The sequence below is a fragment of the Mycobacterium sp. HUMS_12744610 genome, assembly GCF_041206865.1.
Classification (GTDB): Bacteria; Actinomycetota; Actinomycetes; order Mycobacteriales; family Mycobacteriaceae; genus Mycobacterium; species Mycobacterium servetii.
In genome coordinates this window covers 1-112,628 of sequence record NZ_JBGEDP010000002.1, presented here as the reverse complement: position 1 = coordinate 112,628, position 112,628 = coordinate 1, and the positions used below count along the sequence as shown (strand labels likewise).

Genomic DNA, 112,628 nt, shown 5'->3' with positions numbered 1-112,628 from the left:
GCCCTGGCGGGGCTGTTGCTGACCCGGGCCGCGCGATCGGGTGCGATTCACCATCAGGCGCGGGCGGCGAGCGCGGTGAATGCGCTGCTGGGAAGGTCCCGGGCGGGTGCGCAGCTGGTGGTCGCGACGATGGATCAGGATTTGGAAGCGATCCAGCGCCAGTTGGATCAGACGACGGCGCAGAATCGGTTGTTGGCGGTGCGGTTACGTGCGTTGGCTGCGGTCTATCGGGGCGGCCCGTCGGACCGCCCCGCCCAACACCCCCGAACGACACCCGATCCCGGCTCGTCACACCCACGACCAAACATCACAACAGCCACACCCGGCCACACGCGTCGCGCCACACTGACGACCCAAGGATCAAGCAGTCAACTTTCGCTACGTGGCAGTGGTTTCGGGGGTTGAATGAAGCTGAGTTGGTGGTAATGTCGAGAACGTGACAGAAGATCAGTTCCTGATAGCGCTCTATGGAATTGTCACCGAGGCTGCCAATGCATTCGCCGGGTTTTTGACGGGCCATCTTATCCTTGATGATCTCGATGACCTCTTGGAAGCGTTGTCGTTGCTTTTTCTTGCCGCCGATATCGCACTGCACTGGGTTCAAGTAGGCGTTTGCCTTGCCGCGGATTTCGCCCCCTAATGAATTGACGTAATCTATCAAACAGTCACTATTGGTGGCTTTCGCCTGAATCTACTGACGTTTCTGTAGGTTCGTTGACTCGCGAATATCAAAATATGGAGAATACTCCACACCGACTACCGGCGCCCGCTGTCAACATTCCAGACCGCGTTCACCGCAATCCGCGGCCTCATATTCTTCACCCAGGGTTTTGAATAAGCCTCCTTGTTAATATCCCTAGAAGCCCAAGACGCTGGCCAAACTATGCATGAACGGCACACGGAACTATCCGCTGTCGGCCGCGAAATGCCACCCCGCCGCATCTACGGTAAAGCATCGACAATGATTTCCGCAGCACATCCAGAAATTTCGACGATATCGTCAACTATAGAAGGAGTTGACGTTGAAACCTCCGTAATAAGGTCTGCTGCTGAGAAAATAAGAGATGGGTCTGTGATGACATGCTCAATGAATATGCCGAACGCGGCGACGAGATTGTTGAGCGCATCCGTCATCTGCTGCTGAGCTTCAGCAACGGCCCCGGGATTTTGCAGATTGCTCATTTCGTTAACCTCGCAAAGCTATGGTCGTGGGACGTAACTTTCGCGGTGCCTCGTCCCTGGGATTAAGCGGGTGTGGAAGCGGAAGCAAGCAGCGCCGTTGCCACCCGTTGTCGCCCGCGGTTCCACTGCTGCTGGACGCCACCGCCCGGCCCGCCCTGCGCCATCCAGCACCACGTCAACGATAGTTGCACCGGACGGATTGGTGACGATGTAGACAGTATACCAGCTAGGAGTAGTGGTGGTGCTGACCAGTTGAGGGTTACGACCGATACCCTGTTTTCCGAACTGCTGGACCAGAGCTTGCGACTTGTCCGCAGGCAACTGCAAAACCGCTGCGGGCTGCGGGTAAATCGGTGCCATCATAGTTCGCTGACGCTAGCAGACCGCACCTCGGCATGGGCCGGATTTCACAGACAGATGTGACCCAAGATGTCACAGAAATTTGGCAGGAGATCACCAGTCCGCTCCCACGATGTCGACGGCGAAATTGCTTCAACCCGAAACAATTTCGCTATGGCATCACACGATGTCACGTGATAGCGTCGGTCGCCCGCGTCTTATCAGTAACGAAGCGCGCTGAATTGGGCGTTTGGGCTGGTTCTACTGTCGGCGCCATGTGTAAGACGCGGCGGTAAGGCTGGTTTCGTGGTGTAGCCACGTGTCTGCGTGAGGCGCGCGCGCCAGCCCCGAAGTCGCGCCGAGCAACAAGGGCGGGGGCTCCAGCTGGCTAGCGTGCGCCGGCGCGTCACGTCACCGGGGCTGGTAGCTTTGTGCCCGGTGTGGGTGAGGGTCTGATGGCTGAGTGGTGGTGTCGATGACGTCGGTGGCCGTGGTGCCGGAAGCCCTGGTAGCGGCGGTGTCTGATCTGGCCGGTATCGGTTCGGCGGTGAACAGTGCCCGCGCGGCCGCCTCACCGGCCACCACGGCGATCGCGGCCGCGGGCGCCGATGAGGTGTCGGCCGCGATCTCGGCGGTGTTTTCTGAGTTCGCGCGCGATTATCAGGCCGCGGGTGCGGCTGCGGCGGTGTTTCACCAGCGGTTCATGGACACCCTGAATTCCGGTGCGGGCGCCTACGCGGCGGCCGAGGCCGCCAGCGCCAGCCGCCTGCAGGCCCTGCACACCGTTGAGTGTGACGTGTCGGGGGCGATCAACGCGCCGTTCCTGCGGTTCACCGGGCGCCCGCTGTTCGGCAACGGCGCCAACGGCACCACCGTTGATGGTGTGGGCACCGCCGGTGGGGCCGGGGGGTGGCTGTTCGGCGACGGCGGGCATGGCGGGGCCAGCACCGCTCCGGGAGCCACCGGCGGGGCCGGCGGGGCCGGGGGGTGGCTGTTCGGCGACGGGGGAATCGGCGGGGCCGGAGGGCCGGCCACAGGAGCCGGAAACGGGGGAGCCGGCGGGGCCGGTGGGGCCGGTGGGGTCTCGGGATTGCTGTTCGGTATCGGCGGCACCGGCGGGACCGGTGGGACCGCCACCACCGGTGCCGGCGGTACCGGCGGGGCCGGCGGGGCCGGGGGTCTTCTCCTGTCGTGGGGCGGCACCGGCGGGACCGGTGGGACCGCCACCACCGGCACCGGCGGGACCGGTGGCGCGGGCGGCAGCGACGCCGGCCTGTTTCTTGGTTTCGGTGGGCACGGCGGCGCCGGTGGCGCGGCCAGCGGGGCCTCCGGTGTCGGCGGGCACGGTGGCGCCGGCGGCCTCGGCGCGGGCCGCAGCCTAATCGGGATCGACTACGCGGTGGGCGGCGCCGGCGGCGCCGGTGGTGCCGCCACCGGGACGGGTGGCACCGGCGGCGCGGGTGGCGCCGGTGGTTACGGCGCTGGCGTCTCCTTCGTCGGGTTCGACGTCGCGCACGGCGGCGCTGGCGGTGCCGGTGGCGCTGCCACCCATGTGGACGGCACCGGCGGCGTGGGTGGTACTGGCGGTGGTGCCGCCGGCTTGGCGCTTGCCGGGTTCGACGTCACCCACGGCGGGGCCGGTGGGGCCGGCGGGGCCGCCGCTCTGCACGGTGGCGCCGGTGGCACCGGCGGCATGGATGTCAGCCTCGCCCTGTTCGGCGGCAGCCTCGATCACGGCGGGGCCGGCGGGGCCGGCGGGGCCGCCACCGGCGCCAGCGGTCACGGCGGTGCCGGAGGTGACGGCGGTGTGGGCGCCACGTTGGTGGGCATCGCCAGCGGTGGGGGCGGCGGGGCCGGCGGCGCCGCTACCGGCGCCAGCGGGCACGGCGGTGCTGGCGGTGACGGCGGCCTGGGCGCCGCATTGGTAGGCGCTGGTCTCGGCGGTGGCGGCGGGCACGGCGGCAACACCACCCTCGGCCACGGCGGCCACGGCGGTGACGGCGGTGACGGCCTCGGATTGTTCGGATTCGGCGGCAACGGTGGTGACGCCGGGAGCGGCGCCTACCCCGCCCACGGCGGCGACGGCGGCAACGCCGGGGCAAGTATGAACGGCAAGTTCACCCCGGCGCTCTACGGCGACGGCGGCAACGGCGGTGACGGTGCCAGCGGCGGCAACGGAGGTCCCGGCGGCACCGCCGGCTTTTTCGGCGGCACCCCAGGGACCGACGGAACGCCGTAGCGCCGCCAGCAGGTCCCGGCACCGGTGACCGGCCGCGGGGGCGGATCGCTCAGGACGGGCATCCGGCCGGGGCGGGCACCAGGATCCACGCTCGAAGCCGGCATTTCGGATCATCCCCCTGGGGGAAATGGCGGAAGCCGGGGGGTGCGATCCCCCGGCCGCCCAGGGTGCCGGAAAGGCCGATGTGTGGGGCTGGGACCCCGGCGTTTATCGTCTCATGACCGGCGTGGCTCCTGGTGCGGGTGTGACCTATGGGCTTGGATTCGGGGTAGAAGCCAACGATCTGAACCCAAGGTCACACCCGTATGCCAGAGCCACCCAACCGTGGGGTGGAGGGCACCTGCCAGCCCGCATATCGGCGCTACCATTTCCCGGTGACGTGACGGAATAAGACGGAATAAGGGGTCGCCGGTGAATAAACATGGTCATGCTACGCGGGCCGGGGAAGTTCGCCGCCAAGCCGGGGCGGTCGCCACCGCGGTCAAAACCGATAACGGGCTGTGCTGGCAGGTGCGCCGCGACCGTGATGGGCTGGTGCGGATCACCAAATATCTTGCCCAGACCGGCCATTGGCACCGGCCGTGACGCTGTTTTACCCCGATTGCAGCAACAACAACTGGTCGTCTGTCCAGGACGCGATTAGTTTCCTGGAACAGCTCGTGCCAGAAGGTTTTAGCGGGATGTGCCACAAAGTGTCCGAGGGCAACTATTACGAGGACCCGTACTGGCCGCCGGTGCGGCAATGGTGCCAGCAGCATAACCTGCCCGTCATCGGTTACCACTACGTGACGACCGACGACCCCGCTTCGCAGGTGCGAACCTGGCACGCCAACAACGGCGGAACGCGCGCGATGCTGGACTGGGAGGACAACGGCGGCGACCTGGCTAATCTCACCGCCGTGGTCGACGCGTTCAACGCCGCCGGGATCATCGTGCAGCTGGGCTACTACCCCCAGTGGTACTGGCGGCAGCAGGGCCGCGGCACCCTGTCCGGCCTGGCCGACGCCCTGGTGTCATCCGGGTACCCGGACGGCTCCGGCTACGCCTCAACCATCTACGCCGACTCTGGCGGCAATACCGGCGAAGGATGGGCACCCTACGGAGGTGTTACCCCCGCCGCGTGGCAATTCACCAACAGCGCAAACATCGCCGGACACACCGTCGACTGCAACGCCTACCAAGGAACCGACCTCCGAGTCCTGTTCGACACCACCCCGACCACCCGCACGCCGACACCCGACAGGGCAAAGCTATAGCGCCTGGCCGCCACACCCTCGGGTACAGGCCCCTGTCCCGAGCGCAAGGGGTAGATTCCCGACTTGCGACAAACCTGGTGCACGTTGACCCGGCCAGGGCGGCGTCGCTGTTGAAGCGACGTTACGAACCGGCGCGGCAGGAACTGCTGGCGGCCTGCGGGTTGGATCTTGCGGCGCCGGCAGTCCTGGAGATGCAGCGCGTCCTCGACACCTACATGGCCCGATCACGCGGCCAAACTTCGGGGGACGCTGTGCAGATGCGTCGCGACGCGACGTGAAGGCGTCGAAATTCGACGCCACTCCTAAGATGTTTGCTGAACGGTCGAGCGAATGCTTGCTTTCGTACTGCGACGTTGACGTTACGGTCCTGGTCAGCCAGTCGAGAGGATCTACTGTGGGCGTCTTTGCTGCACCGTGATGGTCGGCCGTCGAGCGGCACTCAGGAGAATGGTGATCAGAGGGTCTGCGAGCTTGTAGCAGTGGGAGGCGAGGCGGCCACAGGCGTCGTAGTGGTACCGATAGATTCGTCGCTGCTCGGGTTCGAGGTTGAGGTAGCGATCGCGGTGGCTGCCAGTCAGTCCGACTGGAACGCGGTCGGTGTCGGCGGCATAGGTTGCCGGAACCGTGGTGTCGCTCGTGGTCGTCGGCCTCAATCCTTGTTCGTGCCGTGTCGTTTCGGGCGTTTGAACGGTCGGACGTTCGCCGTGGCGTGGGCGTCGTCGAGCTGGTCTGGCGCGAGTGTGTCGCCGGCTTCGAATTCGTTAAACGTCATGATGAGCGCCTCCCACTGTGCCGTGTCGTCTTGGTATCTGCGCTCCAGTTCACGCCGGAGAGTTCCGGGCCCGAGCAAGCGCGTTTGAGCGAGGTCATCTGGCGACGGGGGGAGCGGTCGGCCGGCGACGGCCCAGATCATCCACTGGTCGCCCCATTTCCACGGCTTGGCGAAGAAGTCGATGACATCGTGTGGTGTGCTGAGTCGGTCGGCTTCGACCAAGACTGATGCCAGGGCGACGACGTCGTCATGGTGTGAGTACCAGGGTTCGACGTCGCTGAGGGCTGTTGTCGGGGCGGCAGAGTCCATGGTGGTGTCCTTCTTGTCGGTTTCAGGTGTGGATCGGCCTTTGCGCCAGCCGCGGCCGGGGCGGTTCTGGTGGTGTTGCCACACGAGTTCGGCGGGGTAGGTGTTCTCACCGCTGCGTCCTGGGCCTCGGCTGATGGGCTTAACGCCCCAGCGGCGCAAGGTATCCCGTGCCGCGCGGGAGTCTTTGACACCCAGGACCGTGGCGACCTCAGTGGCCGTCAGCAGGGATCGCATCAGGAACTCGTCAGCGGCGAGGGGCGTGAGACCGCGTTCAACAAGGGTCGCTCGCGCTGCTCCCCGGTCGAACGTCGTCGCTATTCCCATACGGCCACGATACGGCGTAATGCCGTAAGGTGGCAAGGGCGTTTCGACACCGGGGCAGATGGTTCGCGTAGGTGCCTGTCGCGTGGCGCGTCGCGCGGTCACATTAGGGGACTGTGTCGCCTCTTGAAGGGGACGGCCGACTCGTAAAGCATTGCAGTGCAACCCAAAAAGGGAGACTGGCTGTGTGCCGAACCGATAAGGAACCCGGTGGTCCCCGGCACTTGTCCGGGGGACCGCGCAGCGTACGGACGGGCGGCGTCGACGGTGGCCATGCTGGAGGCCGAAGAGGCCTCGGTACTGGCGGACCTCGACGAGCCAGAAAATGGTCACCGCGTCGACGGCAGCTCGGCGCCGCAAGCGTACCTGTCGTGCTGCCCTCAGACTGAGGGGAGTTGAGTCGCCGGCGGATCGTCGAGATCATCGCCAGCGTCGGACTGAATCTGCACGACTGGGACATCGACGCGATCACCAAGAGCGCGAACTCGTCGATTGCAGACTGACGAGGACGTTGCTGCCGCACGCGCGGAGCATGGCGAGTACGCGGCGGTCGACTTTCTTGAGTTGGTCGCCGAGAATCCGGCACACGACGCCTCGCCGAATTTGTTCAAGAACGGGTTTGGACTGCGGTACCTGGGCCCGACACGCTTCGACACCTGGTCGCCTGTGTGGCGGGCAGCCTCACCGCCGACGAAATGAGCCGGCTACGTCCTGTTGAGAACCAGTTAGCCGAGGCTGACGATCAACATCGTGGATACCGTGAATGTTGACCGTGCGCGGCGAATCGCCGAGGAGCTTCTCGCCGACACGTTGCCGCGCAGGTGGTCGCACACCATCGGAGTGGCGGCGGCCGCCGCGGACCTCGCTGAGATCCTCGCGCCGGAGAACACTGACACTATCGTCGCGGCAGCTTGGCTGCACGACATCGGCTACGCACCCCACCTGATCAACACTGATTTTCATCCACTCGACGGCGCGGCCTACCTGGCCACCAACACCGTTCCCGGCGGCGACATGCCAGTTGAAGTTATCCGCCTGGTCGCCCACCACACAGGTGCATTGTTCGAAGCGCGAGAACGCGGCCTCCACGACGTTCTGGTCAGCTATCCCGCGCCGGCCGACGCGATGCTGGCGATTCTCAGCTGCGCCGACTTGTGCACCGGCCCTGACGGAACGCCGGTGGATCCGGGAGCCAGGATCGCAGAAGTCCTTACCCGATACCCGGCCGGCCATCCGGTGCACCGAGCGATCAGCACATCGGGGCCCGGCCTGATCATGGAGGCGCGCGCCATCCTCGCCGCGGCTGCGACAGCCGGGGAAAGAACAACGCGAGGTGGGTCGGCGCGATGATCCTCAAGCCCCTGCCGCGGCCACGACGACTCCAGCCGTGCTTCGAGTCGGCGACTTCGACGTGGCACTTCACCCCGGCGCAGTTGTCATGGTTATTCCCGAGGACTACAAAGCGACGATCACGGTCGGCCCCAAGAGCGAACCGACTGATAATTCCGAGCAGTGAATGCATCAAACATGTTGGTGCGTAGTGCGGTTCGGCAGAAAGGTCGTCCGGCTGCGAGGATCGCGCGCCGAGTTGGTGACCAGAGCGGCTGGTCGGGCACGGCGTTGATCGTCGGAGCCGTCAGCTAGCCTTCGCCCATGTCGGCGGCTGAAGCCCGGGCACCGGCCATCGGGCCGGTGAATCTTCTTTTACGGGGTGGGGCGGGATTGTTGTTCGATGTATTGGCGTACCACCGAGATTGGCGCGCCGCCGACGGATCCGGCGAAGTAGGAGCCTGACCAGAGTTGGACCCCGTTCCAGTAGGCGAATCGGAGATCTTCGAACTCCTTGCGGAGCAGGCGGCTGGAGACACCTTTGAGGGAATTGACCAGCTTGGATACCGCGACTTTGGGTGGGAAGTTCACCAGTAGGTGCACGTGATCGGGTTCGCCGTTGAACTCGATCAGCTTGCACTCGAAGTCTTCGCACACCGTCGCCATGATCTCTTCCATCCGGGTCAGGTGGGTATTGGTGAACACCGGATGCCGATACTTGGTCACGAAGACCAAATGCACATGCATGAGAAAAACCACGTGTCGACCAGTGCGTAAGGACGTATTGATCGCCATAAACCAATGAATACTGTCGGTGGTGTGGTCGATACTGCAGCCATGACGGAGCTGGGGGTCGGTCTCCCGCCGCGTGGGAAGGCCAACACTGCGCGTCGGTACCGGCTGTACCCGACCAGCGAGCAGGCGGATCGTTTGGTGTCGTGGTCGCATACGTGTCGGGCGGTGTGGAACACTGCGCTTCTGCAGCGGCAGTGGGCTTATCGCGGCGCGCAGCGGGTCACGCTGCATGCGGCCGAGCAGTGCCGCGACCTCACCGAGTTGCGTGGTGCATATGACTGGGTGCGTGAGCTGCCGGCCCAGTGTGGGCAGCAAGTGCTCAGACAGCTCGATCAGGCGTACGCCAACTTCTGGAATCCGTTGCATCCGGCGGGGTATCCGCAGCCGAAACGCAAACGCGACCATACGATCACCGTGCCGTTCCCCGGCCAGGCGGTGAAGGTGCGGCGGGTATCGCGACGCATGGCGCAGGTATGGCTGCCGAAGCTGGGGTGGGTGCGGTTTCGACTGTCGCGGCCGCTGGGCGGAACGGTGCGCAACGCCACCGTGTCTCGTGACGGGCTGGGCTGGCACATCGCGTTCGGGGTGTATCAGCCCGAACCGCAACATCGTCCGGTCAACGACGGCGTCCCGGTCGGGGTGGATGTGGGGATCGCCTGCTCAGTCTTCATCTCTGACGAAAACTCCCCTCGGCAGCGGCCCGACACCCTGACGACGGGAGAGAAGAAGAGGCTGGCCGGACTGGAGCGCCGTAAGGCGCGTCAGATCACCTACGCCAAGAAACACAATGCAGGGAGGTACAGCAACAGGCTTCGCCGCACCATCACCGAGATTGCGGCGTTGAAGGCGCGCCAAGCACGCCGCCGATTGGATTGGAACCACAAGCTCACCACCGACCTCGCCAACAACCACGGCACCGTCGCGGTGGAAGACCTCAAGGTTGCCAGCATGTCCAAGTCTGTCAAAGGCACGGTCTCACAGCCGGGTCAGCGGGTCGCGCAGAAGCGCGGCCTGAACCGGTCCATAGCCGACCAGGGATGGTTCGAGATCCGCCGCCAGCTTGGGTACAAAACCACCCGGCACGGCGGACAGCTGGTCGCGGTGCCTGCCGCGGGCACGTCACAAACCTGTAGCCAGTGCGGCACCCGCGACCCCGAGTCACGCCAAGGATGTGGTCGGCTGTTCGCCTGTGTCCATTGCGGGCACACCGAGCACGCCGACCGCAACGCTGCCCTGACCATCCTGACCAAAGCATTCAGCACCGCCGGACAGGCGGGACTCACCACCAGCGGTCGTGGTGAGTCACAGAGCACGCGCAGTCCGAAAGGGCAAGGCACCCAACACGGTAGCCGGATGCGTGAACCAACGATCCCGGGAACCGCAGCATGATCCCGGAGGAATCTCCAGCGTTCACGCTGGAGAGGAAGTCAAAACGTCCGAGACTCCGAGTAGTAGTAGTAGTGCAGCAGCACGCCGCGCGCCTCAGCCAGGACGGCGGCGTGCAGCGCTGGGTACGGAAAGGCACTACATGGCGTTTTCGAGCACGACCCGTGGTGTGCGCGCGCCGGGAGCGCTGCGCCAGCTGGTGGTGACGTGGCAGCACCCGATCGAGCGGTCGATCTCCCCGGTGGGCCTACTCGGCTTCGACGGTGAGACATACAGCTTCTGCTACATCCGCAACGCCCTGACTGTGCCTGGATTCCGCCCGTTTCTTGGTTTCCCCGACCTTGACCGCTGGTACGAGTCGCCGGTGCTGTTCCCGCTGTTCGCGCAGCGTGCGATGGGTTCTCGTCGGCCCGACTTTGCCCGCTGGGTGACCCGCCTCGGGTTGGGTGCCGATGCTTCACCATGGGAGCAGATCACACGCTCTGGCGGCCATCGTCAGGGCGACACTATCCGGCTTTTCCCGGTCCCACGTATCGCCGCTGGCCGCCTGGAGTGCGGATTCCTGGTGCACGGGATGCGGCACGTCCTTGAGCGGCCCATAGTCGTCGGGGACACCGTCACCACGGCGTCTAGGGAAGAACTTGAGCGGACTCTGTCGGAGCTTCGTCCAGGCGACGAGCTTGGCCTTTGCGACGAACCGACGAACCGGGCCAACCCGCGGGCCATCCTGACGACCGCCTGCGGCGAAGTGCCCCTTGGATGGATACCGAACTTGCTCGTCGAGGAAGTCCGCCGGATCCCAGACCGGCGTCAGGCCACCGTGACGGTGCGCGCGGTCAACGGTCCCGACGCCGGCTGGCACCTGCGGCTCCTGGCGAAACTGTCCGCGAACGTGCCGCCTGGCTTCGACGTGTTTACCGATCCAATGTGGGAACCGCTGGCCAACCCACGGACGATGGGAATCTGATAGCGCTCAGCCCGCGCCCGAGTTCGGTATCGGGGAGGTCGACAGCGGTGGTCGGAAAAAGTTGTTCCGGGAATGTCGGGGCGCGCTGCTACCGTTGAATCCGTGACCATGATCCGCCGCGACTACTACGTGACCGCTGGGATGCGCAAAGCATCATCGGCGGCCTTGTCGTGCGCGGACCTCACCAATGAATTCGTCCCGTCGTGGACGGTCCAGGCCGACGCGCGCGGCGGCATCAGCCAGCCCAGTCGCTTCCGGTTATTCCGTCTTGAGCAGCCTTCCGCCCCATCCGTGGGCGTGCGCCCCGACCGGAAGCTAGGGCCAGAAGAACAATCTCATATATCTCTCACTATCGGTGTTTGCGCTGCTAGGAATGTCGCCTGACATTCCTATAGTTCAGTGCACCCAAACACCATGTGCGCCAACTAATTCCGGCGAAATAATCCCCTAGACAGCACCCGTTGACAGGTGCACCATGAGTAACCAGCAACGCACACCACGCCGGTGTGCAACGCGGACCAGCAGCGAATTGCGTTGCTGCGTCAGTCCCTTGAGAACTTCACAGTGGTGGCATCCGCGCTCGTGGCGGAATCATCTGGCAGACGCGCCCGGCTCAAAACCGGGTGCCCAACCGGGCATGCAGGTTCAAATCCTGCCGAGCGCACACGTTACCAATTGCCGTGCCCCGCTAGGCAAATTGGAAAAGCCGCCTGACTTAGGATCAGGTGCTTTGGGGGTTCGACTCCCTCGCGGGGCACCACGCGTCGCTAGCTCAGAAGCGCAGAGCAACTGGCTCTTAACCAGTGGGTCCAGGGTTCAAGTCCCTGGCGGCGCACCACCACGATGTACGCGCCGTAAGCATTGAAGCGTGATGCTCTGGCCTTTTAAGCCTGAGAGCAGGGTTCGAGTCCCTGGCGGCGCACCACAGGGTTCGAGTCCCTGGCGGCGCACCACACTATTTTCGCCAATGCCGTTGAGGTGTAACAGGAAATGCACATCAGTCTTCCACACTGACAGAGCGGGTTCGAGTCCCGTCAACGGCTCCACGCGGCTGTGGCCGAGCGGCAAGGCAGCGGTCTGCAAAGCCGTCCACGCGGGTTCGATTCCCGCCGGTCGCTCCAAAGGGGTGTAGCTCAATCGGTAGAGCGGCGGTCTCCAAAACCGCAGGTTGCAGGTTCGATCCCTGTCACCCCTGCCAGGCATCGCGACGGCGACGCCGAAATCCTGCACAAGCGAATCCGGAGTGCACGCCGGACCGCAAGCAAGTCGCCCACCAGAGGTGGGGTGGACAGGGCGCACGCGGGCACGCAGCGTCAGGCAGGGCAACGGGATGTAGCTCAACTTGGGAGAGCACCTGCTTTGGGTGCAGGCCGTTGCACGTTCAAATCGTGTCATCCCGACCAACATTTGCCCTTGTAGCTCAGTGGGAGAGCGCCTCGCTTACAACGAGGACGTCGGGAGTTCAATTCTCTCCAAGGGCACGCCATGAAACACACTGCGCGGTAGGACAGTTAGGCAGTCCGCTGGGCTCATAACCCAGAAGTCGGTGGTTCAAATCCACCCCGCGCAACCGAACAAGTCCGCAACAACGAACCTAGAAAGGAGGCACGCGGCATGAGGCAACTTCGTCAACGCACCACCCACCGCCGGCAGCCCGTGGCGGTGTACAACGCCGACTACCGCGTGCTAACCCACGTGAGCTGGCAGGAGGCCGTACGGCTGCTGCTGCGGGGATCGGTCTACGTGATCGAACGCCACAGCCCAGCCGTGCACATACACAGCCCATCGACCGTGATCGAGCTGCCCCTGTCGGTCGCCCTGCACCAGTACATCCACGTTCCGTACCGACGTGGCACCCGGGTCACCCGTGACGGCGTACTCACCCGCGACAGCTACACCTGCGCCTACTGCGGCGGACACGGAGACACTCTCGACCACGTCACCCCCGAGTCCCGCGGCGGCCAGAACACCTGGGACAACCTGGTCACCGCCTGCGCGCAGTGCAACGGCCGCAAAGGCAACCGCACCCCGGCCGAAGCCGGGATGCGGCTGCGCTGGGAACCGTACGAGCCACGCGAACGGGACCGCTACCGCGTTCCCGCGATGGCCTGAGCGGACCCGGTATCCACCATTGTGCCGGGGCGGACGAACTCCATCACCTCGTCCGCCCCGGCCCGCCCGACACATTCCCCGGTCGCCTAAACGGCAGGGCAGCGGCCTGTTAAGCCGCCGAGCAACGCTCATTCCTGGTTCGAGTCCAGGTCGGGGAGCCCACCTGCGCGCGGTGACGACGGCGTGTCACGACTGACTGTAAATCAGTTGCCTTTCGGCTCAGGGGGTTCAAATCCCTCCGCGCAGACCAGCCTTTTGCCCCGTGGTGTAACTCGGCAGCACAGCTGATTCTGGATCAGTCAGTCTAGGTTCAAATCCTGGCGGGGCAGCTCAACAACAATGCCTCGTAGGGTAATTCGGTAGCCCACCGGACTTTGGTTCCGGGCAGTGCAGGTTCGAGTCCTGCCGAGGCAGCAAGGGTCCGTTGGTGTAATTCGGCAGCACACCTGGTTCTCAACCAGACGGCGCGAGTTCAAATCTCGTACGGACTACCCAACGCCGTTGTAGCTCAACGTTGGCAGAGCGCCCGAGTGAAGTCCGGGAGGCTGCGAGTTCGATTCTCGCCGACGGCACCAACAACCCAAGCCCCGTTCCGATATGGGTTAGTCAGCCGCCCTTTCAAGGCGGCAGAGCCGGGTTCGAGTCCCGCACGGGGTACCCACGGTCCGGTAGCTCAGTCGGTGAGAGCGCCGCTCTGATACAGCGGAGGCCGGAGGATCAATACCTCCCCGGACCACCAAACACATTGGCCCTGTAGAGCAGTCGGAAGCTCGCCACCCTGTCACGGTGGAGGTCACGGGTTCAAACCCCGTCGGGGTCGCCATGGGGTGCTAGCTCATGATGGCAGAGCGCCTGCCTTGCAAGCAGGAGGTGCGAGGGTTCGAGACCCCGGCACTCCACCACGATTCGGGAAGTGTGGCAGAACGGTAATGCAGCGGCTTGCTAAGCCGTCGTCGCGGCCTCCGCGACTGAGGGTTCGATCCCCTCCACTTCCGCTGTGACGGTAGCTCAACTCTGGCAGAGCACCGGGTTGTGATCCCGGCGGGTGCGGGTTCAAATCCCGTCCGTCACCCCAACATTCCCAATCCCCTGTAGCTCAACGGACAGAGCATCGCCCTCCGACGGCGAAGGCTGGCGGTTCAAGTCCGCCTGGGGGCACACCGCCACGCCCACGTAGCTCAACGGACAGAGCATCGGTTTACGAAGCCGCAGGCTGCTGGTTCAAATCCAGCCGTGGGCACCGCACCGTCCCCGTAGCCCAACCCTTGGTAGAGGCGGCCGGCCTAAACCCGGCACCGGTGCGGGTTCGAATCCCGCCGGGGACACGGGACACCCACCCAGCCTGCGTAGCTCAACGGACAGAGCGCCGGTCTCCTACACCGGAACCGTGCGGGTTCAAATCCCGCCGTGGGCACTACCGAAAACAACAGGCGCCGGGAGCACGGACGGTCAGTGCAGCACTCTTATAAGGTGACGGTAGCGGGTTCAAATCCCGTCCGGCGCACCACAATTGCCTCTATGCCGGATTAGCTCAACAGGCAGAGCACCTGTCTAGTAAACAGGCTACGCGGGTTCGAGTCCTGCATCCGGCTCCACAGCCACCACTGTCAGGGAGGGCAGCGCCCAGGGCGGCAAAGCGGCGTCGAAACCCGTGCCGGGCATAACGACCCGATGGTTCAATTCCATTGTCCTCCGCCAACTGTTCACCGCCTCCGTAGCTCAAATGGACAGAGCGGCGAGCCTCTACCTCGCGCTGCTGCGGGTTCGAGTCCCGCCGGAGGCTCGGCTACCCGGGAACCACGCTCATGAATACATTGCGTTGCGGCCACGAGGGAATCAGTCGGTGCCCGCCAACTGCGCCACAACACCGCGGACGTCATCAGTGCCGCCGAAGCCGGTCAAGAATTCCACGTCACCCGATCGATGCGCCTAATAGTCAGCGCCTGGCGACTGAAAATCTTGCGCAGAATCGTGCCGACCGTGGGAAGGTTTCGCCAGCCGAACCCGCCCCCACCAGGCCCAGCACTGATCCGAGAAAGCAGCGGCCTGTTGGCGCGTAGTCGCTCGTAGTCCGACATGCTGACGATTACGGCGACGTCGGTGTTGTCGTCGGCGATGACCACTGCCACCCCGGTCGCGGCAACCTCGCCGACCACCGATCGAAGCGTCCAGCGCAGGTCACGCAGCTCGTGCCTGGTCATGAGGTTCGAGGTGCGTGAGAACGTGCGGCGACGATGGTCATTACTTGGTGTCCCCCCGGGGAATCATGTTTTGCCACACAGTATCGATGACCCGCGACAGCTGCGACTCGCTGGTAGCGGTGGTTTGCCGCTCGGCCTCGCGGGGTGGCGGCGGGTGGAGTCTCCGGTACCGCGCAGACCGGTCGCGCCGGTGGTGCTGATCAGCGCGGCGACGAGATGTCAGACCCGTGAGAGAGGATGTTAGCTATGGCACCCTTCACTTACTCGGCGCCGGTTCGGAGGCTGGGGGCGATCGCCGGCGCGGTCATGATGCTCGCCGTGATCGTCCATGTGATGGCGACCGGCGTCTCGATTCTGGCGGGCATGATTGGCCCGGGCATCTGGGGATATCTCGGTGCCGTGGGCTGGCTTGGCCTGGCTGGTCCACTTCCCATTCTGCTGCTGGGCAGCCGCGGTGCCGGGCGGGTCATGATGGTCGGAGCCTTGACGATCGCGGTTGCGGGTATGGGAAGCGAGCAGCAATGGCCGGGGTGGGCTGTGGCGGTGTGGCTGGCCGCTGTGCCCGGTGGATACCTGGCGGCGCGCGCCATCCTGTCGATGCCGGCTCGGCTGACTCACCGGCGCGCTGCACAACTGCTCCGCAACGAATGCAGAACCGGGGCTGACGCCGCATCGTGGAGCCTCAGTGATTGGGAGCGGGCTTACACCCGTCTCGGAACCTCGATCGCGCTCAACGAAGCCGCCTGGTGTCGAATGCTGCAAACGCGCCTTCCCTCCAGGGTTCAGGCTGGCGAGACGCATGGGTGATCACGAGCCGAAGCGTGGTCAGGAATTCACCCACTTAAGTTATCGGCGGCAGCTCCCCGACGGCACGCATGCCCTTGCGGTGATGAGGGTGACTGCGGTCCGGCGTGGCGAGGTGTTCTACACCTACACCGATAGTCCAACCAACAAGGGCGATTGGCGGATGCCGATCGAGAATTGGATCAAGCGGTACGGAACTGCCGTCAACCCTTCCGAATAGGTTCGCTCAGCAGCTGTCGGAGGGCATCCTTCGCCGGGCATGAGTTGCCGCCAGAGTCTGGTCCTCTTGAAGATCGCAGTCGTGCTGGTTGATGCTCACTACGTACGAAAGGCCGAGATCAAATGATCGTGACGGCCCTTGGACACCAGCGCTTGGCGGCGCGGACAGGCTGGAGCATGACCGGCATCGAACGAGGGAGTTTCAGAAGCATGGCACAGGATCTGAACGGCACCGGCATCGGTGGAGCCCTGTTTGAGGCGCTGATCCATGAGTGGTACAGCGAGCATGGCGAGTTCGATGATCTGACAATCGATAGCGCCGAAGATCTGCGTGACTACATCGACCGCGCAGTCGTGCACTCCGCGCTAGCCGGAGATGCCGTGTTTGCAGTTCAACTCGGTTGGGCGACGGGAGTATTCGTGCCTTGTCGAAGTCGTTCGCGTCACGCGGTGAGGCAGGACAGGAGTTGGCGGTCCTGCTGGGCGACGATTACTACCGCGACCAACGGCCGTTCGTCGCTACGAGCTGGAAGCCGCAGTGGTTCCCAACCGGATGCGACGACGTCGCTCAGACGCCCGCACTTGCTGCGCTGAAGGGGAATCCATGAGCGGAGACGCTTCGGCGGTCGCCGATCCGGTCGGGGGGATAGGTGCGCAGGTCGATGCGGACCTGGAGCGCGCCGTCGATTCCATCGGCGCTGGGCGGCTCCTGTTCAGCATCGCTGACGCACTCGCCAAGGCCATGAAGCACCCCGACTCTGCCGCTCGGGCCTATGGGATCCTGCTCGCCCGGTTGGAGGGCCAGTCGTTGGATCAGATCGCGCGCCGCGAGGGAATCTCGCGTGAACGTATCCGGCAGGTGGTACGCGACATTCGTCGGATCGTTGTCGCACGACCTGGCCTGTTTGTCGGCTTCGACGCCCTGGAACAAGCTGTCCGAAACGAAATCCGTGACGACGCAGAGCGTTTCCAGTCCTGGCTTGAGCGCAGGGGCTCTGGGTGAAACGCGAAAGCCGCCCAGATGGGCAACGACGCTGCACGCCGTGGACTGTTTTCGCCGAGCCCTCGGGGGCGGGGAGATCCCAGGAATAGCTCTACGGTAGAAGGAGATTCGAGACAGATGAGCGGAACGGTCAGTCTGACGACGACGGATCAGCAGATGAGGTTGACCGGGCGGTGGGTCGACTGCACCATCAGCCGATGCCCTGAATCCGAACTGGGGGAGCTGGCGTCCGAAATCGGCCACCTGATCGACGTGCTCAGCTCGCTTGTCGAACGCCGGCAGTAGGCCGGGCGACAGGCGCGCGAGTTGGGATGTCCTCAGTGCGATGGTTGAGCCCTCTGCGCTATCCCGGCGGGAAAGGGCGCATGGCCAGCGCGCTGGCCGAGGTCTTTCAGGGCCAGTTCGGTCTGCTCGATGTCGAGGTGTGGGTCGAGCCGTTCGCCGGCGGTGCGGGAGCGGGGCTGCATCTGCTCGAACGCGGAGTCGTCGACGAGGTTTGGCTCACGGAGAAGAACCGGGCACTGGCGGCGTTCTGGCGGACCGTCGTGGGCGACGGTGGCGAACTGGCCGCACGGGTCCGGGCCTGTCAGCCGGATGTGTCCACGTGGCATGCTGCGCGGGATGTGCTGGCCGCGGCAGAGGGCGGCGCCGCCGTTGACGATCCGGATCTTGCCTTCGCGGCGCTGATCGTGAACCGGTGCTCACGCTCGGGCATGGTGAATCCGCGCGTCGGCCCGATAGGCGGCAAGGATCAGAACGGCCGCTGGCACCTTCGATCCCGTTGGAACTCCGAGGGATTGGCTGATCGCATCGACGTGATTGGCCGCCTCAGTCCCCGCATACGTGTCTCTGAAGGGGACGGCATCGAACGCATCGCCGAGCTGAATGGATCGGTTGGGATTGAGGAGGAGATCCTGCTGTTCGTCGACCCCCCCTACCTGGTGCAGGGCAACCGGTTGTATGCCGATGGCATGTCGCTCGACGATCACAAGAACCTCGCCTACGCGCTCACCGGCTGTGCTGCGCGTTGGTTGCTTACATACGACAGCGACGAGCGCATCCTCGGCCTGTATCCAGGTCACCGCGTCCTGGCCTACGAGATTGCGTACACGGCGCAGCGGCGGCGCGTTGACGAGGAGTTCGCGGTCCTATCGGACAATCTGGAGGTCCGCGACGATCAGAATCTGCTCGCCGCCGGCGCCTGTCGCTGGGTCCAGCATGGGCCGGCTTGCGGGGTCTGAGCGGACGCTGTGGGCTTGTCGAGCAAGCCTCCTGTGCGGAACGGCGCGACGCGGGCGAGAAACTCCTCACGTCGGGCTGCGCCTTGCGGCGTCTCCTCGCGGAGCTCTTCGAGGTCGCCGCGGGAGAGGATGACGGTGTCGTGGCTGTCGCAGATGGCTTCGTAAAGGCCTGTGGCCTCGGTGTCGAGGACATCGCGATCGTGGTCGGCGTGGAAGATGTCCCTGGACGCGTCGTCCATGAGCGCGAGGATCGTTGCGGTGAGCCGGGTAGCTGAGCTGCCGTCCGTTCGGTAAATGGCACCGTCGGCGGACGGGACGGGGAAGGTGTTTCCCGCGCTGTCGCGAAAGAACGGCCTGCGGTCCTCGATGGCCAGCTCCTCGATGCGTCCCCGCGCCGGCATGCCGGTGCCCAGCGTGGCGTAGGTGGTGCCGTCGGCGGCGCTGATCGCCCACACCGTCGGATTGAGCGGATCGCGCCACCACTGGTATGGCTGCTGATCCATGGTGTGGGTGACCCAGTGATAGCCGATCTCGTTCGAGTACGCGGGTTCGACGGCGGTGAGGCGGTGGCACCATTCGTGCGCCAGGCGTGAGCAGTGATCGCGGTCAATGGTGAGTAGCTCGTGGGTGATGGCTGGATGCACAACCTCGAAGCCGCGGGCGGTGTCGACGGCGCGGACCGCGAGGTCTTTATCGTCGACGCGGTGGCGGAGGGCGTCGCGGATGACATCGGGTGACACCGGCGCGGGCGGCCGCGGACTGAGGACAGCAGCCGCGGCGTGCTGCAGCCCGGGGCGGTCCGGGATCTGGTCTTGGCCGGAGGGCCAAATGCCGAACGCGGCCGCCAGGGCGCGGTCGGTGGCGTCGGCGATCTCGGCGAGCGCACGATCGGCTGGGGAGCCGTCGCGGGGGCGGCAGCGTTCGAAGTGGTCGGCGGTGAAGTCGGCCGCGCGAGGCCGGATCTGGGCGATCGGCGTACCAGGGCGCCAGCGGTTCATGGCGTCGACGTCGGTCAGCCCGTAGGACCACCATGGCAGGTCGACCTGCAGGAGGGCGGTGAGGTCGAGCCAGCCGATTTCCCATGGATACCAGTCGGTGCCGGCGTGGTCGGCGACGACGATCCGTGGCTGGCTGGGAGGGTGCAGGTTGGCGGCGCTTTTCGCCAGAGTGACTGCGGACAGGTGGGGGCGCAGCGACAGCAGATGGACGACCGCGACGTCGTCGATGCGCTGGAAGTCCTTGGCATAGGCGACACCGACCCGGCCGCGGCGATCGCCAGGTTCCCACGTGTGCAGGACATAGGTGAGGCCCCGGGTCTCGATGACCTCACTCTCAATGAATTCGGCCGGAGGAATGTCATCGGCAAGTGGGCACAGGCGTGGAATGCGGTGACGCAGATGCGGTTTGGTCGCCCAGACGTGGCGGTAGATCGCTGCGGGTGTCCAGAAATTGCGGTTGCCGCGCTGCTCGGCCGGCTCGGGGAAACCGGAGTGATCGGTGAGGTAGCGGCGCACCGAGGCGGGTTGGATGTCGAGGAGCTCGGCGACGCGGTCGATGCCGAGTGCCGGCTGAAACCACGCGGAGCCCTGCTGCCACAAATTCATAAATCCATAGTAACCATAGAATCCATAGTTAGTGTAGACAGCGCGGGCGGGCACGAAACGCAGTGTTGGCTATCGAACAGGTGTTCTATGGCTATGGCGTGACGTCGTTCAGCGTTCTGCAGATCGAACCGGCCGTGCACCCGTGCGTGGTGGCCGTGGCGGCCACACGGGTCTCGGCGGGGTGGCCGTCACCAGCCGACGACTACATCGACGGTCACATCGACCTGTCGCAGCATCTGATCCCGCGGCCGTCGTCGACATTCCTGATTCGTGTCTCGGGCTGGTCGATGCGCGATGCCGGCATCGCCGACGGCGACGAACTCATCGTGGACCGAGCCATCGAGGCCCGCCACGGCCAGATCGTGGTCGCCGTCGTCGACGACGAATTTGTGGTCAAGACACTGCGCCTTCGGCCACCCCCGCCGCGGCTGGTCGCCGCACACCCCGACTTCCCCGACATCGTGCTCCCGGGCCGCGATGTCCAGATATGGGGCACGGTGACCTACGTCCTGCACCATGCGCCCTGATCCCACCTCACAGATGACGGTGCCGGCCGGACATGCCGTGGCGCTGGTCGACGTCCAGTGCATGTATGTCTCGTGTGAGAGGGTGTTCGATCCACGGCTACGAGGCCGCCCGGCGGTCGTGCTGTCGAACAACGACGGATGCGTGGTCGCGAGGTCGCCGGAAGCGAAAAGCCTTGGCATACCAATGGGCAAACCGTGGTTTGAGGTTCGTGACGATCTCGCTCTGCTGGACGTGATCGCCAGGTCGTCGAACTACGAGCTCTACGGCGACATGTCGGCACGGTTGATCGCGGTGCTGCGCGAGCTGGCGGCCGCAGTGCACCCGTACTCGATCGACGAGGCGTTCGTACTTCTGCCGGCCGACCGGGCGTTACGCGATGCCGCCGTCATCCAGGACACGGTGCTGCGCTGGCTGGGCCTGCCGGTGACGATCGGGATCGGCCCCACCAAGACGTTGGCCAAGATTGGCTCTCACCACGCCAAGCTGGACCCCTCGGGGATCTGTGACGTCAGCGGGCTGGCGCCGGCTGAGCGCACCGAGCTTCTTGAGTGCACCGCCGCCGGCGACGTGTGGGGGATAGGTGCCCGACTGTCCGCCCGGCTGGCAGCCCTGGGGATCCCACTCTGCCGCCGACGTGGTAGGTATGGATCCGGCGTGGGCCCGTCGGCTCTTCACCGTCACCGGTGAACGCACCGTGCGCGAACCGGCGGGCCTGCCGTGCATCGCGTTCTGCGATCACCCGGAAAGCCACCACCAGCTCATCTACTCCCGGCTGTTCGGGACACCGATCGACGATCCGGCAACCATGCGAGAAGCGCTGACCGACTACGCCGCGACCCTGGCGCGACGGCTACGGCGCAAAGGCCTACACGCCACCGTGCTCACCATCAGTGCCTCCACCAGCGGCTACGCACGGAGCCCCGCGCATCACCCCTACGTCAGTGCCGGATTTCTCGCGCCGACAGATGCAACCGAACACTTGATCGCAGCCGCTCACCGGCTGCTGCCCAAGCTGCGCCCCGGCGTGCGCTACGTGCGGGCCACCCTCATGCTGACCGGTCTCACCGACGCCGGCGCCACACCCGGGCTACACGGCGACAAGGCACCCTCGGCATCGGACGTGGTCGACGCGATCCAGAACCGTTTCGGGCGAGCCTCGATCGGCTACGGCCGCTCGGGACTCAAACGAGCACCCTCGTGGACGATGCACCGGCGAATGCTGTCCCCCCGCTACACCACCTGTTGGGCCCAGCTCCCCACCGCCCGGTAGCCGGCCCCTGGCGGGCCGACCCCGAGTGGCCCAAACATGCACGCCGCGACTCTATTTGAGCGATACGCAGGCCCGGGGGCATTCGTTGACAGTGCGCCGACGTTTACTACTCAGGCTGCCGGCGCGCCTTGAGATCGGTTCGGGCGCCTTGGCCGGGTCGCTGCCAGTTGTCGATGGTGTCGAGCAGCCATCCCGGGTGGCTGTGGACCTGATCATCGGGGAGATCGCCGCCGGCGTCGTCGGTCAACACGCCGTCCGGGTCTGGGAGGCGGTTCTCGTGGTGATAGCGCAGCACCGTTCCGTAGGACAGTCCACGCCGGCGGGCGAACCCGCGTAGGGAGAGCAGCCTGAGCACGCGCCAACTTTACAATACTTTTGACTATACAATCAGAACATTGTAAAGTCGGCGCGGTGGTACCCCATCCCACGGAGGAGTGCGAAATGGCCACAGTGAAGGCCCTGACTGACGAAGAGATCTACTACACCCTCGCCAAACTGATGACCGGCGACGACGACGTCGACGGGATCGCGATCGACGACATCGAAGCCGACGACACCGGCGTCGATGTGATCCTGACCGACGACGACGGCGAGCAGCGCCGAATCACCTTGAACATCGCAGCCAGCTAGTCCACGGTGGTCTTCAGTCGAGGCATGGCCAAAATCCCCTCGGCTGAAGACCACCACCAAGCATCGCCGGAATGTCACACCCGCGGAGGAGCATCGAATCCATGAGCAACACACCGGATGCAGGCCCGGCACGTTATGGCTGGTGTGACACCCGAGACACGCATGACGGACGGTACGACCACCCCAGGCAACCGACCTGCCGGAACTTCGTGTCAGACGCCGAGCACACCGCCCGACTGATGGCCGAGGCTCGCGAACACGATCGCCTCGTGCAGCATCGCTACCCCAACGGAGAGACCAACGCGGCAGCGGCCTACATCGCCGAATACCGCCCCTACTGAGATCAGAGTGAGCGCGCAGTGACTAAGACCGAAGCGGCAGAGATCGTGGCAAATGAGGTGCTGGTGTTCGCGCGCAAACACGGACGCACACCGAACAAGGAACTAGTCGAGGCGCGCATCTCTGAGCTGCGCGGCACCGCGGCCGGTTCGCTACTCGGGGACGCGGCTGAAATCGCCCACTGGCGTACGACTCTCGGCTTTGCGCAGAGGTGGTTCTGACGGTGAGCGCGCATCCCGAGGATCCCGGTCCCATGACGCTCGACGATGTGAGCGCCGTCAGCAACACCCGCGTGCGGCGCCTGCTGAAGTCCGCGCTTGGACAGGGCCTGGAGATCTACATGGCGCGCAACGTCGAACGCTGCTGGACGATCAGCAAGCAGCGTTACGGATCGGAATCTCTCACCGTATACGGGGAAGCCAACAACGCCGCCCACGTCAGCTACGACTCTGGCCGCGGCCGCTGGCTGGAGGACGTCACGCAAGTGCGCGCGTTGGCCATCATGCAGGAAATGGCGCTGCCATGACGACGTCGGCACTGGCTCGGCAGCGCGATGTAGTCGTTCGCGCGTACAACGGCATCGTCCAGCTCAAGAGCTCAACACAGACCGAAGGGCAGAGGTTCCGATGGTGACAAGCAAGGCTGCGCTATGGGTTATCGGCACAACCGCCCCGCTGCTTGGCAGGCTGCGGCCAATCACCAGGCGCGACCGGGCACTGACCGATGAGCTCGACATCCACCGTCTGGGGTCAGGTTCGGTACGGACCGACCGGGAATTGGCCGCCGTGCTTATCGGAGCCATGGAGCACGGTGGCCTGACGGTCAGCGATGTGCTCGACAACCTGCCGATGCACGACGAGTGGACCCGAACGCAGCAGGCAGAGTTCCTGCGCATCGCAGTCTCCATTCATCGCCCCCAGGAACTCGCTCGTGTCGAATCCGCACTACTCGATTACCAGCACCGCGGCCGGCCACCCGGACAGCCCTGACGCCCCTCACACTGCAAACACTGTCAGACCTGCAGGATGATGCGACGATGACCGATACAGAAGGTGGCGTTATGGGGCTGCGCCGGGAGCCCGGCTACCGCGAGCTGGACTGCGAGGAACAGCTACGCGCGGGCAACGCTGTCGATGGGCTGTGCTCAGAAGTGGTGCCCGACAACGTGTTACCGAGAGTAGTGGTGCCGTCGGCACTGGACGATACGACGCGGCAGGTTCTCGAGCTGCGGCGCCGTCATGGCTACCAGGTTCCTGAGTTCTTCGAGCTGAACGGTTACGCCCGTAGCCGGGTCGAAGACGGTGCCGACCCCGATGTGTTCGTGTCGGACTGGCGTGTGGTGAACAGTGACGGCGAGGCGCCACCGCGTCGGCTGTGGACGACCGGAGAGTACGTCGTCTTCGCCGGCACCGCGTTTGTCGGAGTCTTCCTACTTGTGTGCCGCGATCGGAACTCTGCTCGCCGTCTTGGGCTACGGGGTCGGCATCAGCGATGCCGCACTCGGGAAGCTGTTCACCGGTGTTCTCCTGGGAGCGCCGGTGCTATCGGCCGCAGGCAGCGCCGCCACAGTCGTGCGGCTATATCTCGATAACCGCGCAGTGAAGAACCCACAAGTAGGCGCTGAGCGCTACGAGCTGACGCTAGATCAGATCGATGCCATGCGACGGCGCGCAGTGCCGGTCGACCCGCAGTGGCCGGAGATCAGGCTGGCCGCGGTCGCCGAGCACCTCGCGAAGAGGATCGAGGCGTCCACGGCATGGACTGACACTGTGCTCGACGAGCACCGCATCGTGTTCTCGCCCGAGCGGGAGGCCGAGCAGCTCAGGGCGCACGCGATGAGGATCGCATCTATGCGCGCCCGCCTGGGTGAGGCTCCCGCCGGCGAAACCAGTGACCATGAGCAGGCCCGCGCCGCCCTCCGGCTTGAGCACGAGCTGCTCGAACGGATCGTCCAGTCGCTGCACGAACGTGTAGCTGCGCTGTGGTCGTACGCCGTGAACGTCGAAGAGCTATCGAGTCAGATTGCGGCGCTCAGAGCGATCGAGAACTCGATGGCCCTGGCCCCGGAACTCGATGCGCTGGCCAGACAAACCGGCGTCGATGAGCTGGCCACCCGTCAACTGCGCGCGTTGTCGGCTGACGCCGAGACCATTTCAGTGAAGATCGCCGCCATCACGGCGACACTGACCAACGTGCTAGCCCCGGTGAGCGCCAACGAGTCTCGCGACTACATCGACACCGACGATCCCCGGCCAGTTCGGAATAGGCAGGAGGCGCAGGGCCATGCCGATGTGTGACAAACCGATGGGTGGGCCCCCCTCCGACCTGAAGTCCTCGAACAGTTCCGGCAGCATCCAATCGTCCATTAGCGGCATCGAGCGCTGTCCGGGGGCAGATCGCGTGCTCGGATCCTTGCCGCCGACGGCGCGCGTTTGTCGGAGATGTCGACTATAGTAGACATATGTCACGACGGGATACTCCGATCGCCACCCGGCTTCGTGCGGGAGGCGCGGCACAGCACGAATACGCCGTCCCGGATGAGGTCGACGATCCGTTTACTGGATGGACCCAAGCGCGAGTTGGCTGCTATTGGAGCCGATCGCTGCCAGACGGCCGAATTGTGCACATGAGCACCTGGCAGCGCGGAGGTGAAGACGGATATTCGTTGACCATCAACTACCACCCAGTCGAGTACCCCGATCTACCGGCGGCGCTGGCAGCGTTCGAACGGCTAGAGAACGAGGCCAGGGCGTCCAACCCGAAGTCGGAGACACCAACCATCGCAGACGTACGAGCGCGGGTGGAAGGGCGCTGTGAATACGCCGACCTAAAGGCCGACCTAGCGGCTGCCGACATCGACATGGAGATCGCAACGGCGCGGCGCCGCAAGCTATCTGAGCGCATGGACGCACTGTGGAGCGAGGAGGCCGCGGCCGCCGGCTACGTCGGGCGGCTGGAAGGGGAGGAGCAGAGATGAACAGGCAGCAGGCCAGCGCTGTGAAACCGGGTCAGCGCGTCAGCTGGAAATGCGGACGGCTACGCCGATTCGGTCGTGTTCTCGACCAATCGCGTCACCCCGAAGCCGCCGCCGCGAACTGCATTGCCGTGAGCCACAACAATCACGACGTCTCCTGGATAGAGCCACGAAGGCTGAAGCTTGAAGACGAACCACGATCGCGAGAGGCAACGAAGGTTACCCTTCACGCCGTCAGAAGTTGAGAGCCTACTAAACCGGGGAGGTTCCGAAAATGATTGAGCGCCTGTTCTATACGGGGATAAAGAAGTCGGGCACTGCGGGCAGTGGCGCCGTGGAGGATGTGCCACCAGCCGCCCTTACCGAACGTCTCTATGACCAGGGTTGGCGCAAAGCGACGATCAAGACCTGCGACGGTGTACTCGTTGGCGAAATCACTCGGCGTCGCGACGCGCCAAGGTGCCGCACATGGTGGGCCGAGAGATGACCACCGGCATGACGCAAAGGAGATCATGATGACCGCTATCTCGAAGGCCGGTTGGTGCCAGCGGTGCGGGCAGCCCTACACGACGCCGAGCCGACCCACCTGCGAATGTGCCGGCGACCCGCCAGTGCGCTACGACGGAAGTCCCCAGCCGAACTTCCGCCCAGATAAGCGGGCGCATCTGGGGCGGGTTCGAGCGCTGCGCTACGTGCCGAGCGCAGCCGAAATCGCACGGCTTACTCGCTGAACATCAAAGCGGTGCAGGAGGACTCGATGACGACGCGGGCGGTACAGTTCGACCTCTTCGGTGAGATTGAAGCTGCTGAAGATGCGCGCGCTGGCGCCGCGCGCGACGCGTCCTCAGCAGCCAGTCGCTTCCTCACCGAGACACCGTGGCCGGGCCTCATTGGCTGGTGGCTGCACTCGGATGCGATCGAGCGCAAACTTGATCGCGGGGAGGCGAAGGCGAGCTTCCGTCGAGGGCCGGCCGGCAAGCCCGGTTGGGCGTGGGCGATCTGGCATGACGGCCTGAGATTCGAAGCTGGTGACACTTGGCTGGGCTGGGATCAGCGGCCACGCTGGTGCATCCCATGGCCGGAGCTGCATCGAGTCCGCGACTCGCGCCCTGAGGTAACCGCACGATTGCACCAGCTCGCTGACGGACGCGGACACCCCAATTCGATCGGATGGCGCTGGTGGCTTGACCCATTCGTACTTCACCCGGACGGCTGGCATTCCAGCTACTTGGAGTGTGAGCAGCGGGCGGACTGGTATGACGGCTGCGCGCGCCCTGAGACCGCATACAGCGACCGGCTCGAAGCGTGGCGACTTGCGCTCGGTGTGGTCGAGTCGGCCACCCTTGTGGTCGAGCAGAAGAGTTGCTGATGGCCTGGCGGGCACCGACTGCGACGGCTGTGGCTGTCGTACCCGTGGCGCAGAATCACGGGATATGACGCGGACGCCGACTGATTTCCCGACCCGAGCGCGGTACTACCGCGGCCGTGCCGCCGAGTACCGGGAAGGCGGGGATGCTGTACAAGCCCAGCAGTGCGAGGAGTTCGCGCGGCGTTGCGACGCGCTCGCGGCGAGGCGTTCCTGATCGGCTGCTGTAGCGTCGATCATGGGTTGTCGCAGGTGCGCCCCCAGATCCCCTCGAATGGAAGCGCCTGCGACACCCGCCACGGTCCGCCGGTAGCCCACGGCGTGGGCCCCGGGTCGGGGTGCGAACGTCGCATCCGGGCGCGGCACATAGAAGCTTGGCCGACCGAGCGTCCGATACTGGACGACGGTCGTAGACGCTAGCCGGTTCCCGGCCCGGCTCCTCTTGAGACGGCACTGCCGGGAATCGACGATCGAACGTATGAACCTGTCCTTCTTACGCCGAAAGCATCCGTCACTATCCATACCGTCGCAGCCACGAGTACGTCGGATGATCAGTGTTGCTCGGCAGCGAGACGGCGTCTACGCGTTGCCCGAGGCCGACTTCGCGCCCGAGACCTCGGGGACGTCCGACATCAGCATGCCGATCGCCGTCACAGAGCTGGGTGATGACGTCGTGTGGCGACCTGAGGCCGACCTGTGGCCGCATCTGCACCTTGGCGGCGTCGTTGGGAGCGGCAAGACGATCACGGCCCAGAACATCGCGGTGGCGGCCGCTCGTGCGCGTTGGCGGGTTCACATCCTGCGGCAGTTCGACCGCGAATATGGGGAGTTCCTCGGTTGGCCCGGCGTCGAGGTGGCGACCACGCCGACCGAGCACAGTGCACTGCTGCAGCGAAGCGTCGACCTGATGTATCCCCTTCCGGCGGCGCCGCTTCTGGTGGTCGTCGACACCGTGAAGGGGATCGTCGACGGGATCGGGGACAGCTGCCGGGGCCCGCTGCGAAGGATTGCCGTGGATGGCCGGGTCAACCAGGCCCACCTGGTCCTGGTTGCTGACCCCACCGCGCCTGACCCCGTGCCCGAGGTGACTGAGCTGCTGTGCCGGATGACGGTGATACCGCCGAGCTGTCGCCGTCCGCGGGGCGACCTGATGCGGTGGCGACCGGGGCAGGCCTCTGCAGGGTTGCTGCAGCGGTAGCTGCCGGGCGTCATGGTCCTGTTGAAAACAGGTATGGCGGGTTGAACGATCGAGAACATGGACCTGGCTGCGAGCGCTGTCGACATCGTCGACCTGGACCAGCCGGCCGTGCAAGAGGTCAATGAGTGCGCCTGCGGCATGCGGCGGACGGTGTTGCGGTCGTGGGAGCTTTCGCCGGCTCCCGGGCGTGCGTTAGCGCGGCTGCGTGAAGCGCATCGTGAGGAGTACGAGCACTACCTTGACCAGGAGCGTGCTTCGGCGCTGGCTGTGTTCGAGGAGAAGTGGAGTGCGCATCTGGCTGGCGACCACGGTGGGCGTCATGGCTGAGGTCGGGCAGGGGGCGCTGGACCTGTGGCCGCGCGCGCATGATCTGCCGCCACGGTGGGACGGGCTGCCAGTGCAGTGGGGATCCTGGTCGAGCACCGGCGAGGTGTTCATCTGCCCACCAAGGCGAGTGCGGCCTGAGTCGTGCGATCGCTGCGGGTCCACGGATACGCGGATGATCAACGTTGGACGTGTTTGGACGGATCCGGACACCGCCCCGCCGGCGATCGGCCGGGCACGGTTGCGAAGGGGCCGCCATCCAGTGGGGGTGCTATCGGCGTTCCGGTGTCCGGGCTGCGGGCACGACAGTGTCCTCGACCCGAATGGGCAGCTGTGGGACTTGGATGACACGGATTACACCGATAACGGGTCGTGGAATGTAAATACCTGTGGCACAGGTGGTTCAGGTAAGGCGCAAGGGGGCCGCGGCCATGGCCGATGAGGCGATTCGGTTGCCGGCCGCGGTGTGGCTGGACTCCATGCGCATCGACTGCACCAACGACGACGGCCCCGAACCACAACTGTTGGCCGAGTGGTCCTGCGTCGACGGCTGGGTGGAAATCTCCGTCCCTGTGGACCTCGGGGCACTCGGGGAGACGGTGACGGTGCGGTTCCCCGGCTGAGCCTGTCACGATTTCTGTGTAAGTCAGAGGTGATTTGACTACGAGTTGTATTCTAGCACAATGGGATTCGCCCAGGGAATAGTCTGGCGAGTGTGTTGAGCGCCACAGTCCAGTTGTGCGTTCCAGTACCCGAATAGCCTCCTCTCTCGCTGGAGATGTTGCGCAGCCCGAGGTACAGCAACTTCATCGCGGCGTCCTTGTCCGTGAAATGACCACGGTTCTTGGTGATCTTGCGCAACTGGAAGTTGATCGACTCGATCGCATTGGTGGTGTAGACGATCTTGCGCAACTCCACCGGATAGTCCAGGAACGGAACGAATTCCCCCCAGGCGTTGTGCCACACGTCAATTGCACCCGGATATTGGGCGCCGAATTGCTGGTCGAACTCCTTGAGTGCGAGTTCGGCTCCATCGACGGTCGGCGCACTGTAGATCGCCCGCATCGCGGTGGCGACCTTCTTGCGGTCCTTATAAGACACGAAGCGCATCGCATTCCTAATGACGTGCACGACGCAGGTCTGCACCACGGTATCGGGATAGATCGAGCGGATCGCATCAGGCAGACCGGTCAGCCCGTCGCAGCAGGCGATGAGGATGTCGCGCACCCCGCGGTTGCGCAGGTCGATGACGACCTTCTGCCAGAACTTCGCCCCCTCGGAGTCCTGGATCCAGCAGCCCAAGGCGTGTTTGCGGCCCTCCAGATCCACGCCAATGGCCAAATAGGCGACCTTGGTGGTGATGACCCCGTTGTCGCCGATCCGCAGCCGCAGCCCATCGATGTAGAGGATCGGGTAGACCTCATCGAGCGGGCGGGCCTGCCAGGCCTTGATCTCATCGACCACCACCTCGGTGATATTGGAGATCAACTCCCGCGACACCGACGCCCCATAGACCTCCTGCAGGTGGGCTTCGATATCGCGGGTGGTCATTCCCCGTGAATACAGCGACAACACCACCGAATTGATGTTGTTGAGCCGGCGGGTCTTCTTCGGCACAATCGCCGGCTCAAACGAGCCGTTGCGATCACGCGGCGCATCGATCTGCACCGGGCCGTTGACGGTGGTCACCGTTTTCGGCGTGGTGCCGTTGCGCGAATTTCCCGATCCGCGTCCGGCCGGATCGCCGGCCTCATAACCCAGATGGTGGGTTAGCTCCGCATTCAGCGCCCGCTCCAGCACGGCCTTAGTCAGCTGGTTCAGCAAACCGTCCGCGCCGTCGATCGGGGTCCCGGTCTTCACCGCATCCTTAATCAACGAGTCCAGCGTCTCTTCGGTGAACATCTCGGCCAGCCGCCGCGCCGCGGTCGTCTCCTCAGCCGGCATCTGCATGGTCTTGGTCACAAAACACTCCTTCTGTCCGCCCAACGGCGGTCCGATGATGGACCACCCCGGACTTACACAGATGGAATGACACGCCCCCCCGGCTGGCTGATCCCAGGCACCACCCAACCACGTTCCGTTGTGGATGTGGGATACGAACTCATCGCAAGGCAAGCAACGAGCGGCGTCAGTCGCAGACCGGATACTCCCACGCCGGCGACCGAGGTGAGGCTACATGCGCGGGATCGAACAACCGACCCGAAACACAAGCCAGGAAAGGCGGTTTGATGAACATCCACGTACATGCGCCGGACGGCGGAGGTATCCCCGGAGCGCTTTGCGAACAAGACGGCGACCTCACAACGTTTCGTCAGGACGTCACCTGTCCCGACTGTGACGACATCCTCGACGCCGACTACACCATCGGCGACTGGCCAAAGCTGACCCACGGCTTCGCCGAGCAGCTCCGCGCGCGACAGCAACTGTGGACGCGTGCGCGATCGCCACGACGTACCCCGGGTGCTCATCGCGGCCACAAACCGGAAACAGGGAAGAGGCGGACCTGTGCATGACCAGACCTCGAATCGGGCAGACGGAGATCCCACTGGGACATTTCCTCATCTAAACCCCACCTGGGGCCGAGTCCCATCAGGAGAAGGTGAACATTCATGACCGCACTTTTCGACGGCTTCAGGGTCGCGTGGTGCAACACGACGTGGTTAGGGGAGCAGAGATGAACGCAACTGAAGACGGTACCGAGCCCCTGGGTGAGGCTCCACCAGAACTCTCCGGGCAATGCGGCCCGGAACTGAAGGACTTTGTGCGCCAGGCGATACCGCTGAGTATTGATGGTAGACGGGTGCAGACAGTGTGGGTACCTGCGCAGCCCACGGTCTGCCCACACTTGGTGATCGCACCAGCGGTGGGGTGCAGCAAGGACGATGGCAATCTGCGATTCCGCGGAACGCTTGCCTTGACGCACACGCACACCGGCGCGCAGCTCGTTGAAAGCACCTATGTGAGCGGCCTGGAGAAACTGGCCGCCGCGCTCAAACACTTCGACTGGGATTTCGACACGCGAAACCACTTCGCCAGACCGGAGAACGCAGACCTGGCCGACGCTGTCCGCGCAGCCATCCGAGACTGGCAAATGGATGAGGGCTACAGCGGCCCCGTGTCGCTGTGGGGCGATGATGAAGACAAGCGCGCCGCACGCGAGCGTGAACCCGCGACGACGCTGCTGCGGGAGCAATTGGACTGGTGGCCAGCGCAATACAAGTCGATCCGCGAACGCGAATTGATCGCCAAGAACCGGGAGGCTTGGCATGAGGCGATCTCATGCAGCGTCAACGGCTGGGGAATGACGTATCTGCTGGCTGTGCTGCAGCGTGTCGGCCCAAAGGTCGCCGACATCGCGGCGCGCCGTCTCGTTGCAGAGTTCGACGCGGGCGATGGTCTGGGCGAATGGGTGTTTCAGTGGAGTCAGGAACTGGATTCCGGAAGGCCTCTGACGCTTCACGGCATTCCGGACGTCGATCCGCTAGCCCAGTTCGAGGCAAGCGCATGAATCGGCCGTACCCGCTACAGGCGCGGGCTGACCATCGGACTGCCGGCGCTGCGCAGAACTCAACGGCAGTGAGGGGTATCTGAAAGTGGTCCGCAGGTATCGCTTTCGGCTGCTTGATGATTCGCCGGGAGGGAAGCGGTGAGTACCGCCACATCCATCGAATGGACCGAAGCCACGTGGAACCCGACAACTGGTTGTGACCGAATTTCACCTGGGTGCGATCGCTGCTACGCGATGACGATGGCCCGTCGACTCAAGGCGATGGGATCGGCGAAGTACCAGAATGACGGCGATCCACGCACGAGCGGTCCCGGATTCGAAGTGACAATGCATCAAGAATCGGTGCTGGATCCGATCGTCAAGTGGCCACGCAAGAGTCAAATGGTGTTCTTGGACAGCATGTCTGACGTCTTCCACGCGCGCGTCGCCGCTGACTTCCAAGGGAAGATCTTCGCCACGATGGCACTCACTCCGCAGCACAGCTACCAAGTACTAACGAAACGACCGGGCCGGATGCGCGAGCTTCTCGCTCACGGGGGCCGAGTCCACAAGGCGATGATGCAGGCACTGTGGGATCTCCGTCGAAACGGCCCGAACATCCCGGCATGGAACATCCGATGGTTGTTCGAGCGGACCGACGGGGAATGCCCGTGGCCCCTGCCCAACGTGTGGCTAGGAACCTCGATCGAGTCAGATGACTACACCGGGCGCGCCGACGATTTACGGGAGACCGCGGCCTCGGTCCGGTTCTTGTCGCTGGAGCCGCTACTGGGCGCGTTGCCCAGCTTGGACTTGAATGGGATCGACTGGGTGATTACCGGTGGCGAATCCGGTCCTGGCGCTCGCCCGATGGATCCGCAATGGGCGCGCACGATTCGAGACCATTGCCTAGCCAACGGTGTTGCGTTCTTGCATAAGCAAAACGGTGAATGGGCAAGCACCAGACGTTACGGTGTCGGGGTTCTCGACGGTCCTCGGATCTATGGCTCAGCAACGCAAGATGCCCCCCATGGATTCGTATTACGCGAGATCCTCCAGCGGGTCGGCAAGAAGACGGCTGGCCGCGAACTGGACGGCCGAACATGGGACCAGTTCCCAACGCCGGTAGGCGGGGGCAAGCGCCCCTCGCAATCCGTAATCACCAACGCCGCAGGGAGAGTGGGTGAGGCATGACCGGATTCTTGGATCGGCCGAAAGGCACGCTAGAGGACGCGATCGCGGCGGGGGATTTCGATGCAGTGGCGCATTGGGCCCGATATCTCGATGAATGCAACCACATCCATATGGGCTCGCTGCTCGGTGTGTGCCGGGTCGTCGAAGAGATCGGCTATGTACTGTCGGGAACCCGATACGAGGAGACGGAAAGCGTATGGAACGTGGCTGCGCGGATCGCCCGCGAGCGCGGCGCCGGCGCCCTCGTTGATGAGGTGCAGGCCGGGTATGAGGCCGGAATGCGTGAAGCTGAAAGCAGTTTCGCATGCATGGCGGACTTGCCGGAGGGCGCTGGCCGTGGCTGACCTCGTCGGTATCGTCTCGGCCCATCCCGCTGCTGTGCTAGCCGGTGTCGCTGCTGGCCTGGTCGCCGCCGCGGTGCTGAGAATCATCCGCCGCGTACGGCGGCTACTGGTGAGCGCCGCGGTGCTCGCGCTGGCCGGTGGCGCCGGCGCCGGCGGGACGTCTGAGTTCCTGCACGCTGTCGCTGGTTGGCGATGACCCGGGTGGACGCGGATGGATGAGCTCAAGACGTCCTACCGTGTTGTAGGCCAGGACAAGGTCGACGAATTCGCGGCGCTGTGTTGCGCCCTGGGCGTACGGCCACACCAATTGGTCAGTTTGTTAGTCGCTGAGGGAATCGCGCGGTATCGCGAGGATCCGGCCACCGAGGAATTGGTGCGGTTGGTGTGCGACGGCCGGCGCCAACATCGTCGACAGCAAGAGATCAATAAGCTGAACCAGCTATTGGAGTCCAGCTGAATCGAAAGAGGAGCAAAGGGGAGTGGCCGTAACCGAAGTTGTGGTGTTGACCGGGGCTGGGATCAGCGCCGAGTCCGGACTCCCGACGTTCAGCGGCGCCGACGGTCTCTGGGAAGGTCATCGCCGCGAGGACGTGGCGACACCGGACGGTTTCGCCGCCGACCCGGTCACCGTGCAGCGGTTCTACAACCGACTGCGCCGCCGTCTGCACGAGGTGGAACCCAACGCCGCGCACCACTCGCTGGCGCGCCTGCAGCGCCACCTCGGCCCGCGCATGCACCTGGTCACGCAGAACATCGACGATCTGCATCAACGTGCCGGCACAGTCGAGGTGACCGCGATGCACGGCGAGCTACGCAAGATCCGCCACGTCGACACCGGCCAGGTGCTGGAGTGGCCGCACGACGTTGTCGAGACCGATACGCAGTGGCGACCGCACGTGGTTTGGTTCGGCGAGCGCACGATCGGCCTGGACATGATCGTAGAAAAGCTCGCTACCGTAAGTGTTTTCGCGGCGATCGGCACCTCAGGAACGGTGTATCCGGCCAGCCAATTCGCCGCGATCGCGAAGGCCGCCGGCGCCGAGACCTACGAGATCAACCAGGTCGCCACCGACGGCGGGCGGTTCGATCACCACTGGATTGGCCCGGCGACACGCCGAGTTCCCGAGTTCGTCGAGCACCTCATCCAGCGAGCCTGACCCAGCTGTCCCCGATCGGCGGCGGCGTGAAGTGATCGACACCTGGGCCCGACAGAGGCGACAATCACACATGTGTTCGAAGAATGGCCGGTCGCGATGCACCCTCCGACGCGTCGAGTGGTGGATCCGCCGAAACCTGTGGTGGTGGATCTGAGCCTGCTGATCACCAACCCTGATGACGCGTTCCGTCGCGATGAGGTGGCGATGCGCGTGAAGACCGAAGGCCTGGTCTTTCGCGGTCAGGTTCCCGGCCGCCTGCATGCCTGGGCGCAATCGGCTGCCGGCGGATGGCTGGCGCTGGTGAGCTGCGAGGTTCCCACCGGGAACGGCCGCGGGAAGCTCGCGATGTCGCAATGGTGTCCGGCCAGAGCGGTGCGACCAGCCAGCACCGACAACGACCAGGGGGCGCGTCGCTGACTTCGCGACGTAGTGTCACCTCATATGAGCAGGAGAGGGAGGCGGAGATGACCAGTGGATTCGACGACGAGGCACAGTGGTCTGTGCCGGTGACCCAGCTGGCCCAGCTGCCATCGCAGCATGCCGTGCAGCTGGTCTCGCTGCCGCCGCAGCAGGCTCGGCAGTGGCCTGGTGGATCCGGGCCCGAGACTGCGGGGCAGACTCCGCCGGCCTGACTCGCACCAGCGGGTCGTGTGGCTATCGTCGGCGCTGGTGTTTGTCGATCCACGCCAGACCGCCGCGGTCGAGCAGCATGCGGGCTCGGGTGACGGCGACGTAGGCGACCATGGCGGACGGACGTGGGTCTTCACCGCCGCCGCAACGTCTACTATAGACGACATTTCGAGTGTCGGGTATAGTAGACGCATGCCTGATCATGGTGCTCCTGCCGCCGCTGGCGCCGCAGGCATGACCCCACGACGTGGGGCCGGCTTGTCACTCCCACGAGCGGGGCCGACTGGATCATCATCTCGACGACAACAGACACCAAGATCTACATGCTCCGGATCGAACCGGCACCGGCGACCCGCATGTAATCCGTCGTGCCCGAAGGCGCTATGGGCATCGTTGACAACAACGCGTCAGGCGCTAACAAAAGCCGCGAACCTAGTGCGTCACAGGCGTCTGCCCATCCGGCCGACCTACCATCGAAACCCGGGAGGGCCACCATGACGGAACAACAGCTCAGCTTCGAAGAACTGGACGCCGAAGCGTTCGACGCAGTATCCGCAGTCGCCGACGACACCCGAGGTTGGCGTGGACCCGCAGCTTGCGCCGTCGTCGGCATCACCTATCGGCAACTCGACTACTGGGCGCGCACCGAGTTGGCCCAGCCATCTATCGCCACCGCGGCCGGATCCGGAAAAACAGCCACCGGTGAGCGCCAACCCGGCGCCGTCGACGACGAACTCGCCAAACCAAGCAACCAGGTCGCCAGCAGCGTGTCGAACAACCGCCGCCGGTACACCTTCGCCCGCCGTCAGCAGCAACCCGCTGGAGCCGTCCGTCCGTCATCTCCTACCTCCCAGTTAGGGTGCCGATCATGGCTCCGCAAACACTAATATCGGCGGCTGCCGACCTCCCACCGATGCGCGACTGGGTGGCCAGCACCGGTTTTGCCGGCATCTGCGCAATCCTGGCTGCCCTGCTCATCCTGCTCACGGTGATGATCGCCGCACGTCGTGCCGACGAACGGTCCAACCACGAGACAGAACAACACCGACGCGCGGCAGCCATCGCTCAATGCTGGCAACGTCTGACTTGGGTGATCACCACCGCCGACACCGAGCCCGCCGCAACCGACCCCGCCACCGCCAACATGGGGCTAGGTCCGGAACTGGCTCAAGAACTACTCAAGGGCATTAGCCGCGACGCCAAAGAACTCGGCGACGAAACCCTGGAGAAAGCCGCCGCCGTGTACCTCAGCCAGCTCGGCCTGGTCCTCACCCAACAAGCACAACGCCTCACCGAAATCGCAACAGCGACAAAAAAATCGACTAACACGACACCAGGCGCGCATGCTGCCACCCCAGCCGACTCGCCCGACAAAGAAGAATCCGAAACCGCTAGCGGCCAAGGACGGCGCAGGCGGTGACCCGACTCCAAGAGCACATCGCTGAACTGCCGATCGAGGACTGGGCAGCGATCACAAAGCGCGTCGCCGCCGACGCGGTCGCAGCCGCCCAGCAGGCCGGAATCCAACCACCCGACGAGCTGGTAGCCGTCGCAGGAACACCGGTCGACAAACTCATCGAACGTCGCCGCACACTAGGCCCCGGAGCCGTGCGGCTCACCGTGCGCCAGAAAATCGCTGAGGCAGACCGGCTCCGCACACTGGCTCAACAACAGGCCCACAACGCGAACCTTGAAAAGGCCGACGCCCAAGCCGCCGCGACAACAGCCCTTGCCGCCGCCGACCAATATCAGCAGACGGCCGAAGCCGCGCGCCGCCGCGCACGCGAGACCGAAGTCACCGCCACGCAACGGATCCGTGAGACCGAAGAGACCGCTGCACAACGGATCCGCGAGACCGAAGCCGCTGCCGCGCAACGGGAGTCCGAATGGGCAACCCAACGCCGCGAACTAGAAGCCACAACAGCACAGCTGCGCGCCGAGCTGGCCCAGGCCCGGACCGACGCCGCCGCCGAGGTCGCCGCTGCCCAGGAAAAGGCCGCCGCCGCCGACACCCGCGCCCAACAGCGCGCCACCGAACGCATCACCGAACGCGCAGCAGCAGAAGCAGCCATCGAAGAGCTGCGCGCCGAGCTGGCGCAGGCCCGGACCGACGCCGCCGCCGAGGTCGCCGCTGCCCAGGAACAGGCCGCCGCCGCCGACACCCGCGCCCAACAGCGCGCCACCGAACGCGCCGACGAGCGCGCCGCCGCGCAAGCCGAACTCGAACAGGCCCGCAACGAGATAGCCCGCATACGGGCTGACGCCGCCGCCGAGGTCGCCGCCGCACAGTCCCGTGCCGACAGTATGATCGCCGAGGCGCGGCAAGCGGCAGACGCCGAGATTACGCAGACTCGCGCCGATGCCGAGCGTTACGTCGCCGACGCAACCCGCTACGTCGAGGAGGCTCGGCAGTACTTCGCCACCACCCAGAACCCAGATCCGGGCACTCCGTGACTTACAACACCGAAAATCCGGAGACCGTAACCGGTCAAGACCTGGATAGCGCGTCGAACCGGCGGCGTGTTCGACGGCACCGTCTGGGTACCTGAAGGCGGCACCGTCGGAGGACGCGAAGGGCTAACACAGAGGCCGTACGGCGCCCCGGTAACCCGTCCTGGGCTGAAATCTCACCGTCCGTCTAGCGTTGCGTCGTGTGCGTCCGCGCGAACGGCCCATCTCAGCGAAAAACAATGTGCTGCTTGTCGACAAGGGCTGATCAGTCATGTCATGGGGCAGCTGAATGTCCTCTTGGCGCAGTCGGTTTGGCGGTCGTCGCATCCTCCCGTATGGGCGCGGTCGCGCGCAGCACAATGATCAATCGGAGAAAGGGATTGGAATGCCACGTTTGATGAGTGTGGCCCTGACCACCGATCAGGTGCGCCGTCGAGTGAAGACCCAGACACGACGTGTCAACTGGTGGATGGACAAGCGCGGCAACCGCATCCTGTACCCGGGCGACTTGCTCACGCTATGCAAGAAGGTGCGTGGGCGTCGACACGGGGAGCCCCTGGAGGTGATCGAGACTGTCGAAACACTCGACGTGCGACGGGAACCGCTGGAAGCGATCACCGCCGCAGACGTGATTGCCGAGGGCTTCCCCGACTGGACGACCGGCCGGTTCATCGACTTCTACTGCGCCACCCACCGTGGCGTGACCACAGGCCAGCACATCACGCGGATCGAATGGGGCTATCCGCGGGTATGCAGAGTGTGCGGATGCACCGACTACGACGCTTGCGAGACGATCTGCGGTCCGTGCGCCTGGCGTGTTAGCTTCGCCGACAACACCGGAATCTGCACCGGCTGCCCGGCCTGACGAGGCCCGCAGCGACCGATTCACCATGAATCGCTGGCCGAGGCGTTGGGAAAGTGGGGAGTGCGCGGTGTGCCCCGAACGGATCAACGGCGAGCGGGGCGGGCGGCCAGCGGCGTGACCGCGGCCGTGAGATCGCCGCTGAAACCGCCAACATAGGCCACCTTGGCCGGGTCCATTGTCAGATCCTGAACGAGGCTGGGATCGGTGACAACAGCAACACCGACTCCGATGTTGGGCTGGTCCACCGTCATCGGCGGGCTGTCAGCCGGGAACGCGACGATCAGCTCGCGGGCGAGATAGACCAACCGGCCGCCGTCCCGGCGCAACCAGCCCTGCGGCACCTGCGTCGGGTCGACGTCCTCAGGCAAGCTCATCCGCCACGGCACCTCCAGGCTCGCGTACCAGTAGCGGAACTCCCCGGTGTTATCCATAGCGATCGCCAACCGTGCCAACGCGGGCAGTTGGTCGGCCAACTCCGGAGGGCCGGAATGCATGGTGTGCAGCGCAAGCATGGGCACATCAAGGAACGTAGCAAGATTCCCCGCAGTCTTCACCGGGGCTGCCAGCAGCAGCTCACCGGCCCGGCAGGGGCTGGTCCTCTGGAAGACGACCACGCGGCCTTCTACGTTCAAAATCATGATCACGCTCATCGCCGCCGGGCACTACCACCAGCACAGTCTGCTCGACACGTTCGCCCACTCAGCGATGTGGCGATTCGGGTCCATCGTCGTCTCCGATGCGGCGCGGTCTGCGCCATTCCTTATCCCGATCGGACTCGGCCTGCTCGCCGTGGCGTTGGTCAGAGGCCTGCGTCGGTATCGGCGTGGTTAGAACCCAAGGAGGGCATCATGTCCGCACGCCAGGCGGCAGTGATCGTCGACTACCAGAATGTGCACCTACGAGGTCATGAGCGATTCTGTGGTGAACGCCCGCTGCACGAGTGCCTGATTTCCCCGGGAGCGTTCGCGCGACGACTGCTCGATGTGCGCGCTGCCGCCGGGCGCGGCAGGGCAGAACTCGCTGAGGTGCAGGTGTTCCGCGGCCTGCCGGAGCCTGAATACGACCTCGCCGGCTACCAGCGCAACCTCGCCCAACAATGCGAATGGGAGACCGACCCCCTTGTCACGGTGACTCACCGCCCGCTGCGATATCGCGTGGTGCAGCAGCGCTACAGCACTGGCCCGGGCCCAGCGCTGCAATCGGACGTGGAAGCGCGCGAAAAAGGTATCGACGTTCTCTGCGCGCTGGCGGTTATCTCTGCCGCTGACAGTGATGCGATCGATCTGGTCATCGTCGCCAGCCATGACAGCGACCTCGATCCGGCCGTGGCGGCCGTCCAGCGTGCACACCGCGCAGAAATAGAGGCATTCCAATGGGTCGGTGGCAGGGCGCCGGACCATGGTCGTCTGCACGGCGACGGGCGCCTGTGGTGCACACGACTTGGTGAGCGCGATTTCGCTGCGTGCGGTGATAGCCGCGATTACAGTGCGCCTCAACAGATTCGGCGGGCGGGCTGAAACGCCTGAATGTTGGTTTTATGGCCGTCGCGGTGCGCGGCGGTAGTAGTCGGCGATGTCGCGTCCGTCCCGGGTGTGGGGGCGGACCCAGACTTCGCCGGGCCGATGTGGGGCGTGATCGGGTGGTCGCCACGCCGATGCGCTGTGGTCCCAGATGTGTTCTGCTGCAATGCTGCCGGAGAGAACGGGCTGTAACCAGGCGTTGACGACATCGGCGGCGGTGGCGGCGTCGCGAAGGGGTACTGGCAAGCTGGTCGGGGCGGCGGTGCGGGCGTAACCAGCCTCCCAGCCTGGGGGAATCTCGATACGGTCCGGCGGGGGCTGGTCACGCGTTGCGGCGCGGGCCGCAAGTGCAGATCGCAGGGCGGCGGCGCTGACGTCGACGGACTGTGCGTAGAGGGCGAGATCGACGAGATCTCGGTAGCGGTTGGCGGAGCGGTTCTTGTCGTCGCGGTACATGACGCCCACGACCTTGTCGGCGATCTGGCTGGCCAGGGGGAACAACGGGACTGACGGCAGGGTAGGTAGCCCTCGCATGCCGGGTACCGCGGGCTGCATCTGCTGGTGTTCGATATCGCTGACGAGGATGGTGTCGGCGGCGACGTCGAGGCCGAAGGTGGCGGCGCGATCGGTTGAAATGGCGGCGGTGATCCGGAGCTTGGTACCGCGCACCGCGCCGGTGAACGGCTTTCCCGTGTCGACGGTGTAGATGAAGGGGTCGGCGTCGTGGGCGCCGGTGGCGGTCGACAATGCTTGCTGGACGGCATGGGGTTCGCCGAGGTCGGGAGTGAGTGTGGTCAGGTCGAGATCGCGGGTAGCGCGGGCTCCGGGCATCCTGATGAGCATTCCGGTGCCGCCGGCAACAACCCACGGGGTGCTGTCGGTGTCGGTGAATAGTCGGGCGATGAATCTCTGGATGACGAACTGTCGTATGAGTTCCTGCGACGAGTGTGTGTGGTCGGTGCGCGACTGCTGGGTGGCGCGGGTCCGCAGTGCGACCCAGAAGGCGCGTTCGGAGCGGTAGTCGTTGGACCAGCTCATCGTCGGCTGGCGAACAGCAGTTCGTTGGCTTCGGCGAGGGACTCGGGTGCGCCGACGACGGACAGTGCGTGCAGGATGGTGTCTCGGCCGTTGTTGTCGGTGAGCGGGTCGAGGGCGGCGGTGATGGCGGCCATATCGGCAGCAGCGCTGAGCAGTGCGTCGGTGAGGATGTCGCCGAGGTGGCCGGCGTCGATGCCGTCGCTGTAGAGGTCGGCGACGGTTTGGGCGATGGTCGTCACGGGCAGGCCGGCCACAATCTGGAACGAGGTGCGTTCGGCGACGCGGAAGCGAACGAGGGGGTTGTTGCTGCGTCGTGGGGCAACCACGGTGAAGTCCAGGTAGTCGGGATGCAGGCTACCCAGGCCGTGGACGTAATGTGCTGCGGCCAGATGGGAAACGATGGCGTCGGTGCCGCCGGTGTGCAGCCGACGTATTCGCTCGCCGGCGAACGACTCCGGATCCAACGCCAGCCATAGTGCCCTGAGGGTGTCGAGGGTGATGTCCTCGGGTGCGCCGGCGAAGCGGTAGACACCGCGAGTATCGGCGTGGTGGATGCGTCCGGCCGCTGTCAGCTGGGTGAGCCGTTTGCGGGTGAGGCCCAGACGAGTCGCCTGGGCGGCAGTGAACATGCCCCACTGGCCGGCCGCTTCGATCGCGAGGTCGGCTTCGGAGGCAGCACTACTCCCCATGACTCCCGATGATACCCACAGAGGGGATCAAACGGAATGCTCAATGCTAGTCGGCGGGTCCGACAGGTCGGCGTGGGCGTGGAAATCTGCGAGGGATTGTCCGCTCCCGTCCGGGGGATGTTCGGGCAGCTCGTCGTCGCTATCGAGGCCCGTTGGCGCGCGGGTCTGGCACCCAGGTGCCGGGCACCAGCTCGGTGTAACCCGATGGTCCCAGCTGCCCGGCGGGTACCTGGACGATCTTGCGCAGATCGATCGGCGACTGCGGTGGACCCGGATCAGGGGTGACGACCAGAGAGCTGGGGCTGGGAATCCAGGTGCCGGAGCCCGGCACGAGCTCGTCGTAGCCGTAGGGGCCCAGCTGTCCGGGCGCCAGATGGACGACGCGACTGAGGTCGATCGGGCTCTTGCTTGGCGCCCGGTCCACCCCGACGGGGAAGTTGCGGGGATTGGGCACCCACACTCCGGAGTTCGGTGCCAGCTCCATGTAGCCGTGGGGGCCTAGGGCGCCGGGTTCGAGAGTCACGATGTCGTCAGTGCCCAGCCAGTACTTGCGCGGATCGTCGGTCTGTGGGCGTTGTGGCGGGTCGGTGAAATCCACTGCTTGGATGGTGGGGTCGGTGGAGTCGCCGCCGAGTTCGGTGGTGTGGGTCTGGAGTTGTTGTGCGGCGCTTTGGTACTGGCTGGCGGTGTCTTCGACGATTTGAGTGGCTTCGGTGATGCGTTGCTGGCCTGCTTGCAGTAGGGCGGCTTGGCCCTGGGCGGTGGTCGGGGTGAAGGTGCTTTTGTCTTGTTGCCAGGCGGTCTCGACTGCGGTGAGGTTGTCGCGCGCGTCTTGTCCGATGGTGTTGGCGGTGGCGATGGTGGTGGCGGCGTTGTGATGGGTGGTGCGTAGTTGGTCGCGCTGGCCGTCGAGGGTGGTGCTGGTGGTGGCGGCCTGGGTGCTGGCGTCACCGTCCCAGCTGGTCGGGTGTTGGCCGGCGAGGTTGGGTTCACCGAGGGCGGCGGGTTCGGGGTCTGGTGGGGTGGCGCCGCCCAGCAGTTGGCGCGCTTGTTGCAAGAGGGCGTCAACGGGGTCCATGTCTCAAAGTATCGCCCATGCTGGTTGCTTTGAGAGCAGCAGAGGGAATCGGGAGGGTGGCCAACCGCCCGGCGCAGGTCTACGCCGGCGTGCCGGGCGGCCGTGTACGGACGCGTTCGAAGGCCTGCTGGTAGGTCTGAGGGCTCAGTTTGAGGGCGGCGGCGATGGCCTGGGCGTTGGCATCGGACAGGGTGACTTCGCCGCGCTCGATGGAGCCGATGGTGGTGGTGCTCAGGCCGGTCGCGTTGGCGAGCTGGGGTTGTGTTAGCCCGCGTAAGACGCGCAGATCGCCAGGATATCGCTGGTTAGGGGGGATGTTGACGAACGTGTCGAGGGGGGCGTTGAGAGCCTTGGCGGCGCGGACGAGGACGTCGATCTGTGGGGTGACTCGGCCGGTCTCCCAGTTGTCGATGGTGGCGCGGCCGGTTCGAGCGAGGCGGGCCAGATCTTTGCGGCTCATGCCGGCGGCTTCGCGGGCCTGGGAGAATGCGGAGGGGTCGAATCCGCGCAGGACGCGGCGGCTCACGGGGCGGCCTTGGGGGAGGCTATTGATGTGTGCTCGCAGGGGGTGGCCGTCATAGATTGGCAGTGTGACCGATGGCGCCCCATACAGACACATGTTAGCGTAGTACATTATCGGTATAGATTAGCGAGCAAAGACGGGAGTGGGCTCATGTCCGGTGTCGCGACTGCAGTTGCTGAGCAATCCGTAGTGAGCGGTGGCAGGCCTGTTGAAAACCCCTATAGGCTGAAAGATCATTACCGCATGAGTTCAGAGCGCATTTCCGTTGATCCCGCATCGCTTCGCACCGCCGCCGACGGCAACGCCGCGGCGGCGTCGCAACTCGATGACTACAGCCGCGCATGCAAACAGTGGATCGCCGACGTCGAGCAGGAATTCCTGCGCTGCCACGGGCCGGTCGCTGCGCCGGTGGGCACCGCGATGCGGGCGTTCTTCGATGGCGTCGGCGAGCAGGCAACCGGTGCCAGCGGTGAACACTCTGCAATGGGGGACAACCTCGCCAACGCGGCCGGCCGATACGAGGATGCCGACCATGCAGGGGCGACTGCGGTGAACGCCGCGGCAGGTGGTGCGCTGTAAGTGGCTGGTGTACGCGTCGACCCTGCCGAAGTTGGACCGCGGCTTGCCGCGGCCCTGTCGGCAGCGGCCGCGGCACTGAGCGCTCCGGCGGCCATCCCGCCGCCGCTACCGCCGGGCTCTGACCCGGTGTCCGTCGCGGCGACCAACCGGGTTGCCGTCAACGCCGCCAAGCTCAGCTCTCAGCTGGCGGCCGGCATCCCTCGGTTGTCCGAGGGCGGCCAAGCGGTGACCGCAGCGTTGACCGGTTACGTCGTCACCGACGCCGAGGGCGCCGCGAATGTGGGCGGTCAAGGAACTCCGGCAGCAGCGGCTGCTGCCGTGACCCCGTCCGACATCCCTGCTCCGCCGGCGGTGACGATCCCGGACCTGCCTTTCGACATGCCGGCGGCGCTGGCCACTGTTCCTGCTGAACCTGACATGGTCGACCTGGCTTTGCGGTCCGGCGCCGGTGAGAGCGGTCTGGAAGCGCACGCCACGGGCTGGGACACCGCCGCGACCAATCTCAGCCAGGCCGCACAGTCGTTGCAGCAGCTCGCCGGAGGGCTTCCCGCGTCGTGGCAAGGCAGGGATGCTGAGGCATTGTCGGTAAAGCTGCAGGATTTCGGGCGCTGGATGGAGAATTCGGCGACGGCTGCTGGTGCACAAGCTAATTCAGCACGTCAGGTCGCTAGTCACTGGAGCACGGCTGTCGCCGACCATCCTCGCGCCGAGGACTACGAGCAGACGCGCCAGTTGTTTCTGGCGGCAGCGGCCAGGGCCAATGCGGGGGATCCTCGCGGCGCGTCGGATGCCGCTCAGCATGAGGGTGAGATGACCCAGATGAAGGAGGTGTCGGCAAAGACGATGACCACCTTCGGGCAAGGTGCTGGGGGGACCAACGAGGACGTGAACCACCCGGGGGATTCTCCGCGCATCGGTGGTGACGGTGATCCTCACCTGCCGCACCAGGGCGCCAAAGAACTTGGGACAGTTGATGACCCGCTGTCTCAGGCTGCAGATCCGACGGGGCAGGGCGATCCGGCCAACCAGACGGGGCAGCTGGCCGGTCAGATGATGCAGACGTTGATGTCGATTCCCACGCAGGTGGCCAGTGCGATCGGTCAGTCCCTCGGCCAGGTCGGTCAGCAGATCCAGCAGGCCGGACAGCAGGCGACGCAGGCTGCCAGCCAGGCCGCGAGCCAGCTTGGCAACGCAATGGGTGGTTCACCGTCAAGTGGTGCAGGTGGTGGATCACCGCGAAATCCTTTGAGCAAGCTCGGTTCTGGAGGTGACCCACTTGGTGGTCTCGGCGGTGGAGGTGGCGCTGGCGGCGGCCGCACCATGCCTGCTGGTCTACCGGAGCAGGCCGCGCCGCCGGCTCCGGCGCCGCCGCCCGCTAGCACCACCGCGGTGCCGACCACCGCGGTTCCGCGCGGTGCTGGCACGCCAATGGGTGGCGGAATGATGCCGATGGGAATGATGCCCCATGGCAACAAGGGAGCCGACGGCAAAGAGATCGACCGAAACCCCGAGTGGTTCCCCGACGAACCCTTGGTCAAAGACAGCGTTGAAGTGAGCGAACCGATCGCGGGCCAGCGCAAGCGCTCCCGGCCGACAGAAACGTAGGGGGACGACGGGTGGCATATCATCCTGCGGTAGAGGAATGGCTGGCCAAGAGTCAGCGCCTGGGCGACGCGATCGGTGCGGTCCAAGACGCGGCATTCAACAATCTGCGGGTGCGGCGGGCAGCACCGGATGATCCGGATGTCATGCCGGAAGTCGATGGATGGGGCACGGTCACCGACGTCTATCTCGGCGAAGGCGTCACTCAGCGGTACAGCGCGTCGCAACTGGGCGACGTCATCATGGCTGGCCTCCGCGAATGCTATGCGGTGCTCAACGACCGCCGCAGAGAGGCCGCCCGCGAGGCAGCACCCGAACTGGACACTGAGTTGTGGTTCGGCTCGGCCGACACCTCCGCAGCTGCTGCTGACGGCTCCGACGATCACAACGGTTCGGCCGAGAGGTCGCACGCATGACCGCTGCCGTCATCACCCCGGCGGAGCTGGTCAGTGAATGCCTCACCGGTGCCGCACGCCGGCTCCTGGGAGGGGTGCACTCATTGACCTCCTCACGGGTGATCGTCGTGCGCATCGACCCGAACTGGATCCGCGTGAAATTTTCCGCCGAGCCAGGGCGGCTGCCATCCCCCTGGGAGCCGGACGACGAGCCGGGCTGGCTGCGGGCGCCGCGAGGCAGCGAGCCCGGACTGCGTGATTCCTCAGCAGATCCGGTTCTGGTTGTGGTCGGTGTCGGAGAACACGAGGTCATCGCCGTCAACGCATTGGCCATCGACGAGATCGGTGTGCTGTGCCACGGCCGCGCTGAGCTGATCGACAGTTGGGTACTGCAGGCGCAAATTCAAGGCGCCGAAGGGGACGACCAGACACTGGCAGGCGTGAGGCTCAGCGAGAGCCCGGACGCGACGGTCGTCATCGCTGATCCGCTCATCGACGGAGCACAGCCAGGCTGGGTGGACATACTCGCCGCCGGAACTTCCTGGCCCGTGCGTCCGCTGCGGATCCCTGCGGAGTCGGCAGTGACGTCCCCTGGCACTTCTGAACCACTTGTCGCGACCGAGCAGGCGGACCGCGCCCACGAGCACGGGCAGGGGCCAGCAGTCGTACCGACGACGCCGACGGTCGCGTCCACCGACGACGCAGAACCGACCGTAGCCACTGACTTTGATTCAACGCCAACCGAACCCAGACAAGACCCGACTGCTCAGACCGCCGAACCGGCGGCAGAGGACTCCACCGGCACTGCCGATGATGCTCCCCACGGTGGATTGATGACGGTGTTCGGCCGTTTCGAGGTCACTGACTCCGACGGGGTAGCGCTGCAACCTATGCAGCAGCAGATCATCGGGGCGATCGCGCTGCTTCAGCCGATCACGACAACGCACCTGTGTGAACTGCTCTACGGGCCGGAACGCCAGAAACAGAAGAGCTTTCACGTGGCGATGAGCAAAATCCGGCGCCGCGGGCTGCAACCCGTGGCGACAGAGGACGGTTACCGCATCGAACTCGACAGCGACTGGGCGCGCTTCGTCGCTTTGGTGGGATCCGATCCAGTGACCTCACCCACCGAGAACCTCGCGCGCGCCGCCGAACTCGTCACCGGGCCACTGTTCGGCGCCGATTCGCCACCATGGGTCGTCACTGAGGCGCTGCCTGCGATGACAACCCTGGTCGCGAACGTGTGCCGCGAGCTTGCCGCCCGGCACGTCGAGCAACCCGACATGGCCCTGGCTTATGCGCGCCGCGGGCTCACTGTCGCACCCGGGCACCAAGAACTCGGCGAGATTGTGTCGATGCTCGCTAACGGTACGTGGCATCAGGATTCAGACAGGGACGTGAGCGCGTGACAACCGAGAAGGCGATACCTGACATCGAAGATTTCTATCCGCGGGAATTCTCTGTCTACAACCCGTCAGGATCGGTTGGAGTGAGCTGCAACGGACGGGGGCAGGTCAGTGCACTGATGCTCGACGATGACGCCTTGGACCTCGGTGATGTCGACCTGGGTCGGGAGATCGTTGCTCTGGGACAGCTTGCCCGCGCGAAATACCGTATGGAACTGCGGCTGTGGTCGCTGGCGACGGTGGCCGCTGAGGGGCGTGATCCCGACCGGATGGACCGTTTCTATCGCCGTGTGCAGAAGCTGCCGACGCCCGAGGAGTACCGGGAGATGGAAGCCGCCGAATTCGCCAGGAGGTACGCCATATGAGTGCGGCAACAGAGAACTTCGAAGCCGGTGTTGCTGCTCTGGGGCTCCTGGACGGCGGTCACGCTGACCACCAACAGGCGATGCGGTACTTCACCGCTGCCTCCGATCTCGACCCGGCGATGTGCGACGCTTGGCTGGGCCGAATGCTGTGCGGCGACAACGCGTCCGGCACGATGTACCGCGCGTGGCGCGCTCGCCAGCAGATGCACGCGCAAGTCAGCCGGATGGGAATCACTGCGGCACAGCTGTGGCCGCGATTCGACATCGGCATGGGCATCGTCGCGCTGGAGCAGCCGATCTATGACCAGTCGGCGCTCGCCGCGGCGCTGGCGAGCTCCTTGGCCACGGGCAACCCTCCCGACTATGCCGAGGCGATCGACGCCTTGGCGGAGGCCACACCGACCTCAGTGACGGCGTGGGTGAAAGCTGCGATCTATTACCGGGCTCAACGGTGGCCGGATGTGATCGATACGCTGAGCGAGCACCTTGCATTGTTCGACAGGGATGCGGTGCTCAAGGTCGCAGTTGAATTAGCGCTCGGTATTGCCCATGCATATCTCGGTCAGTTCGATAAGGCCGCCGGCTATTTGAGGACGGTTTCCGAGCAGACGACGTTGTCCGAGGCGGTGCCCGTGGCGCAGTGGTTTTCGGCGCTGATCGCGCGGGAGCGCGGAGACGAAGACAGCGCCAAAGACCTCATGCGAAAGGTCAACGCCGCCGCGCCGTCGCCGGAGGTGAGCGCTGCTCTCGAAGACAAGGGCATCCGTCTTCAGCTCACCACCGTCGAGGCGATCGCAGAACGTACTGATCCCTGGGATCCGGCTACCGGTCCCAGTTCCGCAGATCTCGCCGAGGCGCGCGCAGCCACCGAACGCGCCGAGAAGCTCGCTGAGGCGACCGCCGAGCTCGACGCCCAAGTGGGCATGTACGACCTGAAAGAACAAGTCCGGACCTTCCGGTCGCGGATCCGGATGGCCGAGAAACGACGCAAACTTGGTCTCAAGACCCCGGCTGCGGCCAACCACATGATCTTCATCGGGCCGCCCGGCACTGGTAAAACCACAGTGGCCAACGTCATCGCGAAGACGTTGTGCGGTCTCGGAATCGTCAAGACCAGCAAAGTTATCACGGTGTCGGCTAAGCAGCTCATCGGTCAGCACCTTGGCGATTCGGAAGCCAAGACTGAGGCATACGTTCGTCAGGCCATGGACGGTGTGCTGTTCATTGACGAGTTCTACTCGCTGGTGAGCGCCGAAAATAAGGGCTCCAACGCGGATGCCTTCGGCAAAGCTGTAATCGACACCCTCCTTACCCACATCGAAAACGAGCGGCACCGGCTCGTCGTGATCATCGCCGGCTACGAGAACGAAATCGACCAGGTGCTGGCAACCAACGAGGGCATGGCGACACGATTCGCGCATCGCTTCCGGTTCACCACCTATACCCCAGACGAACTCGTCGAGATCGCGCAAGCGCTGGCCGCAGGTCGAGATGACACGCTCGCTGCTGACACGATCGAACTTCTACGTACGGTCTGTGAGAAGCTCAGCGCGCTGTCGACGACCGCGCAGAATCGCGACCCGGTCGAGCTGCTCGATGGTGTGCTCGCTGCGCTGCGTGACAGCGGCGCGGACACGGAGCGCCGTAACGCTCTGATTCGCTACGCCCGTGACCAACTGGCGGCCATGACCACAACGACGCGCAGTGCGATCGATATCGTTGGAAACGGCCGGTTCGTCCGAAAGGCGCTGGAAAACGCCGCCGACGCCCGCGACGTTCGCAACGACGAGGCGCTGTCCGGCGACGACGACGTTGACGAAGAACTGCTCATGACCATCGCGCGTCCTGACATGGTGCGGGCGCTGCAGAAGATCCTCGACGCTGAATCCAGCACCAGCGGAATCGATCTCACCGCCGTGTTGGCCGAGGTGGTCTAATGCCCTTCATCCCCACCTCCAAACTTCAAGTCAGCGGTTACAAGTTCCTGGTGGCCCGGCTCAACCATGCGCTGACCCGGTACGACACAACTATGCGTCACGACCCGGCGCGGTCCACAGCGATGGCGCAGCTCAGCGGATTCGCGCTGGTCGCCTTAATCTGCCTGGCGGCGGTCGCGCTGGCCTACTTCAAACCCCAAGGGCTACGGGACAACTCACGCATCGTCCAGGCGCGCGACTCCTCCCAGCTGTACGTCACCATCGACAACAAGCTCTACCCGGTCCTCAACTTGGTGTCAGCCCAGCTGATCATCGGTAACCCCGACAAGGCTGCGCAGGTCAAACCCCAAGAGGTGCAGGACATGCCGCGAGGACCGCTGGTGGGCATCGCCGGAGCCCCCGAACAGGTGTTTCAGCCATCGCAGACCGACTCGGTGTGGAGCGCCTGCGATGTCATCGACCGGCCCGGCACCGCGCAGCCCGAGACGCACACAGCGGTCATCGCCGGCGACCAGCAACAGATCCTTGAGGTGGATCCATCGGCGGCCCGCATTGTGCAGGGGCCCGACCAGGCCACGTGGCTGGTCAACAACGGCGTGCGACGCAAGATCAACATCGACGACACCGCGCTGGTCCTCGGCCTGGGGCTGCAACGATTCCCCAGCGTCGACGTCATCAGCGAGGATCTGTTCAACGCCATACCGGCGAGCCGTCCAATCACCTCGCCGGTCGTTCCCGACGCAGGTGCTCCGCCGGCATATCCCGTCGCGCCGGGCGTGGTGATCGGCTCGGTCCTTCGCGTCCCGCAAGCAAATTCAGTGAGTTGGTACGTCGTCCTCCCCGAGGGGGTCCAGCAGATCCCCGAAGTGATGGCCTCGGTTCTACGGAACACCAATGCATTCGGCGCCAACGTCGCCCCGACGGTATCGCAAGACGTCGTCGCGCGGCTCCCCGCGGCATCCCCGGGCCTGGACACCTCGATGTTCCCCGAGAAAGCCCTGCATTCGGTGGCGAGCCTGACCGATCCGGTGACCTGCTGGCAGTGGAAGAAGAAGGCGGGCGAACAGCAAGCCACCCCGGCTCTGGCGTTCCTGCCCGCGCTTCCCCTCACTGAACAGCAGCGCACCCTGTGGCGCCATGACCTGGTATCGCGGCCCACCGTGTCGATGTATGCGGCACCCGGATCCGGATTCTACGTTCGGACAACAGGTTCGGACCCCCGCTCGCCAGCGACGGAAACGCAATGGTGGGTGTCCGATCGGGGCGTCCGCTACGGCTTCATGAACCAGGGAGACACCGGAGGTACCTCGCCGGCGTCGGCGTTGGGCCTGTCCTCACCGCTGCCGGCGCCCTGGGCGATCCTGGCGATCCTGGCGGCTGGGCCCGGACTATCCAAAGAAGCGGCACTTGTAGCGCAGGACACGGTGCCACCCTCGCCGCTGGCGGTTGTTCTCAACGGAGGGAAGAGCGGGAATTGAGCACAGAACCATGGATTCCGCCGCGCCGCCGTGTAGAAGTACCGGACGGCAAAGAAGTCAGTGTCGAAACAGAGGTTCCGCCACCCCCGGAGATCAAAGAGGTTGTCCCCCCGAGTAAGTGGCAGAAGCTACTGCCAATTCTGATGGTGGTCGCCATCATTGGCATGATCGGCATCTTCCTGGCCTCTGGAGTCAGGAAGATTACCAGCCCGTACATGTTGATGTTTCCGCTTATGTTCGCTGCGTCGGCTCTGGGCATGATGGGTGGGTACGGCAACAGCGGTGGACCGAAAACCGCTGAGATCAACGCGCTTCGGCGCAAGTACCTTGAGATGCTGTCGAACCTGCGAACGAAGGTCTACAAGCGCGCCGTCGCACAGTATGACTATCTGGCGCACTTTGCGCCTCCGCCTAGTGCCCTGGCGGCGATGGTCGGTGGACCGCGGACCTGGGAACGGTCGCGTCCCGCCAAGGATCCGACCTACTTCTTGTCCGTACGAGCCGGCGTGGCACGCCAGCGGCTCGGCGGAGGTATGAAGATGGTCGATGCGCCGCCCGAAAACGTGACCGAGCCGGTATGCCGGGTGTTCGGTGAGCGGTTCTTTCGCGCTCATCGCGCCGTCGAGGGAATGCCGACCATCATCGACCTCAAGACTCACCGCAGCGTGCAGTTCTTCGGGACCGGCGACGTGCTTGGGGTTATTCGGTCGATGCTGCTGCAGCTGGCGGTATTTCATCCACCGAATCTGGTGTTGGTGGCAGTCATCACGGATCATCCCGAGCAATGGGACTGGATCAAATGGCTTCCGCACAACCAGAACCCGCATCGGCGCGACGCGATGGGCACCGAGCGGATGGTCTACACCCCCGCCGACGGACCTGCCGCGCTGGAGAAGATCCTCGCCGGCCGAGGCGACTTCTCCGCCGATGAAGCGTTCACGGGTAATAAGCCGTGGCTCATCGTCGTCGCCGACCGGGTCGAGCGTGGCATCGCCGGATGCGGCGAAGGCATGGAAGCCGTTACCGTGCTGCGCCGCGGCGGCGAGGACGAAGACGGGCTCGAAGTCATGGGAGCCCGGGTGGAGGTCGCCCCGGACGGGCGGGCCCGCAAACGGAAGATGACCGCCGATGATCCGCTGACCAACTGGCTCAGTGCCGTCGACAACGTGGGGGTCGCGCAGGCACGTCAGATTGCGCGGCAGATGGCACGCTGGCGCGCCGTGACCGACAAGCAGGCCGTGTCGGGGCGGACCAGCGATCCAAGCAAGGCCGTTCATTCGTGGGCCAGCCTGCACGGGGTCGACGACCTGGGCGTGATGGGCAACAGCCTGTGGCGCCGTCACCCCGAAGGCGACCGGGGCCGGATGCGCACGCCGATCGGCTGGGACAAGGCTGGGGCGCCGGTCGAGGTGGACATCAAGGAGGAAGCCGAGCAGGGCATGGGCTCGCACGGCCTGATCCTCGGATACACCGGCTCGGGAAAGTCCACGCTGCTGGTCAACCTGCTTCTGGGGCTGGTCGCTCTTCACACCCCCGAGGAGCTGAACCTGGTCCTCATCGACTACAAGGGTGAGTCCACGTTCGACGGATTCGAGAAGCTCAAGCACACCGTCGAGATCATCTCCAACCTGAGTTCGCAGGACATGATCGATCGCCTCAGTGCCGTGCTGCGCGGTGAGGTGGAACGTCGGCAGCGACTGCGCAGCGAGATGGGGATGGCGACGACCGGCAAGAAGTTCCGGGACGCGCGAACCTACCTCAAGGCTCGCGAGCGGGGCGCGCAGATCCCACCGTTCCCGACACTATTGATCGTCACCGACGAGTTCACCGCGCTGCTCAAAGACCATCCCGAGTTCCGCGACGATTACGAGCACCTGGCCCGCCAGGGCCGCGCCGACCGCATCTGCCTGATGCTGGCGACGCAGTCGCTGACCGGCGTATCGGTAGGACAGCTGTTGTCCAACTGCGGATGGAAGATCGCGATGAAGACGGCCAGCGGGCAGGACTCGCAGGCCGCGATCGAAGATAAGGCGGCCTACTACCTCACCGAACCCGGTGAGGGCTACCTGAAGGTCGGAGGTGCTGAGCCCCGCTACTTCCGGGCCGCCAACCCCACCGAACTGTACTTCCCGCCCGACGAGCTGACTGTGGGGCGTGGGGATCGCAGCGCCGTGGGCGGTATCACCGGTGTCGCGCCATTCACCGTGACCGCCGTGCCCATCCCAGGCCAGAACGACACCGACGATGAGGTGGAGGCGGCGCCGGTAGAACGCACGGCCGAAGAGATGGACAACGCGCCCGAGGTTGGGAGCGTCATCCTGAACCAACTTGCCGGCCACGGCACCGACTGCTTCAAGTTGTGGCTGCCGCCGCTGCTGCAGCCACGGCCGGTGGGCCGTCTTGTCGCCGACAGCGGACTGCACGCCGGCGACAAGGCGGTACTGACCTTGCCGATCGGGCTGCTCGACGTGCCGTACAAGCACGCCCAGCAGGTGTTCACCGTCGATCTGGCGGAGAACAATTTGGCGATGCTGGGCCGCACCAGATCCGGCAAGTCTGTGGCGATGCAGACCCTGGCGATCGCCGCAGCCAAACTCAACAGCCCGCGGCGGCTGCAGATCTACGGTCTGGACTTCAGCTCCGACAGCAAGCTGCTGGCTCTGGAAGGGCTGCCGCACGTCGGCGGTGTTGCGCTGCGCCGCGACAACGACGCGGTATCGCGCGTCCTCGCCGAGGTCACGGAGGTGATCGAGAAGCGATCAGAGCTGTTTCGCAAGCTCCGGATCACGGGCATGGCCAGCTACCGCGACAAGGTCGCGGAAGGAACAGCGCCCGATGACGGCTTCGGCGACGTGCTGTTGCTCGTGGACGGGTTCGATGCGTTCAAGGAAGACCACGACGATCTTGTGCCGGCACTCGCCGAAATCACCAACAGCGGTCTGGCGGTCGGTGTGCACGTCGTCGTCGCCGTGCAAGTGTTCTCGACGCTTGGACGCAGCCTCAACCAAAGCTTCAGCACACGCATCGACTTCAAACTGAACTCGCCCGAATTGTCCGGGGTCAACAACAAGAAGCTCGCCGAGTCGATCCCGGCCGATGTGCCGGGTCGCGCACTCGATCTGGCCAGTCACCTGCACCTGATGATCGGTGCACCCCGGCTGGACGAGGTCGAAGCCGTCGATGACGCCGGGCTGGAGGCCGCGGTCGCTGAAATCAGCGCGACGTGGCAGGGCGAGGGCGCCCGGCAGGTGCGGGTTCTTCCCGAGAGGGTCGAGGCGTCGAAGCTGCACGTGCCCGCCGACTGGACGGGCTCGAAGTGGACGGTGCCGATCGGTCTCTACGAAAAGGATCTGTCACCGGTGCTGTTTGACTTCATGTCCGGCCGCCACCTGAACATCTTCGGCGGCCCCAAGTGCGGAAAGACCCATCTGATCGCCGCGATGATGAAGTCGCTGACGTCGCGATTCACCCCCGATGAGGTCAGGTTCTTCGTCGTGGATCTCAAGGGATCCGAACTTCTCGATGCCATCGACGAAGATTACCTGCTGCGCTGGGATGCCATCGAAAAGGTTGCCAACCCGCAGTACAAGGCAGGCGAGTATTCGGCGCCGCCGAAGATCCAGAAGACCGTGGCACGATCAAGCCTGGTGACCAGCCCGACCGATCTTGCGCCGGTGATGATGGGCGTGGCCGGGTCGCTGGAGAACCGGCGCCTGAAAGGCACCGAAACCATTCAGGAGCGGCGGGCACGGTCCTGGTGGAGCGGCCCGGAGATCTTCTTGTTCGTCGACGACTACTCGTCGGTGGCCAACGCCGCGCCGGCGGGGTTCGCGCCGCTGGCCGAGCACTGGGGCAACGCACCCATGATGGGCATCCACTCGGTGGTGGCCTGTCCGATGGTGACCGCCAACCGGATGCTCGGCTCCGGGAACTCGCTGCCCAAGCTCAACAACGAGGCCGGCGGATCGAACCTGATCATGGATGGCATTCGCAGCGAGGGGCCGGTACTGACGGTGCGGCTGGATCGCAAGCCGAAAGGTCGCGGCATCCTGCTGAGTTCAGAGGGGCAGGAGGTGATCCAGACGCCAGTGGTGCCCGAACTGGAGAAGGCTTTGCCGGGCACCGGCTCGTTCTGAGGATGGCGAATGTCGAACTGGAGGGTATAACGGTCCTATTGCAGGTCATTGACCTACGTGTAAGGCTCTCATTCATGGGTGTGTTCCGAGGGAAGGAGTTTTCGACATGTTGCAGGTGAATTCCGAAGCATTGCTGGCTGGAGGGGTTGGCGTCACGGGTGTCACCGCTCAGCAGGGCGCCACGACGGCCGCCGCGATGCCCGTGGTATCGGGGCTGGTGCCGTCGGGTATCGACACGGTGTCGATGCTGGCCTCCACTGCGTTCAGCGCACAGGGAGTGGATTTCAGCGCCACCTCGGCGGAGGGCACAGCGATGCTGGGCTTGGCCGCTGAAGGTATGACGTCGGTCGCGGCCGCCTATGAGGCTGTCGACGCTGCCGGCGCTGTCACGGTGCTCTAACCGAGAGGTTTTCCCGACGGGGGAATAGCGGTCAATGGAATGGCATGGGATGCCGCCCGAATTCAATACCGGGCGGCTGATCGCAGGGGCGGGCGTCGAGCCCTGGATGCAAGCCGAGGCCGGCTGGCAGGCTGTCGCAGCCGACTTCACCGCCGCCATGGCCACGCTGCGCGCTGAGATCGCCATGGTGACAGCGGCCTGGCAAGGGGCGGCGGCCTCCAAGGCCCAGGCCGCATTCGAGCCCTATCTCGCCTGGATGGCGTCGATCATCGCGATGGCCGAACAGCGGGCCGCGGCCGCGGCCGCCCAAGGAGGCAGCTACGGAACCGCTGTGGTCGAGACTCCCACACTCGGTGAGATCGCCGCCAATCACATCACCCACGCGGTACTGGAAGCGACGAACTTCCTGGGTGTGAACACCATTCCGATAGGGATGAACGAATTCGAATACCTGGTGGTGCTCTGGAACCGTGCCGCCGGGGCGATGGATGGGTATTCGGCGGCCACCGGAGTGAACACCACGTTCCCGCCGTTCACCATCGCACCCAGCATCATGGCGGCACCCGGTATGCCCGAAGCCGGTCTGGCGCAGATCCTGGCGCAGACAGCAGCCCAGCTGCCTGCCAGCATGGGTCGCGACGCGTTGCTGGCGGAACTGCAGGTCGCAGCAACAGAGGGTGCCGCCCGGGGGCAGGCGCAACAGATGGGTCAGCTCGCGGCGACGGCGGGCAACTTGGCCGGCCAGCAGGCCAGCACGCAGGCCGCGCAGGACGGGGCGGGTCAGACGACTCAAAGCACCCAGATGGCGACGCAGATGGCAACCCAGATGGCGTCTCAGGTGCCCCAGCAGTTCTCACAGGCCGGACAGGTCGTGGGTCAGGCTCCGCAACAGCTGATGCAGACGGCATCCCAACCGCTGCAGCAGATCACGTCGATATTCCAGAACATGGGAGGCGGGGATCTGGCAAATCAGAACATCTCCCCGGCAGACCTTGTCTCGCATTTCGGCTCCACCGATCAGCTCGGCGCCTACGGTACAAGCCCGGTCGGCTCCGCGGGCGGCGGATACGGCGGCGCGGGCCTGCTGTCGGCGGCCAATTCCGGTGGCACATCAACTCTTCGCTCACCGGCCGGTTGGGCGCAGCCCGCGCCGGCTCCCACGGCGTCGGCTGAAGAGGTTGTGCGCACGACGGCGGCGCCCACTGGCGGCGCCAGTGCCGTCGGCAGCGGAACGGGGATGATGGGGCCCATGGCGGGAGCCCATGGCCGCGGGGAGAGTTCCTCGGTTGCCCTCGACGAACCGGTGGCCGAGGAGAAGCCGGTGGTGGCGGCATTGGGCTTCGAAGTGTTCGACGAACGGTAATGGCCAGTCGACCTGGTCAAACGAGCGAAAGGGGGGTGCCTGGCGGTCCTCTTGCGTATGCCGCGGAGATCGTTTTGGCTGGTATGAGAGACGGGATCCACTGTAAGCCTCCGCGTCGTCACTGTCTCTGGGCGCGGGCCTACCTCTAGAGGGGGTTTGATCACCGAGACAGTGCACCGCGGATCAACGGCTGATCTGCAATATCGACAATCGCATCACACGGCACAAACACAAAAGGAGTGAAATTCCATGGCCCTTCAGGCTTTGAACACCGACACCGCAGCCCAGAAGGCCGTGGCCGACTCGATCGGGTCGACCGCGCAGGCCGAGCAGGCAACCCTCACCTCATTCCTCAGCGAAGTGCAGGCGCTGCAGGGCCGGCTCGTCGGTGAAACGGGTACCGCCACCCAGGCAAAGGCCCAGCACCTCCACGAGGTCGGTATGCAGCTGGTCAATCAGCTCAACAGCATCTCCGAGCGGGTTGGGCAGTCGGCCGGCGGCTACGTCAACGTCGACTCCGACGGCGCCGGAACTGTCCAGTCCAGCGCATCGCTGCCCTTCTGACATCACCCCATCAACCTCTCAAGACAAGGAGCTAAATAGCTATGGGACAGCAAGTTTGGGATTTCGCCTCGATTCACGGGGCTGTTGGTGTCCTGCGCGGGCACGCCAACACCATCCAGGGTCAGAACGAGGCGCTCGAAGGCGACCTCGCCCAGGGTGCCTCCGTCTGGCAGGGCGAGGCGTCGGACATGTGGACGCTGGAGCAGCGCACGCTCAACCAGCACGGCCAGGACTTCAAGCTGGCCGTCGACTCCTACCTGACAGCGGTGGAGGAGTCGACCAACAACACCGCGCACCAGGAGCAGATCAACGCGTCGTCCTTTGGTGGCTGACGCCAACACACCACGAGATAAATATAGCGGCACGGGTATAAACAGCCCGTGCCGCTATATTTTTACCTATGGTTTTGTGCCCGTGTAATTCGGCACAGAAGGGTGTTACGGTAAAGCTATGAGCAACGAACAAGACCCGTATTACGGAGCTTTTTCGCGGGGCCCCGCCGCCGGCGGACCGCCGCAAGGGCCCCCCGTCAGCCCGCCGCAGAACCCACCGCAACAGGGTCCAGGATCAGCCGCTGAATCACCGGAAGAGAGGACCACGATCGTCGACCGCAGCGACTGGCAGGGTGCCCCTAACCAGGCGCCGCCCCACCCCTACGAGCAGGGCCGTCCCTATCGGCAGCGACCGCAGCCACCCGGGCACCACCAGCAGCCAGCCCAGTATGCGGAGCCCGAGCAGGTCCGTCCCTATTCGCCGCCCCCTGCGGCGTCGGTTCCGGCCACCCGCGTGCTCGCTCGCCGAGACGTTCGCGACGACTCGGAATACGTCGCGCTCGATAAGACCGATGTGCGGCGGATGTCGGTCCCGGCCGAACACGGATGGCGTGCCGCGCTAAATAAGATCCTTCCGGGTATAACAATCGGGCCTGGCAAAGACGAACGATACGAAATCAGCCTTAAAGAGCGCGTGATTCGCCCTGTTCGCACAACATTCACCGTCGCTGTTCTCAACCTGAAAGGCGGCGTCGGCAAGACGACCGCCACCAAGGCGCTCGGCTCGATCATGTGCGATGTCCGCGGCGACAAGGTGATCGCCGTCGACTTGGACAACGACTCAGGAAACCTCACCGAGCGCCACGGCCGCGAGACCCACCTGAGCATCATCGAACTGGTCTCCGACCCATCGGTCAGCCGCTATCACGACGTGCGCGCCCACACCTCCTCCGACAAGGTGTCAAAACTGGAGGTGCTCGCCCAGCCCGACTTCGCCCGTGCAGAGCGCACCGTCGAACGAGAGGACTTCGAGGCGGCGATGGCGTTGCTGCAGGAGTACTACTCGGTAGTGCTGCTGGACTGCGGCACCGCCCTCAAGTCCGACCTGATGAAGGCGGTCCTCAACGAATCTCGTGCCGTGGTGGTCGTCACCAACGCCTCCATCGATGCCCTACAAGAGACCGATCACACACTGGACTGGTTGCGCCACAACGGATATCTCAAACTGCTGGAGAACCTGGTGCTGATCATCAACCACACAGAGGCCGGCAAGCCCAACGTGGTGGTGGACAAAGTAGTGGAGCAGTTCACGCGCAAGATTCCGCAGGAACGGATCTTCGTCACCCCGTTCGATCGGCACGTGCACGAGGGCCGCGAGATCAACCTGAAGCTGCTGTCGAAGAAGAGTCGTCGGCGATACCTCGAAGTCGCTGCAGCGGTCTCAGACCTTTTCCCCAAAACCGCCAGCTAGCGCACCCAGCGTTCCTCACGGGCAATCCGGCCCTCAAACGGATCAGGAGGCATGATGGCGCCGACGACCAACGGGACGGCTCTCTCGCGTGTCGCGGTGTGGTACGGCGATTCCGAGCAGGAGGCTCGCCAGCAGGATCTTGTGCTGCCGACCCAATCACCCATCAGCGACTACATCGGCGAAGTCGTCGACCAGCTCAGCGACGGTGACCCCATCACCGCCCCGGCCGGTAGCCAGTGGACATTGGCACGCACCGGCGGACCGCTCAAGCCCGACCAGTCCCTTCACGACGCTCGCGTCACCGACGGCGCGGTTCTCGAACTGCGGGCGGTCAAATCCACCGAGCGGTACCGCAAGGTCACCGAGGACGTCATCGCCGCCGCAGCGACCGCGGCTGCGGCCGCGGGCCGGCCATTCAATGTGCACGCCGCCCGCCAGGCCGGGCTCGCCGGCCTAGCATTTGGGGGCATCGCGGTCTGCGCTGCGCAGTGGCTGCTGTGGATTCGCAGCTCCTACTCATGGTGGTGGGTGCTGGTCGGCGGTATCGGCGCCGTGGTGGCCTTCACCGGAATGTGGTCGGCGTCGCGCCGATACGAGAGCAGCGACGCCGCCACCGCCTGGACCGTAGTCTGGGTGGCGGCCACAGCTGTTGTGGGACAAGTGATTCCCATCTCGGAGCGCACTGCGTCGCCAGGGATCCCGCACGTCATGGTGTCAGCAGTGGGTGTTGCGGTCGGTGCCGTCTGCGCGCTGCTGCTGACCCGGCGCCACCTGGCCATCACCACGGCGCTGAGCGCGTTGATGGCCATCGTGGCCGTGATCTGTGCTGTGGCCGAGTACACGAATCTGCGTCCCTCGGCGATCGGCGCCGGCGTCCTCATCGCCGGCCTGATCGGCCTACAGAACGCGAGCGGTATCGCAGCGGGGCTGGCCCGGATCACCCTGCCCAGAGTGCCGGCCGACGGCGAAACGATCGAAGTCGGTGGCGAGATCGGAGAGCGGGAGCTTGCGACGGTGCGACTAAGGTCGCAGCGGGCCGTGGAGATGACCACCGGGCTCGTCGTTGCCTCGGCCGTGACAACGGCCGCAGCCGCGGTGTTCACGATGGATCCGCACTCCTACCACCACAAAATTGAACTGGTCATCGTGTCGTGCGTCGCGATCATTCTGATCATCTGGGGTCGCACGATGTCGAATGCGCTGCAAGCCTTTTCGATGCTCGCTGGCGCGGCATTGGTCATCGTGGGATCCGCGGCGCGGCTCCTGCTGGCCTGGCATGACGGCTGGAAACCCGCGGTGGTCCTGGCCGTGGTGGTGGGATCCATCGTCGTACTGGTGACCATTGCGGTGGTAGTGACCCCACGAGGCGTCAATCCGAGAGTTGCCCGGTTGATCGAGATCTTCGGCTGGATCGCGTTGGTCACCGTATATCCGCTGGCCGCCTGGGTCACCGGGATCTTCGCGGTCCTTCGCGATCTGAGGATCGGGTGAAAGCGGTGCGGCCCCTCGTTTACCGACTGTTCATGGTGTGCGTCATCAGCGTGTTGATGGCGGTGTTCTCCGGCGCAGGACTTGCCCACGCGCTGACTCCACCGACAATCGACGCCGCGGCTGTGCCGCCCGACACCGTCGGGCCGGAGCAGCCTATGCAGCTGTTGGCGGAGTGCCAAGTACCCGGCGTGCTGCCTGGATCGAATTTCGCAGACCCGCCCCCAGGATGGCGGTTACTCAATCTCGATGCGACAAGGCCGTTCGCCACAGGCGCCGGGCAGACGGTGGCCGTCATCGACACCGGAGTGACTCCCAATCCGCGGCTACGCAACCTCCGTCCCGGAGGGGACTACGTCACTGATGGTGACGGGCTCACCGACTGCGATGCACATGGGACGTTGGTCGCCGGAATCATTGGCGCAGCACCGAATCCGGGTGACGCGTTCGTCGGCGTCGCACCTGATGCGGCACTCATCAGCATCCGGCAGTCATCGGCCCATTACCGGCTGCAGAACCCAGACCAGTCTGACGATCCCAACCTCACTGAGACGGCAATCGATCTCCGCGCGATGGCCCGCGCCGTGGTCCATGCCGTCAACCTGGGCGCCACGGTGATCAACATTTCGATGGTGTCATGCATGAAAGCAGTGCGCCATGCCGACGATCGCGAGCTCGGCGCCGCGCTGCACTGGGCGGTGGCCGAACGCAACGTCGTCGTCGTGGTCGCTGCGGGTAACACCGGTGGCGACTGCCGACAGAACCCGCCGCCGCCCGGCACCGACCCGGCGAGCTGGGCCAATGTGGTGACGATCGCGTCACCTGCCTGGTGGGCCGACGACGTGCTGGCCGTAGGGTCGGTCCAAAACGACGGCACACCGTCCACCACGACTCTGCAGGGGCCCTGGGTGGACTTGGCTGCCCCGGGTGAAAACATTGTCAGCACAGGCAATTTCCCCGATGGGCACCTCGTCAACGGTCTACCCGGCCAAGACCAGATCCTGGTGCCGATGTTCGGTGACTCCTACTCCGCTGCCTACGTCAGCGGGGTCGCGGCGCTCGTACGGCAAAAATATCCTGACTTGAACGCCTACCAGGTGATGCACCGGCTCAAAGCCACTGCCCACGCGGGGCCGACCACACCGGATCCCTCGGTCGGCTGGGGCGTCGTGGACCCGCTCGCCGCATTGACCTGGAATGTCGCCGATCCCGCGCCGACGCTGCCGGTGAACAACATCATCCATCCGGCCCCGCCGCCACCCCCGCCGGATTACACACCACGCCGTACCGCCACCTACCTTGTGCTCGGCATCGCCGGCGCCATCCTGCTGGCGATCGGCGCCTGGGCGGCCCTGCGTCGAAAGAGCCATCCATGAGCAGCAACATGTCCTCAAACAGCGCACAGGGTTTCACCAAACCGCCGATGCTCGGCGTGCGGGTCACAGTGACCCGCACAGTGCTGACAATCCTTGCCGGGATGGCCTGGGTCATGGCCACCGGTGGTCGGCTGCACCCCGCCGCAGTAGCTGCCGTGCCCATCGTCTTGATGCTCATCGTCTTCATCACGATCTATCACGTCGCTCTCACTCATTGGATGTCCACCTGGTGGGCATGGCTGCGTCACCGACGTTCAGTCGCGGCCGAGCCCCCGCCTCCGGCCCGCAACGTCTTCATCAACGGTGTGCCTATCGGTGTTGTAGCCGAAAACGAGCAGTTGATCACCCTTGTCGAATTGCATGGTGACCCGCTGTCACCGTCGGTGGTCACCGACACCGAAGAACGGACAGCCAACGTGCTCGACATCGGCGAGATCGCCGGTCTGGTTGGCCGAGTCCTCGACGTCGGGGTGAACACCGCGGACATCATCAGCGACGGCTTCCGCGCCGCGGGCGGATTCGCCGATCTGTACCAGCAGATAACTGGCCCCACCGTGGCCCCCGCCGAACGGCGCAGCTGGATCGTGGTGCGGACCGACCTGCACGACAACCTTGCCGCTATCGACCGGCGGGGAGGTGACGCCGAGGCAGCTTTACGCGTCGCCGCGGTGACGTGCCTGCGGATCGCGGACACCCTCGCAAGTTCCGGCCTGGACGCCCGCCCCGCCAGCGCCGAAGCGATCGATGCTGTCAACGCGCTGCTGCATGTCGATGCGCCGATCGCCGACCACTGGTCGCACCTGGAGGGCCGCAGTGGCTTCACCGGGGTCTACTACGCAGACCCTGCACATATTGGTGACGATGCCGCGCAGTGGTGGACCTGGCCGCTGTCGCAGTCGGTCACCACGCTGGTGCGGCTGACACCAGGAGCCAATGGCACCACGAATATCGCCGCGTTGGTGCGATACCGCACGGATGCGCGACCGCCGGCGCCTCCGGTGTCGCGACTCGGGCCGCTCTACGGCGTCCAAAAAGCGATGTGGCAGCAGTTCCGGATCGGTTATCTACCAGTCACGGCGCCCTTGCCGGCGGCGGCGCTGCGCTCGGCTGCCCCCATGCTGCCCTTCGGGCCCGCCGGCCCACTGATCGGGTCGATCGGCGATCCCCGCGACCACACCTCGGTCCACCTCTCGTTGTCCGGGCCGATCACCGTGTTGTGCCAAAGCTCAGTGCTACTACGGCAAGCCGCTTTGCGGGCAAGCGTCACCGGCCGACCGCTGCTGATCATCACCGATGAACGCGACAAGTGGCAGCCCATCGTGTCGTTGGCAGTGTCGGGCGACATCCTCGATGACTATCCGGGTGGCTGGACCGCTGACGACGAAGACGATCTGAGTGATGGCGACACCGCGATCGCGTTGCAACATGGTTCCGGCGCACTTGGCTTGGCAGGGCTGGACCCCGATACCGTCCTGGTCATCGACACCGACAAGGACTGGCCCGAGCACCTACCGCAGGTCACCGTCCTGACCGACGACGAGGCATGCGATGCCGATATCGAACTCGTCGACACCGACGATCAGTTCGGCTTCACCCTCAAGATCAGGACCGGGCTCAGCGCGCGAGTACGCTCCGTGCCCGCCCACGAGGAACGGCGGATCTTGGGAGTCAGTCCTCAACCGACCACCGCCAGGGGCCCAGTGCGGCAAGCCGACCGTCCAAAAGCCCCCATCCGGCCTCGCCCGCCCGCCACCCGGCCGCGGCCCACACCAGCGCGGCCTGCCCAGCAGCCAAGCGGACGGGAAGCCCCCCAGGACACAAAGCCGCAGACAGCGGACCATACAACCCGTACCCGTATCGACCTCGCCGACGATCTCGCGAGACAACCGGGGACCGCCCCAGGGCGAGGAATCGAGCCCGTCCTGCCGGCACCCCTGGGAACGGCGGCACCTGCCGAACCGCCTTCTGCTGCTCAGCCCAGCAGTCCAGTCACCCCGCCAGTACGTGAGCCCGGCCCTCCACCGCCATCGTCGCCACCACAACCGATCCGGCCCCCGGCCGCCGCACCGTGGACCGGACCGCCGCCTCGTGGCGCCAGCACACCGCGCATTCCGCCGCCGAGCCCCCTACCGCCACGGCGCACCCGGAACGGGCAACAGGAACCTGAAACCCAACCCCCGCATGACAATCAGGCCACACCCGCCGAGTCGACACCACCGACGTCACCCCCGGCCGGTCAGCAGCGTGATTGGGCGCAGGCATTCGGGAGAAGCCCTCGGCAACGGCCCCAGCCGTCCGCACCTGACGGGGCTTCATCGCCGCTGCCTGAAAGCAACGGCGACTCCAACGGGCGCCACCGCGCACCTGATGGCACCGACGAGACAAGCCGCGGGCCAGGAGGTGCGGTACCTCCACCCCGTAGCGCCGGACGTCGCGAGGAGTCCTAATGGCCAAGAAAGTCACCATCGAACTGGTCGATGACATCAGCGGCGAATCTGGCGCTACCACTACACAATTCGGGCTAGATGGGATCGAGTACGAGATCGACCTCGTGAACGACAAAGCCTTGCGCGAGCAATTTGCACCGTGGATAGCCAAGAGCCGCAGGGTCAATGGCCACGGCCAGAACGGGTCACTACCCACCAACGGGCGGCACCGTCACGACATGCATCTGATCCGAGTCTGGGCCAAACAGAACAACATCACGGTGCCAGCACGCGGCAGAATGCCGGCGGCGATCATCGAGGCCTACGACAAGGCCCAATCCGCGAAGTAGCGCAACACGGCCATGTAGCAGCCGGCCAGCTGTAGCCCGACACAATCGCGATCGTGCCGTGTCGCCGCACCGTCTGCTGCACGTGATCCCGCCGCCGGCCGATGTTGGCACGATCCAACAGACGCGCCGTGCCGGACCGGGAGCGTCTCGTCGCGCACAGCCGCTACTTCATGCTGCCACTGAAAAAGGCGTGAGCCGCGGCGGTTTCGGGTGAACCGAAGCGCCTACTGAACAATGCATTTGTCGAATGCAAGCGTGCCCACCGGCCGCGGGACACCACCAGTTGCGGGTGGTCTTGAAAACAGCTCCAGCGCCCATGACGGTTGAAGTCATGGTGATGACCCAAGTAGACGACGCCGCTCTCCCGAGGGCGGTCAACACGATGAGCAGCGCAACCGCCCCGAAGGAGAGTGCCGGACCATACCGGCGCACCTCCGGGATCATTGGCCACCCAGGTAAGCATGCCGTGAACAGTGAAACCCCCTCCTCGGGAGGCAAGGAGAACGACGACACCGCTGCCAGTGAACGTGAACAACGAGCACCGTGGGTCGCGCTGGCGTGTTACCTCGTCGCAGTCGTATCCCTGTTGGTGTCGCTGAACACATCCTGGCGATTCTTCGAACACGTACTCCACATCCCTACCGCCAACGGTGAACGGTGGGTGATGTTCGCAGTCGCCGAGCTGGCACTCGTGGTGTGCGGCGCAGGCATGGCCGTGAACGTCCAGCGCACCGGCCACCCCGGAGCATTCCGGGCACCCGTGTGGGCTATGTGCGCAGCCATGGCATACATGGCGTGGGCCATGTCAACCACCGACGAAGCCGTCGGACGAATCCTGCTCGGTCCGGTACTTGGCACCGTCATGCTCCACCTCGGGCTTGGCCTGGAACTTCGTGCCCGCCACCACCGCACCAGCACCGCCGCCCGTATCGGCCGTGAACTACGGGAACGCTGCTTGTCGCGTTTGGGCCTGGGCGACGATGACCGCGATGCCGCGCAGCGCTCCCGCGATCGCAGGGCATACCAAGCCGCAGCACTGTCACGGCCACGGCGTTGGCCATGGTCGCGCGCAGCCCGCCTGGAGCGCGCGCTGCTGGCTGCCGGCGTTGCCGACGACCCGGTGATGCGCGAGCGGATGCTGGCACGGTTAGCTGTTCTCAACCACGCCGGCGAACTGGCCACCCACACCCAACCGTCGCCATGGACACAACCCAGCCGGCCCACGCCCGACAAACACGGTCACGTCGGGGAATCTCATCTAAACAGCGGGGCGACTGAGCACGATGGGGGCGAATCCGCGCGGCCACGTATCGGCGACGGCACCGACACGTCGGTACGAGACGCATCAAACAGCCATGCCCTCAACACCGTTCACCCACTCGATGCGGCGAAACTGCGCCCGACCCACCTCTCGAACAGTAACGAGGAAACGTCGAACAACAACGATGGATGGGTCGATGTCGCCGAAACTCTCGTACGAGAAAAGGTGACGGTGAAATCTGTTGAACAGACCGCAGATGTCCTACGCCTATGGGACCAGCGAGTACCGGTTACCACCATCGCGACCCGCACCGGTGTACACCGCGACACCGTCACCAACATCACCAAAGCGGCTGAAGCGCTCATGTCTGTCGCCTGCCATGAGGATGGGACCAGTGTGACCTGATTTTTGCCAGGGTGATGGGACCACCTGGATTGCCAGTTATGGGACCACCGGCGCGTCGTGTCGGTGGTCTTTTCATTTGTTCGTTCGATCGCCGTGAGAGCTCAAGTCACGGAGGTCGCCGAGCATGGCTTTTCGGGAGGTCAGTGTGAACGAGATCAGGGAAGTGCTGCGGGTGTGGCTGGGGGTGGCGGGGCTGCCGGCGCCGGGATACCGCACGATCGCCGGGCATTGCGGTCTGGACCGCAAGACGGTGCGCCGTTACGTCGAGGCCGCCCAGGCGGCTGGTCTGCGTCGCGACGACGACCTAGGCGCGGTTGATGACGCGTTGATCGGGATGGTCGCCGAAGCAGTGCGTCCCGTGCGCCCCGATGGGCACGGTGCGGCGTGGGAGCAGCTGTTGGGGTTCGAGGAGCAGATCACGAAGTGGGTGGCCGGCACGGCGGGGCAGCGGCCGTTGACGGTGACCAAGATCCACACCCTGTTGGCCCGGCAGGGCTGTGTGGTGCCGTATCGGACGTTGCACCGATTCGCCAGTGAGCGTTGCGGTTTCGGCCGCAGAGACCTGACGGTGCGGGTTGCTGATGGTGATCCCGGGGTGGAGTGCCAGGTCGATTTCGGCTATCTGGGGATGCTCACCGACGCCGACGATGGGCGTCGCCGCAGGGTGCATGCGCTGATCTTCACCGCGGTGTACTCCCGGCACATGTTCGTGTGGCTGTCCTACTCGCAGACCCTGACCGCGGTCATCACCGGATGTGAGGCGGCCTGGGAGTTCTTCGAAGGCGTGTTCGCGGTGCTGATCCCCGACAACCTCAAGCCGGTGATCACCGACGCGGATGCGGTCAACCCGCAGTTCAGTCAGGGCTGGTTGGACTACGCCGGGCATGCCGGGTTCCTGACCGACCCCGCGAGGGTGGCATCGCCGAAAGACAAGCCGCGCGTGGAACGCGCCGTGCAGTACGTGCGCCGAAACTTCTGGGACGGTGAAACATTCACCAGCCTGCAGCAGGCGCAGGACGCCGCGACGGCGTGGTGTCGTAACACCGCGGGCACCCGCATCCACGGCACCACGTGTGCACGTCCGGCCGAGCTGTTCGTCGCCGAGGAACAGTCCCGGCTGTTGCCGGTGCCGGGGGTCTATGACGTGCCGGTGTTCAAGACGGTCAAGGTGCACCGCGATTTCCACGCCGAGGTCGCCAAGGCGCTGTACTCGCTGCCCGAGTGCTGGATCGGCCAGTATCTGGACGCGCGGGCCGATACCGAGTTGGTCAAGTTCTATCACCGCGGGGTGCTGGTGAAAGTCCATCCGCGCCAGCCCCCTGGTGGGCGCAGCACCGACCCCGCTGATCTGCCCGAACACAAGACCGGCTACGCCCTGCGTGACGTGGCGGCGTTGATCGCCACCTGCGTGTCGCATGGCCCCAACGTCGGGATCTACGCCGAACGCATTCTCGATGACCGGCTGCCGTGGACCCGGATGCGCACCGTCTACCGACTGCTGGGCCTGGTGCGCCGCTACGGCGCTGACCGGGTCGAACAGGCCTGCGCACTCTCGCTGGATCTCGATGTCGTCTCGGTCAACAAGATCGCCTCCATGCTGGAACGCGCCACCGAAACCAGCACCCCGGCACTGCCGAAGGCGGTCGGCCACACCGCGACCCGATTCGCTCGCGACCCAGCCGAATTCAGCTCCAAACCAACACCATTGACCGTCGTCCCCGAGGAGAACCGCTGACATGACCACCACCCACCGTGGCCCCACCGACCCGGTCGGCGCTGATCTGCTCCGACTGCTCAAAACCCTCAAACTCGGTGCCCTGGCTGACACCCTGCCCGAACGTGCCGCCCTGGCCCGACAGCACAAACTCAGCCACATCGGCTTCCTCGAAACACTGCTGGCCGACGAGGTCTCACGACGCGAATCCCGCTCCGCCGCATTGCGGGCGACCAAAGCCGGACTCGACCCAACCATGCGGTTTGACACCTGGACCGCCCACGAGGACCTGCGCTATGACCGCACCCTGCTGGGGGACCTGACCTCACTACGATTCCTCGACGCCGGCCAGTCCGCGATCGTGCTCGGGCCCGTTGGTGTTGGCAAGACCCATCTAGCAACAGCAGTGGGGCACATGGCCATTCGCCGCCGTCACACCGTCGTATTCGGCCGCGCCGACAAGCTGTTCACCCGGCTGCGCGCCGCGCGACTCGACCACACCGTCGACGCCGAGATCCGACGCCTGGCCGCCGTGGATGTCCTGATCATCGACGACTTCGCGCTACGCCCACTCGACGCCACCGAAACCAGCGACTTCTACGAAATCGTCGTCGAGCGCCACCGCACCAAGACCACCATCGTGACCTCGAACCGCGAGCCCGCCGAATGGCTGACCATGACCGCCGACACCCTGCTGGCCCAATCAGCCATCGACCGGCTGACCTCCGCCGCCCACACCCTGGTCATCGAAGGACCGTCCTACCGCCAACGAACCCGACCCCAGCTTGACCCAGACCCCACCGACGAGCATCCTCAGTAACGCGCCACGGTGGTCCCATCCCCTTGGCAATCAGGTGGTCCCATCACCCTGGCAAGCGACACATGTCGACTGCCGACCGGATGCGGGCCTGAGGAATTCCGCAAGCATGACCCATCCGCCATCTGAGTCGGCGCGCATCGTCATCCCACAGACCTTGCGCTCCGCAGCCGAACGCTGCCTGGCCGCGATCGCCACCCTGCATCAACCCATCACGTCGATTAGCGATCTGAGCGGCCCTTCGTGCGGACAGTGCGCCGAACGCTGGCCCTGCTCCACAGCCCTCCTGCTGGGCCCCTGGCCCATCCAGGACAACACCGGCCCGGTCGGTCAGCAAATCGTCATCCCAGAGGGCAAGACGGCCGCAGAGATCCGGACGACAGCGATCGGCGCATTACACCAGCCCATCCTGGAGGCGGGCGCGCTCGCCGCGCTGTCTGGGCCTTCATGCCGCCAATGTTCCCGGTGGCCGTGCGCGACAGCACAACTCATCGGAGCATGGCCCAGCCTGCAACCCAGTGACGACACCGCTGCAGTCGCTGCAGTCAAAGACGGTCCCGACGTCGCCGCCACGGGCGTGCGCCCCGCATCCGCCCGCTCTCACACGAGACGGGAAGTGCTGTCGAATGACGTTGGGGGAGAGGATCATGAATAGCGCCGCAGCTATAGCAACACTGGTGACGGCTGCCGACCGGTTCGGCATCGGCCCAGGGCGGCATCGCCGACACGCGGTGGACATGTCGATCGCCGCCAAGGCAGAATCCGGCACGCCCGAAGGCCGCCATCCCGTGATCTTCGGTGTGTGCGGAGAACGCGTCACACTGGCCCGAAAGTGGGGCGCATACGGCGACCAGAACGGCATGCTCGCAGAACGGCGGTGCGAACAATGCAGCTGGATCGTGGCCCTGCACCAGGGCACGACAGAATGTGAAATCGTCCGCTATTCGCCAGATGAACTGCAGCGCAACCTCATCGCGAACAGTGGGCACAATCCAGACCTGTTGACAGCACTGCTGCGTGCCGTCCTGGCCAACCACAGGGACGAGTTGAACTACGAGCGCCCCGAACCCGGTGTTGTCTCCGAGCTGCTCGCGCACCTGTGTCGGCACCGACCCGTCGTGATCGTCTGCGGCGAGTGCTGGGATAGCAGCCCGCAAGTGCACGGGCCCGACATCTCCGTGTGCCCAGACGCGACGGTGGCATGCATGGCCTGCACGTTCCTGGCCGGAGCATGGGCGGGGGAATTCGAAGACAGCGTAGGCGCGCCAGAGTGCTTCGTGCACTCTCCGTGCTCGGTTCTCACGTCCGTCGCCGCCCACTTCCGAATCACAGCGACGACCTCATGCCCAGGAAGCGAATCCCCATGACAGCTGAGACCACGCTCCCCACTGATGGACCCCACGCTGAGGTCGCCGAGTCCGAAACCAGCCTGCACGTCGATGTGATGCCCCATCTGCCAATGCTTTTGATCGGATTGAGGTGGCTGTTCGACACAACTCAGCCTGATATGGCGCTGCAACAACACCACGGACAACAAATCGGCTCCGTCGACAACCGCACGCTGCGGTTCATCCCATCCGGTTGGAACGGCCACGCGATCGTCGTAGTCGACGTGACACACGTCGACTACGGTCAACCGCACCAGCCACCGCGCAACCCCTTGGCCCCTGGTGAACTAGCTGCCTTTGCGGACCTCCTGGATGGCATGGGGGAGGATGTCGCCGCGACGTGGAACGGGCACCCAGCCATCACCGGAAGCCTGGCGCTGGCCACACCTGCCCACCCGTCGCTGCTAGCCGCCGTGAGCCGCTACACCGCGGGTTGCCAGCGACACGGCGGTGACCGCTTCTGCCCGTGTGACTGGTACGTCCGCGGTCACCGCCACATTGTCAGCATTCAGGATCTGCATCAGCAGGCAGTGCAACGCCGAACAACCGGTCACAACGGACACGATGCCGCGGGAGACCTGACGGCTCTGGAGAACTACGCGGCCGAAACGACCCGATCGCATCGTCGGCAGCGCGTATGACCGTCGGCAAAGGGCGCCACTGCTCACTGCGCCAGGTTCACCTTGAGCCACCGATGTCACACCAATCTGACGGTGGAAGTCGCGCCGGGCTCCACTGCACACCAACACAACACGAATCCGTATCTCGACCCACTGCAGTCACGTCTCTTGAGAGGACCATTCCGATGGCCACGACAACCGCCCAAGCCAATTGCTCCGGATCCCGTCGACACGGCGCCAAGCCTAGGCATTCCCACCGCAACAGCAACGCCGTATCTGTGCATCAGATCATTAACCCGCAGCTCGTCGCCGCCCGACCCAGCGGCTATCACCGCGGCGGTGGCACTGCACTCGCCGCTGCCTCCCCACTGAAATCCGCGGTCGTGTTGACGGCGGCAAGCGTCATCGCGCTGACACCGCTACAAGCGAGCCACGCTCTCCCACAACACCTTTCCCTCCCCACCGTGTCCATCCCGACAGTCCAACTGACCTCGGTGGTCTCTCAACGCGATATCGACGCACTGGTGTCGAACCTCAAAACCAGCCTCGACGGCGCATCGGCGACTGTGACCGCACTGGCTGGAGCCCCCGGCCAGACCCTGCAGAGCGCACTAGCCACTGCTGTCTCGCTCAACGATTCCCTGTGGCAGGGTCTGACGACCGCCACTGCTAACCCGGTGCTCGACGACGTCCTCAAGGCGCTGCACACCGTATCTGGCGGCGGGCTGACGCGGCTGGCGGCCGCGATAAAGGACGCCGACGGCACTATCGTGCTGACTTCCGAGCAGCTCTCCGATCTGCTCACGTCAACCTTGACCGGCTCCCTTTCCACCGCTCTGACTGCAGTCGCTGGCGTTGTCAACGACCCGCTCAACGCTGCGAAGTACATCGCTTTGCTCAACAGTCCGCTGTCGATCGCCGGCCGTGTCCTCAACCAGAGCATCGCCGCGGCAGCCGACCTGGCAACCAACGGGATCGCTCTGGGCGGCACGTTCGTCACTGCGGTGACTGCCCAGATCACCAACGCACTCAATGGTGTGCATAACCTCATCGACGCCGCCAAAGACGTATTCCCGGGTAATGCCCTGATCGGTGGTGTCCTCACCGCCGTGCAGGGCATCGTGTCCGCGCCGATCAACGTCGCGGTGGCGGGAGTCAACGGACTGACCACCACGGTGACCGACGCAGCGGACGTCGTGGTCTCGCGGCTGAGCGACGGAGCATCCTCGGTGGTCAGCACCTGGCTTGGGAACGGCACCACCGACGGCGCAGTGCAAGATGCCATCAGCACCATTGGGGCGGCGCCACTGTCACCGTCCAGCTACACCGCCGCACTCACCACTCTGGTCGGCGCCGGGATCACCACGGTAGGAACCGTGGCCCGCACTGCCGGCAGCTTCGCATCCCTGCCGTTCACGGTCGGCGCCAACCTCACCGGCACCGGCGCCGCCATGATCACGACCTTCATCAGCGACGCCGCGACCGCCACCAGCGGCATCCTGCGCGCGGTGGGCATGCCTGCGCTCGTCTACAGCATGCCCAAGGTTCTCGCCGCAGGTGTCAACGCGGCGATCAACGTCGCCGCGACCGCGGTGAAGATCGGGCTCAGGACCGTCGCTGGCGCACTCGACCTCGGCTCGACCATCACCGGAGAACTGACTCCACACGCAGCCGCGACGGCGGCGACCTCCACCCCGGCGGTCACCCCGAAACGCAACAGCGTGACGCTCGCTGGGACCGAGCGCGCCACCAAGGACGCCACGGACCAGGTGGAAGACGCGGAGGACACTGCCGCGGAGGCTCCCGCAGCCAGAAAGTCTCCCACGTCGAAGAAGGCGGCAGCCACTGCGCTCACCGAGCCCACCGGATCGACGATCGGCGACGACCCGCAGCCGAGCGCGACGAACGAATCCACGGTGGCCCACGAGTCCACCGACCCGACCGTCACGGCGACACCAGCGGAGACCACCGACACGAAGACAACACCAGCGGCCACCGCACCCGCCGTGACGCGAACGACCTCCGGCAACACAGACACCAGCCGCGGCGACACTGACGCGGTGGACAAGACCACTAACCCTCGCCGCAACGACGCCGACACCCGCAAGGACTCCGCCAGCCCCCGCGACGGGCGCGGACCGGAAACCACGCACGCGCAGCGCGCTGTGGGCACGCCGAGACATGCTCGGCCCGACACCGCGGAGGGGGCAGCGTCAGCGCGCACCAGCCCAGTTGCCAGAACCCACCGAGACACCGCAGCGACTTCACCGGCTCACCGGGCGGACCCCGGTGACGCGGCGCCGCACCCGCACGGAAAGTGACCTGTGGTGACCACCCGTTCCGAAGGCCCCGTGCCTCTTGCGGCGCCGGAACTCCTGGATCGACTGCGCCGCCACTACATTGACCCGGCGAGGCGGCTGCCCGGCGGCGTATTCGTCTCAGAAGTCGGCCTCAACGGCGGGTATGGCGCCGGGAGCCGGTGTGACGCCATCTACGTCGGGTTCACCAGCGCCAGCGGCCGCCACCTGATCGGCCATGAGGTCAAGGTGTCCCGGTCGGACTGGCTCGCCGAGATCAGCAGTCGCAAGACTGGCAAGGCCGACGCCTGGGCGGACCAATGCCACCAATTCTGGCTGGTCGTCCCCAACCCTGCCATCGTGCGCGACGGGGAACTGCCGCCCGGGTGGGGCCTCATGTCGCCGGGCCGATCGACCAGCCGCATGACCATTCACCACGCTGCGGCCGCAAAGAAGGATCACGCGCCTTCCTGGGATGTCGTGCGGTCGGTGTTCTCGCGGTACGACACTCTGCGCGCTGAGGAACTGGAGGCCGGCTATGAGGCCGGGCTGGTGAAGGCGCGGCTGAAGGCGAACGAGGAGGCGGACAAGACCGTCGCATACCGGATAGCGCAGCTGCCCGATGTCACTGAGCTCCAGGAGCACATCGAGGCGATCGAACATGCGTTGGGCGCACGCATCGACTGGACCTCGGAGAACAAACCGCCACGCGAAGGAACCGTCGGCCTTGCAGCGTTGCGTGAGATCGCCGCTCTCGTACGCGCCCAGGGCGATCTGCACCGCATAGCTCAGCGGATCACCCTCGGCTACGCCAACCCCGTCTCGGCGGCGGAGAAAGCGATCAGCGATCTGAAAGCAGCGCTCGACGGCATTGCCGCGGCCCCTGGCACCGGCCTGTCCCCGGCGCAGGAGCCGGCGCCACTCGGTGCGCTTCGTGCCTCGTAGCACGGGTGGTGGTGGTCCGCCAGCGCCGAACACACGACCGACACGTGAACGGAGACAAGATGTCCACAACCGACGCCCTTGAAGACGCCCGCCGCGATCTTCAGACAGCGCGTGACTGTGTCGCCGACCCGCACCGCCGCCGCCAATACTCCCTCGCCGCGATGGATCTCGCTGCCACGGTGCTGCTTTCACACGACGTAACACCTGAGCAACGGCGCGTTGCCGGCGAGTACCTGGCCGATGCCTCAGCAATGTCGGGCCGCTCGTCCCCGGCCAGCGGCGGGTTCCCAGCGACGCAGCGATCACCTCACCACCATGAACCCGCGCCCGGCAAGGCCAACCCTGTCGCTGCCGAAACTGGACTACAACGATGACCTCCGCAAGAGATCGAAACCCAGCCCAACACCAGCACCGCTTCGACAATGCGACGGGCAACGGATCCCTGGTCGATCCGGCAGTGAGACCACACGCTCATCTCGCCTTAGATCAGCCATTCAACGCATTGGACTCGCTGGCCGTAGCAGTCGGTGTCCACCTAGATCACCTCGGCGTGCAGAGATCTGACTGGCAGCGCGTAGCCAAGGTGGGCGAAGAGGGCGGCGAAGTGGTTGGCGCTCTTCTCAAACGCGCCGAAGGCCGAGCAGACACCGCGCACCTCCTGGCCGAACTCGGTGACGTATTCCTGGCTGCACTCGCCGCCGCCGACCAACTGGGCGTCACACCGTCGACGATCATCGCCGCGCGGTGGGCCGACGTATCACAACGAACACGAGACGAGATCGGAATTCACTGACATGACCACCGACACCGCACCCGTACCCCTCCCCGCCGGCGAGCTGCTGTTCGGTATCAGCGACACCGACGGCCGCCACCACGTCGTGGCCCGGGACTCGGCAACTCACGCACTCGATCTCTCAGCAGATCCCCGGGTGGTACACGCAGTTGCGCTGTGCGAGAGAACCGTAGGTCTCACCCCTGTGTGGGGTCCATACGACCGCGAAGCGGCCGACCGCTACGGTCGCCCATGCCACGACTGCCTTTGGATCCTCGCGCTGCACCGTGGCACCGTCGCCGACGAGCTCGGCGCCGCTCGCCCCGATGACGTCGACGCCGCCGCCATCGGGGCGGCGGGAGTCGACCCACACCTCGGGCCGAACCTGCTGACCGCGATCGTCGGCGACCCAGCGCTGATGCGGTCCCAACACCCGCTCGCGCCGACACACCAGACGCAACTACTCGCCCTTGCAAGCCGCCACTTGCCGGCCGTCAGCGTCTGTGAGGAATGTCTGGACGTCGGGATCCACAACGCCCACGACGACACCACCACCTGTCCCGCCCAAAGCATCTTCTGCCCGGCCTGCACACCGGCTGCTGGACAGTGGGCTGGAGAGTGGGAAGGAACCCTGCTCTCCGAGTGCCTCGTCGAAGCGCCGTGCTCCGTGCTCACCACACTGGCAGCGCACTACAAACGGGACACCCATCTCGGGCATCACCGCAGCGGTGGCGTCGACGACCGGCAGAGCGACCAGTGACCGTCTACGTCGACGACGCGCGGATCCCCGCGCGCATCGGCCGCTACGACACCCGATGGTCGCACCTGTTCGCCGACACCCCAGGCGAACTCCATAGGTTCGCCGCCCGGCTGGGACTGCAACGGCGGTGGTTTCAAGACCCAACCAGAGCGGGCAAGCCCCTGGCGAAACCCGGAAGCCGGGCCGCCGAGAACTGGCACTACGACGTCACCGACGCCAAGCGCAAGCAAGCGATCGCGCTTGGTGCAGTTGAAGTGACGTGGCGAGAAGCGGCCGGGATCATTACCGCGCGTTACGAGCTGAGACGTCAGGAAACACTCGACATCTTGTACAGCACGCAAGACGGTGTCGGCCACTAACGGCCACTAACGGTGACCACCGGCAGGTGCAGTGGTCTGGAAGACCGTCCCGGTCGATGTCACGCTCGGACTATGCAGCAAGGGCCTGCCTCCAATCGACACACGGCGGAAGTCGGCGCCGACGAGATCGCCTTGGGTCTCAGGCGCGACGCTCGGCTGGCTAAGAGTTTCATCGCGCATCAGCGACGGCGGTCAATGCCGGGAGATCCCGCGATCGCCGCGGCCGAAGACTACCGGCGGTGGTGTGAAAGCTCGTGGGAGGCCTTCGTTTACCGCGAACCCGATGCAACGTTCGACCTAAGGGCTTTTGCACAGCAATGGCGCCTCATGGCCTACGCGTCTGATCTTCGTGACCCCGCACATCGGTTACGAAACCAAGAACGGCTCACGCTGGTGGTGATGGGTGTCGCGGCGGCCGCCATCCTCGTATCGCCGCTCGTCGGGGTCGCGGCAGGCTTAGCGTGTGCCGGAGCTGCTGCCTACTTAACGTGGCGTCGAAACCCCGACAGCGCAGAGGATCTCGTCGTCGGTCCAGACGCATCTCTGAAGGCGCAGATGCGCGCATCCTGGCATTGGAACTATTCCGAGTTCCGTTGAGCAGGCACAGCGACTACTGGGAGGTGCGATGGAGTTCGCCGAACTTGTCGATGCGCAACTGCGCGAGGCGCGGGCGCTGGTCGGCACTGGGAATCCCCCGCAACCGCCGGCTCCTGACCAGCCCTTGCCGCAACCCGATCCGCCAACAGGGTGGTCCGGGGTCGCACAACACCGCGCCGCCGAGCAATCGATCGATTTAGGTCGCACACGCAACGTGGTAGACGACGCAAAAGCCCAGGTACACAACGCCGTTGCGCGTGTCGAGTCCGTTGGGCCACGGGCACTGCAACAACTGAACTCCGTGGAGGCGGGCTGGGCGCAGGACCGCGCGGCCCTGGGCTCGCAGCGAGGTACACCGGAAGGGATGATCGGTCTGGCCCAGGCCGGGCAGCACCGTGTCGCGGAGTCGAGGCAGATTGTGTCGAACGCGGCGGCCGAGTATGCGCAATCCGCTGAGGCGGTGCGTGTGGCAAAGCGGCAGCTGCCGGGAGATGTTGCCGCACCGGTGGCGCATGTCGACCCCAAGCCTCCGCCGACACCGACGGACAGCGACAAGGGCGCCCCGGACCCCGACGATGTACGGCCGTACGCCTGCTACCTGGGGTCGAAGGATAATGACCCGGTGACGATCTGCGGCCCGACGCCGGCGCTGCACACCTGGTATGTCGAGAACGGACGGTTCGTACAGGTCGAGGGCGACAAAGTGACCCCGGATGCCAAAGTGGAAATCTCGGCGGGGCCGGGCGAAATCATGGAGACCAGCATCGACCCGGCGGGCAACGTCGGCGAGGTCAAAGTGTGGCTCTCAGGTCCACCGTCGCCGCAGGACTTCCAGAAGTGGAGCGAAGGCGGCCAGCGCGACGTCAACTTCTGGTGGCAAAACCCTGACGGATCGATCGGCGTCGATCGCAGATGGGGCAACGGCAACGTGATCTACCAGGGAAGTCTTCCGCCAGGACCAGACTGGGGCTACTGACACGCAGCAGCAGCAGAACGCTCGCGATCGTGGGGCTACCGCGCCGGGTGGGCCGCATCGGTTCGGCTGAACGGATGCAAGTAGGGCGGACGGATAGCACCAATGCCAACCTCGCCGGTAACCATGCCGGGTTTCAGACAGCGGAGCGGGACGGTCCTGCCCAAGACACCGGGCTCATGCTCGTGGCCGGCCGACCAGGCCGCGACGTCCGGAGCTTCGGTGACCGTCCATCGAGCCACCACACCTTCGCCGGTGCCGCGATGCTTCCCTATCGACGGCAATTCGGCGAGCAGTTCGCGGATACCGTCAGGATCGCCGACGGCACGCCACGTCAATGTGGCCACGGGATGGGCGATCACGGGAACGGTGCGCTGCAGATAGCGGCCCGATGTGTCCGACACGACGTTGCCGGTGACGGGTGCGAGCTGCTGAAGCCGCCGGCGGTCTGTGCGTGATGTGCGCCAACGAATATCAGGCTCGCCGCCACCCGGCCGCAGATCAGCGAACGTAGCCATCCAGTGCCAGGCGTCGTGGTCGGGGTCGTAGCATCGGGCGAGGGGAAGCTCGATCGCGTCAGGCTCAAGATCCGGGTGATAGGCCAGATGATGACCGGCGGCGCGAGCCTCCCACTTGCGCCGATGCCACAGCACCGACGACAGCAACGCGTCCAGCGGTACACCCCACGGCCGCGACGTAGCCACCCCGTGCGGCGTCGCGGCAGTCACCAGAAGCGGGAGCATCAGTTGACGTCCTCCCCGCAGTACGGGGATTCCTCGTGCCGGCCGGCTGTCTCGATAGACGCGTTCATGCGGCTATCGCCGTGGGCTGGTCGGTAGCGGAGGTTCGCGCCGAGCGGCTCTGTCGCATCACGGTTTTGGCTTTCCGCCGGGCTTTGATGCGCGCCACCGACCTCCGCGAGGGCGGATGTCTGCGGCCTCGCCGCTTACGTGCTGATGCACTACGGCTGGACTTCGGCGACTCGTCGACGTCGTGACGATGCCCCCACACCTTGCGGGCCGAGGGCAAGTCCAGCCGATCGACCCCATCGACCCCGGTTCGGACGTGCAGTCCCAGGTAGGCCGAAAACAGGTCGCGGTCTTCTCGAATGCCGCACCCGCAGCGGTGAACCCGTTGCGAGAGCGCCTTTTTCTCACGGTTCCCGCACAGACAGGTTTGCGACAAGGCGGTTGTTCGTGGGTTGTACTCGTAAAGTGGTGGTCCGCCGGCGCTTTCAGCCTTGCGGCCCATCATCTCCACCAGCAACCCTGGTGCCCGGTCGCGCACACTGCGCGGGAAGTTCTTCTGCCACGACACATAATCCAATCGCTCACACGCGATCTCGGTGCCGTGGCCCAGCAGCCGGTTACCCAGCGCACCATGCAACGTCTTTCGATGCTCGGCCAACCGTCGATGCAACTCCGCCACCCGGATCATGGTTCGCTGCGCGGCGGCCGAACGCCGCCACCTGCAGCGGCCCGTCGTGTGGCTGCCGTCGACTTTGAAGCAGGCCGGTGATCCGGCGCGGTGCTGGCGATCCAGATGCCGCTGCGCACGGCGCAACCTCTTGGTGTCCAACCGGAGGGCATCGGCCAGTGGCTCCACCCATCCCGACCAGGCCCCATCACTGTTCCGCACGGCCACCGCGATTTGGGATGGTCCCAGGTCGAACGACACCTGCCCGTCGCCGACCGGGTGCCGCCGAGTCGGACGCCCATCACAGACCAGTTGCATCCGATAGGTATCGCGGCCGTTGATCACGGTGCGGACAATCCGCGTCGACAACACCTTCCCCGCGGCGATCAGCGCCTCAGTCTCGGCGAGCTCGGCCTGCTGCTCCTTGCCGCGGCGACCGGACTCGCTGGGTGCGGCAATCCGAATCACGAACCCCGCGCCCCACTGCAACCCAACCAGCGCGCCGGCTCCATCGGTCTTGGGTCGCAGCGCACCCTGACCGTCCTTGGCAGCCAACGAATGCAGCCCGCGTTTGGTTGATTTGAACCGCGGCTTACCCCTCTTACCGAGATGCCACTGGCGCACCGCATCAAACGCCCGTGCCCCCAGATTCTGGGTCTCCTGGGCCGGCAGATGTTCGCGCACCCACGACTTGCGTAGCGACGACGCAAACGACTGCGCGGCATCGAGCGTGAACCCATGCGCGACCTCGGCAGTGCGGAACGCAGCCGAACGCACGGAACGCTCCCTGCTGGTGCGGTGCGGCAACTCGCGGGCGGCCCGCCACGCCGGATCGGACTTCACCGCTCGGCTACGGCCGATGAACTCGCCCAACACCGCGTTGTACACCCGCACCCCAGTGAAGAACCGGGTACCGATCTCACAGACCTGCGCACCCGTCGGGCGCAGCGGCCAGGACCGCACATGCGTGGGCGCGTCCTTCGCGCGCTTGCGCGTACGCGGCTTAGGCACCGGCACTGCGGCCGGTGCCGGCGCCATGGGATAGGACTCGCCCATAGCACAACCGTAGAGGTGACCACTGACAAACAGGCCATATCGCCGCAACCGGCACAGCGTGTCCTCGCTGCACCTCGTCTTCGTCACCAAAAGGAGGCGTAACACCTGTTCACCGACACCATGCTCACCTTCACCGAGCACACCAAGCGCGGCGTCTGCGTCGACCTGGACTACGCCTCACCTCACATGCCGCACTGCCTACGCGGTGCGGCGCGAATTCGCCTGGCGTGTGTGCGTGCCCGCATGCGTGGCCGGCGGCGCACGAGATGAGCTCACCCCGCCATAAGTGGTGAGGCTTGCGCCCAAGAAATTTGGTCAAGTCAGGTCAGTAAGGGCTTGGATGGCGGCCCGGCGCTTCCTGCGCAACTGGGCGGCCCAGTCGAGGTCCGGGTTTGGCAGTTCGCCCCGAAGTGCCGTGGCATGAACAGTCGCGCTGATGGCGCCGTGGCCGGCGGCGGAGCGACCGCCCAGGTGACCGCGCTCGGCGAAGGCGGCCAGCACGCTGTTGAAGAACGCGAGCTGATAGTCAGTGGCGTGCGAGATCTGCACCCACGACTGCATCCGCGTGCCGGCCGATAGGGCCTCGAACCCGAAGATGCCCAGCGGACTATCTTCCTTGGCCTCGGTGTTCATCACCGGTGGCTCACTGGTGCTGGGCCGGTGATCGGCCAGGTGGGTGTAGGACTCGGCGGTCATGCCACGAATGGCCGAGGGAAGCGGCCCGCTCGGTGGTCGCGGCAAGATGTGTGCGAGCTCGGCGACCTCAGGCAGCACTTTGCTCACGGTCAGCAGACCCGACATGACCCTGCCCGAGGCGTCTCCACCAAAGATCGCAATCTGCGGAATCAACGCCTTCAGTGTGCGTTCCCGGTCATCGGTCATCGGTTTGTCGGTCTTTCCGAGCCGACCACCGTTGGTCAAGAGATGAGCTGCAGGGATCGGCAGAGACTGTTCGTATCTGAGTACATCGGCGGTGAGACCCTCACCGATCCGGCGCAGTACGCCGCGGAAACTGTTGCCCGACACCACCGGTACCCGAATCATGTCACCGTCGGGTGTGATGATTTTTTCGCGACGAAACACGCTCACCGTGTCGGCCCGGCCAGAGGAGCGGCCCTGTCCGTGCACGATCGACGATTTGGCGACGATGTCGATGTCGAAACGGACGGTTGACAGCTTGACGCCTCCCCGTAGTGGAGCTGCGGGGATTCCTCGTGCCTGGCCGGCTGTCTCGATAGGCGCGTTCATGCGGCTATCGCCGTGGGCTGGTCGGTAGTGGAGGTTTGCGCCGAGCGGCTCTGTCGCATCACAGTTTTGGCTTTACGCCTGGCTTTGATGCGCGCCACTGACCTCCGCGAAGGCGGATGCCTGCGGCCTCGCCGCTTGCGTGCTGATGCACTACGACTGGACTTCGGCGACTCGTCGACGTCGTGACGACGCCCCCAGCCCTCGCGAGCTGACGGCAAGTCCAGCCGATCGACCCCATCGGCCTGGGCGCGGACGTGCAGTCCCAAGTAGGCCGAAAACAGGTCGCGATCTTCGGTGACACCGCACGCGCAGCGATGGGTCCGTTGCGAGAGCGGCTTCTTCTTTTTCGTCCCGCACAGACATGTTTGCGACAGGGCAGTGGTGTGTGGGTTGTACTCGTAGAGTGGCCGGCCGCCGGCGCTTTCAGCCTTGCGACGCACCATCTCCACGAGCAACCCGGGTGCCCGGTCGCGCACACTGCGCGGAAAGTTCTTCTGCCACGACACGTAATCCAAATGTTCGCAGGCGATCTGGGTGCCGTGGCCTAGCAGACGGTTGGTCAGTGCCCCGTGCAACGTGGCGCGGTGGGCGGCCAGGCGGCGATGCAACTCGCCCACCCGGGTTGCGGTCTGCTGCGCGGCGTGCGAACGCTGCCACCCGCACCCCACCCACGTGTGGGTGCCATCGGGTGTGAAGCAGGCCGGTGGCCCGGCGCGGTGTTGTCGATCGAGATGACGCTGCTCGCGGCGCAGCCTCGTGGTGTCTAACCGGATCGCATCAGCCAACGGCTCAACCCAGCCCGACCAGGAGCCATCACTGTGTTGCACGGCGACCGCGATTTGGCTCGGGCCGAGATCGAACGACACTAGACCGTCGCCGACCCTATGCCGGCGGGTCGGGCGCCCATCGCACACCAGCTGCATGCGATAGGTATCGCGCCCGTTGATCACCGTGCGCACGATCCGCGTCGAGCGCACCTTGCTCGCCGCGATCAGCGCCTCGATCTCGCCGAGCTCGGCCCGCTGCTCACGACTACGCCGACCCGATGCCGCCGGCGGCGCGATCGGGATCACGAACCCCGCGCCCCACTGCAACCCAACCAGCGCGCCCGCCTCATCGATGTTCGGCCGCAACGCACCGTGACCGTCCTTGGCAGCCAACGAATGCAGTCCCCGCCTGCTGGACTTGAACCGCGGCTTGCCCTTCGTGCCGACGTGCCACTGGCGTACAGCATCAAACGCCCGCGCCCCCAGGTTCTGGGTCTCCTGCGCCGGCAAATGTTCACGCACCCACGATTTCCGCAGCGACGACGCAAACGACTGCGCAGCATCGAGCGTGAAACCATGGGCCTGCTCGACGGCGCGGAAGGCTGCCCGGCGCGTCTGACGCTCTGCTGGGCTGCGGTGCGGCAACTCCCGCGCCTCGTGCCAGGCTGGATCGGCCTTCACCGCGCGGCTACGGTCGATGAACTCACCCAGCACCGCGTTATACACCCGCACCCCGGTGAAAAACCGGATCCCGATCTCACGGCCCTGGCTGGCATCCGGGCGCAGCGGCCACGACCGCACGTGCGTGGAGGCGTCCTTGGCGCGTTTGCGCGTACGCGGCTTGCGCACCGGCGCTGCGGTCGGTGTCGGTGCTATGCGGGACGTCTTAGCCGTAGCCACGGCACAACGGTAGAGGTGACCACTGACACCACGACCTACCGCCGCAACCGGCACAGCGTGTCGCCGCTGCACGCCCACCTCGTCTTCGTAACCAAAAATACTGGGGAGGCCTGCGCCCAAGAGCCCGGTCATTCAGCGCTCCGCCTCGACGAGCTTTTCCGCTGCTCGGAGACCGCCTCAGCGATGATCTGCACTCGTAGCAACAGAGAGTGAAGTCGATCGTGGAATGCCGTGATGACTTGAAGGGAGGGTTGGCGCAGCAATACGGCCAACTCGATACGGCGCTCCTGGTTGCGCGGCGGGTCCGCTTCGAGCTCATGAGCGGCAGCAGACCACCAGTCGTCGAGAGTGTTGCTCTGGTAGGCGGCACGCAATACCCGGGAGGGAAGTATGTCGGTCCAGTATGTCGCGCGGTGGTTGGCCACCCAACTCTTGTCCCAGTTGATGGCGTAGTGCAAATGCAGCAGCAACCGCTCAGCGAGGTCGTCGGCGTCGTCGAGCGTGCCGAGCTCGGGGACTGCCGCCTGCCATATGCGTGAGGGGCAGGTCGTCGGGCAGCAGCATGATCGCAACTGTAACGGGCGATCATCGGTGTGACGTGCACGTATCGACGTAGCGGTTTAAGCGATGGAGCCGAGAAGCTGGAGCTAGAGCCGGCGTCGCACCGGTTCGGGTTTGTCTCCCGGCGGGTCGGTGATCTCGCGTGCGGCCGCCCACACCATCGGGGTGGACCGCCACGAGGCGAACTGTTCCCAAGCGTTGATGATCCGGGGCCAGTGCTCCGGAGGTTGCCCGGTGATGAGTTTGGCCGGCGGCGCATCGCGGGATAGCTGCGGCCATGTCGCGCCGACGGCGCCGCGCAGCCACACGAGGTCCGCAAGCCTCGCGGCGTCAGTGGACTCCCAACGCAGCACAAGCTTGTCGATCGCCAAATGTCCCCACTGGGCGGTCGGCAACAGGTAGCGACGTTTCAGCAGTGCGCGTACCGGCAGGACTGCGGCGCAGGTGGTGGCGAGCGGCCCCGCGGTGAGCACCCCCACGAGTCCGCGTCCATCGGCATACTCGGTCACGGTGTCGCGGGTGATGAGCATGGGAACCTGGGCGGTCGGCCGCCGGTCATAGGCCCATGCGCAGGGCACGCACAATCTGCGCCACCCGTATGGCCAGTCCTCGAAGCCGGTGAACTTGTCGCTGAGGATCCGGGAGACCGTCACTGTCGGGCCCTCGGTGCCGCAGCGGGCGCAGCGGCCGGGCACGGGCGGGGGCGCGTCGACGGAGGGTTTGCCCGCGACGATCCACGCGGCAGCGGCAGGATCGGTATACATACTGACCGCCCAACGCTATCCCCGGTATGGCTTACGCTCAGGGTACGAAACAACCGCAGGGGTTGGGAGAGGGTGTCCCAGGGTGGCCTCGGAGCGGCCAGCAGTGGCCGTCTTCGGGGCCACCTCCTGTTTAACGTCGCCCGGATCTTCTCTAGCCTGAGCTTATGCCCCGTATTACGCCTGGTCACGGCGCGCCTTCCCATGGTGCAGCCACGGGCGGAACCGGGAGAATGTGCCGCAGATGATCTGCCTAGGTGGAGCTGGTGGGCGCGAAAACCAATAGACCCAATCGCGAACGGGCACTCGTCGTCGATCCCGAAGCCGGCACGATCGGCGAACGCGATGTGAAGGTCGCCCGCGAGATCGCCGCCGAGGTAATGGGAGAGCGGGACTTCCAACGATTGAGCAACCGCATCACCGACGAGATCCGGGACACCGACACCTCAGCGACCCGGGCCGCGCGGGATCGTTACCGCTCGACGCCGCGTGATGTCAGCGCCGTTGAGTCGCCGCGACTGCGCGGTGAGCTGCCCCCGCCCGGCGACTTCCGCACCGCACTGAGTGGTCGTCAACGCAAACTTCGGTCCGCTGTCAAGAACAAGGTCATGGCGTCTGCACCCGCATCACAGCACCGGGCTATGCGAGCGATGATCGCCGACGAGAACCCCGAGGAGTGGCGGCGGATCAACCGCGCCCTGCACAACAGCGCCGGCGACGTGCAGCAGCTCGCCGACGTCGATCGGGCCACGGTGCAGCGCCTCGATCGCGCCATCCAGTCCTATGAGCGGCTCAACGACCGGACTCACCGCGTGTATGTCTCGGTGCGTCTGCCAGACACGCACCGTGACGTGACCAAGCTGGAGGATCTGCCGGCTAACCTGCGGCCAGGTTCCCTCGTGGCCTTCGACCAGTTCACGCTGAGCCGGCACAACCTGCACGAGATGTCGGGCCACGACAGTTCGCGACACGTGGTTTTTGAGATCGTCACGAGCCGCGGTATGTACCTCGGTCGTTCCGACAGCGTCGAGGACACAACACATCTGTTGCCGCGTGGAATGCAGTTCGCGGTGACCTCCGCGGATTACGCCGTCTACGACACCGGCGACGGCGGGTTCGGCGACCGTATCGTCGTGCAGTTGAAGGAGTGGTAACCGTGGCGGACACATGGATCGTCCATCCCAGCAGGCTGGAGCCCAGCGACGATCAACCCGGGCGCAACGGCCACTACAGGTCGGTTAAACGCGCACCGATAACCGTCTCGACCTGTCTTGCCCGAGTAACGTTGCCGCAGCGCCTATCTCGACTCGCAGACAACGGCACGCGCACGATCACCTTCGGGGGCCTGGACTGGTACTTTGTGGTCGGGGCCGCTCGCATCTTCGCCCGCGAAAACCTCGGCGGCCAGGTGCCGCCACCCTTCGGATTCCGGCGTCAAGGAGTGTGGTGGTGGTGGGATAACACCACCACCACAGAGTCGATCCTGGAAACGCCCGAGGCCCTGGACTACGTCCGCGAGTACCTCGAAAAGGTATTCCCGCGCATGCGCATCGAACTTGTCGACCGACGATGAACACGCCTCCCGGACTTGATATTCAGGTTCTGCGTCGGATCGCTGTCCGACGGCGAGGGCCGAATGCCTATGACCATCTACTGCATCGGATCGCCGGGCACTTGGACTCCCATGACGGTTTCGTCTCGTGGTCAGGCGGCAAGGACAGCACTGTCGTCGTCGATCTGGCCCGGCAAGTCGACCCGAACATTCCCGTCGTGCATTTCGACAGCGGCCTGCAATTCCCGGAGACTGTCCGGTACATCGAAGAGCTGGCCCAGCAGTGGCGACTCAACCTGACCGTGATCGCAGCCGAACCAGATCTGCTGACCTTGCTCATCGCCGGCGGTGGATTCAACCACAACGCGCCAGACCGGGTACTGCGCGGCAGCCTTGCCGACATCATGATCACTACACCCGCCAAGGCTGCCCACTCGCGCTTCGGCCGCGGCTCGATGTGGGGTGTTCGCTCCTCGGAATCTCCCGGCCGGCGCATGCTGTACCGAAGCAGACTGGCGAGGGAAACAACGGCGCACCAGGACTACTCACGCGAAAAGGTCCGCGCGCAGTTCGGGGGCGTGGTGCGCCGCAACGACGGCACAGTCACATTCGGACCAATCTGGGATTGGCAACGCGGACACGTCTTCGCATACCTCGCCGGCCGCGACATCCCAGCGAACCCGATATACGCCAAACTCGCCGAGCTCGGCATGCCCGCCCACCAGATCCGCGTCGACTCAATCATCGACGCCGCGCTGCTTTCCAACGGGCACGTGTCCTGGCTGGCAAAAGGGTGGCCGACATTATTCGACCGTCTCGCCACCGCGCTTCCCCGACTCACTGAGTGGGTCTAAGAAGCTTGGGTGCTGTTGTTGCTCTTGGCCCGCGACGTTCACGCTGCGGGGCGTGGACGGTTCCGGGGTGGGCCGGGTGCCGCGTGTTCAGCAGAGGCCCACTGGGTGGTGGCCGCCGGTCCTTTATCGGGTGATGGTGGTGGCGGTGGGTGACTGAAGTGGTCAGTTGAGCCAGTAGCGGGGTAGAGCTTCAAATTCTGCGCAGAACGCGGGATCGTCGAGCAGTGCGAGAGTTCGTGTGGCCAGCTCCCGGTTCTCCCATTGCGCGATGCGGTCCTGATACCACGTGCGCCAGTCGACTGGGTCGCCGCCTGCAGCGAGTCCAGCGCGGTACCACGCGTGAAGGTGATCGGTGTCGCGAATCTCGGTTGCGAGGTTGAGCGCGAGCGCATGGTCGATCATGGCCTGCTGTGCATGATGTTGGTCGATGAGATTCTGCATGCGCGGCGGCGTGGTGTAGAGGTGAATGAGGAGGTTGAACCGGGTGCGTCGGCTGGACTGCCGGGTCTCTGACTCCAGATCAAGTCGATCGTTGAGATTGGCCAAGCTTGCCACGTACCAAGCTTCAAGCGATGTGCGCCAGTCGCTTTGTGCTGTAGGTTCCCATGCGGCACTGGCGGTTTCACGAACATCGTGGACAGCGAGGTCATCGGCATCCTTATACATTTCGTGAACCGTGTCCCCGTAGTGGGGGGCCTGGAGCTGGCTTCGCCAGTCCGGTGCGAGTTGGCCGGTCCTAGCCTTCCACAGGATCGCGCCGAGTTCTCTGATACGCGTGCTGCGGTACTGCGCTGATGACAGCCTCTGAGGCGTGTCCTCGCGGCCCCAGTCGTTACTGGAGGTGCTCACCGCAAGAAATCTACCAACCCCTGGAGGCCGCTGAAGTTGCTCGACCATCGCGGTTACCGCGGAGCGCCACGATTGCGACTCGACGATTCGACAATTCGGGCGTCCTGGTGCAGCGGAACGTGCAAGCAGGTGATCCCTGTAGCGGACCGTGGATCTGGACCGTACCCTGGCTGATGTATGGGCAGGCCACACGGGCAGGCGCCGAGGAGGAAAAGTGTGATGACGGACATGCCTGTCTTTAGTGGTGACGACGATGGGCGTGAGTACCTTTGGTCGGATCTGCTAGCTCGGCGACTCGCGCTTGGCCTGCAAACCGAAGAGTCCGCTCGTGCGATGAAGGTTTCCTACGAGGACTACGACGGGGTCGAAGAGGGTGAGAAGCCGCCCGAACCCCAGATGGTCGAGAGCATCACTGCGATGGAGCGATTCGTCGCGCAGGAGACAGATCTCGCCGTCGCCGCAGCCGAGGGAACAGGTGAGAAAGCCGTCCAGTTTATTGCCGTAGCCGACCAAGACACCTTCAACCAGATGTACCCACAGGCAAGGACTCCGTGGGGAACGCACTACCCGTTCACCTTGCAACATGTCGCGATCGGGCGCGCCGCTGGCGAGCTGAGCCGGCGGGGCATCGACATCGAAGTCTTCGGTGGCCAACAGAGCGATCGCCGGGTCGACCTGGCTGTGCGCCGGCAAGCCGTCGGCTTGCTCAAGACAATGGCCGGTGAACTACTCGGGATCCCGCAGAAGCGGTACTACAGGTGGGAGGCAGGCATCAAATGGGCACCCGGTCGCGCCGGTGACCCCGCAGGATCTTCGGTGCCAGCGGGCCTGATCGCCGAGATGCAGGCTCTCGACGACTTCATCGTCATCACCGCCGCAGAGCTGCCGGTCGAGAACATCGACGGTGTGAGCGTGGTCTACATGCTCGACGACCAATCTGACTTCGAGCAGGTCTACCCGGAGGCACGGACATTGCGGGATCGGATCCCGTACCCGATACGCATTCACCGAGTCGCTGCTGCGCGGCGTGCGAGCTCTCTGGCGTCCGCCGGCCATGACGTTCGCATCGCCGTCGAAGACTGACGACGAAGCGATTCTATTGGCCCAACCGCAGCTACACCGCCGCGTAGGAACCACTGGTGGCGACACCAGCCTGCGACCCGACCCCTGCGCCGGCATCCCCAAACCACAGCCCCTGGTGAAAGCCACGCCCGAAAAAAGAAAACCCGCCCCTTCCGGGGACGGGCGGTATATCTGGAGTATGCAACACCAATTGCGGCGACGCAATTCCCTTTCGTGTGAGTGGCTGATCAGGCAGCACCCACGTCGCCCGGTGTTCCTTTTCTGCTAATTCGGTGCGCGGCAAATGAGTTCGGCCATCTAGTCACCGTCAGGCTCAAGCGGTGGGCCCTGCCGTGGTGAACATGCCCCTCCGTTCGTGCCGACTTGAATGCTCAAGCGCTTCTTCAGTACGGACGATCCAGAGTTCCTCGCGAGTCACTCGTCGTCGGCCAGCCCGGAGATCGCCTCAATGAAATCGATGTCGTTGCTGTGCCGGTCGGCTTCGGCCAGTGCCAGTGCTTCCCGGTGTGCCTCTGCAGCGAAAGCCGCCGATCGGACGTCGGGCAGCCACACTTGTACAGGGCGATACCCACGCTCACGCATACGCCGCCGGTACTCGGCCGATGAAGCCATACCTCTAACTGTAGTGGTGCACCGCATCCGGCACACAAGCTACTGGTGAGAGTGCGTTCGCGGTCGCACAATCACACCCTCTTGCAAACACGTTTCGTGTCCGAGGACGATTAGCGTCATGGGGCAGGTATTCGACGGCGACCGGCTTGATCTGGGATTCACTGCCGGCTCACGGGATACATCTTTCGCGTACACCCGCTTTTGGGTGCTGAAGCGACTTCTGATGCGTGCCCGTGATGGTTCTCTGAATGTGGACTGGCGAGAGACTCTGCACGGCGAATGGTTCGCTGAACAGCCCGCGCGAGACCAGGCGCACTGGGATACGACGACCCTCGTGTTGCGGGAGATGATCGAACGCCCGCGGGCGGATTGGGAACCGCATATGGCTCGCGGTGACTGGGAACGCGCGCTCGATGCTTGGTATCGAGAGTCGCTCGCGTTGTGCGACTACTACGAGGTCTTAGAAGCATGGCGCCGTCACGTTGCCGTCGATGAGCAGCGACTCCGGATGCGTGCGCGGCTGGAGGATGTGCTGGCTCGCATGCTGGGCGATCAGCCCGTGAACTGGTATTACTATTCTGAGTTCGCGCGGCAAACGTTCGGTCGAACCGAGACATTTCTGCAAGGAATGCCCGATCCAACCCCTGGATCGCAGTACGGGGAACGGTTGATGCGTATCGCCATCGGCGCCTATTACCGGTCCGCGCTCGCAGCCGCCGGCCGACAAATCGACTGGAGAGCCTGGTACTGCGAGCAACTCGTGAAAGTCGACCCCGAAGCCACGCAGACTCTGCGGGCCAGCATCCAAAGGGAGCACTCCGCCGCATGGGTAACACGCTTGCCCGACTACTGGACGACACCCTCGTCTGTCACTTCTGGGGCAATACCACCAGGTTTGTCGTGAGGTTTGACCCGCAAACTGTTGGTGGCGGCCGGGACGATGCTGAGCAGCTCAGCAGCGACGCCCGACCGCATCTCAATGAGTACTTGCGGATGCTGGATGGACAGCTTCGAGGAGCCCGCACGGGCCGGCTATCGCCGACATGGCGACATGGTATGGCGAGCTTCGCCCGGTTTTTCCCACCTGGACTCGCTATAGACGATCCATTGAGGGCGGTGTGCCAGCCGACGCCGCCGCCCGCGATGGTCGTCGACGCAGTGTTGACTGGGTGCCTCATGAGGCTTCCCGCCGCAGAACGCCAAGAGCGCATAATCTCGGCGAAAGTGGCGGGCGTGGACCTGCTCGCGGCATGCGCATGGTTTGACGTCGCCGGACTGCCGGTCGCGGCGTGGGAACCGCATCAGGCGGCGGGAAACTGGCGCGCGGCGCTGGATGCCTGGTATCGCGACAAGCTGAGAGTCCACGACCTCGTCCAGCGGGCCCTGCGACATGACGCCGATGGCCTCACGTCGGACGCTGGTATGCAGCGTGACTTGATTGAAGCGTCGTACCTCGCAGGGCTCGCGTCAGGAACAGGAACAGATAACGGGTGGCAGGACTGGCTGACCGAGCGTACATACCAGTGGGTGGATGAAGGCCAGGCCGAGCGCTACCGGCTCGCGCTGCTCGACCCTGATCGCTGGGCGGTTATCGACCGAGATGACCAGTGTGCCGATCCTTATGGGATCGACACGCCGCTGCCGTCGCTGCCAGGACCGATACCGGAGTGCTGGACATCGGGAGATCGCCGGTAACCGCCGCAACTGCGTCAAGCACGTTGACAAAGGCCTCTAACCTGCGGGTTTCTTGTCTCTGTCGGAATCTGCACATAGCACATAGACTGAATACCCAGGACAAACACGGGGAGGACAGACATGGCGATCCGCGGCGACACGACAGCCGGTGCGCAGGCAGCGCACTCGGTCAGCATGCACCTGCCCACCGACACGCCAGAGGCCCCCACCGGCAGCGACACCAAGAGCGCCGCGATCGCCGCCGCGATCAAGGCGATGGGAGAGACGTGGAAGACCGAAGTGGGTACCTTCAACACCTCGGTTGACCAGCTCCGACAGGGAATCAAAGACGCAGCCGACCGAATCACCGCCGCGGACCAGCAAGGCGCCGCCACCGTCAATCAAAGCGGGGAGACACGATACGTATGACGACTTACGCGCCTCAGACAGCGCCGGGCCGCTGGATCAGCGCGGCCGAGCTCGCGCGCGAGTCGGGCCTCCGTGAAGACCTTGTGCAGCGGTTCATGCCGGCCGACACAACCGGCCCTGTCCCGATGTACAGCGCCGGCGCCGTTCCGCTCGCCAAGTACGTCAAGCGGCTCACCGACATGGGAACGCCCGCGTCGGCGATCGACGCTGCCGTCCGCGAGCTCCACAACAACACCGGCGCCATGGTGCAACTCGGCATCACCGAACCGGACGCCGCCAGCCGGCGCAGCCGGACACTCGTCATTGCCGGCGCCGCCGCCGCTGCCGCACTCGTCATCGGTGGAGTGATCGGAGGGCTCATCAACATCGGCAGCCGCGACGCCGCTCCGGCCGCCGCGCCCGTCACTGTCACCGCAGAAGCTCCATCCGCTGATGTTCGCGTGCCGACGTCGCCAGACCCCGTCTGCGCAGAGTGGTCGCCGATGAACGACTCATATCAGCAGAAGCGTCAGGCGTGGCTTAAGACCGACCCGAACATTGCGGCGGATCAATGGTCCCCAGAGCAGCGCTCCCTTACCACAGCGGTAATACCGATAATGAACGCTGAGGCCCAGGATCTGATCCGTTTGGCGGGCAAAGCGGCAGATCCAGTGCTGCAGTACAACCTGCAGATGGAGGCGCAGTATCAGAAGCTGTTCGCGTCGCGGCTTCCGAATTACACACCGGCCGACCAGCGACTGTGGCAGGCGGCGAACGACTTCAGTAACGCCGTCAATAGCTTGTGCTACGCGGTGGCGCCGCGGTAGACACTCGTGATTGAGAAGCCTGAGTCGCCGCATAATTTGGTCGGGGATCATTGGCCTGAGATCGATGAAATGGCGATTGCCGGGGTCGCTGCGAAACTCGCAAAATCGTCGGGATCCGCTGAAACTGTTCAGGAAAAGTCGCGAGACGACGCGGGCCGCATCAGCGGCATCCTGCCGGAAGGGTTCGACACGCAGATCGACGCGATCTTGGTGGTGGGCGGCATGGCCACCGACTTGTCGACATGGGCCGCGCAGGCAGCCGAACAGGCAGCTCTTGGCGCGGAATCAGTTGCTCTGTCCAAACTTTCGATTTACCTGACTACCGTGGTCGCGGAGGCACTCATCGCGGCCAAAGAGCTGGAGATCTGGTCCCTGGCGATCCAACCAGGGCTGTCCGACTACAAGGCCGCCAAGATCCAGCAACTTCAAGCCGAGATCAAGCAACTCATAGACGACGCCAAAAAGGCCAACAAGGAGCTCTACGACGGCATCTATACGCCTACAGCTCCGGCAGCACCTGGCCTACAACCACTCGTCAACAACGCCCCATTCGGCCAGAAATTCAGCTACGGCGGAATTGCGCCGGCGAGTTGGGGATCGAGGGACTCCGAAGGCTCTGGTAATCCGGGCGATTCCGGGGCGACCGAGCCGCTGACGAACCAATGGGGTGACCGGCGCGAGCCTGGCAGCACCGATGAGTCGTCGACGCCGCGCAGAGATGCGAATTCCAACGGAAGCGCTACGCAGGACAGCCGAGATGCATCAGGCACCAAGGACGCGGGCTCTACTCAGAGCCTGAGGGAAGCGTCTGGTGATCTTGGGAACCCATCGCCGGTCACAGGCGGTGGCACCGGTAGTGGGACACCTACAGCCTCGCCTGTGGGCTCGCCATCGACGGGTTCTCAGACGGCCGCCGCATCGTCCTCGATGTCGTCGGTGGGTAGTGCGATGCCGAAGATGCCGTCGGCGCCGAGCGCACCATCTGGGGGAGGCCTTGGTGGTGGTAGCGGCCTGTCCGGGCTCGGCTCTGGCGGCGGGGCCTCGGCGTCCCCTGCTTCACTCAATCCGACCCAGCAGTTCTTGAACGGTGCAGCGCAAGGCTTTTCACAGTCCCCGGTCGCAACGGGCGCTTCGGCGGCGACTGCTGCTGCACAGCCATTCAGACCACCGGCGGGCTCGACGATGCAGACGTCACCCGCGCCGCTGGCGCCGACAGCGCCGGCCGCGGCGACCCCTTCGGCGTCGGCTCCTCAGCAGGTGGTTGCCTCGCCGAGCGCGCCGGCGGCGGGTACGCCGCCGATCTCTGCGGGCGCGGGTGGTGTGCCGTTGGCGCCTCCGCCGGCAGCGGGCGTGCCTAACGCTGCGCCGCCTCCTTCACCGGCTGCTCCTCCGCCGGCGGCGGCACCGCCGCCAGGTGGCGGTGGTGGTGGGCCGGTGTCCGGTCCGCCGCCGGGGATCATGAATCTCGGTGGGAAGAACGCGGCACTCAAGGCTGTGCAAATGGGTGCGCATACTGTCGGCGAGGGGTTGCGTTCGACGCCGGAGTTCAGCACTGCGATGGCGTTGGTGGCTGCGCTGAATGCTCCGCGGCCCGTCGTAGTTCTGGGCGGCTGGGCGTGCGCGGTGTTCGGGGCTGGGGCGTCGACGCGGTTCGTCGTCGCCGAGCGGCACGGCCTGTCGTGGACCCCGGCGGGTGTTTTCCTGCCGGCGGGGGTGAAGGTCGCGCATTTGGATGAGCGGGTGCCTGCCGATGTGCGGTATAGCTGGCGGGGTCTGGATCCGTCGGCGCTCGTGCTGGCCGAGTATGCGAAAGCCATTGGGGAGCAACCCCGTATCGTGGTCGCCCGCGCTTACCATCCGGGGATGCCGGGCTGGTTCGGCCGCGGTGTGGTGTTGGCAGCCGATGAAAGCAGTCACGTGATCATCAACAATCCGCTGGACGAGATGGGTGGCCCGAACGGTTGTCGGCACCGCCTGGAGATAGCCGACCCGGAGAGCTGGAAATTTGTGAGGTCGACGCCTGATAAAGAAGTTGAAAAGGAGGTCCGCGAGGTCGCGAGGTGGCTGGTCGGCTGGCATAACCAGATGTTCGAGCAGTGGCCCGAGGCCGAGGCTGATGCGAAGCTGCGCGAGGCGGCGCTGGCGCAGATCGGCCGGGAGGACGGCGCCAAGGAGATCAAGGCGCTGCTGGCGGCGAAGATGACCGACTTGGCGACCCGGTTGATCGGCACACCGAACTACGGAACCCCGCAATGGAATATCCACACGGGTAAGGAAATGGCGCTGCGCGGCTGGGAAGCACTCCTCCTCGGCCTAGGAAAGCCCACCCATATGGTGTTGGCCGACATGCAGTACGCCGTGCTGATGGCCACGCAGCCGATTCTTCCGATGCCGGCCGAGGCCGCGGCCGCCGGGGCGTAGAGGACGACCTTGCGTTGCCCGGACAGATTTCCTGGTCGGGGCGCGTTATATGTGTTTCGCGAATCGTGTGTGCGCGGAAGCTGCTGTTACGCCGAGTGCCTGGCCGATGGCGGCCCAGGAGGCGCCGCGTTGCCGCGCGTCGGCTATCGCCGCGACTTGGTTGCTGGTTCCGTCGACCATGCGGAGTACCAGCAGTGACCAGCGAATTTCGAACGGAGACAGCCACTCCCAAGCGGGATTTGCGGTGTCGCGCGAAATGAGGAGTTGGTGGACCTCTTGTGCGGTGCCGAGCGTGGTAGCGGGGCCTTCCAGCAGCCGTTCTGTAGCCCTGAGCTGTGCGGCGTGGATCCCTGCCGCAACGACGATGGATCGGTCGTGGGCCAAGTCGTCGACGGTGAGGTCATCAAACACATTCAAACAGTAATGCCAGGATGGAAGCGGTTGCGAGAGGAGGCACAGAAAGAGGACACTGTCATAGCTAGACATATGCCGACGTTTGAAATAACCTAACGTCTGTGTCTGGTGACCTCAGATGTGTCACGGCGCTCGGGGCGGCCGTGGAACGGGCTCAGAGTGCTGTGAACAGTCTCGGAGAGCATCCCACCGAAGCTCAATTACGGCTGGCATCGGCCAATCTAGAGTTCGCCCTGGCCCTCGGCCTCGAACAAGTTGGTGTCCACCCGGCCGCTGTCCACGAACTTGCTCTCCAAGCTCAAGATCTGTGGGCAGCGTGGTGAACCGGTCAACGCGGCAGTCGCGGGCACAGCGACAGCGGACCGTGAACATGTCACACCCTGCCGCTACCGTCACCCCCATGACCGAAGTCGATCTTCGTGCGTACCGGTTCGCGCTCGACCTCACCCCGGCTCAGGAGGAGCTGTGCCGCAAGCATGCCGGGGCCGCTCGGTGGGCTTACAACCACGCCCTGGCGGCCAAGTTCGCGGCACTCGACGAACGCCGCGCCGTCATCGCTGACTTGGTCGCTGCCGGCATGGATCCGAAAACGGCTGCCGCGCAGGCACCGAGAGTGCCGGGCAAGCCAGCGATCCAGAAGGCCTTGAACACGACCAAGGGTGACGATCGTCGAGGCCTCGACGGCCTGTGCCCGTGGTGGCACGAACTATCCACCTACGCCTTCCAGTCTGCGTTCATCGACGCTGACAAGGCCTGGCAGAACTGGACGGCATCAATGACCGGCCAGCGCCGAGGCCGCCGTGTCGGCCGACCACGCTTCAAAAAGAAGGGACGCAGCCGCGACTCCTTCCGCATCCACCACGATGTCAAGAAACCGACAATCCGCCCTGACGGCTACCGCCGACTCCAAATCCCACGACTCGGGTCACTGCGCGTGCACCAGTCCGCCAAACCACTGTGCCGTGCGATCGACCGCGGCGCGGTCGTTCAATCCGTCACCATATCCCGCGGTGGACACCGCTGGTACGCTTCCGTTCTCGTTAAATCGACCGCAGTCGCGGTCGCACCGACGAAACGCCAGCAGGCCGCTGGGTCGGTCGGCGTCGACGTAGGCGTGCACCATCTGGCGGCCCTGTCCAACGGCGAGATCGTCGACAATCCCCGCCACCTCCGCGCAGCGCAGAAACGTCTCACGAAAGCCCAACGGGCCCTTGCCCGCACCGAGAAAGGGTCCAACCGCCGGCGCCGCGCCGCTTCCCGGCTGGCGCGCCGGCATCATGAGGTCGCCGAACGACGCGCCACCACCTTGCACACCCTGACCAAACATCTGGCGACTCGTTGGGCGCGGGTGGCTATCGAGGATCTCAACGTCTCCGGCATGACCGCCTCGGCTCGCGGCACCATCGACCAGCCGGGCCGCAACGTGCGCGCCAAATCAGGCCTGAATCGAGCTGTGCTTGATGTAAGCCCGGCAGAACTACGTCGCCAACTCGACTACAAGACTCGCTGGTATGGGTCCACCCTCGCGCTATGCGACCGGTGGTTTCCCTCCAGTCAAACATGCGCCGCTTGTGGAGTGAAAACCAAACTTCCACTCAGTCAGCGCGTGTTCAGTTGTGCCGCATGTGGCTTCGGACCGATCGATCGGGACATTCATGCGGCCATCAACATCGACGCCCATGCGGTGTCCGTCGCCTCCGACACGGGGGAGACGTCAAACGCCCGTCGAGACATCTCCGACGCCCCCACTTGTAGTGTGGGCCAGCGTCGAGGTGGCGTTGACGCGGGAAGACCACGCCGAGAAATCGGTGTGGCCGCCCCAGGCGAGCAATCGCCTGGTCACCCAAAACCAGCGGATCAGCGCACACTACCGCTGGTCAGCTAGTGTGCGCTCCACGTGGACACGGGTGGGTCGGGACGAATGTCTTACCAGGACACACGCCACGTGGACACGGGTGGGTCCCGCGCCAGGTCTGCGCCCGTGGGCAGTGGCCCGAGCGCTCCACGTGGACACGGGTGGGTCGGCGTTCACGCCGCCGGCCTGGCCTGCCTGCCTGGTGTCGATGCGGGCGTGCGCTCCACGTGGACACGGGTGGGTCGTACCGCGTTAAGCGGATCGTCGTCGGCGAGGACTGGTGCGCTCCATGTGGACACGGGTGGGGTCGGTCCGCGGTTCAACCCCCGTACCGCCGAAAAATATTGGGTGGGTCGAGATCCGACCAGAGGTTCATACCAACGGCGGAGGCGCCAACGGCACACCTCCCGCACCCAGCGCGCCGTGCAAGCTCCCTGGCGTCCGCCGGCCATGACGTTCGCACCGCAGTCGAAGACTGAAGAATGAAAGACGTCGTGGGCCCCGCTCCTCTGGAAGGGCACGGAAGGCTCTAATCGAACCCGCTCGCTCGACATTCGCAGACTTTAGAAGTAGTTTATAAGTATGGATGCGGTGATGTTCTCGGACTTGCAGTTGAAGGGCAAGGCCACGGTGGATCGTTGGTTGCGTCGCTCTACGGACCGGTTCTTGCTGGTGCGGCGGCGTGATGCCGAGGATTTGGTGTTGACGACTGTTTCTCGTGCTGAGCAGGCGCGTGAGGCGTCTTCGGTGACGTCGCGGATGTTTGTGGCGTTGATACAGCGCGATCCTCGGGTGCGTGAGTTGGTGAAAGAGGTCGTCTTGCCTGAGGTGTTTCCGTGGGTGGCGTTCCTGTCTCGTGATGAGGTGCAGGAGTTTGTTGTCGAGCTGGTGTCGACGATGCGGGCGGCTGACTCGATTGACAATCCGGCTCCGGTTATTCAGGTCATCGAGAGTTGGCGCCATACCGCTGAAGTGCTCGCGGATCCGGAACTGGCGGCTGTGTTGTTGAAGCCCAGTGAGGGGGATTACGGTCCTGTGTCGGCCCCAGGCCGGTGAGCCCGAAGCGGGGGGATCGGGTGGCGCCGCCGGCGGGGCAGGGGCAGTGGGAGCTGCGGTTTGCGACGAATGAGGCTGCTAAGGGGTGGGATTGGTTGTGTCAGCAGGCTGCGGCTAATACCGAGCTTGCGTGGCGTGAACTGAGGTCTCGGCCAGATCAGCCGGTCCAGAGCACGCGCCACCATCGGCTGAAAGGACGGTTGGCGAGCGGTGATCACCGCGGCGTTGCGATGGAGCAGTGGCAGTACGAAGTGACCAGCGGTGGCCGGGTCTGGTACCTCGTTGATGTCGAGCGGCGCACGTTGTGGCTGAAACATGCTGGCCCTGGCCATCCCAGTCAGACGGACTGAGCCCGATGCGTTCCGCTCGCACCCCCTCCCAACCCGCCGCAGGGGTTGGGAGGGGGTGACACTTTCAACCTGTTGATAGCTGCTGCTGCTGCTGCTGGTGGTGTCGAGAAACGCGAAGGAATTGAAAGCGCACACTCCATTGCTAGAACATTGGGAGTTGTGGCGGGGCGGGCGGAGTCAATTAGGTTGAACGGCAACCGATTACGGCATGTAGCGGCAGTGGGCGGCGCGCTCGCACCGGCGACGTTTCGTCAGTATAGGTGGTCGGTTCTGTCAATCTTCGCTGCATCTCGCTAGAAGCGGCAACGGGCTGTCACCGTGCACGAAGTTTGTCGGTGGCTGTTGTTAGGGTGAGCGGTGTAAGGGCACGCCATGGGGGTGGGCCTCGTTCACTCAAAGGGATTGTGTGATGGCTGATTTGGCTACGACGGTGACAGTGATTGATGCGGCGGCGCGGGCGGGTGTAGCCGTGCTTCTGTGGAGCGATCCGGGTACTGGCAAGTCCAGCGTTGTACGGGCGTTGGCGGCGGCGGATCAGGTTCCAGTGGAGACGTTGATTGGTTCTCAGCGTGAACCTGTTGACATCGCGGGATGGCCGGTGGTGGTCGATGGATCGGTGCAGACGGTTGCACTGCCGGATTGGGCGAAAACGCTTGTGGACGCTGGTGGCGGGTATCTGCTGCTGGACGAGTTGACCACGTGCTCTGCTGCTACGCAGGCAGCGATGTTGACGGTGGCGCTGGAACGAATGGTTGGTCGTCACAAGCTGCCTACAGGGGTGCGAATCGTCGCGGCGGCTAATCCGCCTGATCGTTCTGCCGGTGGCGTAGACCTCACCCCGCCGATGGCTAATCGGTTCCTGCACATCATGTTTGAGCCATCCACGGACGAGTGGCTCACGGGCATGCGGGCTGGATTTCGCACGCTCCCGGCGTCTCGGGCGATTGCCGCCGACGAGTTGCGGACGGCTGACGAGGTGGGGGCGGTCTGTGCGTTCATCGAGGCCCGTCCTGAACTGTTGCACCATTACCCCGATACCGACGAGGCGGCTGGACGGGCGTGGCCGTCGCGGCGGTCGTGGGACGCGGCGGCGCGAGTGCTGCCGTTTCTGCGGGCTGACGACACTGCCAGCATCACGGCGGTGGTGCTCGGCCTAGTAGGGGATGGCGCTGGCAGTGAGTACTTGCAGTGGAAAGCGAATATGGATTTGCCTGCGGTGGCTGACGTGATCGCAGACCCGTCGATTGTGGACTGGGCCTCGGCCAGGCCGGATCAGGTGTGGGCGGTGCTGTCGGGAGTGGTCGCGTGGGCGTCGAGCAAAGGCACCATCGAAGCGTGGGTGACCGGCTGGGGTCCGCTGGTGGCGGCGGCGACGAGCGGAGCGCCCGATGTGGCGGGTGCGGCTGCCAGAGCGCTGGCCGTCGCGCGCCCAGCAGGCGCGAAAGTGCCTGCGGCAGCGCGGAAGTTCCGCGATGTGCTGGTCGCGGCGGGACTCGATGCTGAGCGTGCCGCATGAGTGCGGCAGTGCGGGTACTGACCTCCGACGAGTGGAGGCGGGTGCGGTTGGCACGCATGGCGGCAGTGGAGGCGATGCCCTACTTCGCGCGGGCGGTGTTCGCGATGGTGCCGGTGGCCATGCCAGGGCTGGGTACCTTTGCAGTGGACCGGCACTGGCGTCTCTACATTGACCCGGCGATGCTCGGTAGCGCCGATGGGTGGACGATTCCGCAGGCCGGTGCCGTCTTGCTGCATGAGGTCGGGCATCTACTGCGGGAACACGGCGCGCGCGGGGATGCGGTGGACATGCCTGTGGACCGGGCGATGTGGAACATCGCTGGGGATGCGGAGATTAATGACGACCTGGTGTCGGCTGGCCTGGGATTGCCCAGCGGGGCGGTGACCCCGGCTGGGATTGGCTGCCAGGACGGGCATGCTGCGGAGGTCTACTACCGCCATCTCGTTCCGCCACAGGCGGCGCGAGCGTTTCCGGGAGCCGACGAGACCGGTGTGGGCTGTGGTTCCGGGGCCGGTGATACCCCGGTTTCGGGTGAGTTGCCCGCGGAGGCCGACTTGGGCAGCGGGGCCGGATTGTCGAAGGCGGCAGCCGATCTGGTGCGCGCAGCGGTGGCGCAGGCGGTGCAGACGGCGGCGAACTCGGGCGGTGCGGGGCGAGGCACAGTGCCCGCAGGTGTGCAGCGGTGGGCGGCGGCGCAGCTTGCCCCTGCGGTTGTGCCGTGGCCGAAGGTATTGCGTGCGGCGGTACGACGCGCCGTCGAGGATCAGGCGGGACAGGTGCATCACTCGTGGCGCAGGCCCAATCGGCGTGCGATGGGAGGACTGATTCTGCCGACGTTGCGAGCGCCGAAAATTGCGGTCGATCTGATTGTCGACACGTCAGGGTCGATGGGCGATGACGACCTGGCGTCGGCATTGTCCGAGACGCGAGGGGTGCTGCGCCAGACTGGTGCATCGACAGTGCGGGTGACGTGCTGCGATGCTGCGGCGACGACACCACGGCTGGTCCGGTCGATCCATGAGGTCAACCTGACCGGTGGTGGCGGCACCGATCTTCGGGTGGGCATTGCGGCAGCGTTGGCAGGTCGACCGCGCGCCGACGTGATCGTGGCGTTCACCGATGGCGGCACCCCATGGCCGAACCGTCGTCTGCCAGTGCCCCTGATCGTGGCTCTAATCGGGCAGCACGCGGCCAACACCGCGCCGGGTTGGGCAAAAACGGTGCGGGTAACCCCGGCTTCGGGATCGGTGAGGGTGTGAGCACGCGGGGAGGGTTCACGGCGTGGGCAGACACGGTGCTGGCCGGAACGGGGTGGACTGCTGCGACCGTGCGCGAGGCGGCGCGACGGACCGAGGACGACCGCGCCACGGCGGCGCTGGCTGACGGCTTTGCCGCTGCGGCACGCGGCGTAGCCGTGGAGCAGGGCGGGAACGTGGGATGAGTGCGGCCCTGTTCGATCTGGCGCTACGGGTGAGCGCGCGCGACGTGGGTGCGGCGGTGCCCCGGCTGCTGCACAATCCTGCACCCAAGCGGGAAGTGACCGTGGCGGTGAGCGCCAGGCGAGCCGGAGGGGCGATACGAGTGCAGGCCATCGGCCCCAACGGGCGGGCCGAAACCGGCAGTGGCGCTGCCGGTTTAGCGGCGATAGCGCGTGCGGCAGGTTGTGCTAACGGTGACTTGGGCGGGGGGCCGAGTGCGGTTGTCGAGGGCGGTGCGTCCCTTCGTGCCCTCGCGATCCTCGCGACTCGGTTCGCGGACCCGGCGCGCTGCGACTCGGTAGCCGTGGCGGCGGGATCGGCGTTGGCCGGGTGGTGGGTGGAGCGGGCGGCGCATCCCGGTACGACGGCGGTGGCTGACGTGCTGGCCGTGTCGAGGCAGCGGTACGTGCTGGGGGTGCCACCGGGCGCGGATCACCCGAATCTGTGGCGGCGGGCGTTCGGGGCAGCGGGCGGACTGGCCGGGGCGCACGCGTGGCACCGGGCAGTCACTGCGGGGCCAGTGCTGCCCGGATTGGAGCCGACGCGTGAGGACGATGATTGGCTGCTTGGGACATACCAGGATGCATTGAGCGATGGGCGGTCGTGGGATGTGCCTGAGTCGCTGTATCTGGCAGCTGTGCGGCTGCGCAGCCGATGCGACGCGGCGGATGTCTTCGAGGCGGCACTGCTGTGTGACCCACTGTGGCGGGCGCGCGGGATACATACCGGCCATGTGTGTACGGGTGACGTAGTGGTGGGCGTGTCCTCGGCAGGTACAGGGCGAGTGGTCGTGCACGCCAACCGGTTAGACACACGGCTGCGCGTCGGGACAGCGGTTATCGGCTGGGCCGGTGCCCCGATGGCAGACATGCCGGCTGTGGACGCACGCTTTAGCGGGGAAGTCGTGACGACCAGCGTTGAGGACGGCGCATTGGCGGTGGCCATCGGCGGTCTGCGGCGCAGTGGTTACCGGCCCGCAGCGGGTGAAACCGTCACGGTGATTCCCGCGCCACCCAGCCCGTCGACTATCCGGTCAGGGCGTCGGGTACTGGCCAGGCTGTACCGTCGTCGGTTCTCCTGGCTGTCACAGGGCGTGACTCCTACGCCGGTGCGTCGAGATGTGCCGCTGACGGTGGTGATCGCCGCAGCCGAAAATGAGGAATACGACAACGGAAGGGATATGTGATGCGCACGCTGCCAAAGGATTTCACTAGGCGCGATGCTCCGGCGGTTGGTGGTGGTGCGCCGGGGTCGAATGTCCCTGCGGTATCAAGACCTGCGGTAGTGGAGGCTTGCAATGTCAGCGCGAATTGGCCGGGTCGAGAGTTGCTCAACGATACGATGCTGGCGCGGGTTCTGTTGGCGGTGTGGAGCGGTGATCCATGTGTGGTGTGCCCAGCAGCGCCGGGAGCCGGGAAGTCGAGGCTGGTGACGCTGTTGTCAGCGGCGCTGGCGCACCGAGCAGGTCTACGGGTGGCGGTTGCTGCCCAGACGCGTGAGCAGGCTGCTGAATTGGCCAGGCGGATTGGGGCGGTCAGTGACCGAGCAGCGCTGATCGTGAACAGTAAGTCCAAAACCACGGCAGCGGAGGGCATTCCGACTGTAACAGGCCGTCACGTGCGGTGGTCGCATTCTACGGGTGGTGCGATTCTTATTGGCACTGCGGCTCGTTGGCTGTACGTCGACCCGAATGTGGGTGCGGCTGACGTGCTATTGATCGATGAGGCTTGGCAGGCGACCTATGCGGACGTGGGAGCGCTCGGCGCACTGGCGCGACAGGTCGTGCTCGTTGGAGACTCGGGTCAGATCGCGCCCGTTGTGACGGGTTCGACAACACGTTGGGACGGGCAGGCCACTGGGCCACACCTTCCCGCCCCGGCAGCCTTGCTGGCCGCGCATGGTGCCGCCGTGACGGTGCACGAGCTGACTCACTCCTGGCGGTTGGGACCGCAGACTTGCGCGCTGCTCTCAGAGCACTTCTACCGGGACATGCCGTTCACATCGCGCCGTCCTGTCGAATCGATCCTCGATGCCAACGGGATCGAGCTTCCAGAAATCGTCGGCATCTCTGTACCCACCCGACATGGTCCAACCGACCCCAACTTGCTCACGGCAGTCGCTGACCGGGTGCGCGAATTGCTCGGGTATCGTTACTGCCGCTCCGGTCAGTCCACAGTGCTGACCGGCGACGACATTGCGGTGGTCACTCCACACGTCGCGCAGGCCGGTGCCGTGCGGGCGCTGCTGGCCGATGTTGACGGCGTACTGATCGGCACGAGCAACTCCGTGCAGGGCCTTGAGCGACCAGCAGTGGTGGCGCTACACCCGATGGCAGGCTACCGCAGTGTCGAGTCGTTCCCGGTGGACCCAGGCCGTGCATGCGTGAGTCTGAGCCGCCATCGCGCACACTTGAGCCTGCTCACCGATCCGGCCACAGAGTCTCTGTTGTCGGAGTCGTCGGACCCGCTGGCGGTCCGCGCGTCGATGGTCCTGTCGGCGCTGAATGGGAGGTCGTGAAACCCCGGTGTGGTTGATCTGAATCAGGCCTCACACCGCCCGCTCCCCACAGCCCGCCGCGGGGGTGGGGAGGGGGTGTACTTCTGAGGGTTCTGAGTCGTCGTCGTCGTCGTCGTTCGACAGCCCCCGCCGCTCGACGTCGTGGTTGTCGGTGGTCGGCGGTAGTGTGCGAGGTGTCGGGCACGCCACCAGGGTGGGCCTGGGAACGGAGTGGACAGTGGGATCTCTGGATGGTTTCTCCGACGAGGAGTTTCTGGACCGATTCGATGCTGATGAGTGCCTCGACGGGCCGGTGGGTTGCGACGGGCCGGTGGTGGCCTATCTGGCGCTATCGGGTTCAGGGGCGCGGTATCCGCGGTGTGAGCGGCACCAGCAGGTAAACGTGGAGCGACTGACACCGATCATGGCAGGAATTCGCGAGAGGTATCCGGACCATCCGCCGGCTGATTGGGATCCCATGGACTGCGGCGAGAGCTGGTACGAGGACGAGTAGGAAGCGTTCGGGGCCTGCGTCTTTGGGCGTCGCCGAATGTTGCCCCCAGGGCTGGCTAAACCTGGCTAAACCGCCTCCTCCCGAACCCGCGTGGTTGTAGGGGAGGGGGCGGTTTTGATTGGAGCCTACTCAAAGGCAAGGCGGCGGCGCCGCTGCTGAACCGCTGTGCTGGCTGTTGTCGGTGGCCGCCGGTAGTGTTCGCAATGTTGGGGCACGCCAAAGGGGTGGGCCACCGAGACTACCAAGGAACTCTCATGTCGATTTTGACGATCACCCATTCACACGCAGACGGCACCTTGATCGAGGGGACTGCTCGCGGTGACGGTTCGGCCGACATCTTGAAGTCGGTTGTTGACCCGTGGACCGGTCGGGCTGGCGCCTGGAGGTGGTCACGAAATCTGGGCAGCTGGTATGTAGTTCGTTCGCGCGACACCCGTGCAAAGATGCCTTTGATCGAGGCGACTAAATCGGCCCTGGAGACAGCAGGTTTCGAAGTGACCGTCGAGGTAGACGACACTTACCGGGCCGCGGAGGATGTCGAAGCGGATGCAGTGAGGCAGCAGGCGCATCGGGTGGACGCGCTCATGACCAAGGCCGAACGCCGGTCGGCCGCGGCGGATGCGGCTTGGGAGGCCGAGAAACACGCTCGGGATCTCCTGCCACCACTGGGACAGCCGATCCTCGTCGGCCATCACTCGGAACGACGCCACCGCAAAGCAATCGAGCGTGCAGATAATGCGATCCGCAAAGCGTTCGATGCCACGGACGCGGCAGAGGAGACCGCCCGGCGTGCTGCGGCCGCGGCTGGAACGACAGCCTTCCGGTACAGCCCTTCGGTAATACGCCGCCGTATCGGGCGATTGGAGGCCGAGCTGCGCCGCTTCGAGCGGGCACGCGACGGGCATACCCGGACCTTGTTCACCGATGGCCGCGGTGTCAAACACGTGGAGACCCAGCCGCCAGCTGTGGGCGACCATCGGGAGCGAGTAGTCGCGGAGATCTCGCGGCTGACCGACCAGATTGGCTTCTGGAAAAGGGAACTCGAACAGGCGGCTGAGTCCGGTGCATCCATCTGGGATGCTCACACAGTGATGGTGGGCGATCGTGTCCTGCTCGGTGTCGGATGGGGAGCTGTCGAGCGCGTCAACGCACAGTCGGTTCGGGTGGCAGGTTGGACGTGGCGTGTTCCATTCGACAAGATCAAACAGGTCGAGACGGCCGAGGGGCAGCCTGTCAAGGTGGTCGAGGGCCAGCGCGTTATCACCGCGACCGACCCAGATCAGGATCACGATTAAACGAGGCCGCGAAGTCCGTGCCTTGTCGGTAGTGACCGATTTCTACGGCGAGGTGCCGGCGGTCGACGAGCATGAGGCGCGGAGGCCGAACTGACCGGCAGAACACGAATTGTCGGTGGGAGCCGGTAGGTTGTGGGTGTCCGGGCACGCCATAGGGGTGGGCCTAACGTCCCGATTGGGGAATAACCATGAACACAATCAGCACTGTGCCACAGCTTATTTCGGTGATCCCGGCACTGGTTGGCTTCCTACCCGAATACTCGTTGGTCGTCATGACGTTCGCAGCTGATGGGATCGGTGTGGTGTTGCGGATTGATCTGTGCGATGCCTCCGCTGGGGCTGACCGGGTGGCTGAGTTGGCCGCTCAGCAGGAGGGCGCGGACACAGCGGTCGCGGTCATCGTCGATGGAGACGGTGCGTCGTGCTCAGCGTGTGCAGGCACCCATCAGCGGCTCGTGGAGACGGTGAGCGACGCGCTGGACGAGCGCGGCATCATATTGGCCGGCGCATTCGTCGTCGACTCGATCCGCACCGGCGGACGTTGGCACTGCGCGGACGGCTGCGGTGACCAGGGCGTGCTCGACAACCCCAGTTGCGACGCACTGCTCGTTGCAGCCAAGACTGGGCGACGGATCTATGGGAGCCGCGCGGAGTTGGAAGCTGTAGTGGCTCCTGACATGGCACGCCGTGGCGACCTGGAACCGCTCATGGCCAATGTCGGGCCATCTACAGATGCCGTCGCGACGGCGATTGCGGCCGCTCGACAGCACCGCGAGGGGGTTGATCCCTCAGATCTGGTGCTCGCCGCCATCGCAGGGGCGACCGACGATCCACGTGCGCGAGATGCCTTCTACGCGCTGGCAGTCTCTGAGCTGGCAGCCCCGATGGAGGATCTGTGGGCGCTGCTGGCGCGAGTGCTGCCGGGCCGTTGGAGAGTAGCGGCACTCGGACAGCTTGCGTTCTCGGCATATGTGCGGGGTGACGGTGTGGTAGCCGGCGTCGCCGTCGATGAAGCGGTGAGGGAGGGAGTCAGCCACCCGATGGTGGAGCTGCTCGGCACGGCCCTTGATCACGCGGTGCCGCCTGAAGAGGTGCGCGCCTTGGTCACGGGCCTGGCGGCATGACGTCCGCGGGGTGGCCGATCACCGAGGCCACCCCGCACACGTCTGCCCAAGAACACTTTTGGCAGACGGGTAACCCATTGGCGGGCAGCAGATCTGAAGGCAACCAACCTATCTATGTCGGTACCCGCGATTAAGGTGGTTGATGTAGGGGCAGGCCACGTGGGTAGGCCCGGAATAACATCCACGAAAGGTGGGGAAGATGAGCTGCATGACGGACTTGCTTGACGGAGCATTGGTTATCGCCGGTGACCAGAAGGAGCTCGCGCTGCGCGCGATTACCGAAGCACTCGGCGTCACCGCGGTGGGCAGTGCCCGTGCCGAGCTTTCGGCTATCGGCTTTAGCGTCGACGATCACCAGGTGCCTGGCGCCCTAGTTGTCAACGGCTTCCGAGGCGTCTTCGACGACACCGTTGAGAAGGTCTTGGCCACGCTGGCACCCTACGCAGACGAAGGGGCCACCCTGATGTGGGAGGACGACAATGGCAACCGGTGGCGGCATCTCCTCACTGGCGGCGCCATCATCGAACAGTCGCCCGTGGTCCTGTGGCGAGACGCTGACGCTAGGACGACCAGGATTGGAGGCGTCGTTGCCGAGATGACCGTGGTACGAAACCGCGGGAGGTATGAAGCATGGTGGGCCGGTGTACTGCCGCAGCGCGACGACGTCGTGGAGACGATCGAGATGTTGCGAGAGTCGGAATCAGCCGATCTCGGCTACGCACTGCACTCACTCATGCTGGATGTATTTCAGAATGGCGCCACGGTTGACTGGCTTGACATCGGAGGAATGAGACGCGGTGTCGTGCCGTCGTACATCGTCCTAGACATCGACTTAGCGCACGATAGCGACGGTGTCTATGACGGCGTAGACATTGTGCTGTCCCTGCACGCACGGGGTGACGATGGCTCACTCATGGGTTCTTCGGTCTCGGTGTATGTCGATCGGCCCGAGCGCATCTTCGTGCCCGACGTCGCCAACCCAAGCCACGCCCTAGCCGAATTGGTCGACACGGCACTAGATCTGATCAATGCGGAAATCGCCGAGCGTGACCGGTTCTGCTTCGCTGTTCGGGATGTGCTCACCTGAGACCTGGCTCCTCGCTCAGTTGACCAAACTGTGCCCTGTCGGGGGAGGGTGCCGGGTGCCGGCCACCGCCTAGCCGTCCCCCTCCCAACCCGCCGCGGGGGTTGGGAGGGGGAGTTGGTTTCCCTTGTGCGGATGGGTAATTCCTCCGGCGGCGCGCCGCTCAGAACGTTGACGGTTCACGGGTGAATGTCGGCGCTGATTGATAGAATCGGTGGTGTCTGGGCACGCCATTGGGGTGGGCCGACGATTCAAAGGAGTGTTGTTGTGACTGCGGTTATTGAGGGGTCGTGCACGACGGTGGCACGATCGGTGGCTGAATACTTGGGTGCTGGCGAACTGCCCAAGGTGGTGACACATTCGGCGATTGATGGAGTCGATGTCGCAGGCTGGTTGCTCGTCGAGAACCCCGAAGTCGTGCGTACGGGCGAGCGCCGGTGCGCTGTGGTCGGGCAGAGCGGCAGTGTGGTGTGTGCCGGTCCGGTCTCGACGGTGTTGGTGGCGGAGGCACCCGCGGCCATCGCTGAACTGGCGCCGGCGTGGGCAGGGGCGGTTGCAACCGCGACTTGGCAGGCTCAGCGGGCTGAACAGGAGTTGGCTGATGACCGCCGTGCATGGCAGAGGCGCATCGAGGCTGCACACGACGTGGCTGACGCACGCGGGCATTGCCGTGAATTCGACGAGATCATGGAAGAGATCGGTCTGCCTGGACGCAGCCGTGACTTCGATGTCGAGGTGGTCGCCGAGGTGAGGGTCAACGTGCGGGTGACGGCCCGTACGGCTGACGAGGCGAGAGGCGAGGTCAGCGAGGCGATGGTCGCGGACGCGATCTATGCCATGGACCGCAACGACGTGTATTGCGCTATCGAGGATCAGTCGGTGCAGGGTGCCGACCTGGCTGACTGACTGGGAGCTGAAACGACGTTGAGTGGGTGGGCTGCGATGCGCCCACCCACTCAACGTGCTAGGGCGTGCCACACCCCCACCCGCCGCAGGTGTGGGGAGGGGGTGTCTTCTTTGCGTCCAGTCGTCGTCGTCGGCGGCGGCGGCGGCGGCGCGCGGTCGCCGCGGCCGTGCTGGGGTGCTGGGGTGGTGGCGTTTAGGTTCAAAGAGTGGCGATATGTATTGGACCACACGGGGTTTTGTCGGAGTCGTCCAATAGAATTGTGGTGTCCGGGCACGCCATTGGGGTGGGCCGACGATTCGCGAAGGGTTTTGTGTGATGACTGCTGTTTCAGGTGTGCCGAGGGATCTGACGTGTGATTTCAGTGGGGGTCTGGTAGGTCAGGCGAGAGGTCGATTGCTGGTCGCCTTGGGTGATCTGGCCGCGGCCCAGGCGACCACCGCGGAGAGGGCAGACCCGCCCGGCCTGGTGGCTACTGAGGCAGTTGCGGGCTTGGCGGCGGCGATACGTGACAAGGACGAGTTCGTATCGTCAATGCGCAACGAATATGGCGATATCGCCGAGGAGGACCAGGCGCGTTTCGACGAGCGCATGGCTGATCATCGGGAAGGGATCGCCGAGGCCGCCGAGGGCGTCATCGAGGCGCTCTACGGGTCGCTGGAGGCCGCAGCAGTGGGTCCGCAGCACAATCGGACCATCGAGTCCGTAACACTGCCGGAGGGCCCTGGTGAGGCGACGTTGGCGGAATTGATCGACTTGGTCGACCTCGCGGCCCGGTGGGGCTGGCGCCTGGCCGGGGGTAATCTCGGTGAGCTCCAGTGGACGCGAGGGGCCAACCGCGTGGTGGCGAAGTTCGCCGCCAGGTCACAGCGGCCACGGTACGCCGGGCTGCTCAACTACACCGATTATGACGGGACGGGTGCGCAGTTGGGCACGGCGGTTTGGCGCGGCGTCGGCAATGGAGGCGACAGCGCCGATGCCGCCAGTGCTCTGCGGAGGTGGTTCACTCTGCCAGTCCGGGCATTGAACAGCCCCACTCAGTGGTGATCGCGGTGGCAGACGGATACGCGGAGGTAGTGCTGTATACCGCGCAGCGGATGGAGGCGAGTGACGTCGCGGAACTTGCTCGGCTTTTTGAGGGGAGGCCGAAGGAGTCCCTGGCGTCGACGCATGAAGGTGTAGAGCTTCAGCGCGACAACAACATCCGTGCAGGGTGGGCGGCGCGAGCGTTGATCGCATACGCGAGTCATCTAGGTGGTCAGAGCTTGGTCGATGAGCTGGAGACAGTGACCGGCGATTTGCTGGGTGATCTGCTCCACCTATTCGACGCGCTGGGTCTGGACTGGGAGGAAATTCGGGAGCGGGGCGAACGCTTCCATCGCGAGGAAGTGTTCGGCGACGTGTGAGAGCCGTTGATTGGGGGTGTCTGCTAATGAACAGCAGACACCTCTCGGTTCGCGCTGCGTGACGTTCGAGCGCACATTGGGTACAGCGAATCACGCTGTACCCCGGCTGGTTTCAGGAGAAACGGTGTCGGTAGCCGTCGGTACACTTTACGAGTGTATGGGCACGCCATTGGGGTGGGCCCGACGTGAAAGGCAGTGTCGTCATGGGACAGTACTACGCACCGATGATCATTGATAAGCCCGTCGCTCCCACTGTGCGGTGGTGGTTCGCGGCGCACATTTACGGCAATGGCCTAAAGTTGATGGAACACAGTTATGTTGGGAACAGATTCGTTCGCGCCGTCGAGACATTCTTGCGACTGGATGGCGGAATGCGCGTCGTGTGGGCAGGGGATTACGCCGACAACGAAGTGGACGGTGAAAATCTGTGGCAGAAGACTCTGACGCCCAACCACGATGACCACGACTACTCGCGGTGTGTGGCGATCACGGCGGGATTGGAGCCGCTGTACCCGGGGTATGAGTCGACGCTGAACGCCGTTGTTTCGGCTGCTCACGTCGTGGACGTTCCGCTTGCTTCGGACGATGAGTGCCGTTACGTGCTCAACCTCGATACCCGCGAGTATGTCGATACGACACGAGCGCCTTTTGCTGACCCCGGATCGGACTGGACGGCACGGATACATCCGCTGCCATTGCTGACGTGCGAGGGTAACAACCGAGGGGGCGGCGACTACCGATCCAACGCAGCGGTCATCGGATCATGGGCGCGGGCGAGGGTAAGCGTAGGTGGCCATGCGCCCGCGGGGTTCTCGGAATTGGACTTCGCAGCAGTGTTGCCAGCAGAAGGCGAGATCCTGGTCTGAGGGTGATTTCTTCGAGGCGTTTGCGCGGGCAGCTGAGAGGCTTGCCTCAGTGTGCCTAGAGCGACACGAGCGCCGCGCCGCGGACATATTCCACCCGAGTAGAGCGGTACTGGCGTAGAGGGGTTTCCGGGTAGGTGTGGCCGTGGATCAGTAGCGCCGGTTTGTGCGTGTCGATCCAGTCGCGAAGGGCAATGATGCCGACGTGGGCAGGGTCGGGGTGGTCGTTGATGCCCGCTGGCGGGCAGTGGGTGACGAGGACGTCAGCAGCGGGCATGTCGGCAATCATCTCCGCATACTCCTGCTGGGTATAGAGAACGTCGTGGCCACGGCGTTTATAGCGCACGCAGCCCTCCAGGCCGATGAACGTTGTGGCGTTGATGGTGGTGGGGGTGAGGTGGAGGTTGGTGATGTTGAGGGTGGCTAGGTAGGGGGTGGTGTCGTGGTTGCCGTGGATGCCGATGGTGGGTACGGGTGCGTCGGTGATGTGGGCGTTGTTGAGCCAGGTGTGGTTGAGGTCTCCTGCGGTGATGAGGGTGTCGGCGTGGTGGGTGGTGATGGCGTGGGGGATGGAGGTCCAGTCGGGTTCGGTGTCGGCGAGGACGAGGAGTCGCATGGTGTTGAGTGTGCGGGGTGTGGTGCGTCGGATTCAACAACGGTGTGGCGTGTGTGTGTTGTTGGATTGAGGGGTAAGGGCGGCAGGGGTGGGCGGTGGGGCGTGAGCCCCGCCGCGTTGGTGTGGTCTCGTATTCGGTTGGTATGAACGGATATTGAGTGATAGCGATAAGCGTTGCGATTGTCCGAAAAGTGTTGGTAGTATTGATGTTAAGCACGGCGAAGCCGAGCGGAGACACGAAACAGACTGTAGAATAACGATATTGGATAGCGACGAAGTCGCGACCACGCTGGTAGTGAAAGTGATTGATATGCAAAGAGATTCGATCCGGCAGAGCGAAGGGCGAAGCCCGAGCGGGAATGAGCCGGTGACGATGAAAACGCAAGGCGCACAACAGAACTTGACCATAGAGCACGAGCAAGGCGGCGTGAGCCGCCGGGTGCGCTCGCCGGCAGCGCCGGCGGTCCT

122 protein-coding genes, 29 tRNA genes and 1 pseudogene (1 of these 152 running past the window's edge) are annotated in these 112,628 nt (G+C 64.9%); 129 read left to right on the top strand and 23 right to left on the bottom strand.

Features of this window, described 5'->3' with window-relative positions; genetic code table 11:
* A protein-coding gene (locus AB8998_RS30000; protein WP_369741951.1) for a hypothetical protein crosses the window boundary here: on the top strand, nt 1–405 show its 3' portion. Its footprint begins 150 nt before the window's first position; only the last 405 of its 555 coding nucleotides appear in the window; the start codon falls outside the window, past its left edge; its stop codon occupies nt 403–405.
* 31 nt (nt 406–436) lie between these two features.
* Complete coding sequence (locus AB8998_RS29995; protein ID WP_369741950.1) at nt 437–640, top strand: hypothetical protein; 204 nt, start codon at nt 437–439, stop codon at nt 638–640.
* Nucleotides 641–942: 302 nt separating this feature from the next.
* Here AB8998_RS29995 and AB8998_RS29990 read toward each other — a convergent pair whose 3' ends face one another.
* Nucleotides 943–1,182: a hypothetical protein gene (locus AB8998_RS29990; protein ID WP_369741949.1), complete on the bottom strand. Its 240-nt coding sequence runs from the start codon at nt 1,180–1,182 to the stop codon at nt 943–945.
* Between the two features lie 814 nt (nt 1,183–1,996).
* Here AB8998_RS29990 and AB8998_RS29985 point away from each other — a divergent pair.
* The 4 genes from AB8998_RS29985 (at nt 1,997) to AB8998_RS29970 (ending at nt 5,294) form a co-directional block, all read left to right on the top strand.
* A complete protein-coding gene (locus AB8998_RS29985) occupies nt 1,997–3,760 on the top strand; it encodes a PE family protein (protein WP_369741948.1) in 1,764 nt (587 codons plus the stop codon).
* Between the two features lie 411 nt (nt 3,761–4,171).
* A complete protein-coding gene (locus AB8998_RS29980; RefSeq protein ID WP_369741947.1) occupies nt 4,172–4,345 on the top strand; it encodes a hypothetical protein in 174 nt (57 codons plus the stop codon).
* Nucleotides 4,342–5,016 (top strand): GH25 family lysozyme, encoded by a 675-nt coding sequence (locus AB8998_RS29975; protein WP_369742070.1) that lies wholly within the window; start codon nt 4,342–4,344, stop codon nt 5,014–5,016. The genes AB8998_RS29980 and AB8998_RS29975 overlap by 4 nt, the downstream gene beginning before the upstream one ends.
* A gap of 77 nt (nt 5,017–5,093) precedes the next feature.
* Entirely contained in the window at nt 5,094–5,294 is a 201-nt protein-coding gene (locus AB8998_RS29970) for a hypothetical protein (RefSeq protein WP_369741946.1), read from the top strand.
* 371 nt (nt 5,295–5,665) lie between these two features.
* On the opposite strand, the gene AB8998_RS29965 is transcribed toward AB8998_RS29970, so the two are convergent.
* Nucleotides 5,666–6,421, bottom strand: a complete 756-nt coding sequence (locus tag AB8998_RS29965) for a hypothetical protein (protein WP_369741945.1) — start codon at nt 6,419–6,421, stop codon at nt 5,666–5,668.
* A 747-nt stretch (nt 6,422–7,168) separates the two neighbouring features.
* Here AB8998_RS29965 and AB8998_RS29960 point away from each other — a divergent pair.
* The gene (locus tag AB8998_RS29960) at nt 7,169–7,768 is read left to right on the top strand and encodes an HD domain-containing protein (RefSeq protein ID WP_369741944.1); all 600 of its coding nucleotides are present in this window, start codon (nt 7,169–7,171) and stop codon (nt 7,766–7,768) included.
* Nucleotides 7,769–8,122: 354 nt separating this feature from the next.
* On the opposite strand, the gene tnpA is transcribed toward AB8998_RS29960, so the two are convergent.
* Entirely contained in the window at nt 8,123–8,542 is a 420-nt protein-coding gene (tnpA, locus tag AB8998_RS29955; RefSeq protein ID WP_369741943.1) for an IS200/IS605 family transposase, read from the bottom strand.
* Between the two features lie 24 nt (nt 8,543–8,566).
* Here tnpA and AB8998_RS29950 point away from each other — a divergent pair, with 24 nt between their 5' ends.
* The 33 genes from AB8998_RS29950 to AB8998_RS29790 all read left to right on the top strand — a co-directional run bounded on the left by AB8998_RS29950 (nt 8,567) and on the right by AB8998_RS29790 (nt 14,790).
* Nucleotides 8,567–9,931, top strand: a complete 1,365-nt coding sequence (locus tag AB8998_RS29950; RefSeq protein WP_369741942.1) for an RNA-guided endonuclease InsQ/TnpB family protein — start codon at nt 8,567–8,569, stop codon at nt 9,929–9,931.
* A gap of 196 nt (nt 9,932–10,127) precedes the next feature.
* A complete protein-coding gene (locus AB8998_RS29945; RefSeq protein WP_369741941.1) occupies nt 10,128–10,895 on the top strand; it encodes a hypothetical protein in 768 nt (255 codons plus the stop codon).
* 102 nt (nt 10,896–10,997) lie between these two features.
* Nucleotides 10,998–11,279 (top strand): hypothetical protein, encoded by a 282-nt coding sequence (locus AB8998_RS29940; RefSeq protein ID WP_369741940.1) that lies wholly within the window; start codon nt 10,998–11,000, stop codon nt 11,277–11,279.
* Nucleotides 11,280–11,471: 192 nt separating this feature from the next.
* A tRNA-Leu gene (locus AB8998_RS29935) sits at nt 11,472–11,559 on the top strand.
* 18 nt (nt 11,560–11,577) lie between these two features.
* Nucleotides 11,578–11,655 (top strand) — tRNA-Leu (locus AB8998_RS29930).
* Nucleotide 11,656: 1 nt separating this feature from the next.
* Nucleotides 11,657–11,733, top strand: a tRNA-Lys gene (locus AB8998_RS29925).
* Nucleotides 11,734–11,744: 11 nt separating this feature from the next.
* Nucleotides 11,745–11,820, top strand: a tRNA-Lys gene (locus tag AB8998_RS29920).
* Nucleotides 11,821–11,864: 44 nt separating this feature from the next.
* Nucleotides 11,865–11,941: transfer RNA gene (locus tag AB8998_RS29915), tRNA-Gly, on the top strand.
* Nucleotide 11,942: 1 nt separating this feature from the next.
* A tRNA-Cys gene (locus AB8998_RS29910) sits at nt 11,943–12,016 on the top strand.
* A gap of 1 nt (nt 12,017) precedes the next feature.
* Nucleotides 12,018–12,093: transfer RNA gene (locus AB8998_RS29905), tRNA-Trp, on the top strand.
* A 128-nt stretch (nt 12,094–12,221) separates the two neighbouring features.
* A tRNA-Pro gene (locus AB8998_RS29900) sits at nt 12,222–12,298 on the top strand.
* A gap of 6 nt (nt 12,299–12,304) precedes the next feature.
* Nucleotides 12,305–12,376: transfer RNA gene (locus AB8998_RS29895), tRNA-Val, on the top strand.
* Between the two features lie 15 nt (nt 12,377–12,391).
* Nucleotides 12,392–12,465: transfer RNA gene (locus AB8998_RS29890), tRNA-Met, on the top strand.
* Between the two features lie 44 nt (nt 12,466–12,509).
* Entirely contained in the window at nt 12,510–13,007 is a 498-nt protein-coding gene (locus tag AB8998_RS29885; RefSeq protein WP_369741939.1) for an HNH endonuclease, read from the top strand.
* 75 nt (nt 13,008–13,082) lie between these two features.
* Nucleotides 13,083–13,165: transfer RNA gene (locus AB8998_RS29880), tRNA-Asn, on the top strand.
* Nucleotides 13,166–13,170: 5 nt separating this feature from the next.
* A tRNA-Tyr gene (locus AB8998_RS29875) sits at nt 13,171–13,257 on the top strand.
* Between the two features lie 6 nt (nt 13,258–13,263).
* Nucleotides 13,264–13,336: transfer RNA gene (locus AB8998_RS29870), tRNA-Gln, on the top strand.
* Between the two features lie 11 nt (nt 13,337–13,347).
* A tRNA-Gln gene (locus AB8998_RS29865) sits at nt 13,348–13,421 on the top strand.
* 4 nt (nt 13,422–13,425) lie between these two features.
* Nucleotides 13,426–13,498, top strand: a tRNA-Glu gene (locus AB8998_RS29860).
* A 6-nt stretch (nt 13,499–13,504) separates the two neighbouring features.
* A tRNA-Phe gene (locus AB8998_RS29855) sits at nt 13,505–13,582 on the top strand.
* Between the two features lie 9 nt (nt 13,583–13,591).
* Nucleotides 13,592–13,664, top strand: a tRNA-Glu gene (locus AB8998_RS29850).
* Between the two features lie 5 nt (nt 13,665–13,669).
* A tRNA-Ile gene (locus tag AB8998_RS29845) sits at nt 13,670–13,746 on the top strand.
* Nucleotides 13,747–13,754: 8 nt separating this feature from the next.
* Nucleotides 13,755–13,830, top strand: a tRNA-Asp gene (locus AB8998_RS29840).
* A 1-nt stretch (nt 13,831) separates the two neighbouring features.
* Nucleotides 13,832–13,909: transfer RNA gene (locus tag AB8998_RS29835), tRNA-Ala, on the top strand.
* 7 nt (nt 13,910–13,916) lie between these two features.
* Nucleotides 13,917–14,002: transfer RNA gene (locus tag AB8998_RS29830), tRNA-Ser, on the top strand.
* Between the two features lie 2 nt (nt 14,003–14,004).
* Nucleotides 14,005–14,082: transfer RNA gene (locus AB8998_RS29825), tRNA-His, on the top strand.
* A gap of 11 nt (nt 14,083–14,093) precedes the next feature.
* Nucleotides 14,094–14,165, top strand: a tRNA-Arg gene (locus AB8998_RS29820).
* 9 nt (nt 14,166–14,174) lie between these two features.
* Nucleotides 14,175–14,247 (top strand) — tRNA-Arg (locus AB8998_RS29815).
* 7 nt (nt 14,248–14,254) lie between these two features.
* Nucleotides 14,255–14,332 (top strand) — tRNA-Leu (locus AB8998_RS29810).
* A 15-nt stretch (nt 14,333–14,347) separates the two neighbouring features.
* A tRNA-Arg gene (locus AB8998_RS29805) sits at nt 14,348–14,421 on the top strand.
* 16 nt (nt 14,422–14,437) lie between these two features.
* Nucleotides 14,438–14,514 (top strand) — tRNA-Ile (locus tag AB8998_RS29800).
* Nucleotides 14,515–14,527: 13 nt separating this feature from the next.
* Nucleotides 14,528–14,602, top strand: a tRNA-Thr gene (locus tag AB8998_RS29795).
* A gap of 113 nt (nt 14,603–14,715) precedes the next feature.
* Nucleotides 14,716–14,790 (top strand) — tRNA-Arg (locus AB8998_RS29790).
* 115 nt (nt 14,791–14,905) lie between these two features.
* On the opposite strand, the gene AB8998_RS29785 is transcribed toward AB8998_RS29790, so the two are convergent.
* Complete coding sequence (locus tag AB8998_RS29785; protein WP_369741938.1) at nt 14,906–15,208, bottom strand: type II toxin-antitoxin system prevent-host-death family antitoxin; 303 nt, start codon at nt 15,206–15,208, stop codon at nt 14,906–14,908.
* A 246-nt stretch (nt 15,209–15,454) separates the two neighbouring features.
* Here AB8998_RS29785 and AB8998_RS29780 point away from each other — a divergent pair, with 246 nt between their 5' ends.
* The 6 genes from AB8998_RS29780 (at nt 15,455) to AB8998_RS29755 (ending at nt 18,475) form a co-directional block, all read left to right on the top strand.
* A complete protein-coding gene (locus tag AB8998_RS29780) occupies nt 15,455–16,015 on the top strand; it encodes a hypothetical protein (RefSeq protein WP_369741937.1) in 561 nt (186 codons plus the stop codon).
* Nucleotides 16,008–16,232 (top strand): hypothetical protein, encoded by a 225-nt coding sequence (locus AB8998_RS29775; RefSeq protein WP_369741936.1) that lies wholly within the window; start codon nt 16,008–16,010, stop codon nt 16,230–16,232. Before AB8998_RS29780 ends, AB8998_RS29775 begins: the two co-directional genes overlap by 8 nt.
* A 176-nt stretch (nt 16,233–16,408) precedes the next feature.
* Nucleotides 16,409–16,825: a hypothetical protein gene (locus AB8998_RS29770; protein ID WP_369741935.1), complete on the top strand. Its 417-nt coding sequence runs from the start codon at nt 16,409–16,411 to the stop codon at nt 16,823–16,825.
* Between the two features lie 10 nt (nt 16,826–16,835).
* Nucleotides 16,836–17,234: an RNA polymerase sigma factor sigma-70 region 4 domain-containing protein gene (locus AB8998_RS29765; protein WP_369633143.1), complete on the top strand. Its 399-nt coding sequence runs from the start codon at nt 16,836–16,838 to the stop codon at nt 17,232–17,234.
* A 117-nt stretch (nt 17,235–17,351) separates the two neighbouring features.
* Entirely contained in the window at nt 17,352–17,519 is a 168-nt protein-coding gene (locus AB8998_RS29760; RefSeq protein WP_342928282.1) for a hypothetical protein, read from the top strand.
* Between the two features lie 80 nt (nt 17,520–17,599).
* Entirely contained in the window at nt 17,600–18,475 is an 876-nt protein-coding gene (locus tag AB8998_RS29755; protein WP_369741934.1) for a DNA adenine methylase, read from the top strand.
* Here the strand turns inward: AB8998_RS29755 and AB8998_RS29750 are convergent.
* Nucleotides 18,412–20,079, bottom strand: coding sequence for a hypothetical protein (locus AB8998_RS29750; protein ID WP_369741933.1), 1,668 nt, complete (start codon nt 20,077–20,079; stop codon nt 18,412–18,414). The two genes, AB8998_RS29755 and AB8998_RS29750, sit on opposite strands and share 64 nt — an antisense overlap.
* A gap of 62 nt (nt 20,080–20,141) precedes the next feature.
* Here AB8998_RS29750 and AB8998_RS29745 point away from each other — a divergent pair, with 62 nt between their 5' ends.
* From AB8998_RS29745 to AB8998_RS29735, 3 genes are read left to right on the top strand one after another with little or no spacing between them, the layout of a single operon-like run.
* Nucleotides 20,142–20,606, top strand: coding sequence for a LexA family protein (locus AB8998_RS29745; RefSeq protein ID WP_369741932.1), 465 nt, complete (start codon nt 20,142–20,144; stop codon nt 20,604–20,606).
* Nucleotides 20,596–21,294 (top strand): Y-family DNA polymerase, encoded by a 699-nt coding sequence (locus AB8998_RS29740; RefSeq protein ID WP_369741931.1) that lies wholly within the window; start codon nt 20,596–20,598, stop codon nt 21,292–21,294. Before AB8998_RS29745 ends, AB8998_RS29740 begins: the two co-directional genes overlap by 11 nt.
* The gene (locus AB8998_RS29735; RefSeq protein ID WP_369741930.1) at nt 21,251–21,877 is read left to right on the top strand and encodes a DUF4113 domain-containing protein; all 627 of its coding nucleotides are present in this window, start codon (nt 21,251–21,253) and stop codon (nt 21,875–21,877) included. The genes AB8998_RS29740 and AB8998_RS29735 overlap by 44 nt, the downstream gene beginning before the upstream one ends.
* 106 nt (nt 21,878–21,983) lie before the next feature.
* On the opposite strand, the gene AB8998_RS29730 is transcribed toward AB8998_RS29735, so the two are convergent.
* The gene (locus AB8998_RS29730) at nt 21,984–22,232 is read right to left on the bottom strand and encodes a hypothetical protein (RefSeq protein WP_369741929.1); all 249 of its coding nucleotides are present in this window, start codon (nt 22,230–22,232) and stop codon (nt 21,984–21,986) included.
* 86 nt (nt 22,233–22,318) lie between these two features.
* Between AB8998_RS29730 and AB8998_RS29725 the strand changes: the two genes are divergently transcribed.
* From AB8998_RS29725 to AB8998_RS29680, 10 genes are all read left to right on the top strand, one after another.
* Nucleotides 22,319–22,507, top strand: coding sequence for a hypothetical protein (locus tag AB8998_RS29725; RefSeq protein WP_005113535.1), 189 nt, complete (start codon nt 22,319–22,321; stop codon nt 22,505–22,507).
* Nucleotides 22,508–22,866: 359 nt separating this feature from the next.
* Entirely contained in the window at nt 22,867–23,067 is a 201-nt protein-coding gene (locus AB8998_RS29720) for a hypothetical protein (RefSeq protein ID WP_369741928.1), read from the top strand.
* Nucleotides 23,068–23,099: 32 nt separating this feature from the next.
* Nucleotides 23,100–23,372, top strand: a complete 273-nt coding sequence (locus AB8998_RS29715) for a hypothetical protein (protein ID WP_369741927.1) — start codon at nt 23,100–23,102, stop codon at nt 23,370–23,372.
* Between the two features lie 100 nt (nt 23,373–23,472).
* Entirely contained in the window at nt 23,473–23,835 is a 363-nt protein-coding gene (locus tag AB8998_RS29710) for a hypothetical protein (RefSeq protein ID WP_369741926.1), read from the top strand.
* 477 nt (nt 23,836–24,312) lie between these two features.
* Nucleotides 24,313–25,143 (top strand): hypothetical protein, encoded by an 831-nt coding sequence (locus AB8998_RS29705; RefSeq protein WP_369741925.1) that lies wholly within the window; start codon nt 24,313–24,315, stop codon nt 25,141–25,143.
* Nucleotides 25,144–25,511: 368 nt separating this feature from the next.
* Entirely contained in the window at nt 25,512–25,823 is a 312-nt protein-coding gene (locus tag AB8998_RS29700) for a hypothetical protein (protein ID WP_369741924.1), read from the top strand.
* A 754-nt stretch (nt 25,824–26,577) separates the two neighbouring features.
* Entirely contained in the window at nt 26,578–27,189 is a 612-nt protein-coding gene (locus AB8998_RS29695; RefSeq protein ID WP_369741923.1) for a hypothetical protein, read from the top strand.
* A 544-nt stretch (nt 27,190–27,733) separates the two neighbouring features.
* Nucleotides 27,734–28,384 carry a hypothetical protein gene (locus AB8998_RS29690; protein WP_369741922.1) on the top strand — a complete coding sequence of 217 codons (651 nt, stop codon included), beginning with the start codon at nt 27,734–27,736 and terminating at the stop codon, nt 28,382–28,384.
* Between the two features lie 57 nt (nt 28,385–28,441).
* Nucleotides 28,442–28,711: a hypothetical protein gene (locus AB8998_RS29685; RefSeq protein ID WP_369741921.1), complete on the top strand. Its 270-nt coding sequence runs from the start codon at nt 28,442–28,444 to the stop codon at nt 28,709–28,711.
* 386 nt (nt 28,712–29,097) lie between these two features.
* Nucleotides 29,098–29,331, top strand: a complete 234-nt coding sequence (locus AB8998_RS29680) for a hypothetical protein (protein WP_369741920.1) — start codon at nt 29,098–29,100, stop codon at nt 29,329–29,331.
* A 52-nt stretch (nt 29,332–29,383) separates the two neighbouring features.
* Here the strand turns inward: AB8998_RS29680 and AB8998_RS29675 are convergent, their stop codons facing one another.
* Entirely contained in the window at nt 29,384–30,619 is a 1,236-nt protein-coding gene (locus tag AB8998_RS29675; protein ID WP_369741377.1) for an IS256 family transposase, read from the bottom strand.
* Between the two features lie 317 nt (nt 30,620–30,936).
* Between AB8998_RS29675 and AB8998_RS29670 the strand changes: the two genes are divergently transcribed.
* The 13 genes and pseudogenes from AB8998_RS29670 to AB8998_RS29610 all read left to right on the top strand — a co-directional run bounded on the left by AB8998_RS29670 (nt 30,937) and on the right by AB8998_RS29610 (nt 38,836).
* Nucleotides 30,937–31,221, top strand: a complete 285-nt coding sequence (locus AB8998_RS29670) for a hypothetical protein (protein WP_369741919.1) — start codon at nt 30,937–30,939, stop codon at nt 31,219–31,221.
* Nucleotides 31,222–31,382: 161 nt separating this feature from the next.
* A complete protein-coding gene (locus AB8998_RS29665; protein ID WP_369741918.1) occupies nt 31,383–32,216 on the top strand; it encodes a hypothetical protein in 834 nt (277 codons plus the stop codon).
* Between the two features lie 138 nt (nt 32,217–32,354).
* Entirely contained in the window at nt 32,355–33,389 is a 1,035-nt protein-coding gene (locus tag AB8998_RS29660; protein ID WP_369741917.1) for a DUF5131 family protein, read from the top strand.
* Nucleotides 33,386–33,733, top strand: coding sequence for a hypothetical protein (locus AB8998_RS29655; protein ID WP_369741916.1), 348 nt, complete (start codon nt 33,386–33,388; stop codon nt 33,731–33,733). Before AB8998_RS29660 ends, AB8998_RS29655 begins: the two co-directional genes overlap by 4 nt.
* Nucleotides 33,726–33,929 carry a hypothetical protein gene (locus AB8998_RS29650; RefSeq protein ID WP_080711211.1) on the top strand — a complete coding sequence of 68 codons (204 nt, stop codon included), beginning with the start codon at nt 33,726–33,728 and terminating at the stop codon, nt 33,927–33,929. The genes AB8998_RS29655 and AB8998_RS29650 overlap by 8 nt, the downstream gene beginning before the upstream one ends.
* Nucleotides 33,930–33,944: 15 nt before the next feature.
* Entirely contained in the window at nt 33,945–34,190 is a 246-nt protein-coding gene (locus AB8998_RS29645) for a hypothetical protein (RefSeq protein ID WP_369741915.1), read from the top strand.
* 22 nt (nt 34,191–34,212) lie between these two features.
* On the top strand, nt 34,213–34,890 hold the full coding sequence (locus AB8998_RS29640; protein WP_369741914.1) for a Sir2 family NAD-dependent protein deacetylase: 678 nt from the start codon (nt 34,213–34,215) through the stop codon (nt 34,888–34,890).
* Nucleotides 34,891–35,034: 144 nt separating this feature from the next.
* Nucleotides 35,035–35,307, top strand: coding sequence for a hypothetical protein (locus AB8998_RS29635; RefSeq protein ID WP_369741913.1), 273 nt, complete (start codon nt 35,035–35,037; stop codon nt 35,305–35,307).
* 47 nt (nt 35,308–35,354) lie between these two features.
* The gene (locus tag AB8998_RS29630) at nt 35,355–35,522 is read left to right on the top strand and encodes a hypothetical protein (protein ID WP_369741912.1); all 168 of its coding nucleotides are present in this window, start codon (nt 35,355–35,357) and stop codon (nt 35,520–35,522) included.
* Between the two features lie 492 nt (nt 35,523–36,014).
* Nucleotides 36,015–36,209: pseudogene (locus AB8998_RS29625) on the top strand (MerR family transcriptional regulator); the annotation flags it as partial.
* A gap of 224 nt (nt 36,210–36,433) precedes the next feature.
* Nucleotides 36,434–36,940, top strand: coding sequence for a hypothetical protein (locus AB8998_RS29620; protein WP_369741911.1), 507 nt, complete (start codon nt 36,434–36,436; stop codon nt 36,938–36,940).
* Between the two features lie 188 nt (nt 36,941–37,128).
* Entirely contained in the window at nt 37,129–37,974 is an 846-nt protein-coding gene (locus AB8998_RS29615) for a coiled-coil domain-containing protein (RefSeq protein ID WP_369741910.1), read from the top strand.
* Between the two features lie 394 nt (nt 37,975–38,368).
* Entirely contained in the window at nt 38,369–38,836 is a 468-nt protein-coding gene (locus AB8998_RS29610) for an ASCH domain-containing protein (protein ID WP_225606729.1), read from the top strand.
* Between the two features lie 83 nt (nt 38,837–38,919).
* Here AB8998_RS29610 and AB8998_RS29605 read toward each other — a convergent pair whose 3' ends face one another.
* A complete protein-coding gene (locus AB8998_RS29605) occupies nt 38,920–39,486 on the bottom strand; it encodes a hypothetical protein (RefSeq protein ID WP_369741909.1) in 567 nt (188 codons plus the stop codon).
* On the opposite strand from AB8998_RS29605, the gene AB8998_RS29600 reads away from it, so the two are divergent.
* Entirely contained in the window at nt 39,473–39,667 is a 195-nt protein-coding gene (locus AB8998_RS29600; protein WP_369741908.1) for a hypothetical protein, read from the top strand. The two genes, AB8998_RS29605 and AB8998_RS29600, sit on opposite strands and share 14 nt — an antisense overlap.
* 17 nt (nt 39,668–39,684) lie before the next feature.
* A complete protein-coding gene (locus tag AB8998_RS29595) occupies nt 39,685–40,353 on the top strand; it encodes a PIN domain-containing protein (protein ID WP_369741907.1) in 669 nt (222 codons plus the stop codon).
* A gap of 18 nt (nt 40,354–40,371) precedes the next feature.
* Here the strand turns inward: AB8998_RS29595 and AB8998_RS29590 are convergent, their stop codons facing one another.
* The 4 genes from AB8998_RS29590 to AB8998_RS29575 all read right to left on the bottom strand — a co-directional run bounded on the left by AB8998_RS29590 (nt 40,372) and on the right by AB8998_RS29575 (nt 43,687).
* Nucleotides 40,372–41,394: a nucleotidyl transferase AbiEii/AbiGii toxin family protein gene (locus tag AB8998_RS29590; RefSeq protein ID WP_369741906.1), complete on the bottom strand. Its 1,023-nt coding sequence runs from the start codon at nt 41,392–41,394 to the stop codon at nt 40,372–40,374.
* Nucleotides 41,391–42,083, bottom strand: coding sequence for a type IV toxin-antitoxin system AbiEi family antitoxin domain-containing protein (locus AB8998_RS29585; RefSeq protein ID WP_369741905.1), 693 nt, complete (start codon nt 42,081–42,083; stop codon nt 41,391–41,393). Before AB8998_RS29585 ends, AB8998_RS29590 begins: the two co-directional genes overlap by 4 nt.
* A 139-nt stretch (nt 42,084–42,222) precedes the next feature.
* The gene (locus tag AB8998_RS29580) at nt 42,223–43,161 is read right to left on the bottom strand and encodes a hypothetical protein (protein ID WP_369741904.1); all 939 of its coding nucleotides are present in this window, start codon (nt 43,159–43,161) and stop codon (nt 42,223–42,225) included.
* 79 nt (nt 43,162–43,240) lie between these two features.
* On the bottom strand, nt 43,241–43,687 hold the full coding sequence (locus tag AB8998_RS29575) for a helix-turn-helix domain-containing protein (RefSeq protein WP_369741903.1): 447 nt from the start codon (nt 43,685–43,687) through the stop codon (nt 43,241–43,243).
* 147 nt (nt 43,688–43,834) lie between these two features.
* Between AB8998_RS29575 and AB8998_RS29570 the strand changes: the two genes are divergently transcribed.
* From AB8998_RS29570 to AB8998_RS29425, 30 genes are all read left to right on the top strand, one after another.
* Nucleotides 43,835–44,263 (top strand): type VII secretion target, encoded by a 429-nt coding sequence (locus AB8998_RS29570; RefSeq protein WP_369741902.1) that lies wholly within the window; start codon nt 43,835–43,837, stop codon nt 44,261–44,263.
* A gap of 126 nt (nt 44,264–44,389) precedes the next feature.
* Nucleotides 44,390–45,868 carry a PPE domain-containing protein gene (locus tag AB8998_RS29565; protein WP_369741901.1) on the top strand — a complete coding sequence of 493 codons (1,479 nt, stop codon included), beginning with the start codon at nt 44,390–44,392 and terminating at the stop codon, nt 45,866–45,868.
* A gap of 110 nt (nt 45,869–45,978) precedes the next feature.
* The gene (locus tag AB8998_RS29560) at nt 45,979–46,281 is read left to right on the top strand and encodes a hypothetical protein (RefSeq protein WP_369741900.1); all 303 of its coding nucleotides are present in this window, start codon (nt 45,979–45,981) and stop codon (nt 46,279–46,281) included.
* The gene (locus tag AB8998_RS29555) at nt 46,278–47,669 is read left to right on the top strand and encodes a hypothetical protein (RefSeq protein WP_369741899.1); all 1,392 of its coding nucleotides are present in this window, start codon (nt 46,278–46,280) and stop codon (nt 47,667–47,669) included. The genes AB8998_RS29560 and AB8998_RS29555 overlap by 4 nt, the downstream gene beginning before the upstream one ends.
* Nucleotides 47,666–48,031 (top strand): hypothetical protein, encoded by a 366-nt coding sequence (locus AB8998_RS29550; protein ID WP_033721512.1) that lies wholly within the window; start codon nt 47,666–47,668, stop codon nt 48,029–48,031. Before AB8998_RS29555 ends, AB8998_RS29550 begins: the two co-directional genes overlap by 4 nt.
* Entirely contained in the window at nt 48,028–49,968 is a 1,941-nt protein-coding gene (eccA, locus tag AB8998_RS29545; protein WP_369741898.1) for a type VII secretion AAA-ATPase EccA, read from the top strand. The genes AB8998_RS29550 and eccA overlap by 4 nt, the downstream gene beginning before the upstream one ends.
* A complete protein-coding gene (gene eccB / locus AB8998_RS29540) occupies nt 49,968–51,446 on the top strand; it encodes a type VII secretion protein EccB (protein WP_369741897.1) in 1,479 nt (492 codons plus the stop codon). Before eccA ends, eccB begins: the two co-directional genes overlap by 1 nt.
* Nucleotides 51,443–55,582, top strand: coding sequence for a type VII secretion protein EccCa (gene eccCa / locus AB8998_RS29535; RefSeq protein WP_369741896.1), 4,140 nt, complete (start codon nt 51,443–51,445; stop codon nt 55,580–55,582). The genes eccB and eccCa overlap by 4 nt, the downstream gene beginning before the upstream one ends.
* Nucleotides 55,583–55,688: 106 nt before the next feature.
* On the top strand, nt 55,689–55,982 hold the full coding sequence (locus AB8998_RS29530; protein WP_369633098.1) for a PE domain-containing protein: 294 nt from the start codon (nt 55,689–55,691) through the stop codon (nt 55,980–55,982).
* Between the two features lie 34 nt (nt 55,983–56,016).
* Nucleotides 56,017–57,345 (top strand): PPE family protein, encoded by a 1,329-nt coding sequence (locus AB8998_RS29525; RefSeq protein ID WP_369741895.1) that lies wholly within the window; start codon nt 56,017–56,019, stop codon nt 57,343–57,345.
* A 249-nt stretch (nt 57,346–57,594) separates the two neighbouring features.
* Nucleotides 57,595–57,909 carry a WXG100 family type VII secretion target gene (locus AB8998_RS29520; RefSeq protein ID WP_369741894.1) on the top strand — a complete coding sequence of 105 codons (315 nt, stop codon included), beginning with the start codon at nt 57,595–57,597 and terminating at the stop codon, nt 57,907–57,909.
* A 41-nt stretch (nt 57,910–57,950) separates the two neighbouring features.
* Nucleotides 57,951–58,241 (top strand): WXG100 family type VII secretion target, encoded by a 291-nt coding sequence (locus AB8998_RS29515; RefSeq protein WP_029368072.1) that lies wholly within the window; start codon nt 57,951–57,953, stop codon nt 58,239–58,241.
* Nucleotides 58,242–58,764: 523 nt separating this feature from the next.
* Nucleotides 58,765–59,652, top strand: a complete 888-nt coding sequence (locus AB8998_RS29510; RefSeq protein WP_369741893.1) for an AAA family ATPase — start codon at nt 58,765–58,767, stop codon at nt 59,650–59,652.
* Between the two features lie 51 nt (nt 59,653–59,703).
* Complete coding sequence (gene eccD, locus AB8998_RS29505) at nt 59,704–61,143, top strand: type VII secretion integral membrane protein EccD (protein ID WP_369741892.1); 1,440 nt, start codon at nt 59,704–59,706, stop codon at nt 61,141–61,143.
* Entirely contained in the window at nt 61,140–62,516 is a 1,377-nt protein-coding gene (mycP, locus tag AB8998_RS29500; protein ID WP_369741891.1) for a type VII secretion-associated serine protease mycosin, read from the top strand. The genes eccD and mycP overlap by 4 nt, the downstream gene beginning before the upstream one ends.
* The gene (eccE, locus tag AB8998_RS29495) at nt 62,513–64,963 is read left to right on the top strand and encodes a type VII secretion protein EccE (protein ID WP_369741890.1); all 2,451 of its coding nucleotides are present in this window, start codon (nt 62,513–62,515) and stop codon (nt 64,961–64,963) included. The genes mycP and eccE overlap by 4 nt, the downstream gene beginning before the upstream one ends.
* Nucleotides 64,963–65,292 carry a histone-like nucleoid-structuring protein Lsr2 gene (locus AB8998_RS29490; protein ID WP_029368080.1) on the top strand — a complete coding sequence of 110 codons (330 nt, stop codon included), beginning with the start codon at nt 64,963–64,965 and terminating at the stop codon, nt 65,290–65,292. The genes eccE and AB8998_RS29490 overlap by 1 nt, the downstream gene beginning before the upstream one ends.
* Before the next feature lie 316 nt (nt 65,293–65,608).
* A complete protein-coding gene (locus AB8998_RS29485; RefSeq protein WP_369741889.1) occupies nt 65,609–66,958 on the top strand; it encodes a hypothetical protein in 1,350 nt (449 codons plus the stop codon).
* Between the two features lie 124 nt (nt 66,959–67,082).
* A complete protein-coding gene (istA, locus tag AB8998_RS29480; RefSeq protein WP_369741888.1) occupies nt 67,083–68,693 on the top strand; it encodes an IS21 family transposase in 1,611 nt (536 codons plus the stop codon).
* Nucleotide 68,694: 1 nt separating this feature from the next.
* Complete coding sequence (gene istB / locus AB8998_RS29475; RefSeq protein WP_369741887.1) at nt 68,695–69,492, top strand: IS21-like element helper ATPase IstB; 798 nt, start codon at nt 68,695–68,697, stop codon at nt 69,490–69,492.
* 106 nt (nt 69,493–69,598) lie between these two features.
* A complete protein-coding gene (locus tag AB8998_RS29470) occupies nt 69,599–70,144 on the top strand; it encodes a hypothetical protein (RefSeq protein ID WP_369741886.1) in 546 nt (181 codons plus the stop codon).
* Nucleotides 70,137–70,856 carry a hypothetical protein gene (locus AB8998_RS29465; RefSeq protein WP_369741885.1) on the top strand — a complete coding sequence of 240 codons (720 nt, stop codon included), beginning with the start codon at nt 70,137–70,139 and terminating at the stop codon, nt 70,854–70,856. Before AB8998_RS29470 ends, AB8998_RS29465 begins: the two co-directional genes overlap by 8 nt.
* Nucleotides 70,853–71,518 (top strand): hypothetical protein, encoded by a 666-nt coding sequence (locus AB8998_RS29460; protein ID WP_369741884.1) that lies wholly within the window; start codon nt 70,853–70,855, stop codon nt 71,516–71,518. Before AB8998_RS29465 ends, AB8998_RS29460 begins: the two co-directional genes overlap by 4 nt.
* 443 nt (nt 71,519–71,961) lie before the next feature.
* Nucleotides 71,962–73,818: a hypothetical protein gene (locus AB8998_RS29455; protein WP_369741883.1), complete on the top strand. Its 1,857-nt coding sequence runs from the start codon at nt 71,962–71,964 to the stop codon at nt 73,816–73,818.
* Nucleotides 73,819–73,824: 6 nt separating this feature from the next.
* Nucleotides 73,825–74,739: a hypothetical protein gene (locus AB8998_RS29450; RefSeq protein ID WP_369741882.1), complete on the top strand. Its 915-nt coding sequence runs from the start codon at nt 73,825–73,827 to the stop codon at nt 74,737–74,739.
* Nucleotides 74,740–75,109: 370 nt separating this feature from the next.
* Nucleotides 75,110–75,532, top strand: coding sequence for a pyrophosphohydrolase domain-containing protein (locus AB8998_RS29445; RefSeq protein WP_369741881.1), 423 nt, complete (start codon nt 75,110–75,112; stop codon nt 75,530–75,532).
* A gap of 1 nt (nt 75,533) precedes the next feature.
* Nucleotides 75,534–76,271 carry a hypothetical protein gene (locus tag AB8998_RS29440; protein ID WP_369741880.1) on the top strand — a complete coding sequence of 246 codons (738 nt, stop codon included), beginning with the start codon at nt 75,534–75,536 and terminating at the stop codon, nt 76,269–76,271.
* Nucleotides 76,268–76,630: a DUF4031 domain-containing protein gene (locus AB8998_RS29435; protein ID WP_369741879.1), complete on the top strand. Its 363-nt coding sequence runs from the start codon at nt 76,268–76,270 to the stop codon at nt 76,628–76,630. Before AB8998_RS29440 ends, AB8998_RS29435 begins: the two co-directional genes overlap by 4 nt.
* Nucleotides 76,631–76,702: 72 nt before the next feature.
* Nucleotides 76,703–77,227 (top strand): hypothetical protein, encoded by a 525-nt coding sequence (locus AB8998_RS29430; protein ID WP_369741878.1) that lies wholly within the window; start codon nt 76,703–76,705, stop codon nt 77,225–77,227.
* 28 nt (nt 77,228–77,255) lie between these two features.
* The gene (locus AB8998_RS29425) at nt 77,256–78,203 is read left to right on the top strand and encodes a hypothetical protein (RefSeq protein ID WP_369741877.1); all 948 of its coding nucleotides are present in this window, start codon (nt 77,256–77,258) and stop codon (nt 78,201–78,203) included.
* Nucleotides 78,204–78,238: 35 nt separating this feature from the next.
* Here AB8998_RS29425 and AB8998_RS29420 read toward each other — a convergent pair whose 3' ends face one another.
* From AB8998_RS29420 to AB8998_RS29395, 6 genes are all read right to left on the bottom strand, one after another.
* Nucleotides 78,239–78,943 (bottom strand): hypothetical protein, encoded by a 705-nt coding sequence (locus AB8998_RS29420; RefSeq protein ID WP_369741876.1) that lies wholly within the window; start codon nt 78,941–78,943, stop codon nt 78,239–78,241.
* 64 nt (nt 78,944–79,007) lie between these two features.
* Nucleotides 79,008–80,672, bottom strand: a complete 1,665-nt coding sequence (locus tag AB8998_RS29415) for a transposase (RefSeq protein WP_369741875.1) — start codon at nt 80,670–80,672, stop codon at nt 79,008–79,010.
* Nucleotides 80,673–80,987: 315 nt separating this feature from the next.
* The gene (locus AB8998_RS29410) at nt 80,988–81,920 is read right to left on the bottom strand and encodes an RAMP superfamily CRISPR-associated protein (RefSeq protein WP_369741874.1); all 933 of its coding nucleotides are present in this window, start codon (nt 81,918–81,920) and stop codon (nt 80,988–80,990) included.
* Nucleotides 81,917–83,536, bottom strand: a complete 1,620-nt coding sequence (locus AB8998_RS29405; protein WP_369741873.1) for a zinc ribbon domain-containing protein — start codon at nt 83,534–83,536, stop codon at nt 81,917–81,919. Before AB8998_RS29405 ends, AB8998_RS29410 begins: the two co-directional genes overlap by 4 nt.
* A 179-nt stretch (nt 83,537–83,715) precedes the next feature.
* The gene (locus AB8998_RS29400) at nt 83,716–84,057 is read right to left on the bottom strand and encodes a hypothetical protein (RefSeq protein WP_369741872.1); all 342 of its coding nucleotides are present in this window, start codon (nt 84,055–84,057) and stop codon (nt 83,716–83,718) included.
* 177 nt (nt 84,058–84,234) lie between these two features.
* A complete protein-coding gene (locus AB8998_RS29395; RefSeq protein WP_369741871.1) occupies nt 84,235–84,912 on the bottom strand; it encodes a hypothetical protein in 678 nt (225 codons plus the stop codon).
* Between the two features lie 263 nt (nt 84,913–85,175).
* Between AB8998_RS29395 and AB8998_RS29390 the strand changes: the two genes are divergently transcribed.
* The 3 genes from AB8998_RS29390 to AB8998_RS29380 are packed head-to-tail and all read left to right on the top strand — an operon-like array spanning nt 85,176 to nt 87,315.
* Nucleotides 85,176–86,063, top strand: coding sequence for a beta/alpha barrel domain-containing protein (locus tag AB8998_RS29390; protein WP_369742069.1), 888 nt, complete (start codon nt 85,176–85,178; stop codon nt 86,061–86,063).
* Between the two features lie 2 nt (nt 86,064–86,065).
* Complete coding sequence (locus tag AB8998_RS29385) at nt 86,066–86,482, top strand: hypothetical protein (RefSeq protein WP_369741870.1); 417 nt, start codon at nt 86,066–86,068, stop codon at nt 86,480–86,482.
* On the top strand, nt 86,479–87,315 hold the full coding sequence (locus AB8998_RS29380; RefSeq protein ID WP_369741869.1) for a phosphoadenosine phosphosulfate reductase domain-containing protein: 837 nt from the start codon (nt 86,479–86,481) through the stop codon (nt 87,313–87,315). The genes AB8998_RS29385 and AB8998_RS29380 overlap by 4 nt, the downstream gene beginning before the upstream one ends.
* Before the next feature lie 162 nt (nt 87,316–87,477).
* Here the strand turns inward: AB8998_RS29380 and AB8998_RS29375 are convergent, their stop codons facing one another.
* A complete protein-coding gene (locus tag AB8998_RS29375; RefSeq protein WP_369741868.1) occupies nt 87,478–88,164 on the bottom strand; it encodes a hypothetical protein in 687 nt (228 codons plus the stop codon).
* Nucleotides 88,165–88,383: 219 nt separating this feature from the next.
* Here AB8998_RS29375 and AB8998_RS29370 point away from each other — a divergent pair, with 219 nt between their 5' ends.
* Nucleotides 88,384–89,247, top strand: a complete 864-nt coding sequence (locus tag AB8998_RS29370) for a hypothetical protein (protein ID WP_369741867.1) — start codon at nt 88,384–88,386, stop codon at nt 89,245–89,247.
* A gap of 414 nt (nt 89,248–89,661) precedes the next feature.
* Here the strand turns inward: AB8998_RS29370 and AB8998_RS29365 are convergent, their stop codons facing one another.
* On the bottom strand, nt 89,662–89,859 hold the full coding sequence (locus tag AB8998_RS29365; RefSeq protein WP_369741866.1) for an antitoxin MazE-like protein: 198 nt from the start codon (nt 89,857–89,859) through the stop codon (nt 89,662–89,664).
* A 118-nt stretch (nt 89,860–89,977) separates the two neighbouring features.
* On the opposite strand from AB8998_RS29365, the gene AB8998_RS29360 reads away from it, so the two are divergent.
* The 5 genes from AB8998_RS29360 (at nt 89,978) to AB8998_RS29340 (ending at nt 95,189) form a co-directional block, all read left to right on the top strand.
* Nucleotides 89,978–90,763 (top strand): hypothetical protein, encoded by a 786-nt coding sequence (locus tag AB8998_RS29360; RefSeq protein ID WP_369741865.1) that lies wholly within the window; start codon nt 89,978–89,980, stop codon nt 90,761–90,763.
* A gap of 329 nt (nt 90,764–91,092) precedes the next feature.
* On the top strand, nt 91,093–91,554 hold the full coding sequence (locus tag AB8998_RS29355; protein ID WP_369741864.1) for a hypothetical protein: 462 nt from the start codon (nt 91,093–91,095) through the stop codon (nt 91,552–91,554).
* Nucleotides 91,555–91,674: 120 nt separating this feature from the next.
* On the top strand, nt 91,675–91,962 hold the full coding sequence (locus AB8998_RS29350; protein ID WP_369741863.1) for a hypothetical protein: 288 nt from the start codon (nt 91,675–91,677) through the stop codon (nt 91,960–91,962).
* Nucleotides 91,959–92,768: a hypothetical protein gene (locus AB8998_RS29345; RefSeq protein ID WP_369741862.1), complete on the top strand. Its 810-nt coding sequence runs from the start codon at nt 91,959–91,961 to the stop codon at nt 92,766–92,768. Before AB8998_RS29350 ends, AB8998_RS29345 begins: the two co-directional genes overlap by 4 nt.
* 6 nt (nt 92,769–92,774) lie before the next feature.
* Nucleotides 92,775–95,189 carry a hypothetical protein gene (locus AB8998_RS29340; protein WP_369741861.1) on the top strand — a complete coding sequence of 805 codons (2,415 nt, stop codon included), beginning with the start codon at nt 92,775–92,777 and terminating at the stop codon, nt 95,187–95,189.
* Nucleotides 95,190–95,234: 45 nt separating this feature from the next.
* Here the strand turns inward: AB8998_RS29340 and AB8998_RS29335 are convergent, their stop codons facing one another.
* Both AB8998_RS29335 and AB8998_RS29330 read right to left on the bottom strand, forming a co-directional pair.
* Complete coding sequence (locus AB8998_RS29335) at nt 95,235–95,600, bottom strand: hypothetical protein (protein ID WP_369741860.1); 366 nt, start codon at nt 95,598–95,600, stop codon at nt 95,235–95,237.
* A 224-nt stretch (nt 95,601–95,824) separates the two neighbouring features.
* On the bottom strand, nt 95,825–95,953 hold the full coding sequence (locus AB8998_RS29330; RefSeq protein WP_369741859.1) for a hypothetical protein: 129 nt from the start codon (nt 95,951–95,953) through the stop codon (nt 95,825–95,827).
* Between the two features lie 50 nt (nt 95,954–96,003).
* Here AB8998_RS29330 and AB8998_RS29325 point away from each other — a divergent pair, with 50 nt between their 5' ends.
* From AB8998_RS29325 to AB8998_RS29255, 15 genes are all read left to right on the top strand, one after another.
* Nucleotides 96,004–97,488 carry an RNA-guided endonuclease InsQ/TnpB family protein gene (locus tag AB8998_RS29325; RefSeq protein ID WP_369741858.1) on the top strand — a complete coding sequence of 495 codons (1,485 nt, stop codon included), beginning with the start codon at nt 96,004–96,006 and terminating at the stop codon, nt 97,486–97,488.
* A gap of 552 nt (nt 97,489–98,040) precedes the next feature.
* Nucleotides 98,041–98,514: a hypothetical protein gene (locus AB8998_RS29320; RefSeq protein ID WP_369741857.1), complete on the top strand. Its 474-nt coding sequence runs from the start codon at nt 98,041–98,043 to the stop codon at nt 98,512–98,514.
* Between the two features lie 759 nt (nt 98,515–99,273).
* A complete protein-coding gene (locus AB8998_RS29315; protein ID WP_369741856.1) occupies nt 99,274–100,380 on the top strand; it encodes an AAA family ATPase in 1,107 nt (368 codons plus the stop codon).
* Nucleotides 100,377–101,639 carry a vWA domain-containing protein gene (locus AB8998_RS29310; protein ID WP_369741855.1) on the top strand — a complete coding sequence of 421 codons (1,263 nt, stop codon included), beginning with the start codon at nt 100,377–100,379 and terminating at the stop codon, nt 101,637–101,639. The genes AB8998_RS29315 and AB8998_RS29310 overlap by 4 nt, the downstream gene beginning before the upstream one ends.
* Nucleotides 101,636–101,821: a chemotaxis protein gene (locus tag AB8998_RS29305; RefSeq protein ID WP_369741854.1), complete on the top strand. Its 186-nt coding sequence runs from the start codon at nt 101,636–101,638 to the stop codon at nt 101,819–101,821. The genes AB8998_RS29310 and AB8998_RS29305 overlap by 4 nt, the downstream gene beginning before the upstream one ends.
* On the top strand, nt 101,818–103,044 hold the full coding sequence (locus tag AB8998_RS29300; RefSeq protein WP_369741853.1) for a hypothetical protein: 1,227 nt from the start codon (nt 101,818–101,820) through the stop codon (nt 103,042–103,044). The genes AB8998_RS29305 and AB8998_RS29300 overlap by 4 nt, the downstream gene beginning before the upstream one ends.
* Complete coding sequence (locus tag AB8998_RS29295) at nt 103,044–104,375, top strand: AAA family ATPase (RefSeq protein ID WP_369741852.1); 1,332 nt, start codon at nt 103,044–103,046, stop codon at nt 104,373–104,375. Before AB8998_RS29300 ends, AB8998_RS29295 begins: the two co-directional genes overlap by 1 nt.
* Nucleotides 104,376–104,592: 217 nt before the next feature.
* Entirely contained in the window at nt 104,593–104,868 is a 276-nt protein-coding gene (locus tag AB8998_RS29290) for a hypothetical protein (protein WP_369741851.1), read from the top strand.
* 254 nt (nt 104,869–105,122) lie between these two features.
* Nucleotides 105,123–106,163: a DUF3560 domain-containing protein gene (locus AB8998_RS29285; RefSeq protein WP_369741850.1), complete on the top strand. Its 1,041-nt coding sequence runs from the start codon at nt 105,123–105,125 to the stop codon at nt 106,161–106,163.
* 188 nt (nt 106,164–106,351) lie between these two features.
* Complete coding sequence (locus AB8998_RS29280; RefSeq protein WP_369741849.1) at nt 106,352–107,287, top strand: DUF4192 domain-containing protein; 936 nt, start codon at nt 106,352–106,354, stop codon at nt 107,285–107,287.
* A 199-nt stretch (nt 107,288–107,486) separates the two neighbouring features.
* On the top strand, nt 107,487–108,374 hold the full coding sequence (locus tag AB8998_RS29275) for a hypothetical protein (RefSeq protein ID WP_369741848.1): 888 nt from the start codon (nt 107,487–107,489) through the stop codon (nt 108,372–108,374).
* A 309-nt stretch (nt 108,375–108,683) separates the two neighbouring features.
* Nucleotides 108,684–109,277, top strand: a complete 594-nt coding sequence (locus AB8998_RS29270; protein ID WP_369741847.1) for a hypothetical protein — start codon at nt 108,684–108,686, stop codon at nt 109,275–109,277.
* A 406-nt stretch (nt 109,278–109,683) separates the two neighbouring features.
* Nucleotides 109,684–110,322, top strand: coding sequence for a hypothetical protein (locus AB8998_RS29265; protein WP_369741846.1), 639 nt, complete (start codon nt 109,684–109,686; stop codon nt 110,320–110,322).
* Nucleotides 110,316–110,681, top strand: a complete 366-nt coding sequence (locus AB8998_RS29260) for a hypothetical protein (protein WP_369741845.1) — start codon at nt 110,316–110,318, stop codon at nt 110,679–110,681. Before AB8998_RS29265 ends, AB8998_RS29260 begins: the two co-directional genes overlap by 7 nt.
* Nucleotides 110,682–110,866: 185 nt before the next feature.
* Nucleotides 110,867–111,547, top strand: coding sequence for a hypothetical protein (locus tag AB8998_RS29255; RefSeq protein WP_369741844.1), 681 nt, complete (start codon nt 110,867–110,869; stop codon nt 111,545–111,547).
* A 55-nt stretch (nt 111,548–111,602) separates the two neighbouring features.
* Here the strand turns inward: AB8998_RS29255 and AB8998_RS29250 are convergent, their stop codons facing one another.
* Complete coding sequence (locus AB8998_RS29250; protein WP_369741843.1) at nt 111,603–112,160, bottom strand: metallophosphoesterase family protein; 558 nt, start codon at nt 112,158–112,160, stop codon at nt 111,603–111,605.
* Nucleotides 112,161–112,422: 262 nt separating this feature from the next.
* Between AB8998_RS29250 and AB8998_RS29245 the strand changes: the two genes are divergently transcribed.
* Nucleotides 112,423–112,628, top strand: a 206-nt coding sequence (locus AB8998_RS29245; protein WP_369741842.1) for a hypothetical protein, incomplete at its 3' end; no start/stop codon positions are given.

Coding starts and splice junctions, on each gene's coding strand:
- AB8998_RS29985 (WP_369741948.1), top strand. CDS start 1,997: ATGACGTCGGTGGCCGTGGTGCCGGAAGCCCTGGTAGCGGCGGTGTCT.
- AB8998_RS29280 (WP_369741849.1), top strand. CDS start 106,352: ATGAACACAATCAGCACTGTGCCACAGCTTATTTCGGTGATCCCGGCA.
- AB8998_RS29990 (WP_369741949.1), bottom strand. CDS start 1,182: ATGAGCAATCTGCAAAATCCCGGGGCCGTTGCTGAAGCTCAGCAGCAG.
- AB8998_RS29515 (WP_029368072.1), top strand. CDS start 57,951: ATGGGACAGCAAGTTTGGGATTTCGCCTCGATTCACGGGGCTGTTGGT.
- AB8998_RS29310 (WP_369741855.1), top strand. CDS start 100,377: ATGAGTGCGGCAGTGCGGGTACTGACCTCCGACGAGTGGAGGCGGGTG.
- istA (WP_369741888.1), top strand. CDS start 67,083: ATGGCTTTTCGGGAGGTCAGTGTGAACGAGATCAGGGAAGTGCTGCGG.
- AB8998_RS29460 (WP_369741884.1), top strand. CDS start 70,853: ATGACAGCTGAGACCACGCTCCCCACTGATGGACCCCACGCTGAGGTC.
- AB8998_RS29370 (WP_369741867.1), top strand. CDS start 88,384: ATGACGGACATGCCTGTCTTTAGTGGTGACGACGATGGGCGTGAGTAC.
- AB8998_RS29710 (WP_369741926.1), top strand. CDS start 23,473: ATGGTGACAAGCAAGGCTGCGCTATGGGTTATCGGCACAACCGCCCCG.
- AB8998_RS29885 (WP_369741939.1), top strand. CDS start 12,510: ATGAGGCAACTTCGTCAACGCACCACCCACCGCCGGCAGCCCGTGGCG.
- eccA (WP_369741898.1), top strand. CDS start 48,028: ATGAGTGCGGCAACAGAGAACTTCGAAGCCGGTGTTGCTGCTCTGGGG.
- eccE (WP_369741890.1), top strand. CDS start 62,513: ATGAGCAGCAACATGTCCTCAAACAGCGCACAGGGTTTCACCAAACCG.
- AB8998_RS29415 (WP_369741875.1), bottom strand. CDS start 80,672: ATGGGCGAGTCCTATCCCATGGCGCCGGCACCGGCCGCAGTGCCGGTG.
- AB8998_RS29285 (WP_369741850.1), top strand. CDS start 105,123: ATGTCGATTTTGACGATCACCCATTCACACGCAGACGGCACCTTGATC.
- AB8998_RS29525 (WP_369741895.1), top strand. CDS start 56,017: ATGGAATGGCATGGGATGCCGCCCGAATTCAATACCGGGCGGCTGATC.
- AB8998_RS29610 (WP_225606729.1), top strand. CDS start 38,369: ATGAGTGTGGCCCTGACCACCGATCAGGTGCGCCGTCGAGTGAAGACC.
- AB8998_RS29430 (WP_369741878.1), top strand. CDS start 76,703: ATGCAGCAAGGGCCTGCCTCCAATCGACACACGGCGGAAGTCGGCGCC.
- AB8998_RS29585 (WP_369741905.1), bottom strand. CDS start 42,083: ATGGGGAGTAGTGCTGCCTCCGAAGCCGACCTCGCGATCGAAGCGGCC.
- eccB (WP_369741897.1), top strand. CDS start 49,968: ATGCCCTTCATCCCCACCTCCAAACTTCAAGTCAGCGGTTACAAGTTC.
- AB8998_RS29785 (WP_369741938.1), bottom strand. CDS start 15,208: ATGACCAGGCACGAGCTGCGTGACCTGCGCTGGACGCTTCGATCGGTG.
- AB8998_RS29395 (WP_369741871.1), bottom strand. CDS start 84,912: ATGTATACCGATCCTGCCGCTGCCGCGTGGATCGTCGCGGGCAAACCC.
- AB8998_RS29605 (WP_369741909.1), bottom strand. CDS start 39,486: ATGAGCGTGATCATGATTTTGAACGTAGAAGGCCGCGTGGTCGTCTTC.
- tnpA (WP_369741943.1), bottom strand. CDS start 8,542: ATGGCGATCAATACGTCCTTACGCACTGGTCGACACGTGGTTTTTCTC.
- AB8998_RS29740 (WP_369741931.1), top strand. CDS start 20,596: ATGCGCCCTGATCCCACCTCACAGATGACGGTGCCGGCCGGACATGCC.
- AB8998_RS29520 (WP_369741894.1), top strand. CDS start 57,595: ATGGCCCTTCAGGCTTTGAACACCGACACCGCAGCCCAGAAGGCCGTG.
- AB8998_RS29750 (WP_369741933.1), bottom strand. CDS start 20,079: ATGAATTTGTGGCAGCAGGGCTCCGCGTGGTTTCAGCCGGCACTCGGC.
- AB8998_RS29760 (WP_342928282.1), top strand. CDS start 17,352: ATGAGCGGAACGGTCAGTCTGACGACGACGGATCAGCAGATGAGGTTG.
- AB8998_RS29670 (WP_369741919.1), top strand. CDS start 30,937: ATGAACATCCACGTACATGCGCCGGACGGCGGAGGTATCCCCGGAGCG.
- AB8998_RS29360 (WP_369741865.1), top strand. CDS start 89,978: ATGGGGCAGGTATTCGACGGCGACCGGCTTGATCTGGGATTCACTGCC.
- AB8998_RS29420 (WP_369741876.1), bottom strand. CDS start 78,943: ATGCTCCCGCTTCTGGTGACTGCCGCGACGCCGCACGGGGTGGCTACG.
- AB8998_RS29320 (WP_369741857.1), top strand. CDS start 98,041: ATGGATGCGGTGATGTTCTCGGACTTGCAGTTGAAGGGCAAGGCCACG.
- AB8998_RS29655 (WP_369741916.1), top strand. CDS start 33,386: ATGACCGGATTCTTGGATCGGCCGAAAGGCACGCTAGAGGACGCGATC.
- AB8998_RS29685 (WP_369741921.1), top strand. CDS start 28,442: ATGGACCTGGCTGCGAGCGCTGTCGACATCGTCGACCTGGACCAGCCG.
- AB8998_RS29250 (WP_369741843.1), bottom strand. CDS start 112,160: ATGCGACTCCTCGTCCTCGCCGACACCGAACCCGACTGGACCTCCATC.
- AB8998_RS29580 (WP_369741904.1), bottom strand. CDS start 43,161: ATGGACCCCGTTGACGCCCTCTTGCAACAAGCGCGCCAACTGCTGGGC.
- AB8998_RS29555 (WP_369741899.1), top strand. CDS start 46,278: ATGACCGCTGCCGTCATCACCCCGGCGGAGCTGGTCAGTGAATGCCTC.
- AB8998_RS29645 (WP_369741915.1), top strand. CDS start 33,945: ATGGATGAGCTCAAGACGTCCTACCGTGTTGTAGGCCAGGACAAGGTC.
- AB8998_RS29365 (WP_369741866.1), bottom strand. CDS start 89,859: ATGGCTTCATCGGCCGAGTACCGGCGGCGTATGCGTGAGCGTGGGTAT.
- AB8998_RS29665 (WP_369741918.1), top strand. CDS start 31,383: ATGAACGCAACTGAAGACGGTACCGAGCCCCTGGGTGAGGCTCCACCA.
- AB8998_RS29780 (WP_369741937.1), top strand. CDS start 15,455: ATGGCACCCTTCACTTACTCGGCGCCGGTTCGGAGGCTGGGGGCGATC.
- AB8998_RS29595 (WP_369741907.1), top strand. CDS start 39,685: ATGTCCGCACGCCAGGCGGCAGTGATCGTCGACTACCAGAATGTGCAC.
- AB8998_RS29465 (WP_369741885.1), top strand. CDS start 70,137: ATGAATAGCGCCGCAGCTATAGCAACACTGGTGACGGCTGCCGACCGG.
- AB8998_RS29630 (WP_369741912.1), top strand. CDS start 35,355: ATGACCAGTGGATTCGACGACGAGGCACAGTGGTCTGTGCCGGTGACC.
- AB8998_RS29485 (WP_369741889.1), top strand. CDS start 65,609: ATGACGGTTGAAGTCATGGTGATGACCCAAGTAGACGACGCCGCTCTC.
- AB8998_RS29725 (WP_005113535.1), top strand. CDS start 22,319: ATGGCCACAGTGAAGGCCCTGACTGACGAAGAGATCTACTACACCCTC.
- AB8998_RS29510 (WP_369741893.1), top strand. CDS start 58,765: ATGTCGGTCCCGGCCGAACACGGATGGCGTGCCGCGCTAAATAAGATC.
- AB8998_RS29350 (WP_369741863.1), top strand. CDS start 91,675: ATGGCGATCCGCGGCGACACGACAGCCGGTGCGCAGGCAGCGCACTCG.
- AB8998_RS29300 (WP_369741853.1), top strand. CDS start 101,818: ATGAGTGCGGCCCTGTTCGATCTGGCGCTACGGGTGAGCGCGCGCGAC.
- AB8998_RS29295 (WP_369741852.1), top strand. CDS start 103,044: ATGCGCACGCTGCCAAAGGATTTCACTAGGCGCGATGCTCCGGCGGTT.
- eccD (WP_369741892.1), top strand. CDS start 59,704: ATGATGGCGCCGACGACCAACGGGACGGCTCTCTCGCGTGTCGCGGTG.
- AB8998_RS29765 (WP_369633143.1), top strand. CDS start 16,836: ATGAGCGGAGACGCTTCGGCGGTCGCCGATCCGGTCGGGGGGATAGGT.
- AB8998_RS29620 (WP_369741911.1), top strand. CDS start 36,434: ATGCGCGACTGGGTGGCCAGCACCGGTTTTGCCGGCATCTGCGCAATC.
- AB8998_RS29490 (WP_029368080.1), top strand. CDS start 64,963: ATGGCCAAGAAAGTCACCATCGAACTGGTCGATGACATCAGCGGCGAA.
- AB8998_RS29755 (WP_369741934.1), top strand. CDS start 17,600: ATGGCCAGCGCGCTGGCCGAGGTCTTTCAGGGCCAGTTCGGTCTGCTC.
- AB8998_RS29445 (WP_369741881.1), top strand. CDS start 75,110: ATGACCTCCGCAAGAGATCGAAACCCAGCCCAACACCAGCACCGCTTC.
- AB8998_RS29410 (WP_369741874.1), bottom strand. CDS start 81,920: ATGAACGCGCCTATCGAGACAGCCGGCCAGGCACGAGGAATCCCCGCA.
- AB8998_RS29695 (WP_369741923.1), top strand. CDS start 26,578: ATGACGACGCGGGCGGTACAGTTCGACCTCTTCGGTGAGATTGAAGCT.
- AB8998_RS29315 (WP_369741856.1), top strand. CDS start 99,274: ATGGCTGATTTGGCTACGACGGTGACAGTGATTGATGCGGCGGCGCGG.
- AB8998_RS29690 (WP_369741922.1), top strand. CDS start 27,734: ATGATCAGTGTTGCTCGGCAGCGAGACGGCGTCTACGCGTTGCCCGAG.
- AB8998_RS29345 (WP_369741862.1), top strand. CDS start 91,959: ATGACGACTTACGCGCCTCAGACAGCGCCGGGCCGCTGGATCAGCGCG.
- AB8998_RS29425 (WP_369741877.1), top strand. CDS start 77,256: ATGGAGTTCGCCGAACTTGTCGATGCGCAACTGCGCGAGGCGCGGGCG.
- AB8998_RS29600 (WP_369741908.1), top strand. CDS start 39,473: ATGATCACGCTCATCGCCGCCGGGCACTACCACCAGCACAGTCTGCTC.
- AB8998_RS29325 (WP_369741858.1), top strand. CDS start 96,004: ATGACCGAAGTCGATCTTCGTGCGTACCGGTTCGCGCTCGACCTCACC.
- AB8998_RS29775 (WP_369741936.1), top strand. CDS start 16,008: ATGGGTGATCACGAGCCGAAGCGTGGTCAGGAATTCACCCACTTAAGT.
- AB8998_RS29570 (WP_369741902.1), top strand. CDS start 43,835: ATGTCCGGTGTCGCGACTGCAGTTGCTGAGCAATCCGTAGTGAGCGGT.
- AB8998_RS29470 (WP_369741886.1), top strand. CDS start 69,599: ATGACCCATCCGCCATCTGAGTCGGCGCGCATCGTCATCCCACAGACC.
- AB8998_RS29735 (WP_369741930.1), top strand. CDS start 21,251: ATGGATCCGGCGTGGGCCCGTCGGCTCTTCACCGTCACCGGTGAACGC.
- AB8998_RS29715 (WP_369741927.1), top strand. CDS start 23,100: ATGACGCTCGACGATGTGAGCGCCGTCAGCAACACCCGCGTGCGGCGC.
- AB8998_RS29530 (WP_369633098.1), top strand. CDS start 55,689: ATGTTGCAGGTGAATTCCGAAGCATTGCTGGCTGGAGGGGTTGGCGTC.
- AB8998_RS29965 (WP_369741945.1), bottom strand. CDS start 6,421: ATGGGAATAGCGACGACGTTCGACCGGGGAGCAGCGCGAGCGACCCTT.
- AB8998_RS29440 (WP_369741880.1), top strand. CDS start 75,534: ATGACCACCGACACCGCACCCGTACCCCTCCCCGCCGGCGAGCTGCTG.
- AB8998_RS29380 (WP_369741869.1), top strand. CDS start 86,479: ATGAACACGCCTCCCGGACTTGATATTCAGGTTCTGCGTCGGATCGCT.
- istB (WP_369741887.1), top strand. CDS start 68,695: ATGACCACCACCCACCGTGGCCCCACCGACCCGGTCGGCGCTGATCTG.
- AB8998_RS29590 (WP_369741906.1), bottom strand. CDS start 41,394: ATGAGCTGGTCCAACGACTACCGCTCCGAACGCGCCTTCTGGGTCGCA.
- AB8998_RS29770 (WP_369741935.1), top strand. CDS start 16,409: ATGACCGGCATCGAACGAGGGAGTTTCAGAAGCATGGCACAGGATCTG.
- AB8998_RS29275 (WP_369741848.1), top strand. CDS start 107,487: ATGAGCTGCATGACGGACTTGCTTGACGGAGCATTGGTTATCGCCGGT.